This is a genomic window from Curtobacterium sp. PhB130 (genome assembly GCF_003755165.1).
GTDB lineage: Bacteria > Actinomycetota > Actinomycetes > Actinomycetales > Microbacteriaceae > Curtobacterium.
In genome coordinates, this window is sequence record NZ_RKII01000010.1 from 1 (window position 1) to 115,343 (window position 115,343).

Here is a 115,343-nt window from a genome sequence, read left to right on the forward strand (position 1 = left end):
ACCTCCGGTGACGACGTGGTGTGTGGTAACTCACATCGTCCCGGAGGTCTTCACTTACGTCACCCGTTCACAACGTCCCGGGGAACTACAGCTAGGGCTTCTCGTCGACTAGGGCTTCTCGTCGACCAGGGCGACGAACCTGCTGCCGATGCCCTCGACCTCACGCCGGACGTACCCGGCGGTGGGTTCGGGCGCCTGGTACGGCGCGTGGTAGTCGCAGACCAGGTGGTCCCAGTCCGGCCACCACTTCTTCGGCCGCGCCGTCTCGTCGTACCCGCAGACCGCGCACACGAGGTGCACCCAGACCTTCTTGGCGCCCGTGCGGTTGGCCCGGGACTGCACGAGCCAGGCCGGCGGGTCCTGCTCGATGGCGTCGAGTTCGGCTTCGCTGAGTCGTGAGGGGATCCCGTGGTGCGTCGCCATCTCGATGGGGATGTCGAGTCGTACGGCGGCGTCGCGTCGGGAGAGCATCCGTCAAGCGTAGGTCGTGCCGGAGTGTGGGGGAGGACCACCGCGACCGGCGGGGCGGGCCCGCACCGGGCCTCCAGGCCGTCGTCCGTGTCCTGCGCGCGCCGGTAGACTCGGTGACCATGGTCGAACTGGACTTCACCGAGCAGATCTCCGCCCTCCGAGAGACCTTCGGCAACATCCGCTCGGTGGTCGACGTCGACCGCCTGCAGCGCGAGATCGCCGACCTCAGCGAGCAGGCCGGGGCCCAGGACCTCTGGGACGACGTCGAGCACGCGCAGCAGGTGACGAGCGCGCTCTCGCACCGGCAGTCGGAGCTGAAGAAGATCACCGACACCGAGCAGCGCATCGACGACCTCGAAGTGCTGATCGAGATGGCGAACGAGGGCGACGACCAGGACTCCGCCGACGAAGCGGCCGCCGAGCTCAAGGCCATCACCAAGACCATGGGTGACCTCGAGGTGCAGACGCTCCTCGACGGCGAGTACGACGACCGCCCCGCCGTCATCACGATCCGCGCCGGTGCCGGTGGTGTCGATGCCGCGGACTTCGCCGAGATGCTGATGCGCATGTACCTGCGGTACGCGGAACAGCACGGCTACAAGACCACCGTGATGGACACCTCCTACGCGGAAGAAGCGGGCATCAAGTCCGCCACGTTCGAGGTCGACGCGCCGCACGCCTTCGGCACGCTCTCGGTGGAGGCCGGCACGCACCGCCTCGTCCGGATGTCGCCGTTCGGTGCCGCCGGCAAGCGCCAGACGTCCTTCGCCGCGGTCGAGGTCATCCCGCTCATGCCGGAGACCGCCGTCATCGACATCCCGGAGAACGACATCCGCGTCGACGTGTTCCGCTCGTCGGGCCCCGGCGGACAGTCCGTCAACACGACGGACTCCGCGGTCCGCCTGACCCACCTGCCGACGGGCACTGTCGTCTCGATGCAGAACGAGAAGTCGCAGATCCAGAACCGTGCGGCCGCCATGCGCGTGCTGCAGTCGCGCCTCCTGCTCCTGAAGAAGGAAGAGGAGAACGCGAAGAAGAAGGAGCTCGCCGGCAACATCACGGCGAGCTGGGGCGACCAGATCCGCTCGTACGTCCTCGCGCCGTACCAGATGGTGAAGGACCTCCGGAGCGAGCACGAGGTGAACAACCCCTCAGCGGTGTTCGACGGCGACCTCGACGGCTTCATCAACGCCGGCATCCGCTGGCGGAAGCAGTCGGTGGAGTCCTGAGCGCGGCCGCTGACGGACGTGAGCCGCGCGCCTCGCTTGCTTTCCAAGCGGGGCGACCTACCCTGATCCGGTCATGATCAAATTCGACCAGGTCACCAAGCTGTACTCGGGCAACCCGAGTCCCGCGCTCGACAACATCACCCTCGAGATCCTGAAGGGCGAGTTCGTCTTCCTCGTCGGCGCGTCCGGCTCCGGGAAGTCGAGCTTCCTGCGCCTCGTGCTCAAGGAGGAGAAGCCGACGCGCGGCCAGATCCACGTGCTCGGTCAGCGCCTCGGTGCCCTGTCCTCGCGGAAGGTGCCGTACTTCCGACGGAACCTCGGCGTGGTCTTCCAGGACTTCCGGCTGCTGCCGAACAAGAACGTCTTCGACAACGTCGCGTTCTCGCTGCAGGTGATCGGCAAGAGCAAGGGCTTCATCAGCGAAGCCGTCACCGACGTGCTGAAGCTCGTCGGCCTGAACGGCAAGGCCACCCGCATGCCGCACGAACTCTCCGGTGGTGAGCAGCAGCGCGTGGCGATCGCCCGCGCCGTCGTCAACAAGCCGTCGGTGCTCCTCGCCGACGAGCCCACCGGCAACCTCGACCCGACCACGTCGGCGGGCATCATGGCGCTCCTCGAACGCATCAACCAGGGAGGCACCACCGTGCTCATGGCGACGCACGACGCCAGCATCGTCAACCAGATGCAGCGCCGGGTGATCGAGCTCTCCGGGGGCGTCGTCCTCCGCGACGAGCAGTCCGGCGGGTACCAGACCCAGGCGCTGCCGACCATCCAGCAGGCCGGCGTCTCGAACACGACCGGCATCCAGACCATCCCGGGGCTCATCCGATGAGGCTCGGGCTCGTCATGTCCGAGGTCGGTTCCGGCCTCCGGCGGAACGCCTCGATGGTCGTCTCGGTCGTCCTGGTCACCTTCATCTCGCTCACCTTCGTGGGCACCGCGATCCTGCTCCAGATGCAGATCAACCAGATGAAGGGGTACTGGTACGACCGGGCGCAGGTCGCCGTGTACCTGTGCACCGACACCGACACCACCGGCAACTGCACGGGGGCGAAGGCCACCGACGACCAGCGCGAGCAGGTCGAGGAGCAGCTCAAGGGCTCCACGCTCGCGCCGTACATCGAGAAGACGTACTACGAGGACCAGCAGCAGGCGTACGCCCGCTTCAAGCAGCAGTTCAAGGACTCGCCGGCCACGGAGTTCGTCAAGCCCGAGTACCTCAACGAGACGTACTGGGTGAACCTGAAGAACCCGTCGCAGGCGGACGTGCTGCAGGAGAGCCTGTCGAAGGTCGCCGGCGTGCAGAGCGTCGTGGACCAACGCGGGTACCTGCAGCCGATCTTCAACCTGCTGAACGCGTCGTCCTACACGGCGATCGGCATCGCGGCGCTGATGCTCATCGCGGCCGTGCTGCTCATCGCCACGACGATCCGGTTGTCCGCGTTCAGTCGACGGCGCGAACTCGGGATCATGCGACTGGTGGGCGCGTCGAACCGGTTCATCCAGACACCCTTCGTGCTCGAGGGGGTGATCGCCGCGGCCATCGGAGCAGTCCTTGCCGGCGGGGCGATCACCGCGGTGGTCTGGTTCTTCGTCCGGAACTACCTGACGAAGCGGTTCACCGGCACGGCGTTCATCGGGATGAGTGACGCCGCGATCGTGGTGCCGGCCGTGATCGTCATCGGTGTGATCCTCGCTGCGGTGTCCGCGTCGATCGCGATCCGCCGGTACCTCAAGGTCTGACGCCGCGCCGCGCCGCGCCGTCCCGGGGCCGCGCCGCGCCGTCCCGGGGCGCGCCGCGCCGGGAAGGTGCGGCGGGCCGCGGTTGTTCAGTAGGCTGTAGGGCTGCACACCGGCAGCGGACCAGCGAGAGGAGACGCGCATGGCGAAGGAACGCGGCGAGAAGATCGTGGCGACGAACCGTCGTGCACGCCACGACTACCTCATCGAGGACACGTACGAGGCGGGAATGGTGCTCTCCGGCACCGAGGTGAAGTCCCTCCGCGAAGGCCGGGCATCGCTCGTCGACGGGTACGCCTTCGTCGACGCCGGGGAAGCCTGGCTCGACGCCGTGCACATCCCCGAGTACACCGAGGGCACGTGGAACAACCACGCACCTCGGCGCAAGCGGAAGCTGCTCCTCCACAAGCAGGAGATCGTGAAGATCTCGCACAAGACCCAGCAGGGCGGGTACACGCTCGTCCCGCTGCAGATCTACTTCCACGACGGCCGGGCCAAGGTGGAGATCGCGGTCGCGAAGGGCAAGCGCGAGTTCGACAAGCGCCAGGCCCTCCGTGAGAAGACCGACAAGCGCGAGGCCGAGCGGGCCATGCGCACCAAGAACCGCCTCGGCGACTAGCGGACGCCCAGTTCGTTCGGTAGACTGAACAGCTGCCTGCGGAAGCAGGCCTTGAAAACTCCACAGTGTGACAGCGGCTCGCTGCTCGGCCCGTACGGGGATGATCGGTTTCGACATCGCCTGTGTGCCGACGGGAAGCGGGCCGAGGACCCACGGTTATCTCGTGAACGATCCGTGGAAAACAACAAGTGCCAATTCCAAGCGCACTGACTTCGCTCTCGCTGCGTAAGCAGCCCAGCACATGAAGTCCGTCGGCCAGGTGATCGTCTCCTAACCTGAGTTCCGGCGTCATCCAGGGGGCTTGCTGCACGGTTGCGCCTCAGGGCCGTGCGGGACTTGCACTGAGACTGGGCCCGTCGTCCTAGAAGCCGGTAGCAAAGGACGGGGCCGAGCAGAACGAATCATCCGGATACGCCCGTAGAAGACGTCGAATTGCAGCGATGGACGGGGGTTCGATTCCCCCCATCTCCACCAACGCCGTAGCGACGCAGCCGCTGTCACACCGTGGTCACCCCTCCGGTTCACCCGGCAGGACTACGCTCCGCACCAGGCGCAGGAACACGCCGGCGCCCGTGAGTGGAAGGTCCCGTCGTGCAGGAGATCGCGATCCGTGTCCGGCTGCGAGAGCAGGAACGAGTCGGCCTGGCCGAGTACGAGCGCATCGTGGGGTCCGTCGCCACGGTCGCTGCGCTCACCGCCTGGCTGCCCACGCCCGATGCCCGCCTCGTGATCCGGGGGAGGGGCGCCGAACCGGTCCGGCTCGAGACCGTCTCGTACGGCTCGACCTTCGAGATGCTCGTCGTCCTCGACCAGCGGAGCGCCGCCGTCGAGCGCGCTGCCGCTGCCGTCGCCGCACTCATCGAGTCCGTCCGGCACGAGCACGTCGAGGACGACGTGTCCGGGGTCGCCGGCGAGCTCGACCGTCTCGACCGTTCCGCGCCCCGGGGCCGATCGGCCGTCGAGCGCTCGCTCCGCGCGTTCCTCGAAGGCGCTCGGGCCGATGTGCTGGCGCGGAAGAGCACGACCCGGCTCCGCGCCGCGTCCGCGCTCGTGCGCCTCGCCGAGGATGCCGCCGAGCTCACCGTCGAGCGGGTGGAGGACGCGCTGGCGTCGGAGCTCACCGAGCAGCCGGTCGACGTCCTCGCGGACACCGGTGCGGCGATCGTCGTCGAGCCGGTGGACGGCGTGGATGCACCGGACGAGCCAGGGGCCGAGCCGGTGCCAGAGCCAGAGCCCGCGCCCGCGCCCGCACCGAGCCCGAAGTCGAAGCAGCAGGACAGCGGCAAGAAGAAGGACGACGGCAAGAAGGCCGACAAGAAGAAGTCCGACAAGAAGAAGGCCGACAAGAAGAGCGACAAGAAGAAGTCCGACAAGAAGAAGGCCGACAAGAAGAGCGACAAGAAGTCCGACAAGAAGAAGGCCGACAAGAAGAGCGACAAGAAGAAGTCCAAGAAGTCCTAGCCTGAGTGCTTATACAGGGCATTTGTTTCCACCTCGTTAACAAATCGTCCGAGAACGCCGCACAGTGCCAGAGTCGATGACCACGACCCCTGCAAAGGGGCCGTGGTTCATCTCGACAGGAGCAACTGTGGCTACATCCACCTCGCAGGCGCTGCCCGATTCCGGGCTGAAGCGCAACGTCGGCTTCATCGGCCTCATCTGGGCCTCGACCGGATCCATCATCGGTTCCGGCTGGCTCTTCGGCTCGCAGGAAGCCCTCAAGACCGCCGGCCCCGCGGCGATCATCTCGTGGCTCATCGGCGGGGTCGCGATCCTCGTCCTCGCACTCGTGCACGCCGAACTCGGCGGCATGTTCCCGATCGCGGGTGGAACAGCGCGGTTCCCCCACATCGCCTTCGGCGGCGTCGCCGGAGCCTCGTTCGGCTGGTTCTCGTGGCTGCAGTCGGTCACGGTCGCCCCGATCGAGGTGGAGGCCATGATCAAGTACGCGCAGCACTGGCAGTTCGCGCACCCCTGGCTGCACACCACGACGGTGGACGGCGAGACGCAGCAGCTGCTGACGGGCGCGGGCATCGCGGTGGCGGTGTTGCTGATGGCGGTCGTCACCGTGATCAACCTGCTCAGCGTGAAGATCCTCGCGAACACGAACTCCGCTGCCACGTGGTGGAAGGTCGCGATCCCACTGCTCGTCATCATCGTCCTGGCGTTCAGCGGCTTCCACGGCTCGAACTTCACGGCGGCGGACGGCTTCATGCCCGAGGGCGCGAAGGGCATCCTCGCGGCGGTGTCGACGTCGGGCATCATCTTCGCGTTCCTCGGCTTCGAGCAGGCGGACCAGCTCGCCGGCGAGGCCAAGAACCCGAAGCGCGACATCCCGCGCGCGGTCATCGGGTCGGTGCTCATCGGCCTCGTGATCTACCTGCTGCTGCAGGTCGTGTTCCTCGGCGTGCTGCGTCCCGAGGTGATCCAGGGCTCGTGGGCGACCGCGGACTTCACGAAGTACACGGGTCCCTTCGCGGACATCGCGATGGCGGCGGGCATCACCTGGCTGGCCGTGATCATCTTCATCGACGCGATCATCTCGCCGGCCGGCACCGGCCTGATCTACGTCACGGCGACGTCGCGCATCTCCTACGGCCTCAGCCGCAACGGATACTTCCCGAAGGCGTTCGAGTGGACGACCAAGCAGGGTGTGCCGTGGGTCGGTCTCATCACGGCGTTCGTCGTCGGGTGCGCCTGTTTCGCGCCGTTCCCGTCGTGGCAGGGGCTCGTCAGCCTCATCACGAGCGCGTCGGTGCTCATGTACGCCGGGGCGCCGCTCGCACTCGGGGCGTTCCGGAAGCGGATCCCTGAGATCGAGCGTCCGTACCGGATGCCCGCGGCGACGGTGCTCTCACCGATCGCGTTCATCGTCGCGAACCTCATCATCCTCTGGACCGGGTGGGACACCGACTGGAAGCTCGGCGTCGCGATCCTGATCGGCGCCGCGGTGATCATCCTCAACAACGTGTTCCGCGGTACTTCGAGCGTCCGGCCGCGGTGGGACTGGAAGGCGGCCCAGTGGCTGTTGCCCTACCTGGTCGGCATGGGGCTGATCGTGTTCCTCAGTGACTTCGGTCCGCTGACGAACCCGGTGTTCCCGCTCTGGATCGACATCGTCGTGGTCGCCGTCTTCTCGCTGATCATCTACTACTGGGCGATCAACTCGGCGTCCCCGCGCGAGGAGATCCTCCGCACGGCCGAGGACGTCCGCGACACCGAGGAGTCCTCGGTGGTGGACCCGATCCGCCACTGACGCCGTCAGAAGTCGAACAGGTTCGCGCGGATCCCTCCGGCGCCGTACTCGCGCCGGAGGAGTCCGCGCTGCCGCAGCACCGGGACCAGGTCGCCGAACATCCGGTAGACCTGGGCCGGGTGCAGGTCGCCGGAGAAGATGATCCCGTCGTTCTCCGCGTCCGCGCCGAGCTCCTCGATGAAGTCCGCGAACTCCCCGGCGGTCCCGACGAAGCCCGAGCGGGAGGACACCCGCCCCTTGCGGGCCTTCCGCGTCAGGAGCTCGCGGAGCGGTGCGTCCGGTGTGTCACCGACGAGCCCCCGGATCGTCCCCGCTGAGACGTGGTCGCCGAAGGTCCCCGCGGGGATCGGGGCGTCGAGGTCGAGCGCCAGCAGGTCGGTCTCGGAGTCGCTCGACCACGCGATGGCGGCGGTGCGGAGGTCGTCGTCGGACGGGTGCAGGGAGGCTTCCACGATGCGATCGGCCTCCTCCGGGGACACCGCGATCTCCGGCTTCAGGACGAACAGGATGCGGAGCTCGTCCGGGGAGCGCCCGGCGTCCGCAGCGGCCGACAGCACGCGCGCCCGGTAGTCCGACACCGCGGACGCCGACAGCGGCGCCAGCGCGAGCTGGACGTCCGAATGGGTCCCGGCGAACCCGAGTCCGCGGCCGGAGCCGCCGGGGGAGACGACGATCGGATCGGAGTCGAGCGGCAGCGCGTTGAGCGGCCCGTCGGCGGTGAAGTACGCGCCCTCGTGGTGGAACGCGTCGAGCTCGTGCCCGTCTGCGAAGTGCCAGTCGGGACGCGATCCGACGTACCCGTCGGACCCCCAGGAGTGCCAGAACCGGCGGAGCAGGGTGATCCACTCCTCGGCGCGGTCGTACGCCTGGTCGTGGGGGAGCGGCGGCAGGCCGGCGTGGCGAGCGCTCCCGACGTCGGTGACGACGTTGATGCCGAGGCGCTCCGACGACAGGTGCGCGAGCGTGGCGAACTGCCGTGCGGCGAGGTACGGCGGGGTGATCCCCGCGTTCACGGTCGGCGCGATCCCGATGTGCGAGGTCGCGGCGAACAGGTACGGGGCGAGCAGCAGCGGGTCGTGCTTCGGGCCGCCGTACGCCTGCCGGATGCGCAGGTCGAGCGTCGACGGGTTCCCGAGCGAGATCGCGTCCTCCGCGATGACCAGGTCCATCCCGGCCTGCTCCAGCGCCCGCACGGACTGCTGGTACAGGTCCGGCTTCGTCCAGTCGTGGCCCCAGTCCCAGTCGGACCGCCCCCACGCCTGCGGGCCGAACCCGCGCGAGAAGAAGTACCCGAAGTGCTGCAGGTCCGCCATCGTCAGATCTCCTCCGCGATCACGTGACGCTCCGGGACCGTGTGTCCCAGGGACTCGAGCTCCGTCCCGGAGCCGAGCCGAGCCTCCGGACCGGTTTCCCCACGCACCGCGGCGAACCCGCGTTCCAGGTCGCGGAGCAGGTCCGCGACGTCCTCGATGCCGACCGACAGACGGATCAGGCCGTCGTCGATGCCCTGCGCGGCCCGTTCCTCCGGCGTGCGGCCGGCGTGCGTCGTCGTCGCCGGGTGCAGGATGAGCGACCGGACGTCACCCAGGTGCGTCATCCGGCTGAACAGCTGCACCGCGTTGATGAAGTCGCGTGCGGCCGGCTCACCGCCGGCGAGCGTGAACGCGAACACGGACCCGGCTCCCCGGGGCAGGTACCGCTCCGCCAGGTCGTGGTACGGACTGGAGGCCAGACCCGCGTGGTCGACGCTCGTCACCTCCGGCTGCTGGTCCAGCCACCCGGCGATGGCCAGCGCGTTCGCGCTGTGCCGCTCCACCCGCAGGCTCAGGGTCTCGATGCCCTGGCGGAGCAGGAACGCGTTGAACGGGGACGGCGTCGGGCCGATGCGGGAGCTGATGACGTCACGCGCGAAGACGATGTACGCGCGGTTGCCGTACTTCTCCACGTAGCTCTGTCCGCCGAGGGACCGCTCGGGGTTCGTCAGGTGCGTCCAGCGCTCCGGCGAGGCGGACCAGTCGAAGGTGCCGCCGTCGACGACCACGCCGCCGAGGCCGGAGCCGTGGCCGCTGAGGAACTTCGACGCGGAGTGCACGACGACGTCGGCGCCGTGCTCGATCGGGCGGACCAGGTACGGCGTCGCGAGGGTGTTGTCCACGATGAGCGGGACACCCGCCCGGTGCGCGGTGTCCGCGACGCCGGTGATGTCGAGCACGTCGTTCTTCGGGTTCGGGATCGTCTCCGCGAAGAAGGCCTTCGTGTTCGGACGGACCGCCGCCGCCCATGCGTCGAGGTCCCGCGCGTCGGCGACGAAGTCCACCTCGATGCCGAGCCGGCCGAGGTTCTGGAGGAGCAGCCCGCGGGTGCCCTCGTAGATGCTCTGGGCGCTGACGACGTGGTCGCCGGCCTGCAGCAGCCCGAGGAACGCCACCGTCGCCGCGGCCTGCCCGCTCGACACCAGGATCGACTCGGAGCCGCGTTCGAGCAGGGCGATGCGGCGTTCGACGTCGCCGTTCGTGGGGTTCCCGAGACGGGTGTACGTGTAGCCGTCGTCGGTGCCGGCGAAGCGGTCGCGCGCCTGGTCGAAGTCGTCGAAGAGGAAGCCGGACGACATGTGGATCGCGGGCACCCTCGCACCGTGACCGGCGTCGGGAACGAACCCGCCGTGCACCTGCTCGGTCGCGAAACCGTGGTCGTCGTTCGACATGGCATTCCTCCGATGATCTGTTGTCCGTACTCTCGCAGGCCTCGCTCTGCGGATACTCCATTGCGGCCCCCGGTTACGACGGGATGGGGGCGGCCGTGGCATCCCGGTGGGACGGTGTTCGACGGCGCCGACCTGGCACGGCACGGCACGGCACGGCGCGGCACGGCGCGGCACGGCGCGGCGCGGCGCGGCACCCCAGGTTCCTTCTGCGCGGTGACCGATCCGGTTCACGATCCCCGGGAATCGTGAACCGGATCGGTCACGGCCAGGAACCGGAACGTGGACCGGCGGGCGGCGATCGGCGGACGACCAGCGGCGGTCGGTGCCCGTTCGGGTCAGTGCACCCCGTCCCGGACCGCCGACAGGACGCCCTCGAGCCGCCGAGCGAAGCCGTCGGGCAGCGCGTCGGGGAGGGCGTCGACGGGGAACCACCGGACGTCGTCGCTCTCGTCGCTGACCGTGGTCACGGTGTCGCGTGGGACGACCGCGACGAAACCGACGTCCCAATGTGCAGCACAGGAGAACCCGCCGTGCAGGTCGTGGCGGTCGAGGTCGACGATGCGGGATGAGGAGAGTTCGAGGTCGGGGATGCCGGACTCCTCGCGTGCTTCGCGGCGGGCGCTGGCGGCGAGCGACGGGTCGTCCTGCTCGAGGTGTCCGCCGAACTGCACCCAGAACCCGCCCTTGCGGTGGTGGCAGAGCAGCACGTGCGCCAGGTCCGGCGAGAACACGAAGCACGACGCCGTGAGGTGCTCGGAGCCGCCAGCTCGCCACAGCGCGGCGTCCCCGTGCTCCCCGACGAACGCCAGGTACCGCTCTCGGAGCGTGCCGGCGGGTGCAGCCCGGAGCTCGGACGCGACGGAGTCGACGCGCATCAGACGAGCGCGCGGACGCCGGCGGCGATCGTGTCCCAGACCTCGAGCAGGGGATCCCGCGCGAGCCAGACCGCGACGCCGTTCACCAGGACGAACAGCACGAACCAGAGCCCGGCGGGCAGCCGCATCTCGGCGGCCGCGATGTGGAAGTCCGTCTGCACCCGAGCGCCGGTGAGGAGCCAGCGCGCGACCTGCACCACCGACCGCAGCCCGTCCACGACGAACAGCGCACCGACCGCGGCGACGACGAGCACCGTCGCCTCGGACGGCCGCAGCGCCACCCAGAGTGCCAGCGCGTCGAAGCCGACGACGACCAGCAGCCCGAACCAGTTCCGCACGAACACGAGCGCGACCAGCCCGATCACGCCGAGCACCACGACCGGGAGCCACCGCGACCCGTGCAGCACCCCGGTGAGCAGCAGCGCGCCGGCCCAGAGCGGCGCGCTGTACCCGGCGTAGAGGTTGAGCACCCGGACGAGCCACCGGATCGCGCCGGGGACACCGCCGAGCTGCACCCAGGCCTCACCGGAGCCGTCCGGGCGGAGGTCGATGCGGCGGATCCGCCCGCCGAAGGGCACGACGACGATGCAGTGCCCGACCTCGTGCGCGATCGTCGCGGCGATCCGGGCGACCCGTCCGACCACGGGGACGAACGGGAGCACGGCGCCGACCAGGATCGCGACGAACACCAGCGAAGCGGACGACACCAGTGGGACCGACGACACCAGTGGGACCGACGAGATCAGCGGGACGGAGGACATCGCCCGCAACTGTGGCAGATGCGGCTAGGAGAGCACCGAGGGGAGCACCAGGATGACCACCAGCGTCACCAGGACGGCCACCACGGTGAGGACGGTGAGGAACACCGTCAGACGGTTCATGCGCGGCTGCCTCGCTATTCGACCGTCACCGACTTCGCGAGGTTCCTCGGCTTGTCGACGTCGCAGCCGAGCTGCAGCGCGAGTTCGCGGGCGAGCATCTGGAGCGGCACGACGGCCTCGAGCGGACCCCACGGTCCGGTCTCCCCGAGCGCGGGGATGTCCGAGCCGGGCCCACCGATCGTGATGACGAATCCGCCGCGGGCACGGACCTCGGCGATCGCGGCCTGCAGCCGGTGCTCGCCGTGGTCGATGACGACGACGGGGGTGCCCTCGTCGACGAGCGCCAGCGGGCCGTGCTTGAGCTCGCCGGACGGGTAGGCCTCGGCCCACCGGTAGCTGAGCTCCTTGAGCTTGAGTGCCCCCTCGGCGGCGTACGGCAGCCCGACGCCCCGCCCGAGGAACAGGAACCCGGTCGCCTCGCGGACGCTCGACACCAGCAGCGGGATGCGGTCGGCGGCGACGCGTCCGGCGTGCTCGATGCGCGCGGGCAGTTCGCGGAGCGCGGTGACGTGGACGGCGGCCTCGGCGGGGGAGATCCGCCCGGAGGCGACGAGCGCCGCGATCATCGCCGCGACGCCGACGACGACCTGCGCGGTGAAGGTCTTCGTCGCGGCGACGCCGATCTCGGGGCCGGCCTGGCAGTCGAGCACCGCGTCGGCGCGGCGGGCGAGGGAGGAGTGCACGTTGTTCGTCAGCGCGAGGACGGGGTGCGCGTCCCCGAAGCGGTCGAGGGCGCGGAGCACGTCGGCGGTCTCGCCGGACTGGCTGATCGCGATGACCAGGGTGCCGGGGCCGAGGACCGCCTGGTCCGCCTCGCTGGCGACGACGATGTCGGTGGGGACGCCGCCGATGCCCCGGAGCGCGGTCGCGATGACCTGCCCGGCGTTCAGCGAGGTGCCGCACGCCACGATCGCGAGCCGGTGGAACCCGGGGGGCCCGAGGCCGACCCACATGCTGCCGTCGGCGGTGCGGGCGGCGATGCGCTCGACGATCTCGGCGACGACGGCGGGCTGCTCCTCGATCTCCTTCGCCATGTGGTCCGGGTGGTCGCCGAGCTCGAGCGCCGCGGCCGCGAACGGCGAGGGCGTCGGGAACGGCACCGGGACGGACACCCCGGCGGAGGACCAGTTCCAGGACTCGCCGAGCTCGACGACGTCACCGTCGCGGAGCGCCACGAACGTCTCGCACCACTCGGCGATCGCGCCGATGTCGCTCGCCACGAAGTCCCCGCGGGGAGCCCGGGCGACGACCAGCGGCGAACGCTCGGCAGCGACGACCATCCGGCCACTGCGGGAGTCGAGGACGACGATCGCCCACGACCCCTCGAGCTGTGCCGCCGCGATCTGCACCGCGAGCATCAGGTCCTGGTCCACGGCGAGGGCGCGCTCGACGAGGTGCGTGATGACCTCGGAGTCGACGTCGGAGCGGAACACGTGTCCCTGCGCCTCGAGCATCGTGCGCAGTCGCTCGGCGTTCTCGATGATCCCGTTGTGCACGACGCTGATCCGGCCGGTGCAGTCCAGGTGCGGGTGGGCGTTCCGCTCCGAGACGCCACCGTGCGTGGCCCAGCGGGTGTGGCCGATGCCGGTGCCGGTGAGGGCGTCACCGGAACGCGCTGCGACGAGCGTCCGGAGGTCACCCACCCGTGACACGGACCGGATGGTCTCGAAGGAGCCGGAGGCCGTCCGCACGGCGATGCCCGCGGAGTCGTAGCCGCGGTACTCGAGCCGTTCGAGGCCGTCGAGCAGGTACGGGGTCGCGTCGTCGGAGACGCGGGCCGCGATGATGCCGCACATCGGGAGTCCCTTCGGGTGGGGAAGCAGGCGGTGGGGGAGCGGGGTCGGCACCGACCGCCGCTCGGGTCTGCCACGCGATCGGGGCCGTGGCCCGTACCGGCGCCCGTCCTCGGATCAGGCGAGGACGGACGTCGGCGTACGTGGGCCGACGGTTCGGGTACCGATCGGGGTACCGTGGGCTGGCCTCCGGGGAGACGCGGCGGTCGGTGCAAGAACGAGCATCACCGGCCGGGCCGCCCTCCGACAACGCTCCGCGACGCTTGTTGCGGTTCTTCGCGCGCACCGTGCGAGACCGCGCGGTGGCGTGCGGAGTCGCGCAACGGCCCGCACCGTGGGCAGACGACGAACGGGAGGCACGGTGCCAGCTGGCACCGTGCCTCCCGTCCGGGGTGACGCGTGTTCTCGATCAGGTGAGCAGCGCGACCAGGTGGGAACGCGAGCGCGCCCCGACCTTCCGGTAGATCTGCGTGAGCCGCAGCTCCACCGTCCGCTGGGACATGTAGAGCGACGAGGCGATCTCGCGGTTGCGGTACCCCTCGGTCACCTTCTGCACCACCGCGCGCTCCTCCGCCGTCAGCGAGGTGAGCACCGCCGCTGCGTCCGGAGCGCTCCGCGGGGTCCCCGGCGTCATCGGGGTCGTCGCGGACAGCAGTGCGCCGGAGCGCACACCGCCCGTGAACGGACCGGAACCGATGCCGGTGCCACCGAACGACGGCATCGCGACGGTCGGGGCCGGCGTCGCGAGCGGACGTCGGAGACCGGCGGCCTCGTACGCCGCCGCGGCCGCGGCACCGAGCCGGGCACGGTCCGCCGGGACACCGATCGCGGCGAGTGCCGCGAAGGTGCGAGCACGCTCGAACTGCGAGTCCGCGGGCTGGAAGATCTCCAGTGCACGACGCCGCGAGGTGTCCCTCGTGGTGTCGTCCGCGATGAGCGCGAGGCTCCTCGCGAGGACCAGCGCACCCCAGCGGGACGGCCGGGCGTGGTGGTCGGCCGCGAGCCGCGCGGTGATGTTCCGCGCGTCGTCGGTCCGGCCGAGCCGGGAGTACGCCTCCACCAGGTCGCCGAGGTGCCGGAGCACCGCCGGGTTCCGGAGGCTGCGACCGATGGCGTCGGCGGCCTCGAGGGACGCAGCCGCCTCCTCGAGACGACCGTCGAGGAGCAGCACGCGACCACGGAGGGCGTACAGCTTCGCCGTCGCTCCCCACAGCCGGTTCGTGGAACGCTGCCGCAGGCAGTGGTCGACGACGTCGAGGGCGTCGGCGGACCGGCCCTCGGCGAAGTGCCGCCACGCGACGGCGATCGCCCGCGACGGTTCGCGGAGCCGTTCGACGACGGCTGAGCCGGCCTCCCACACGTCGATCGCGCGGAGCGCCTGCCGGAAGTTCCCGGAGCGCACCTCGTTCTCGGCGGACAGGTAGCGGGCGGCCTCGAGCCACACCGGCGCGGTGTCCGTGGCGCGGGCCAGGACGAGCGCGAAGACCCGGCGGGCGCTGCGGTAGCGCTCGGCGAGGCTCAGCGCGTGGGCGAGGAGCAGCAGTGCGGGGTCGGACATCGCGAGGAGCTTCTGCGCCGCGAGGCCGTCGTGCAGCTCCGCGTCCGGCGGCAGGGTGCCGTCGACCGCGGACACGAGGTCACGCGCCGTGCCGAGGATCTCCACGGTGTGTGCGGAGCCACGGGCTTCGAAGAGCTCGGCCCGGTGCAGCAGGTCGCGGGCCTGGTCGAGCTCCCACGCCTCCGCCCGGAAGGACGCCACCATGGCCAGGAGCCCGGCGAGCGAGTCCGCCTCGCTGTCGTCGTCGGTGTCGATCGGCACCATCAGCTCGTCCGCGTGGACAGCGTCGCCGCTGAGGTACTGGACGGAGTACTGCAGCCGGAGCCGCCGCACCTCGTCCGCGAGCTCCTTGAACGGCTTGATCGCCGCCAGGTAGCGCGCCGCGAAGCCGAGGAGCCGGTGTCCGAGGAGGACCTCGGCGACACCCAGCAGGGCGACGTGCTCCGCTTCCGATCCCGTCCCGATGTGCAGGGCACGTTCGGTCAGGGCGACGGCGGCGTGCGAGTCGCCGTCGACGGCGTAGGAACGAGCGGCGCGGAGCAGCGCGGCGGCGTCGGGGACGTCGTCGACGAAGCTCGCGTGCCACGCGGCCGAACGGTCGTCGTGGGCAGCGGCGCTCGCAGCCAGCTCGGTGTGCGCCTCGCGGCGGTCCCGTGCGGGCATGCTCCAGTACAGCGCGGAGCGGACGAGCGGGTCACGGACGGAGATCGACTGCCCGCGGACCGTGGCGAGGCCGGCGCCCACGAGGTCGTCGATCGCGTCACGGTCCCAGCCGGCGACGCGCGCCGTCGGGACGAGGGCCAGCCGGGCGAGGACGTCCAGATCGCGTCCCGCAGCGGCTTCGAGGACGAGCTCCGCGGCTGCGGAGGTCGTCGGGGTCGGTCGCAGGGGCACGACGATCGGCTCGGTGCCGACGAGCTGTTCACGGCGGAGTGCGCCGATCTGCTCGCGGAGGGCACCGGGGTTGCCGCCGGTCTCCTCGGCGAGGACGGCGAGGACGCCGTCGTTCGCCTCTTCGGGTGCCATGTCCCGGGCGAGCACGAGTGCTTCGTCCGGCTGCAGCGGTTCGAGCCGCAGGATGGGCAGCGACGCCAGCGGACCGCCGGCGGGGACACGGCGGACCGTGGCCACGAGGCGGAGTGCCGTGCCGGCGAGCCGTCCCGCGAGGAACGCGATGAGCTCTTGGCTCTCGGCGTCCATGCGGTCCAGGTCGTCGATGAGCACGAGCGTCGGCGGGAGCGTCAGCGCGTGCACGGCGTCGAGGAAGTCGTGCGCTGCGGCGAGGCCCTCGTCGACGTTCCGGACCAGGCGCGCGATGTGCGCCGAGGCCCGGGGGTCGTCGAGGGCGGTGAACAGGGAGGTCACTCCCGACATCGGCCAACGGGCTTCGGAGCCGTTGACGCCGAGCCGGACGACGGGGATGGAGACGCGGTGCGAGACCGCGTCGAGGACGCTGGAGCGTCCGGAGCCAGGGTCGCCGACGACGACCATCGCGGACTCCCGAGGGAGCACTGCGAGGGTCGCGATCCGGTCGACCTCAGAACGTCGACCGGTGAGTTCCATGCGGACTCACCGGCCTCCGGGTCCTGAGACGGACTGGACGGCGGGGCGCACGGAGGCGGATCGGACGAGGGTGCGGGGGTTGGCCGCACGACTGATCGATCGTGAAGCGCTCATCAGGGGAGCGCCGGAGGATTCGTGGTTGGAATGCGGTCGAGTGAGGGTGCACTCGATCTCGCTCGGGAACGATGATGTCATCGTCTGTATCACCCCTCGGGTTAGGGTTTCGACGAACACGACCGGCCGGATCTGCATCGGGACTAGGGATCCCGAGACGCCACCTGACCTGCCGTCTGACAGCGACGATAACCCAGGCGCGGGTCGGATGAGCCAGTCCGCGCAATCGGATGTGACGCTTCATCACCCCAGTACGGGGGGTGTGACCCCCCGCGCGGGGGGTCACGATTGGTGTTGGCGAGTACTTCGTGGTACGGAAACGGGGTACACCCGTGTCCCCTGCTGCTCGGCCGCGCCCGGCGTGGTCCGGGTAGAACCGGTGGGGTGACCGACGACCTCCCCGACGACCGGACGCGCTGGCGGGCCTTCGGGGTCTGCGTGGCGGTCGCCGCCCTGACGATCCTCGACCTCTCGAAGGTCAACGTCGGCCTGCCGTCGATCGAACGCTCCCTCGACGCGACGAGCTCGTCCCTGCAGCTCATCGTCGCGGGGTACGCCCTGGCGTTCGGGCTCGCACTCGTGCCCGCCGGGCGGCTGGGGGACCTGAAGAGCCGGCGTGCCCTGTTCATCACCGGGCTCGTCGCCTTCACCACCGCGAGCCTGCTCTGTGCGATCGCCCCGACCATCGAGGTGCTCATGGTCACGCGGATCCTGCAGGGGTTCGCCGCCGGCACCCAGATGCCGCAGGTGATCGGGCTCGTCCAGCAGCTGTTCCGCGGTGCCGAGCGCGGTCGTGCCTTCGGGCTGTTCGGCGCGATGATCGGCATCTCCACCGCGCTGGGTCCGACGATCGGCGGCGGGCTCATCGCGATCGGCGGCGAGCAGGACGGGTGGCGCCTGCTGTTCTGGATGAACGTGCCCCTCGGCATCGCGGCGCTGCTGTTCGCACTGAAGCTCCTGCCGAAGGGATCGCAGCGCCGCGCGGCCGACCGCGAGCTCGACATCGTCGGCATCCTGTTGCTCGGCGCCGCGATCGTCACCCTGATGCTGCCGTTCGTGCTCACCACCGGTGCGGGGGACTCCGGCGCCCGGTGGCTGTGGCTCGTCGCCTTCGCGGTGTTCCTGGTGCTCTTCGTGCTGTGGGAGATGCGGTACAAGCGGCACGGGAAGTCCCCGGTGGTGCACTTCGAGCTGTTCCGGCTGTCGTCCTACCGGAACGGGCTCGCGATCGTCGCGGTCTACTTCGCGGCGCTGCCGGCCTCGTTCCTCATGGTCACCCTGTACCTGCAGGAGGGCCTCGGGCTCGCGCCGCTCTTCGCCGGCATGGTGAGCATCCCGTTCGCGGCGACGAGTGCCGTCGGGGCCTACGTCGGCGGGCGGATCGTGAACCGCGTCGGGCGGGCCCTGGTCGTGTTCGGGCTGTTCATGGTCGTCGTCGGCTTCGTGCTGCTCATGCTCGCCGCGACCCTGACCACGCCGGACGTCACCCCGTGGGCGATGGCGGGAGCGTTCCTGGTCGGCGGGCTCGGCGGCGGGTTCGTGGTGTCGCCGAACCAGACGCTGACGCTCGCGGAGATCCCGGTGGAGCAGTCCGGCGTCGCCGGGTCGATGCAGCAGCTCGGGCAGCGGGTCGGCACCGCGATCGGGACGGCGGTGGCGACGAGCATCTTCTACGGGATCGTGCGCGGGTCGACGGCGGCGTCCGGGTCGGGGTCCGGGTCCGTCGGGTCTGCGGCGCGGTTGGACGCGTACCACGAGGCGTTCCGGAGCGGCACGACGTTCACGGTGTCGCTGATCGCGCTCGCGCTGGTGCTCGCGGTGGGGGACCTGGTGGTGCGGGTGCGCGCATCACGGCGCGAGGCCGTGGACGCGGGTTCCGCCGGAGGCGAGGCGCGCGCCTGACGCGGGCCGGGCCTCCCGGCGGGTCGTGGGCGGGGTGCTGCGGACGCGGCTCGGCGCTCCCGACGCGGCACGGTCGGGCGCTCCCGACGCGGCACGGTCGGGCGCTCCCGACGCAGAACGACGACGTTGCTGTCGTACGACAGCCGCCCTGTCGTCGCCACGCGCCTGCAACTGTTGCGAGCGCGCGGTTGCGACGACGTCGCTGTCGTACGACGACGACCGTGTCGCCCGCCGCGAGCGCGACGAGCGGGGTCAGCGGCGGATGACCTCGACGACGGCGTCGTGGACGAGGCCGTTCGTCGCCAGCGCGCTGCCGTGCCAGGGGCCCGGGTCGCCGTCGAGCGAGGTGAAGCGGCCGCCGGCCTCCTCCACGATGGGGACGAGCGCGGCCATGTCCCACGGCTTGAGGTCCGGTTCGCCGGCGATGTCGAGGATGCCCTCGGCCACCATCATGTACGACCACATGTCCCCGTACGCCCGGGTGCGCCAGACCTTGCGGGACAGGTCGATCAGCGGCTGCAGGCGGTCGTCCTCGTCCCACTGCTGGATGCTGTTGTAGCTGAGGCTCGCGCCCTGGAGCTCGGCGACCCCGGAGACGTGCAGCTCCCCGTCGAAGGAGTGCGCGCCGAGCCCCTCGGCCGCCCACCAGCGCTTGCCGAGGGCGGGGGCGCTCACGACGCCGAGCACCGGGCGGCCGTCGACCGCGAGGGAGATCAGCGTCGCCCAGACCGGCACACCGCGCAGGTAGTTCGCGGTGCCGTCGATCGGGTCCACGACCCACTGGCGGTGGCCTTCGCTGGTGGCCTCGGCGCCGGAGTCCGCGGTGGTCTCCTCGCCGAGGAACGCGTCGTCCGGGCGTTCGGCCGCGATGCGCTCCCGGAGGACCCGCTCGACGGCCTGGTCCGCGTCCGTGACGTGGGTGCTGTCGGCCTTCTTCGACACGTGCAGGTCAGCGGCGCGGAAGCGCTCCAGGCTGATCGCGTCGGCGGTGTCGGCGAGGGAGCGGGCGAAGTCCAGGTCGGCGCTGAGGTCCACGGGTCGAGCGTAGCGGCGCTACGCCGCGACGACCTCTTCCTCTTCGAGGCGGCTGACCTCGCGCTCCCGGGCGATGCGGGTGCGGCGGGCGACGAGGCCGTGCACGACGACGCAGAGCAGCACCGCGCCGACGAGCCACAGCGTGAGCACGAGGGAACTCCGGCCGAGCGACGCACCGGGGAAGTACTGCAGGTCCTGCGCGGCCTGCAGCCAGGCGGCTCCGCTCCAGAAGGTGTTGAGCGCCGCGAAGAACCCGGGCTGGAACGCCGGCTGGAAGATCCCGCCGGAGGACGTGAAGTTGAGCATCACGAACAGCATCGTGAGCACCGGCGTGGTCCACCGCCCGAGGATCGGGTGCAGACCGATCCCGAGACCGATGATGATCGCGTCGTACATCCACGCGAACAGGAAGATCTGCCACTGGTGCGTCGTGATGACGCCGTAGATCGGTCCGGCGATGACGATCCCCATGCCGGCGACGACACCGGCGGTCGCGAGGCCGATGACCGCAGTCCACACCGTCCGGAGCTTCGTGGCGAACGCGGCGACCGCGATGGCCGAGGCGTACCCGCCGACGCTCAGGGCGACGAGCAGGAAGAACAGTCCCTGGCCGGTGCTGTCCTGGTCACCCGAGGGCACGACGTCCACCACGTGGAAGGGCAGGTGCTGGTCGTAGGCGATCGGCATGAAGATCTTCTGCGCCGCGGTGGCGGTGGTCTCGCTGGCCGCCGAGGAGACGTAGAGCGTGGCACCGGACGCCGAGGTGGAGAACACGGCGGCGAGGTCGCGGTCCTTCACCTGCTGCTGTGCCTTGCTGTCGCTGGCGACGACGTGGGCGACGAGGGCGCCGTCGGACTGGTCCGTGACCGTCTGCGCGAAGACCTGCGTGGCGGCGCTCTGCCCGACGATGCCGACGGGGAGGTCCTTCGGCGCGGGGGCGTGGAACGCGCCGAGGTAGGCCAGGCCCATCCCAGCCGCGAGGAACAGCGGGACGAGGATGTGCGTCGCGAAGGTCAGGAGGGTGCGGCCGAGCCCGACGGGGCGGAGGACGTTCGGGGCGCGGTGCGGCGGTCGGGGAGCGGCGTGGCCCCGGTGCTGGTTCGCGGCGTCGTCGGCGCGGTCGATGGAGGCGGGAGCGTCGACGCGGGTCGGCGCAAAGTTGTACTTTGCAACTTCAGACACGAGGGGCAATAGTACGCCTCCGGTACGACTTTGTCGACGCCGGGGCCCGCCGGGGCCCGCCGGGCCCCGCCAGCGCCCGCCGGCGTCCTTCGAGGCGGGCGCTGAGATCGCACTTCGTGTCGGCTTCACGCTGCGGAGGCGACACGAAGTGCGATCTCACCGGCGGCCGCGCGCCGCGCGGCTACTCCGTACCGGGGTCGTGCGCGCCCATGCCCGTCAGGAGCGCACGGAAGGAGTCGAGCCGCTCGATGCCCGTCGGGCCGAGCTCCCCGGCCTGCACCCGGTCGACGATCTCCCAGTCGTGCGCCTGGTCCAGCGGGATCCCGTCGACGGGCGCGGCGACGGGGATCGCGTGCGATGCGAACGCCCGGAACACGTTCGCGGGGTCGACGTGCCCGAGGCCGAACGACCGGACGCCGGGCGTGTCGATGATCCAGCCGCCGTCCCGGACCTGCAGCGCGATGGAGGACGACGACGTGTGCCGCCCGCGCCCGGTCACGGAGTTCACGACACCAGTGGCCCGCGTGGACCCGGTGAGCGCGTTCACGAGCGTCGACTTGCCGACGCCGGAGTGCCCCACGGTCACGGTGACCTGGCCGTCGAGGACCTCGTGCATGGCCTCGAACGGGACGTCGTCCGCGCGGCTCGTCACGATCCGCAGGTCGAGGCACGCGAAGTGCGCCAGGAACGGTGCCGGGTCGGCGAGGTCGGTCTTGGTGATGCAGAGGATCGGGTCGAGGCCGGCGTCGAACGCGGCGACGAGGTACCGGTCGATGAGCCGGGTCCGCGGCTCCGGGTCGGCGGCCGCCACGACGACGAGCATCTGCGTCGCGTTCGCCACGATGACGCGCTCGACGTCGTCCGAGTCGTCGGCGCTCCGGCGGAGCAGGGTCGACCGTTCCGCGACGCGGACGATGCGGGCCAGGGACCCCTCGGAGCCGGAGACGTCCCCGGCCAGGAAGACGTTGTCCCCGGTGACGACGGACTTCTTGCCGAGCTCGCGGGCCTTCGTCGCGGTGATCAGCCGGTCCCCGTCGGGTGAGTCGACGAGCACGCCGAAGCGGCCGCGGTCGACGTTCGTCACCCAGCCGGTCGGGGCGTCGTCGTACGTCGGACGGACCTTGGTGCGCGGCCGGTTGCCCTTCGGGTTGGGCCGGACCCGGACGCTCGACTCGTCGTACTGGCCGTACGGCTCGTCCTCGTCCGCGTCGCCGTCGACGTCGTCCCACCAGCTCACGTCAGACCCCCGACCCGGGAGCAGGAGCAGGAGCAGCGCCGGAACCAGACCCGGCACCGGTCGCCACGAGCTCGGCCCACAGCTCCGGGAACTGCGGCAGCGTCTTCGCCGTCGACCCGATGTCGTCCACCGCGATGCCGTCCACGACGAGCCCGACGATCGCGCCCGCCGTCGCCATCCGGTGGTCCTCGTACGCGGCCCAGCCGCCGCCGTGGAGCCGCGCCGGCTGGACCAGGAGGCCGTCGGCGAGTTCCTGCACCGTGCCTCCCGTCCGGTTGACGTCCGCCGCCAGCGCTGCCAGGCGGTCCGTCTCGTGCCCACGCAGGTGCCCGATGCCGGTGACGGTGGTCGGTCCGTCGGCCAGCGCCGCGAGCGCGACGAGGGCGGGTGCGAGCTCGCCGCCGCGGGTCAGGTCGAGTTCGAGACCCGGGACGGAGGCGCCACCCCGGATCCCGACGCCGCCGTCGAACACCAGGTCGTCACCGTCGCGGGCCACGCTCGCCCCCCACAGGGGCAGGAGCGTCTCGAGGTCGGCGCCGACCTGCGTCGTCGCGGTGGGCCAGGTGCGGATGCGGACGGTGCCGCCGGCCACGAGGGCCGCGATCGCGAACGGGGCCGCGTTGGAGAGGTCCGGTTCGATGGTGACGTCGACGGCGGCGATCGGACCGGGGTGCACGACCCATTCGCCGACGGCGGGCTCGTCGACGCGGACGCCGCGGGCGCGGAGGGCGGCGACGGTCATCTCGATGTGGGGGAGGCTCGGCAGGCGCTCACCCGCGTGCGTCAGGTGCAGGCCCTCGTCGAAGCGGGGCGCGGAGAGGAGCAGGCCGGAGACGAACTGGGACGAGGCGGAGGCGTCGATCGTCAGCGCGCCGCCACGGACCGAGCCGGTGCCGGTGAACGCGAACGGCAGGGACCCGTCGCCGTCGTCGGTGACGTCGACGCCGAGGGCGACGAGGGCGTCGATGACGGGGCGCATCGGACGGCGGCGGGCAGCTTCGTCGCCGTCGAACACGACCGGGCCGGTAGCCAGGGCGGCGAGCGGCGGCAGGAAGCGCATCACCGTGCCGGCGAGGCCGCAGTCGACGCGCACGTCGCCGTGCATCGGGGCGGGGGTGATGCGGAGATCGGGGCCGTAGGGGTTCTCGCCGGGCAGTTCCTCGATGCCGACGCCCAGGGCGCGGAGTCCCTCGATCATCAGGGCGGAGTCGCGGGAGTGCAGGGGGAGCCGGATGGTCGAGGGGCCGTCGGCGAGGGCGGCGAGGACCAGCTCCCGGTTCGTCAGCGACTTCGAGCCGGGCAGCGAGACGTCGCCGCTGAGGGGGCCCGCGGCGACGGGGGCGATCCAGGGGGCGGGCTCGTGGTTCGCGCGCTGGGAATGCTGTGTCTCGGCCATCGGTTCACAAGACTACTGAAACGATCGGGAGGACCCTTGGCGACAGCACTCGCACCCACGCGGACAGACCTGCCCGCCGCGGTGACCACGCTCGCTGGACCGGGCGTCGGACACGCGGTCGCTCTCGGCGGCGTCCGCCTAGACTGGCCCGCGATGACCACCGACGAGCCGCAGGCCACACCGCACGACCTGGTCGAGGAGACCGAGGAGCAGCTCGACGCCGTCTCCGAGGAAGCGGCGGCGCTCGAAGCGTCGGACGCTGACGTGGTCGACGCGAAGACCGTGTCCGCGACGGAACTGCGGAGCCTGTTCGAAGACCAGGCGCTGCCCTTCATGGACCAGCTCTACGGCGCCGCGATGCGCATGACGCGGAACCCCGCAGACGCCTCGGACCTCGTGCAGGAGACCTTCGTCAAGGCCTTCGCCGCGTTCCGCCAGTTCCGCCAGGGCACGAACCTCAAGGCGTGGCTGTACCGGATCCTCACGAACACGTTCATCAACACGTACCGCAAGAACCAGCGGAACCCGTACCAGGGCACCATCGACGAGCTCGAGGACTGGCAGCTCGGCGGCGCGGAGAGCGTCACGCAGTCGATCTCCGCACGATCGGCCGAAGCGGACGCGATCGACCACCTGCCGTCCTCCGCCGTGAAGGACGCGCTGCAGGCCATCCCGGAGGACTTCCGGATGGCCGTCTACTTCGCCGATGTCGAGGGCTTCTCCTACCAGGAGATCGCCGACATCATGAAGACCCCCGTCGGGACGGTCATGAGCCGTCTCCACCGTGGTCGCCGGCTCCTCCGGGGGCTCCTGGCAGACCATGCCCGAGAGACCGGCATCGTCCCGGACGCAGCGTCGACGGCGACGATGCGCGGACGAGGCCGGAACACCGCGACCACTGGTCGCACCGCGAACCAGGGCCGCACCGCGGCTCAGGGCCGCACGGATCGAAAGGGTGAACGATGAGCGGCTGCGACTGCTCCAAGGCCAAGGCGGAGCTCGAGGAGTTCCTGCACGACGAACTCCGCCGCGAAGACGCGGCGGACATCCGCGAGCACATGGACGACTGCGAGGACTGCACCACCGAGCACCGCGTGAACGTCGTCCTCATGGAGACCGTGAAGCGCGCGTGCAAGGAGACCGCTCCGGACCAGCTCCGGACCGAGATCCTGGCGCGCATCCGCGTGGAGCAGGCGACGCACTGACACCCGTGCGACGCGTCGTGCGGTGTGCTCCCGGCGTCACACGGTGTGTGGCGTCGGTAGGGTCGCCAGCATGACCTTCTCCGTCGAGTCGATCACCAGCTGGTCCGACCCGGACGTCGCCGACGTCGCCGCCCTCGTCCGGACCCTCGGGCACACCGCGGACGAGTCCGCGATGCGCGCCCGGCTCGAACGCCTGACCGCCGAGGCGGGCCACCGCACGTGGTTGGTCCGCGACGACGACGGCCGCGCGGTGGCCGTCGCGGGAGCGCAGGTCACGTGGGCGTACGCGTCCGACGAGCCGACGGCGCAGCTGCTCCTGCTGGTGGTCGACCCCACGGCCAGGAGGCTCGGCACCGGTTCCGCGCTCATCAGCACGTTCGAGACGTGGGCCGTCTCGCAGGGCGCCCGGCAGCTGTCCGCCGTCAGTGCGGCCGCGACCGACAGCGCGCACCGCTTCTACCAGAAGCGCGGCTACCACGACGCGGGGGTGCGCTACACGCGCATCGTGTAGCGGCGCGCTGCGCGCGCTGCGCACCCGCGCGGGTCGTTCCGTGCGTGGTGAGTCGAATCGCGCGTAGGAGGTGAGAACTTCCGACCCGCTACGCGCGAATCGCCTTCCCAGTGCACCCGAGATGGGAAGGAACGCGCGAGGTGCGTGGCGGAGGCGTGACGAGCCTCCCGGCGGATCCGAGCGCACGACGCGCCCCCGGACGCACAACGCGCCCCGCTGAGACGGGGCGCGTTGTCTGCGCGAGGGCGCGAAGCCGATGTCCGGCGAGCCGAGGGGCTAGCCGAGGGCCTTCGTGATCACCTCGGTCGCCTCGTGGGCGCTGCGCTTCGAGGAACCCGTCGCGGGTGCGGCGCTGGCCGCGCGGGACGCGACCGAGAGCGGGCGTCCGTCGAGGTGCGGCGAGAGGTTCATGCACACGAACGGCCAGGCGCCCTGGTTCTCCGGCTCTTCCTGCGCCCACACGACGTCGGCGTTCGGGTAGCTGCCGAGGACCTCGAGGATGTGCTCGAGGGGGAGCGGGGCGAGCTGCTCGAGCCGCACGAGGGCGACGTCGGTCGTCCCGCGCTTGTCGAGCTCGGCGCGGAGGTCGTGGTGCACCTTGCCGGAGTGCAGGACCACGCGGCGCACGGCACCCTTGTCGGTGATGTGCGCGTCGTCGAGGACCTCTTCGAAGGTCCCGCTCGTGAAGTCCTCCACCGCGCTCGTCGCCTGGCGGAGTCGCAGCATCGCCTTCGGGCTGAACACGATGAGCGGCTTCTGCGGGCGCTCCCAGGCCTGGCGGCGGAGCAGGTGGAAGTACGACGCCGGCGTCGACGGGCGTGCCACGACCATGTTGTCCTCGGCACAGAGCTGCAGGTAGCGCTCGATGCGTGCGGACGAGTGGTCCGGCCCCTGGCCCTCGTAGCCGTGGGGCAGGAGCAGGACGAGGCCGGAGCGCTGTCCCCACTTCTGCTCTGCGGAGGAGATGAACTCGTCGATGACCGTCTGCGCGCCGTTGGCGAAGTCGCCGAACTGCGCTTCCCAGAGCACGAGCGCCTCGGGCCGTTCGACCGAGTAGCCGTACTCGAACGCCATCGCCGCGTACTCGCTGAGCAGCGTGTCGTAGATGTAGAAGCGGGCCTGGTCCTCGGTCAGGTTCGACAGCGGCAGCCACTCCTGGCCGTTCACGCGGTCGTGGAAGACCGCCTGGCGCTGGACGAACGTGCCGCGGCGGGCGTCCTGCCCGGCGAGCCGGACCGGCTTGCCCTCGGTGAGGATCGAGCCGATCGCCATGAGCTCGGCCATCGCCCAGTCGACACCGCCCTTGCGGGTCATGTCGGTGCGCTTGGTCAGCAGGGCCTGCAGCTTCGGGTGCACCTGGAACCCGGCGGGCGGGTTGCCGTGCGCGTCGCCGATGAGCTCGACGAGTTCCTGCGAGATCGCGGTCTCGTGGACGTCGTTCTCCGAGTCGTCGCGCTGCGAGGTCGGGCGTTCGAGCCCCTGCACGGCACCGTCGTCGTCGACCGTGATGACCGGGATGGTGCCCGTCTGCGCTTCGTGCGTCTCCGCGAACGCGCGCTCGAGGCGGTCCTGGAAGTCGCGGTGCGCTTCGTCGTACTCCTCTTGCGTGATGTCGCCGCGGCCGACGAGCGCCTCGGTGAACAGGGTGCGGACGGAACGCTTCGCCTCGATCAGGTTGTACATCAGCGGCTGCGTCATCGAGGGGTCGTCGCCCTCGTTGTGGCCGCGTCGGCGGTAGCAGACCAGGTCGATGACGACGTCGCGGTGGAACTCGTCGCGGTACGCGAACGCGAGGTCCGCGACACGTGCCACGGCTTCGGGGTCGTCGCCGTTCACGTGGAAGATCGGCGCCTGGATCGTCTTCGCCACGTCGGTCGAGTACACCGAGGTGCGCCCGGAGTCCGGCGGGGTGGTGAAGCCGACCTGGTTGTTGATGACGAGGTGCACGGTGCCGCCGGTGCGGTACCCGCGGAGCTGGGACATCTGCAGCGTCTCGACGACGACGCCCTGGCCGGCCATCGCCGCGTCGCCGTGCACGAGCACGGGGAGCACACCGAAGGTGCCGGCGGGCTTCCGGTCCTGCTTGGCGCGGACGATGCCCTCGAGCACGCCGTCCACCGCTTCGAGGTGGGACGGGTTCGCGGCGATCGTGATCGGGATCGAGGTGCCGTCGGAGGCACGGAACACGCCTTCGGTGCCGACGTGGTACTTGACGTCGCCGGAGCCCTGGCCCTGCACGGCGCCGGGGAGCGTCGTGCCCTCGAACTCGCGGAAGATCTGGCCGTAGGTCTTGCCGGCGATGTTCGTCAGCACGTTGAGACGACCGCGGTGCGCCATCCCGATCGCGACCTCTTCGAGCCCGGCGAGCGCTGCCTGCTGGATGAGGGTGTCGAGGAACGCGATCGTGGACTCGCCGCCCTCGAGTGAGAAGCGCTTCTGGCCGACGTACTTCGTCTGCAGGAAGGTCTCGAACGCTTCGGCCTCGTTGAGCTTGCCGAGGACGCGGAGCTGCTCTTCCTTCGACGGCTTCGAGTACGGGACCTCGATGCGGGACTGCACCCAGCGGCGCTGTTCCGGGTCCTGGATGTGCATGTACTCGATGCCGACGGTGCGGCAGTAGGCGTCCCGGAGGACCCCGAGGATATCGCGGAGCGGCGCGGTCGTGGTGCCGGCGAGGCCGCCGGTGACGAACTCGCGGTCGAGGTCCCAGAACGTCAGCCCGTGGCTCTCGATCTCGAGGTCGGGGTGGGTGCGCTGGCGGTACTCGAGCGGGTCGACGTCGGCCATCAGGTGTCCGCGGACCCGGAAGCTGTTGATGAGCTCCTGCACGCGGGCCGTCTTGCCGACGCGGTGCGCCAGGTCGACGTTGATGTCGTTCGCCCACTGGATCGGCTTGTACGGGATCCGGAGGGCGGAGAAGATGCCCTCGTAGAAGCCGTGTTCGCCGATGAGCCGCTCGTGCACCTTCTTCAGGTACTCGCCCGACCCGGCGCCCTGGATGACGCGGTGGTCGTAGGTGCTCGTCAGCGTGATGGTCTTGCCGACGCCGAGCTCGACGAGGGTCTTCGGCGCGGACCCCTGGAACTGCGCGGGGTACTCGAGCGCGCCGGCGCCGATGATCGCGCCCTGGCCCTTGGTGAGACGGGGGACCGAGTGCACGGTGCCGATGCCGCCCGGGTTCGTCAGGGAGATCGTGGTGCCCTGGAAGTCCGTCGGGGTGAGCTTGTTGTCGCGGGCTCGCTTGACGAGGTCTTCGTAGGCGGTGAGGAACTGGCCGAACGTCAGGGTCTCCGCGCGCTTGATGCTCGGGACGAGGAGCGAGCGGGTGCCGTCCTTCTTCGGGACGTCGATCGCGATGCCCAGGTTGACGTGCGCGGGCTGCACGACGAAGGGCTTGCCGTCGCGCTCCTCGTAGAAGACGTTCTGGCTCGGGAAGTCCTTGAGCGCCTGGACCATCGCCCAGCCGATGAGGTGCGTGAAGGAGATCTTGCCGCCGCGGGCACGGCGCAGGTGGTTGTTGACGACGATCCGGTTGTCGATCATCAGCTTCGCCGGGATCGTCCGGACGCTGGTCGCCGTCGGGACCGTGAGCGAGGCGTCCATGTTCGAGGCCAGCGTCTTCGCCATGCCGCGGAGCGGGGTCGCCACGTCTTCGTGGGTTTCCTCGTGGTCGTCGGCCTCGTCGTTGGCCTCGGCCGGGATCGGCTGCGGCGACGGCTGCTTCGACGTCGTCCGGGCCTGGATCTGGCCGCCCTTGCCCTCGGCGGGGGCGGCGTCCGACTGCGCGGGAGCCGAGGCGGCCTGTGCCGGGGCAGCCTGCGCGAGTGCCGGAGCGGCAGGCGCCGAGGCCGCGTCCGCGGGAGCGCTCTTGCCGGCGGCGCTCTGGTGGTAGCTCTCGAGGACCGGCCACCAGGACTTGTCGACCGAGTCCTTGTCGGCGATGAACTGCTCGTAGAGCTCGTCCACGAGCCACTCGTTCGCGCCGAATTCGCCCGCGGTCTCGTCAGTTCCGGTCAGATGGCTCGACACAGCCGATCGCCCACTCTCCGTCGATTGATGCTCGTGTGTGTCGTGCGGCGCAACCCTGCCCCGCACGACGTCAAGCGTAGCCGTTTCCACATGTCCGTTCGGTGTCAGCCCGAGGCATGTCGTCGAGCAGTACGGTGGGCCGCATGAGGTTCTACGAGACCCGGCCGACGCACGACCTGACGTACTCCGACGTGTTCCTCGTCCCGAGCCGATCCGCCGTGACGAGCCGCTTCGACGTGGACCTCGCCGCGAACGACGGCTCGGGCGCCACGATCCCGATCGTCAGCGCGAACATGAACTCGGTCACGGGCCCCCGGCTCGCGGCCACCCTCGCCCGACGGGGTGGGCTCGGGGTGCTCCCGCAGGACATGCACCTGCAGGACCTCGACGCCGCGATCCGCTGGGTCAAGGACCAGCCCGTCGACTTCGACACCGCCGTCGAGATGGGGCCGGACACCACCGTCGCGGAGACCCTCGAGCAGCTCCTGCCCGTCGCCGGCCGCGGGGTCGTGGTCCGGGGCGGCGACGGCGACTACCTCGGGTGCGTCCCCGCCACCCGGCTCGGCACCGCCGGCCCCGACGCCACGCTCCGCGACCTGCTGCACGGCGCCTCCACGGGCATCGACGCCGAGGACGCCGGCACCCCGCGGCACGTCTACGACGTCCTCACCGCGGCGGGCGCGGACTTCGCCCCGGTGACCCGGCACGGCCACGTCGTCGGCACCACCAGCCCGACCAGCGCGATCCGGTCGAGCATCTACCGTCCGGCGGTGGACGCCTCCGGTCGGCTCCGTGTCGGCGCCGCGATCGGCATCAACGGCGACGTCGCGGCCAAGGCGCAGGCCCTCGCCGCCGCCGGCGTCGACGTCCTCGTGCTCGACACGGCCCACGGCCACCAGGAAGGCATGCTCCGCGCGCTCCGCACCGTGGCCGCCCTCGACCTCGGGATCCCGCTGGTCGCCGGCAACGTCGTCACCGCGGACGCCGTCCACCACCTCGTCGAGGCGGGCGCGTCGATCATCAAGGTCGGTGTGGGCCCCGGTGCCATGTGCACGACCCGGATGATGACCGCGGTCGGGCGTCCGCAGTTCTCCGCCGTGCTCGAGACCGCCGCGGCGGCGAAGGCCCTCGGCGCGCACGTCTGGGCCGACGGTGGTGTGCGGTACCCTCGTGACGTCGCACTCGCCCTGGCCGCGGGCGCGAGCGCGGTGATGATCGGCTCGTGGTTCGCCGGCACGCTCGAAGCGCCCGGTGTCCTCCGGCGCGACGCGAAGGGCGCCGCCTACAAGGAGAGCTGGGGCATGGCGTCCGCCAAGGCCGTGCGCGAACGCTTCGAGCGCCTCGACCCGTACGAGCGGGCACGCAAGGCGCTCTTCGCCGAGGGCATCTCGTCCTCGACGATCTACCTCGACCCGGAGCGGCCGAGCGTGGAGGACCTCCTCGACATGATCACGACGGGCGTCCGCAGCTCCGCCACGTACGCGGGCGCGACGAGCCTCGCGGAGTTCCACGACCGTGCGCTCGTCGGCATCCAGTCCGCCGCCGGGTACGAAGAGGGCAAGCCGCTCCCCGTCAGCTGGTAGGGGCACCACACCCGACCCCGTGACGGACGGGAGGCCCGGTGCCAGCTGGCACCGAGCCTCCCGTCCGCTTGTCCGGAGCGTCTACCGGCGTCTGGTCGCGTCCTCGACGGTGCCGACGAGCTCCTCGAGGATGTCCTCGAGGAACAGGACGCCCGTCGTCCGGCCGTCCGCGTCGAACGCCCGCGCCACGTGGCGGCCTGCGGCGCGCATCGTGGCAAGCGCGTCCTCGAGGTCCATCTCGGTGTACAGCGAGATGAGCTGGCGGATGCGCTTCGGGGGCACCGGGTCGTCGAACTCGTCGGGGCGCAGGTCGATGACGTCCTTGACGTGCACGTAGCCGGTCGGCTCGCCGGTCTCGCCGGTCAGCACGTAGCGGGAGAACCCGCGCTGCGCGACCGCGCGCTCGACGTCAGCGGGGGTGGCGTCCTCGGGGAGCGTGACCAGCTCGGACATCGGCACCGCGATGTCCCGGACCTTCTTCTCGGTGAACTCGAACGCCATCCGGAGCGTGCCGCCGTCGTCGGACAGTGTGCCCTCGCGACGGGACTGCTCGACGATGGTCTGCACCTCCTCGACGGTGTAGGCGCTGACCGCCTCGTCCTTCGGCTCCACCTTGAACAGCCGGAGCACGGCGTTCGCGATCTCGTTGAGGCCGACGACGACCCAGTGCAGGCCGTGGCCGATGTACCAGAGCGTCGGCACGAGGAGCAGGGCCGCACGGTCGGGCATCGAGAACGAGATGTTCTTCGGCACCATCTCGCCGAAGACCACGTGCAGGAACGAGACGAGCAGCAGCGTGAAGACGAACGCCACGATGCCGATCACCTCGACGCTCCACCCGGTCAGGTGCAGCGGGACCTCGAGCAGGTGGTGGATCGCCGGCTCGGAGACGTTGAGGATGAGCAGCGAGCACACGGTGATGCCGAGCTGGGTGGTCGCGAGCATCCGGGTCGCGTGCTCCATCGCCCACAGGGTCATCTGCGCGGCGCGGGAGCCCTCTTCGGCACGGGGCTCGATCTGGGAGCGGCGAGCGGAGATCACGGCGAACTCGGCCGCGACGAAGTAGGCGTTGCCCGCGAGCAGGACGAACAGCCAGAAGATGCCCCACCAGTCGCTGCTCATCGCGTGTTCTCCCTCTGCTTGCTCTTCGCTGACGAGTTCGGGATCGTCACGCCGCCGGGCGGGGTGTCCGTGGGGGTCGGGGTCCAGCGGACCCGGTCCACCCGGCGTCCGTCGAGGCGCTCGACGCGGAACACGCCGTCCTCGAGCGGGACCTCGTCGCCGACGACCGGCAGCCGCCCGAGCGTCGACATGATGAAGCCGCCGACGGTCTCGTAGGGGCCGTCCTCGGGGACCTTGACCCCGGCACGGTCCTCGAGCTCGTCGGGACGGAGCAGCCCGGGGAAGGTCAGCCAGTTGCGGGAACGGACGACGTCGATGCGGGCGCGGTCGTGCTCGTCCGACACCTCGCCGACGATCTCCTCGATGAGGTCCTCGAGCGTGACGACCCCGGCGGTGCCGCCGTACTCGTCGACGACGATGACCATCTGGTAGCCGCGGCCGCGCACCTCGGTGAGGAGCGTGTCACCGGGCATCGTCTCGGGGACCCGTTCGGCGTCGGTCATCAGCGCGCCGACGGGGACCTCCGGACGCTTCTCACGCGGGACGGCGACGGCCTGCTTGACGTGCACGATCCCGACGACGTCGTCCGCGTCCTCCTCGATGACGGGGAAGCGGCTGAAGCCGGTCCGGCGGGCGAGGGTGATGACGTCCTCGGCGGACTCCGAGACCCGGATCGTGGACAACCGCGGGCGCGGGGTCATCACGTCGCTGGCGTCGAGCTCGGAGAAGGACAGCGTGCGCTGGAGGAGCGTCGCGGTGTCCTGTTCGAGCGAGCCCTCGGACGCCGAACGACGGAGCAGCGAGGTGAGCTCCTCGGCGCTGCGCGCACCGGAGAGCTCCTCCTGCGGCTCGATGCCGATCGCGCGGAGCACGGCGTTCGCGGTGCCGTTCAGCACGGCGACCGCTGGCTTGAAGACCGTCGTGAACGCGATCTGCAGCGGCACGACGAGCTTCGCGGTCTGCAGCGGCAGCGCGAGCGCGAAGTTCTTCGGCACGAGCTCGCCGAGGATCATCGAGAGCAACGTCGCGATGACGAGCGCCACGATCGAGCCGACCGTCTCGACGATCCCCTCGGGGAGCGCCAGCGCCAGGAACGGTGCCTCGAGCAGCTTCGCGATCGACGGCTCGAGCAGGTAGCCGGTCAGCAGCGTGGTCAGCGTGATGCCGAGCTGTGCGCTGGACAGGTGCGTCGAGGTGACCTTGAGCGCACCGATGACCGGCGCGAGGCCGGGCTCGCCGCGGTCACGGCGCGCCTCGACGTCGGCGCGGTCGAGGTTCACGAGTGCGAACTCCGACGCGACGAAGACGCCGGTGCCGAGCGTCAGCAGGATGCCACCGACGAGCATGACGATGTCGATGGGGCTCATCGGGTCCACCCCCGGGGGCTGGACGTGCTCCGCCAGCGGACAGCGCTGCGGGCACACGACGAGTCAGGGCAGCTCACTGAGTGAGCGCCGGATGAGTGGTGGGGCGAAGAAGGATTCGGAGGATCGTCCACAGTGGTCATCATCGTAATCACGAGGTCGGGCCGGAACCCGAGAATCCGCCCTACTTCGTGACGCTTGCTCGGTGGTACTGCTGGGGCTCGTAGTCGAGTTCGACCCCGAGCTCGACCGCCGCACGGAGCGGGAAGCCCGGGTCACGGAGGAACTCACGCCCGACCATCACCACGTCGGCCTGCCCGGTCGCCACGATCTGCTCGGCCTGGAACGCCTCGGAGATCATCCCGACGGCGATCGTGCCGATGCCGGCGTTCCGCTTGATCTCCGCGGCGAAGGGCACCTGGTAGCCCGGGCCGACGGGGATCGGCGCACTCGCGACGTTGCCGCCGGTCGAGACGTCGGCGAGGTCGGCACCGTGCTCGGCGGCCCAGCGGGCGACCTCGGTGACCTCGTCGAGCGTCAGACCGCCGTCGGTCCAGTCGGTCGCGGAGAAGCGGACGACGATCGGGAAGCCCTCGCCGACCTCGGCACGCACGGCGTCGACCACGTCGAGCAGCGCGCGGGCCCGGTTCTCGAGCGAGCCCCCGAACTCGTCGGTGCGGTGGTTGCTCAGCGGGGAGAGGAACTGGTGCAGGAGGTACCCGTGCGCGGCGTGCAGCTCGACGAGGTCGAAGCCCGCCTCCACGGCACGACGTGCGGCGACGGCGAAGCCGACCGCGACGAGGCGGATGTCCTCGGTGGAGAGCTCGCGCGGGACGTCGTAGCCCGGGAACGCCTCGGCGGACGGGCCGACGGCGGTCCAGCCGCCCTCGGACGCCGGGACCGTGCCATGGGACGACTCCCAGGGGCGGTAGGTCGAGGCCTTGCGGCCCGCGTGGGCGAGCTGCACGCCGGCCGTGGCGCCCTGCGAGTGGATGAAGTCGACGATCGGGCGGAACGCGTCGCGCTGCTCGTCGTTCCAGAGACCGAGGTCCTGGGGGCTGATCCGGCCCTCCGGCACGACCCCGGTGGCCTCGACGACGACCGCACCGGCGCCGCCCTTGGCGAACCCGCCGAGGTGCACGAGGTGCCACGGCGTCGGGACGCCGTCCTGCTGCTCGACCGAGTACTGGCACATCGGGGAGACCCAGATGCGGTTGCGGACCGTCAGGTCGCGGATGGTGATCGGCTCGAACAGGGCGTGCGTCACGCGGTGGCTCCTTCGTGCGGGGTGGCCGTCACCGACAGCTCCTCCAGGAACCCCCGGAGCAGCGCTGGTGACGTGTAGTGGTGGCCGACCGCCCCGATCGCTTCCGCGCCGGCGGCGTTCTCGGCCCTGTTGTCCACGAACACCATCTGCGACGGCTCGATTCCCAGACGCTCGCAGGTGTCGCGGTAGATGGACAGGTCGGGCTTCAGCACGTGTTCCTCGGCGCTCACCACGACGGTCTCGAACAGCGACCCCATCGGCGACCGCCGGTACGGGTCCCCGAAGTCGAACCCGGCGTTCGACAGGAGCGCCAGCCGGGTGCCGGCGTCGTGCAGCTCCTCGACGAGGTCGAGCACCGCGGGGTCGACCTCGAACCAGCCCGTGTAGTCGATCGCCCAGAGCCGGTGGATCTCGCTGACCGACCAGGAGCGGCCGGTGCGGGCAGCGATCGCGCGCCAGTACTCCAGCACGCTGAGGTCGCCGCGGTCCAGGTCGTGGCGGAGCTCCTGGTAGACGGGGAAGAGCTCGTCCTCCGGCAGCCCGGTGGCCTCGAGCAGGGCGTCCCGCGCGGCGGTGGGCGTGCGGCTGATCACCTCGCCGTAGTCGAACACGACGACACGACCGGGCAGGAACAGGCTCATGCGCTCCACCGTAACGTGGGGTCGATGAACGACTTCGTGCCCTTCTCCGTGTCCGACGCCGCCGCGTGGACGACCGCGCCGACCGGGGAGTCCACGAAGTACCGGCGAGGGGTGCTCGGCGTCGCGACCGGTTCGGCCGCCTACCCGGGTGCGGCGATCATGGGCGTCGACGCGGCCGTGCACACCGGGGTGGGGATGGTCCGGTACGTCGGACCCGACCGTGCGACGGACTTCGTGCTCGCCCGCCGTCCCGAGGTCGTGTCCGGCATCGGCCGCGTGCAGGCCTGGTTGGTCGGGTCCGGGATCTCGGCGTCCTCGCTCGGTTCGCTCGACCCGGCGACCGCTGCCGCCTTCGAGCACGCGTCCGAGGACGGCGTCCCGGTGGTCGTCGACGCCGGGGCGATCCCGCTGGTCGACCTCGGACCGCTCGCGGTGCTGACGCCGCACGCGGGGGAGCTCGCCGCGCTGCTGCACGTCTCCCGTGATGCAGTCGAGGAGGACCCGCGGGGCTCCGCGCTCCGCGCCGCCGAGCAGACCGGGAGCGTCGTGCTCCTCAAGGGCTCCGACACGCACGTCGTCACCCCGGACGGGTCCGTGCGGCTCGTCGCGTCCTCCGCCACGCCGTGGCTCGCCGCCGCCGGCGCGGGGGACGTCCTCGGTGGGGTGCTCGGGGCGCTCGTGGCCACCCGGGCGGGCTCCGGGGAGGTCGGTCCGGCGGACCTCGCGCACCTCGCGGCGGCCGCGGCGGTCGTGCACGGCACCGCGGCGCGGCGGGCGTCCGGCGGTGGGCCGTTCACGATGACGACGCTCATCGAGGCGCTGCCCGGTGTCGTCCGTGACCTCCTCGTGACCGGGGACGCGCCCGCCTGAGGCGCGCCGGGGTCGCCCGCTGCCGAGCCGGAGCGACAGGGTCGCTGTCGTACGACAGCACGGTTGTCGGTGTGCGGCGCGGCGCGCGGCGCGCGGCGGGAGCGCGGCGGGCGTGAGCGGCGCGCGGTGGCCGCCGCGTGCACTGGTCGCGACCACGGCCGGCCGGGAGGCTCGGTGGCGGACGGGTGCTGCGCCTCCAGGCCGGTGGGGTGTGCGTCCACGGCACGTGCGTGCGCATGTTCCGACACCGCGCCGGTCGATCGACTCCTGCGGTGTCGGAAGGCATCAGCGCACCCGCGGGGACGCGGCGCGTGCTCGCGGGAAGCCGCAACGACCGCGGGATCACGCATGCGGCGCGGGAGCCCGCACCGATCCCGCTGGCGGGGTGCGGGGTCCTCGTGGTGGACCCGGTGGACGCGTAGACAGACCTGTGAGGGACACCGCCGGATCGCAACCACGGGCCGGTCCGGTCCTCGGAACCGCTCGACCCAGAAAGCGATCCACGACCATGCAGGACGCACACCGCGCCGTGCGCCACGTCGATGACGACGACGGCAGCACCGCAGCTCCCACCCGACGCCGGGACGACCGATGAAGGTCTCCAGGTCACTGCTCGTGTTCGCCGCGGTCATCGCCGCCGGTGTCACCCTCGGCACCGTCTCCACGGCCGATGCCCGCGGGTGGGTGGGCGACCCCGCCTCGCCCTCCGCGACGTCGGTGTCCGCGCCGACCCCGACGCCCACCGTGCCGGCGAACGGCGCCGCCCCGACCTTCTCCGAGGACTTCGACACCCCGGCAGCTGCTGGTGGGCAGTTCGCCACCACCTACGCGGGGTCCTGGCAGCCGTACCCGGACGGCATGGCCAACCGGTACTGGTCGAACGAGATCATCAGCGCGCACGACGGCTACATGGACGTCGCGATGGACGGCAAGCGCGGGGCAGCCGGCACGTTCGGCACCCCGACGGGCGCGTGGGGACACGTCGGCGGGACGTTCAGCGTCCGGGCCCGGGCCACCGGTGGTGACGGCAACGGTGCCGCGTTCCTGCTGTGGCCGACCTCGAACGTCTGGTCCGAGGGGGAGGTCGACTTCCCCGAGGGCACCTTCCAGGGGACCGTCGGCGCGTTCAGCCACTCGATGGTGAAGGGCCAGGAACGGAGCGCGGTCGGGCTGCACACGGACGCGACGTGGCGGCAGTGGCACACCTACACGACCGAGTGGATCCCGGGGGAGGCGGTCCGCTACTACGTGGACGGGCAGATCGTCCTCACGGTGACACAGCACGTGCCGACCACGGCGCACCGGTTCATGTTCCAGATCGGCAACTGGGGGAAGCCAGGGCACCTCGAGATCGACTGGGTGAAGACCTGGGACCGTTCCTAGGCGGACGTCACCCCGCGGGCGTCGCGTGGACGAGGAACTCGACCGTGCCGTCGTCGTCGACCTTGACGAACCCGAGGCTCGGGGCCTGCACGCCGTAGTCGGCGAAGGTGATCGGGATCGAGCCGGAGATGTCCACGCCGTCGCCGTTCAGGCCGACCTCGAGCGTCGCGGTGACCGCCTTCGTGACGCCGTGGAGCGTCAGGTTCCCGCTCGCCTCGACCTGCTTCGTACCGGAACCGGTGGGGACCGCGTCGGCGATCGGACCCGTGAGCGTGAACGTCGCGGTGGGGAACGCCGAGGTGTCGAGCGCGGAGTCGCGGAAGTACGAGTCGCGCTGGGCGGAGTCGGTGGCGATGTCGGCGACCTGCACCGTGATCGCGGCCGCGGTGATCGAGGAGCCGTCCACCGTGGCGGTGCCGGTCACGCTGTCGGTGCGGCCGGTGACCGTGACGTCCGAGCCGTTCAGCACCTCGTGCAGACGGTAGCCGGCCTCCGAGTCCCCGCCGACGGTCCAGGTGCCCGCGAGGTCGCTCGCATCGAGCGTCGAGGGGGCGCGGCTGGCGGCGACGCTCGGTGCGGCCGAGGCCTTCGCGTTCTCGGTGTTCGAGTACACGTTCGTGCCGATCAGGACGCCGGCGACGCCGAGGACGACGACGGCTGCGGCGACGGAGATCCAGATGGTGGCGGTGCGGCGGCGGCGGGTGGGCTTCGGCTGGCGCCCGTTGCCGCTCCGCGGGTGCTCGGGGGTCCCGTTCGTGGTCACGGGGAGACGGTGACACGTCACTCTCGGGAAGTGCTGGGTGTCGCCGCTCCGCTCATCCGGTGCTCGCTACGCTCATCCGGTGCTGAAGTCGCGCTGGTTCGAGGTCGTCTGCTTCGCCGTGGCGTTCGTGATCGTGCACGCGGTGCTGTGGTGGCTGACGTCGGTGACGGCGAACCTCCCGCTGGGTGACGTGACGATCACCTACCGGCGCTGGATCGAGACCGGGCTGCACGCGCACTCCTGGGTCGGGATCGACTCGGACTGGGTCTACCCGATCGTCGCGATCGTGCCGATGGCCGCGGCGGCACTCGGCGGGGTCGCGGCCATCGGCACCGGCTGGCTCCTGCTCATGGTCCTGCTCGACGCCGTCGCCTGCTGGTTCCTCTGGCGGTTCCGCGCGCTCGGCGTCCGCGTCGTCTGGTGGTGGCTGGTGTTCCTGCTGGCGCTCGGCCCGATCGGCCTCGGGCGGATCGACACCGTCGCGACCGCGGTGGCGCTCGTCGGTGTGGCGTACGTCGCCTCCCGCCCCGCCGTCGCGTCGGCCGTGTTCACCGTCGCGGCGTGGATCAAGGTCTGGCCGGCCGCGCTCGTCGGGGTGCTCCTCGTCCTGCGGCGCGGACACCGGCGGGGTGTGCTCACGGGTGCGCTCACCGTCACCGCACTCGTCGTGCTCGTCGACGTGCTGTTCGGCGGCGCCGCGCACCTGCTCTCGTTCGTCGGGCAGCAGTCCGGCCGTGCGCTCCAGATCGAGGCGCCCCTCGCGACGCCGTTCATGTGGGTGGCCGCCGCGCACGTGCCCGGCGCCGCGGTGTTCTACGACACCGAGATCCTGACGTTCGAGGTGTCCGGCACGGGGACCCACCTCGCCGCGGCCGTGTCGACGCCGCTGATGGCGCTCGTCGTGCTGGCCGGGTTCGGGCTGGCGGTCTGGGCGGTCGCGCGCGGCGCCAAGCGCGCCGAGGTCGCCCCGGTGCTCGCGCTGCTGCTCGTCGCGGCGCTGGTCGCCACGAACAAGGTGGGGTCGCCGCAGTACATCGGGTGGTTCGCGGTGCCGATCGTGTGGGGGCTCGTCGCCGGGCGGGGGAGTGCGCGTCGCTTCCTGCCCGTGGCTGTGCTCGCGCTGCCGATGGCGTTCCTGACGCAGCTGATCTATCCCGCGTACTACGACCAGGTGCTCACCGTGCAGCCGTGGATCCTCGTGGTGCTCACCGTGCGGAACGTGCTCGAGGTCGTGATCCTGGTCTGGGCGGTGGTGCTCGTGGTGCGGCTGGGGCTCGGAGCGGAGCGATCCCGCGACACGGACGGGCGGCCGACGGTCGCCGAGGGCAGGATGGACGCATGATCGTCGCGTTCTCCATCGCTCCGTCCGGCGGCCCGTCCGCGTCCTCCGACGGCTCCGTCCACGATGCGGTCGCCGCCGCAGTGCGGGTCGTGCGGGAGTCCGGGCTGCCGAACCGCACCTCCTCGATGTTCACCGAGATCGAGGGCTCGTGGGACGAGTGCATGGCCGTGGTGAAGGCCGCGACCGACGCCGTCTTGCCCTTCGGGACCCGCGTCTCGCTCGTGCTCAAGGCCGACATCCGACCCGGACACACCGGTGAGCTGGACGGCAAGATCGAGCGGCTCGAAGCGGCGCTCGACGCCTGAGCCCCGAGGCGTGCACGCCCGGGACCCTGTGCCCCGATCTGGGGTCGACTGGGAGTTGGCTGCGTGAGAGATGCTCTCCTAGCGTGAGGACGTCCACATCCGTGGCGTCATCAGGGGGAGCACCACATGCCGTACGGCAACTACGAGTTCAGCAAGGACATGGGGGCCATCCGGGCCGACCAGGCAGCGTCCGCGAAGTCACTCAAGAGCATCGAGTTCGCCAGCGGGGCGAGCATGGTGTTCAACGGGCTCACCGCGCTCAACGCGGCGAAGGCCGCACGGAGCGCCCAGGAGCAGATCGCACTCCAGCAGGAGCAGAACGCGCTGCAGCAGGCCATGGCGGAGCAGACCGCCCGTCACGAGTTCTCGATGTGGCGGCAGACGCCCGAAGGTGCGGCCTTCGTGGACTGGCAGCAGCGCGCGGCCGCACTCATCCCGTTCCTCCGTGACCGGGACCGGTCGTGGCAGTCCGCCTGGGCCGGTGCCATCGGGCGCGCCCGTGCGGCGACCCCGGTCGACGAACAGCGTCGTGTCGCGGGGCAGCCCGCGAGGCTCCGCCAGACGCCGCTCAAGGTGCTGTCGATCGTCGCGTTCGTCCTGCTCGTGTTCCCGCTCGTCGGACTCGGGCTGGCGGCGCTGACGTCGGCGTTCTCGAACGGGCAGCAGGCGTACCAGGACTGCCTCGGCAACGTCAGCGAGATCCTCACGCGTGCCGAGTGCGAGGCGATCAGGCCCGGGAACCCGTTCGTCGGCCCGATCGTGTGGCTCGTCCTCCTCGCCGGCCTCGGCGTGCTCTTCACGGTGCTGCGTCGTGTCCGGATGCGCGCCGCGCGGAACGACCGTCGACTCGCGGACGAGTCGGCGGTGCGCACCGAGCGGTGGGGCTTCGACCCGCTGCTGACCACCGGCGCCTGGTACGGCTGGCACGAGTCCGAGTCCTTCCAGGGGTACGCCGACCGGCTCGAGCAGCTCGTCCGGAGCGGCGCCACGACCCGCCCGACCGCCGAGCAGCTCATCCGCCTCCAGGTCCCGACACCGTGGCAGTCGGCCGACCACCTGCCCGCCGAGGTGAACGCCTTCCTGGCGACCGTCCAGCAGGAGAACGCGTCGCTCGCGGTGTGAATCGGGGTGTCCTCCGGCGGGTCGCCGACACGCCGGAGGCCTCCCGCGGATGTCGGTGGTCGGGTGTCTCATGGGGTTCATCGAGCCGCACCCGGTGGTCCGATGACGACGAGGAGATCGCGATCATGGCGGACCTGACGATGCACGACGGTTGGTGCGAGGACTGCGATGCGCGGACGGTCGTCATCGACACCGACGCGCACGGCGAGCACGCCTGGGCGACCTGCGTCGAGTGCGGAGCGGGCTGGGTGCACCGTGACGACGCAACGGCCCCGACCGTCGTCGAGCGCGAACTTGAGCGCCGCGCGGCCTGACCTGCAGGACGCCCGCCCGCTCGAATCGTTTCGTGTCGGTGTCTTCCGTGGGTGTTTGGAGCGGTCTACACTGATCCGACCGGACCGTTGCCGCGGTCTGGCCCCGACCGGCTCCGGCTGGTCACCGACCGGCTCCGGCTGGTCCCCGACCGGCTCCGGCCGGTTGCTTCCGTTCACCGTCGAGCGGACCGGCTGCACGCCGGTCGCGATGACGCGGTCCCCAGCCTGGAGGCCCGGCGCGGCCCCGCAGCACGCCGCACCTCCAGCCACGGCTGGGTCCAGACCCGCCCTCCCGTTCGAAGACCAGGCACCATGTCACAGCTCACGCCCGCGCGCCGCGCACTCGCGCTCATCGCGCTCGCCCTCGGTGGCTTCGCCATCGGTTCCACGGAGTTCGTGGCGATGGGGCTGTTGCCGAACATCGCCGCAGCACTCCTGCCGACGCAGTACGCCGCCGACCCGGACGCCGGGGTCGCGCACGCCGGCTGGCTGGTGAGCGCCTACGCCCTCGGGGTCGTCGTCGGCGCGCCAACCATCGCCGCGATGTCGGCGAAGTTCCCGCGCAAGGGCCTCCTGCTCGTGCTGCTCATCGGCTTCGTGGTCGCAACGATCGCCAGCGCGATCCTGCCGTCGTTCGGGCTCGTCCTGGTCGCGCGCTTCGTCGCCGGGCTGCCCCACGGTGCGTACTTCGGGATCGCGTCGATCGTGGCCGGCGACATCATGGGTCCTGGCAAGCGCGGCAAGGGCATCGCGATGGTGCTGCTCGGCCTGTCGATCGCGAACGTCGTGGGTGTTCCCGCGATCACCTGGATCGGGCAGAACGCCGGCTGGCGTGTGGCGTACGGCGTCGTCTCGGTGCTGTTCGCGGCCACCTTCCTCGCCGTCGCGGCGTTCGTGCCGCGGAGCGCCCGTGACGAGTCGGCGTCCATCGGCCGCGAGCTCCGGGCCTTCCGCGTCCCGCAGGTGTGGCTCGTGATGGGCCTCGGCGCCGTCGGGTTCGGCGGGTTCTTCGCCGTCTACTCGTACATCTCGCCGCTCGTGCAGAACGTCACCGGGTTGTCGGAGGGCGCGGTGCCGCTCGTCCTCGTCGTCGTCGGGCTCGGCATGGTCGTCGGCGGTGTCCTCGGCGGGCACCTGGCGGACCACAGCGTCAAGCGCACCATCTACTTCGGGATGTTCGCGCTCATCGGGGCGTTGCTCGTGACCGTGCTGACCGCGCAGTTCACGGTCGGCATCTTCGTCGGGGCGTTCCTGCTCGGTGCGACCTCGTCCGCGATCCCGCCCGCGGTGCAGTCCCGGCTGATGGACGTCGCCGGCGACGCACGGACCATCGCGGCAGCGCTCAACCACTCGGCGTTCAACATCGGGAACTCGCTCGGCGCAGCGCTCGGTGGCGCGGTCATCGCCGCCGGGTTCGGCTTCGTCGCACCGGGTTGGCTCGGCATCGTGCTGGCGCTGCTCGGCGTCGGCATGACCGCGATCAGCTACGGCGTCGAGCGCCGTTCGACCCGCCGTGCGCGCGTGTCGTCCCCGCACCCCACGACCGGCCCGATCACGTCCCCGATCCCGATCGTCTGACCCCGCTTCGCGCCGCCCGATGCGCTGTCCCGCTCCGTGAGCGTGCTCGATCTCGGTCGGCGCAGCTCGCTCGACGGGCGGTCACGACGCACCGTGCTCGGCAGACGTGAGCGGTGTGTCGTGACCGGTGGGGTCACGCCGCAGTGCCAGGCACGCACCAGCGTCGCACCGCGCGGCACCGCACCGGGAAACGGACACAGCACCACGGGATCCCGTGGTGCTGTGTCCGTTCCGTGGTGCGAAGCCCGGAGCGCGGGCATCCCGGCGCCCGGGCCCCGCGCCGAACCGAGCGCGCGACTACAGCCCGTGCGGGCTGCCGTCCTGCACGATGATGCCGTCGGTGATCGCCCGCTTCCGGAGCGCCACCTTCGTGCCGACGTCGAAGCCGGCCACGCGGTACTTCTCGCGGATGCGCTTGAGGTAGCTCTTCGCGGTCTCCTCCGAGATGCCGAGCTGGTACGCCACGCTCTTCACCGGCTCGCCACCGCCGTAGAGCGCCATCACCCGGCGCTCCTGCGCGCTGAGCTTCGGCACGCCGCCGACGTCGCCGCTGTTGATCGCCAGGTCGAGTTCTGCGGAGACGTACTGCTCGCCGCGCTGTGCGGAGCGGATCGCCTCGACGATCATCTCGGCGTCCTCGCTCTTCACGAGGTAGCCGAGCGCGCCGGAGCCGAGGGCTTCACGCACGACGTTCGGCTCCGAGTAGGTGCTCATCACGACGGTCTTCACGCCGGCCGTCTTCAGCGTCGAGATCTTCAACGAGACCGGGATCGAGTCCTTGAGGTCGAGGTCGAGGAGCACCACGTCGACCGGGAACGCGGGGCTCGTGAGGAGCTCCGGCCAGGTCGTCACGGCGGCGACGAGCGTGATGTCGTCGGCGGCGCCGCGGATCCACTCGGTGAGCGCGCCGAGGAGCATCTTGTGGTCGTCGACGAGGGCGAGTCGGATCGGTTCCTCTGGAGTCGCCATGCTGGCGTCCTTTCTCGTGGTCTGCGTGGCCGAGCCTAGGTGGTGGGCCCACTCGGCGAGGACAGGCTGGTCAGGGTGTCCGGCAACCCGTCACATCGTGGGGTGCCGGTTGACGACGCAGTGCGCGACGATGTGCAGCGCGCCGTCCCGCATCGTGTCGGTGTACGGGCCGATGCGCGCCAGGCCGCTCCACGCCGTCGGACCGAGCCGGCGCCGGGTGACCCCGCGCGACTCGATGACGATCGGGACGTCCATCGTGTCGTCGGAGACCGGGTGTCCGGCGGTGCCGACGGGGCCGAGCGTCACGGAGACCATCGGGACGCCGGGCTGCAGGCCGCGTCCGTCGCCGACCATCTGCCAGAGCGCCTGCAGCAGACCGTCGCGCTGCGCGGGCGTGAGGTGCCCGGCGAGGGAGCTCGGATCGGCGACGCTGACCGCACGGCCGAGGTGGTCGGACTCCGTGATCGCGTGGTAGAGCCAGGTCTCGCGGCGGCCCTCGATGAGGTGCAGGCGGAGCTCCGTGGCGAGCGACGCGGCGACCGAGGACGACGCGTCGGACAGGGGGAGCGGGTCCGTGCCGTTGGCGACCGCGTCGAGGAGCTTCTCCGCGGCGAGGTCGAGTCGGGCGAGCTCGTCCGAGGCGAGCATCCCGACCGCGAACTGCGGCGCGGTGACGTTCGACTGCACGAGCACCCGGTCGAGCTCCCGCTGGACGAGCTGCCGGAAGCGGTGGGTGACGAAGATCGCCACAGAGGGCGGGACGATCACGAGCGCGAGCATCGACAGCAGCCCGGGGATCGTCTCCGAGGTGATCGGGGTCGACGCGATCGACATCCCGACGAACGCGAGGCCGAGGACGGTGATGGCTGCAGCGACCTCCCGCGCGGGGCGGAGCGTCGCCACGGGCAGGAGCGCGAAGCCGGCGGCCACCGAGGCGCTCGCGGTGTGGGCGAGGTCGTGCTCCGGCCAGACGCCGATGAAGTCGAGGGTGACGACGCAGCCGAGCACCACGCAGATCAGCGCGAAGGCCAGCCCGGTCAGGCGTTCGCCGTAGGTCATGACGCTGAGGCCGACCCCGACGGCGGCCACGATGAACAGCATCCACGCGGCGGCCGGCAGCCACGGATCGGTGTAGCCGTTCCAGTGGGCGAGGAAGACCGCGATGCCGGCGACGGCCTCGACCGCGGTGAGCACCGCGGCGCCGAGACCGAGGTGTCCCGCACCGAGCGAGGCTCCTGGCTTCGCCGCCTGCCGCAGCGATCGTGCCCCGGTGGAGGTCGAGGGGAGGCCGCGCGCCTGCCGACGTTCGGTGCCCCGATAGCGCTCACGGGCCTCCCGTCGGGTCCGCGGAGCGGGCTGCGCGCTCTCACCGGGGAGACCGCGACCGATGGTGTCCTCGGGGATGCGGCTCATCGGGGCGCCTCCAGGACGACGGTCGTGCCGGAGCCCGGCGCGGAGAAGAGGCGGGCGTCGCCGCCGACTTCGCGGAGGCGGTTCACGACGCTCTCCTTGAACCCGAGCCGTTCTTCGTCGATCGCGCCGATCTCGAAGCCGACGCCGGAGTCGGTGACCATCGCGCGGACCATGTCGTTGTCGTGCACGATCGTGACGTGCGCCTCGGCGACGCCGGCGTGCCGGCGGACGTTCTCCAGGCACTCCGCGAGGGCGAGCAGGAACGCGTCGAGGACGTTCGTGGGGAGGAGCACCTGACCGGTGCCGTGCCAGCTGACCTCGAGCCCCATCCGGCCGAAGCGCTGCTTGACCGACTCGAGGGTCTGCCCGAGCGGGGACTCCTCGGTGCGGGTGAGGGAGTAGTCGCCGGACTGCTGGGGCTGCGGCGTCGCGCCGAGCCGGAGGTGCCGGAGGAGTCTGGCGTCCTCGGCTGCCTGCTCGCGCATGGCCTGCTCGGAGACGCCGACGCCGGAGTGTGCGAGGAGCGTGAGCGTGGCGAGGACCGTGTCGTGCAGGAGGCGCGCGCCCTGGCGGCGCTGCGCCTCGGTCTCGCTGGCCTGCCGCTCCGCGCGGTGGGCCGTGCCGATGCTGTAGATGCGGCGGGCGACCCGGGGGATGCTCCGGGAGATCCAGAACGCGACGACCGCGGTGAGCACCCAGCCGAGGGCAGCGCCGCCGACCGGGGAGGTGAGGACACCGCCGGTGGCGTTGACCATGATCGCGAGCGACGCGACACCGCCGAGGACCGTCAGACCGAGGCCGACCAGGTGTCCGCGCTGCGCCATCAGCAGCGAGGAGAGGCCGCCGGCGGCGAGGGGGACGAGTGCGCTGGCCACGACCGGGCGGGCGTCGGCGTCGGCACCGGTGGTCAGGAGGAAGAGCGCTCCGAGGCCGGAGACGAGCGTCAGCGCGGTCCACCACACGGCGCCGTTCCATCCGAAGACGACGAGGGCGGCGACCATCACGACGATGCAGGCGACGCCGGCGGCGAGCGGTCCGGCGGGGACGGCGAGGGAGCACAGGATGCTGACCAGGCTGACGAGCGTGCAGATGATCCCGACCACACGGGTCGTCGACCGGAGGAGTCGGTCACGTTCCTGTGCGAGGGGTTCCATCGGGGTCCTGATCGGTTCTGTTCTCGTCGGTGGTGCGATCGGCCGGGCGGCGGTGCGTTGCGGTGCGGTGCGGCGGCGGTGCGCTGCGGTGCTGTGCGGCGGCGGTGCGGTGCGCGTCGGCGCGGCTGGTCCGGCCATCATTCCACGGGCGACACCCATTGGGGGGTGTTCGGCACGCCCGCCAGTTGGGTTTGGCAACGAAGTTGTTATTGCAGTTGCGATCAGAACCGGGGGACCGGCGTCAGCTGGACGGAACACGTCCAGCAGGTGCGCACATCGTCCAGGCGGCCGGCCGGCCGCCGCGCGGGGCGGCCAGCAGCCGCGCGGGCCTCGCGCCCGACGCCGCGCGGCTCAGCCCAGCAGCCGCCGCAGGTGCGCCCCGACCGCCTCGTGCTCGATGAGGAACCCGTCGTGCCCGAACTCGCTCTCGATCACCGCGGCCCGGTCCCCGTCGAGCGTGTCCGGGATCCCCGCGGCGATGCGGTGCTGGTCCTCCACCGGGAACAGGCGGTCGCTCGAGATCCCGACGACCAGGGTCCGCGCCGTGATCCGCCCGAGCGCCGCAGCGACACCGCCCCGCCCGGCCCCGAGGTCGTGCGAGTCCATCGCGTGCGTCAGTGTCACGTAGGTGGACGCGTCGAAGCGCCGGGTGAACTTGTTCCCGTGGAAGTCGAGGTAGCTCTCCACCGAGAACCGTCCGTCGTCGCCGAGCGGGGACACGTCGGACTGCCAGGAGCGGTCGAAGCGCCCGTTCAGCTCGTCGGACGCGCGGTACGTCATCATCGCCATCCGCCGGGCGAGGGACAGCCCACGGGAGGGGCCGTCGCCGGGGTCGGCCTCGAAGTAGTCGCCGCCGGCGAACCCGGGGTCCATCTGGATCGCGGCGCGCTGCAGCGAGTTCGCGGCGATCTGGTCTGCGGTGGTCTGCGCCGTGCTGGCCAGGACGGCCAGCCGCGCCACGCGCGACGGGTACGAGGCGGCGAACTCCAGCGCGTGCATCCCGCCCATGGAGCCGCCGACGACCGCGGCGAACGTGTCGATGCCGAGCGCGTCGGCGAGCTGGGCCTGCGCGGCGATCTGGTCCCGCACGGTGACGAACGGGAACCGGGAGCCCCACTCGACGCCGTCCGGGGACACCGACGACGGCCCCGTCGAGCCCTGGCACCCGCCGAGCATGTTCGGTGCGACGACGAACCACCGGTCCGTGTCGATCGCGCGGCCCGGGCCGACGACGTCGCCCCACCACCCGGCGGTGCGGTGCCCGGGGCCGGCTGCGCCCGCCACGTGGGAGTCGCCGGTGAGCGCGTGGAACACCACGATCGCGTTGTCCCGAGCCGCGTTCAGTTCGCCCCAGGTCTCGTAGGCGATCCGGACGCTCGGCAGGCGGCCGCCGCGGACCCACTGCTCGCCGAGTGCGGTGAAGTGCCGGGATCCGGGGTGGTCACCAGGGCGCCAGGCACCCGTGACCGGGGGTTTCCCCAGTGTGCCGAGTGCGGTGCCGGGCACCAGGGTGGACGGCACGGAGTCCTCGGGAGTCGTCTGCCAGTCCATGGTGCGTCCATTCTCCCGGACGGGGGCGTGCCCGGTCGCCGTGTTACGTCGTCCCGGTCGCGTCCGGCGGTGGTGTGGTCGGACCGGACGGGAGGCTCGGCTCGGCTCCGCCGCGGTCGTCGCGTCCGCGGGGGGCGACACCGTCGCTGTCGTACGACGACGGGGACGTCGCTGTCCGGCGGGTGCAACAGTTGCACACGCGAGGGAACGACGAGGTCGCTGTCGTACGACAGCGACCTCGTCGTTCTGGGTCGGGAGCGCGCGTCGGGAGCGCGCGTCGGGAGTCCGCGTCGGGAGTGCGCGTCGGGAGCGCGGGTCGGGAGCGCGGGCGGCGCTACGCGCGGAGGCCCTCCTGCGCGACGGCACGGGCTGCGGCGAGCCCGGCCTCGAGGTCCGCCTTGAGGTCCTCGACGTTCTCGATGCCGACCGACAGGCGGACGAGCCCCGGCGTGACACCGGTCGTCAGCTGCTGCTCGGGCGTGAGCTGCGAGTGCGTCGTGGACGCCGGGTGGATGACGAGCGAGCGCACGTCGCCGATGTTCGCGAGGTGCGAGAACAGCGACAGGTTGTCCACGAGCGCCCGGCCCGCGTCGACACCGCCCTTGAGCTCGAACGACAGCACCGCGCCGACGCCCTTCGGCGCGTACCGCGTGGCGGCGCCGTACCAGGGCGAGGTCGGCAGCCCGGCGTACGCGACCGTGGCGACGTCGGGGTGGCGGTCGAGCCACTCCGCGATCTCCTGCGCGTTCGCGACGTGGCGTTCGATGCGGAGCGAGAGCGTCTCGATGCCCTGCAGCAGCGCGAACGCCGTGTCGGGGGAGCTCGAGGCACCGAGGTCGCGGAGCAGCTGCACGCGCGCCTTGATGATGTAGGCCAGCGAGTTGCCGACCGCCTCGGCGAAGACGGCCCCGTGGTAGGAGGGGTCCGGCGTGTTGAACTCGGGGAACTTCTCCGGGTGCTGCGACCACGGGAAGGTGCCGCCGTCGACGATGACGCCGCCGATGACGGTGCCGTGTCCACCGAGGAACTTCGTCGCGGAGTGCACCACGATGTCGGCCCCGTGCTCGAACGGACGGATCAGGTACGGCGTCGCGATCGTGTTGTCGACGATGAGCGGCACGCCGGACTCGTGCGCGATGTTCGCGACGGTGGTGATGTCGAGGACGTTGATCTTCGGGTTGCCGATGGTCTCCGCGAAGAACAGCTTCGTGTTCGGGCGGACCGCACGGCGCCACTCCTCGGGGTCGTCCTGGTCCTCGACGAAGGTGGTCTCGATGCCGAGGCGCGCCAGCGTGTACTTGAACAGGTTGTAGGTGCCGCCGTAGATCGACGACGACGACACGATGTGGTCGCCGGCCTGCGCGATGTTCAGCACGGCGTACGTCTCGGCGGCCTGGCCGGAGGCGACGAGGAGCGCACCGGAACCACCCTCGAGCGCCGCGATGCGCTGTTCGAGGACGTCGTTCGTCGGGTTCATGATGCGCGAGTAGATGTTGCCCGGCTTGGCGAGGGCGAAGAGGTCACGCGCCTCGTCCGAGTTCGCGAAGACGTACGAGGTCGTCTTGTAGATCGGCGTGGCCCGGGCACCCGTGGTCGGGTCCGGCTGTGCGCCGGCGTGGACCTGCGTGGTCTCGAACCGCCACTGCGCGGCGTCGTTCTCGGTCATCTCGTGCTCCTGTCCGTGCAGCTGGTCGTCGGGTCGCCGTGGGCGCCGGTCGGGAGGAACGGCGCGCCTTCACGTCGTCGCACACGCTACGGACGTGGCCGGTCCGGCACCACCGCCCCCGTCTCGTGACGTAACGCATGTCGACGCCTGCGCGGAGATGTCACTGCCGGAACAACCAGCGCACGTTCGGCTCGAGGAGCCAGTGCATGCCGCGGCGGACGAACGGCTGCGCCAGGAACAGGCTCACTGCGCAGGCGATGACGACCATGAGGAGCACGAACGGCCACGCGGAGTGCGGTCCGGCCAGGACGCCGGACTCACGGATCGGGTAGAGCACGAACGTGTGCAGCAGGTAGACGTACATGGTCGCTGCGCCGAACTGCGTGATCCAGACGTTCCGCCGGGGGACCAGCACCAGGAAGGACGCCGTCAGCAGCGTCGCGAGGAGCATCAGCCCGAAGCGCACCGCACCGGCCCACCACGCGTCCTCGCCGAGCCCCGAGTAGGAGTCGTCGTAGAAGAACCAGTGGTGCAGGTCGAACTCCTTGAACTGCGGGATCCACAGCGCGCAGGACACCGCCCACGCCAGGAACACGATCCCGGCGGCGACCCGGACCCGGACGACGGTGCGCCGGGACGCCTCGTACCAGCGGTCGAACACGCCCCACTGCTTCACCTGCCACCCGAGCAGGAAGAACGGCAGCAGGCTGATCGCCCGCGACAGCGAGAGCGTCGAGTCGACGTTGTCGAAGTACCCGACGCCGATGCTGAACACGACGGCCCAGAACAGCGGCCACCGCAGCTGCGCGAGGTACGGCAGGATCAGCTTGAAGATCCCGAGGGCGAGCAGGAACCAGAGCGTCCACGTCGGCTGGGTCGGGTTGAACTTCTTCCCGCCCTCGACCAGCGCCTGCACCACGGTCCAGATCGTCTGCATGATGATGTACGGCACGACGATGTCGGTGATCGTCCGGCGCATCCGCTTCGCCGTCGGGGTGTCCGCGGACGAGAAGTACCCGCTGATCACACCGAACGCCGGCATGTGGAACGCGTAGATGAACGTGTACAGCGCGAGGGCGTGCTCGCTCGCCGTCGTCTGTCGCTGGATCGCGTGGCCGATCACCACGAGCGTCACCGCGATGAACCGCGCGGTGTCCCACATCGGGATCCGGCGAGGGGTCTTCCCGGGTTCGAGCCTCGTGTCCGGGGTCGAGGGTGCCGGGGGCGCAGCGTCCGTCGTCATCGGCGGTCACGTTACCGGATCGTGATGTGCGCGGTTCGGTACGGTTGTCCGGACATCGCATCGGTGTCGGATCTGACCTGCGCTGGAGGAAGCACATGGCACGTCGCGTCGTCGTCACGGGAGCGAGCTCGGGGATCGGGGCGGCCACCGTCCGTCTGTTCACCGCGCACGGATGGGACGTGCTGGCCGTCGCCCGACGCGCCGAACGGCTCGCGGCGCTCGCCGAGGAGACCGGCGCCGACACCCTCGTGGCCGACATCACGGTGGCCGAGGACGTGGCGGCGCTCGCTGCGCGCGTCGCAGAGCTCGGGGGAGCCGACGTGCTCGTCAACAACGCCGGCGGCGCCTTCGGGTCCGCGAGCGTCGAGGACTCCGACGTCGACGACTGGCGCGCGATGTTCGAGGTCAACGTGATCGGCACGAAGCGCGTCATCGCGGCACTGCTCCCGCAGCTGCGCCGTCGCGCTGCCGATGCCGGGAGCGCCGACATCGTCACCGTGACGAGCACCGCGGGCTTCACCGCCTACGAGAACGGCGGCGGGTACAACGCGGCGAAGTTCGCCGAGCACGCGCTCGTCGGCGCGCTGCGGCTCGAGCTGAACGGCGAACCGATCCGCGTCGTCGAGATCGCCCCGGGCCTGGTGAAGACCGACGAGTTCGCGCTCGTCCGGTTCGGCGGCGACGAGGCCAAGGCCGCCGCGGTGTACGACGGCGTCGAGGACCCGCTGACGGCTGACGACGTCGCGGCGGCGATCGTGCACTCGGTCGAGCTGCCCGCCCACGTGAACCTCGACCTCATCACGATCCGTCCGGTCGCGCAGTCGGCGCAGCACAAGCTCGCGCGCGGACACCTGTCGCCCAAGTCCTGAGCGGCACCGGACCGCCCGGGCTCGCGTCCGCACGCGCCCGGGCGGCGACTGCGGGTCGCGGCAGTGGCATCCCTGCCGGTACCGTGGTCGGATGCCGATCAGCAGCGAACCCGCCGAGTCCCCGTCGCCCGCTGTCGTGACCGTGACGAGCGGGCCAGAGGTCCTGGGCTGGCTCGAGTTCGGCGACGCGGCACGACTCCTCGCGAAGGACGTCCTCTCCGCCGGGTTCGAACCCGAGGTCGTGGTGGCCGTCGCCCGCGGCGGACTCATCATCGCCGGGGCCGTCGCCTACGCGCTCGGCACCAAGGAGTGCGGCTCGATCAACGTCGAGTTCTACACCGACGTCGAGCAGCGCCTCGAAGAGCCCGTCGTGCTCGCACCGGCGCTCGACGCCCCGAGCCTGGCGGGCAAGCGCGTCCTCGTCGTGGACGACGTCTCCGACTCCGGGCGCACCCTCGCCCTCGTCGTGGACATCATCGCGAAGGCCGGCGCCGACGTCCGCAGCGCGTGCCTCTACTCCAAGCCGGGCACCGTCCTCGAGCCCGACCACGTCTGGCGTCGCGTCGACGGCTGGATCACGTTCCCCTGGAGCGCCCTCGCGCCCGTGACGGCCGAGTCGTGAGCATCCACCTCGTCGGCGGCGGACTCCTCGCCGCGTCCGACGCCGCTGCTCCCTTCCTCGCCGAGGCGACCGCCAGGTCCGCCGCGGTCGGCCGCACCGTCCCGCGCATCGGGCTCCTCTCGGTCGCCGGCCCGGACGGCTCGAGCCCCTCGTCCACCGCGGACATCGCGGAGACCCTCGGCGGCGCCCGTGCCGCGGAGGTCCTCGTGACCGAGGTCGCGCCCGGCCAGCCGTTCAGCACCGCCGTCCTCAGCGACATCGACGCGCTCGTCATCGGCGGCGGCCGCACCCCGGACTACCTCGACGCCATCGCGCCGCTCGTGGACCAGATCCGGCTGCTCGTCTCGGACGGGCTGCCCTACCTCGGCTACTCGGCCGGCGCGATGATCGCCTCCGACCGCGCGCTCCTCGGCGGCTGGCGCGTCGGCGGCGTCGAGGTCTGCCCGGAGGGCGCGTCCGAAGGTCTCGACGAGGTGGAGCTCCGCGAGGGCCTCGGCCTGGTCGACCTCACCATCGACGTGCACGCGGTGCAGGCCGGCACCCTCGCGCGGCTCATCGCCAGCGCGGAAGCCGAGTTCGTCACGGCGGGTCTCGCCATCGACGAGGACACCGCACTCGTCGTCGGCGAGGGCGCGCTCGAGGTCCGCGGCTCCGGCAGCGTGTGGCGGGTGGTGGCCGGCGACGAGTCGGTCTCCGTCGGGACCATGGGCGCGTAGCAGCGCACCGACACCCCGATGCAGCCCGTCCCGCTCGCCGACCTGGTCGATCCCGGCTGGGCGACCGCGCTCGCCCCGGTGGAGGACGACGTGCACCGCATCGGTGCCTGGCTCCGCGAGGAGACCGCCGCCGGTCGTCCGTACCTGCCGGCGGGCGCGTCGGTGCTCCGCGCCTTCGAGTACCCGTTCGACGACGTGAAGGTCCTCGTCATCGGGCAGGACCCGTACCCGACGCCCGGGCACCCGATCGGGCTGTCCTTCGCGGTCGACCCCGGCGTCCGCCCGGTCCCGCGCAGCCTGGCGAACATCTACCGTGAGCTGCACGACGACCTCGGGGTGACCCCGCCCGAGCACGGCGACCTCCGCCCGTGGTCCTCGCGCGGCGTGATGCTGCTCAACCGGGTGCTCACCGTCGGAGCGGGGGACGCCGGCAGCCACCGGAACAAGGGCTGGGAGCGGGTCACCGAGCAGGCCGTCCGGGCCCTGGTCGCCCGCGGGAAGCCGCTCGTCGCGGTGCTCTGGGGCGCCCAGGCCGGGTCCGTCCGGCCGTTCCTCGGGGACACCCCGGTCGTCGCATCGGCGCACCCGAGCCCGCTGAGTGCCTCCCGCGGGTTCTTCGGCAGCCGTCCCTTCTCGCAGGTGAACGAGCTGCTCGTCGCCCAGGGTGCCGACCCCGTCGACTGGACGCTGCCCGCGCGGGTGTGACGAGCCTCCAGGCCGGATCCGTGACCAGGCGTCGGACGCGACCCTGCCCCGCGCGTCGGGCGGGACCCGTAGGCTCGGAGCGTGCTCGAGGAGGAATACCGCCAGCGGCGGGTGCTGCCGCGTCATCTGCGTGCGCCGGCCCCGTCGGAGACCGCGTTCGTCTGGTCGATCCGCGCTGCGGAGCCGTCGGACCTGCCGGACATCCGTGACATCCATTCGCACTACGTGCGGAACTCGTCGGTGACGTTCGACGGGTCGGTGCTGTCCTTCGCGGCGTGGAAGCAGCGCTACGACGAGATCCGGAGGCGGAAGCTGCCCTTCCTCGTCGCGGTGAACCCGTCCGGGCAGATCCTCGGGTACGCCCTCGTCGACCCGTGGAACCCGCGCGACCGGTCGAACCACGTCGTGGAGAACTCGATCTACCTGGGGCCGGCGTCCGGCGGCAAGGGGCTCGGACGCGCGCTGATGGAGGCGCTGCTCGACGAGTGCCGGGCCGCCGGCGTGCGCGAGGTCGTCGCGGTCATCGCCGACCGGTCCGCCGACGCCTCGATCCGGTTGCACCAGCGGCTCGGCTTCGAGGAGATCGGGCGGATGGGCAAGGTCGGCTACAAGTACGACCGGTGGCTCGGCACGGTGACGATGCGACTGCGGCTCCGCGGGCCGCGGACGCGGCGCGGCGCCCGCCGGTAGCGGGCGCCGAGCCGGGTCAGCCCACGGCGTCAGCGCGCGGGGGTCAGCGCGCGGGAGCCAGCGCCAGGCGGGCGATGACCTCAGTGGCCTCCTCGGACGGGGTGCGGTCGGCGGCGATCGTGATGTGCGCCTCGTCGGACCCCGGGAGCTCGAGGATCGCGAGCTGGGACGCGAGCAACGACGTCGGCATGTAGTGCCCTGTGCGTGCGGACATCCGCTCCTCGATGAGCGCCCCGTCCCCGGCGACGTGCACGAACACCACCCCCGGTGCCCGGAGGACGTCGCGGTACGAGCGCTTCAGCGCCGAGCAGGTCACGACCCCGTGTGAGCCGTCTGCCAGGTGGTCGTCGATCCAGCCGGAGACCACGTCGAGCCAGGGCCACCGGTCCTCGTCGTCGAGGGGGATGCCGGCGTGCATCTTGTCGACGTTCGCCGGCGGGTGCATCGAGTCGCCCTCGGCGAAGTCCCACCCGAGTCGTTCGGCGACCATCGCGGCGACGGTGGACTTGCCGGAGCCGGAGACCCCCATCACCACGAGGACGCGGGCATCGAGCGCAGCGGAATCGGTCGAGTCGCTCACGAGATGAACACCCCGGCCAGCAGGACCCCGAGCAACCCGAACACGGAGATCAGGCACTCCAGGACCGTCCACGTCTTGAACGTCTGCCCGACGGTCATGTTGAAGTAGCTCTTCACCAGCCAGAACCCGGCGTCGTTGACGTGCGAGAGGAACACCGAGCCGGCGCCGATCGCCAGGACGAGCAACGAGGTCTCGGGCGTGGACAGCCCCTGCGCGATCGGGGCCATGATGCCCGCGGCGGTGACGGTCGCGACGGTGGCGGAGCCGGTCGCGACACGGACGAGCGCGGACACGACCCACGCGACGAGGAGCACCGAGACGCCGGAGTCCTTCACCGCGTCGGCGATCACCCCGCCGATCCCGGTGTCGATGAGCACCTGCTTGAACCCACCACCGGCACCGACGATGAGGAGCACCCCGGCGACGGGCGGCAGCGCGCTCTCGAGGGACTTCGACACCGCGGACCGGTCCATGCCGCCGCCGATCGCGAAGAAGACGATCGCGTAGAGCGCGGCGAGGCCGATGGCGATCATCGGCGTGCCGAGGAAGTCGAGCAGACCCACCCAGGTGCCGGAGGCGTCGGGGACCGTTGCTTCACGGATGGCCGCGGCGAGCATGAGCACGACGGGCAGCAGGATGCCGATGAGCGCGACCGTGAAGGACGGGCTGCGCGGTTCGGTGATGGTCCGCGTGAAGTCGCTCTTGCCGTTCGGGAGCGACGCGGTGTCCTGCGAGGGCCGTCCGCGTCGGGCCTGACGGCCTTCGTGCGCGGGATCCGAGCCGGCGCCGGCGCCGGAGCCGCCGCCGGAGCCCGAACCGGACTCGGAGCCGCCGCGCGACCCGAACAGGTCCGGCGCGGGGATCGGGACCCAGCGGGCCGCGAAGGTGGCGAAGAGCGGCCCGGAGAGGATGATCACCGGGATCGCCAGCACGATGCCGAACGCCAGCGTGGTGCCGAGGTTCGCCCCGACGGTGGAGATCGCGACGAGCGGGCCGGGGTGCGGCGGCACGAACGCGTGCATCGTGGAGAGGCCGACGAGCGCCGGGACCGCGATCTTCATGACCGGGACCTCGCTGCGCTTGGCGACGAGGACGATGATCGGGATGAGGAGCACGAGGCCGACCTCGAAGAACATCGGCAGGCCGATCAGTGCCCCGATGAGCGCCATCGTCCAGGGCAGCAGCGCCTTCGACGACTTCCGGACGAGCGTGTCCACGACCCGGTCGGCAGCGCCCGAGTCGACGAGCATCTTGCCGAACATCGACCCGAGGCCGACCAGGATGCCGACGCTCGTCATCGTGTCGCCGAATCCGGTGCCGAAGCTCTCGACCGCCTTCGCCGGGGCGAGGCCGGCACCGATGCCGACGCCGATCGCGCCGATCGTCAGGGCGATGAACGGGTGGATCTTGAGCCAGGTGATCAGGACGATGATCACGACGACGCCGGCCAGCGCTGCGATCACGAGCTGCGGCACGGTGCCGGCGGCCTTGACCGTCTCGGTCCCGGCGGCGAGCACGGTGCTGGTGACCGGGCCGCTCGCGGTGAGGGGGTGAGGCATCGGTGCCCCTTCCTGGAGCCGCTGATGCGTGGCTCCGTCGCCTTGGTTCTCGGTGGTGCTGGCGCGTCACGCCGTCACTCAATAATCTGATTAATCAGACTACATGGCGATCTGCCGCGCGGCGCACTCCCGTCCGCGCAGTCTGCCGGTCTGATGGAGATCGCGTCACACCGACGCGCACGACGTACTGCACGGAGGAACGATGACGACCCCACGCGGCCTGCACGCGCAGGTGCTCGAGACGCTGGGCCAGCGGATCGTCGCCGGAGCGGTCGTCGCCGGCACGGTGCTCCGACCCGAGGACGTCACCGCGGAGTTCGGCGTCTCGCGCTCGGTGGTGCGCGAGGCGCTCCGCGTCCTCCAGTCCCTCGGCCTGGTCGAGCCCCGGCAGCGCGTCGGCACCCAGGTGCTCCCGCCGACGTCGTGGGAGCTGCTCGCGCCCGAGGTGATCCGGTGGCGCGGTGCCTCGAGCGGGTACTTCGTGCAGCAGCGGGAGCTCCTCGAGCTCCGCCTCGGGATCGAACCCGTCGCCGCCTCCCTCGCGGCGACCCGCGGCACCGGTGCCACAGCCCCGGTGCTCGCCGCCGCGCTCGACATGGTGGACGCCGCACGGTCCGGGGACGGGACCGCCTACCTCGAGGCCGACGTCCGCTTCCACCGCGCGCTCCTCACCGGCTCCGGGAACACCGTCTTCGCGCACTTCGCGACCACCCTCGAGGCACTGCTCCGCACCCGCACCTCCGAGTCCCGCGACACCATCACCCGGTGGACGGGCGCCGCCGCAGCCCGGCACGAGGCCGTCGGACGGGCGCTGGCCGCGGGCGACGCGGCTGCGGCCGCGACGGCGACGACCGCCCTGGTGGGCGTCACCCGCGACGAGTTCATCGCCGAGGCGCCCGGCCACTGACGCCGACGTGCGGTGGCCGGTTCGGGCGGTGAGCGCGCGTCACCACCGGACGGGAGGCTCGGTGCGGGCCGGCACCGGGCCTCCCGTCCGGCGGTCTCAGCGTTCCGTCACGTGACCCGCCTCGACACGCCACTGGCGGTCCAGACGGACCGTCTCGAGCATCCGGCGGTCGTGCGTGACGAGCAGGAGGGTGCCGTCGTAGGAGTCGAGCGCCTGCTCGAGCTGCTCGATCGCGGCGAGGTCGAGGTGGTTCGTCGGCTCGTCGAGCACGAGGACGTTCACCCCGCGGGCCTGCAGCAGGGCCAGCCCGGCACGGGTGCGTTCGCCGGGGGAGAGCTCGCCGGCGGCGCGGCCGACGTGGTCTGCCTTGAGGCCGAACTTCGCCAGGAGCGTGCGGACCTCGGCTGTGGCCATCTCCGGGACGAGGTCCTCGAAGAGCACGGCGAGCGGCTCGGTGCCGGTGAAGAGCCCGCGCGCCTGGTCGATCTCGCCGATCGCGACGTTCGCCCCGGTGCTCGCCGTGCCCGTCGCCGGTGCCTGCTTGCCGAGGAGTGCGCGGAGGAGCGTCGACTTGCCGGCGCCGTTCGGGCCGGTGATGCCGATGCGGTCGCCGCCGTCGACCTGCAGCGTCACCGGGCCGAGCGTGAAGTCGCCCTGCGTGAACGTGGCGTCGGACAGGGTCGCGACGACGGCGGAGCTGCGCGGGGCCTGGCCGATCGTGAACTCGAGCTGCCACTCCTTGCGGGGCTCCTCGACCTCGTCGAGGCGGGCGATGCGCGATTCCATCTGCCGGACCTTCTGCGCCTGCTTCTCGCTCGACTCGGACGCGGCCTTGCGGCGGATCTTGTCGTTGTCCGGTGCCTTCTTCATCGCGTTCCGGACGCCCTGGCTCGACCACTCCCGCTGCGTGCGGGCACGGGACACCAGGTCGGCCTTCGTCGCGGCGAACTCGTCGTACGCGTCGCGCTTGTGCTGCCGGGCGATCTCGCGCTCTTCGAGGTACGCGTCGTAGCCACCCCCGAAGAGCCGGTTCGAGGACTGTGCCAGGTCCAGCTCGAGGACCGCGGTGACCGAGCGGGCGAGGAACTCCCGGTCGTGGCTGACCAGGACGGCACCGCCGCGGAGGCCGTGCACGAAGTCCTCGAGGCGGCGGAGCCCGTCGAGGTCGAGGTCGAGGTCGTTCGTCGGCTCGTCGAGGAGCACGATGTCGAACCGGGAGAGCAGGAGCGCCGCGAGGCCCACCCGTGCCGCCTGCCCGCCGGAGAGCGCGGTCATCGGCGCCGTCGTGTCGACGGTGAGCCCGAGGTCCGCGAGGACGACCGGGACGCGTTCGTCGAGGTCCGCGGCTCCCGAGGCGAGCCATCGGTCGAGCGCGGTGGAGTAGCGGTCGGCGGCGTCGGCCCCGGCGTCCGGGTCCCCGAGCGCCGCAGCAGCGGTGTCCATCTCGGCGGTGGCCGCGGCGCAGCCCGTTCGCCGGGCCAGGTACGCCGCGACCGTCTCGCCGGCGACGCGCTCGTGCTCCTGGGGGAGCCAGCCGACGAAGGCGTCGGTCGGGGCGAGCGACACCGTGCCGGCGAGGGGTTCGTCGACGCCCGCCAGCAGCCGGAGCAGCGTCGACTTGCCGGCGCCGTTCACGCCGACGACCCCGATCACGTCACCGGGTGCGACCGTCAGGTCGAGGGAGTCGAACAGCGTGCGTGCGGCGTAGCCGCCGGCGAGGCCCTTGGCGACGAGCGTGGCGGTCATGGTGCCATCGTCCCATGGCGCGCGGGCCCGTTTTACGGTAGCCATGGGGTGTGAACCGTTCCGTCGCCGTCGTGGGTCCCGGCGCGATCGGGACGACCGTCGCGGCGGCGCTCCACGAGGTCGGCAGGACGCCGGCGCTGTACGGGCGACGAGCGCGTGCCGACGTCACGCTCCTCGTCGACGACCGCCGGATCGTGGTGCCGGGGCCGGTCGTCGGCGTTGGTCCTGCTCCGGCCGTGTCGGTTCCTGCTCCGGCCGTGTCGGTTCCCGCTCCGGCCGTGTCGGTTGCTGCTCCGGCCGTGTCGGTTCCTGCTCGGCCGGTCGACGTGGTGTTCCTCGCGGTGAAGGCGACCCAGGTGGCGGCGGCCGCCGGGTGGCTCGACGCGCTGTGCGGGCCGGACACCGTCGTGTGCGTGCTGCAGAACGGCGTCGAACAGGTCGCGGCCGTCACGCCGTACGCCGGGAGCGCGCAGGTCGTCCCCGCCGTGGTCTGGTTCCCCGCCGTCGGCGAGCCGGACGGCGCCGTGCGGTTGCTCGCGCCGGCTCGGCTGACGCTGCCGGACACGCCGGCCGCAGCAGTCGTTCGCGACGTCCTGGACGGGTCGCGCTGCTCGGTCGAGCTCGCGGCCGACTTCACGTCCGTCGCCTGGCGGAAGCTCGTGCAGAACGCCGTGGCGGGACTCATGGCGCTGACGGGCCGCCGTGCCGGGGTGTTCGGCCGGCCGGACGTCGCCGAGCTCGCCCTCGCCTACGCGCGGGAGTGCGTCGTGGTCGGCCGTGCCGTCGGGGCGGACCTCGGGGACGACGTGGCGCCCGCCGTCGTCGCGGGCTTCGTCGACGCACCCGCCGACTCCGGCACCTCGATCCTCGCCGACCGCGACGCCGGCCACCCGCTCGAGTGGGACGTCCGCAACGGCGTCGTCCGTCGGCTCGGACGCGCCCACGGCATCCCCACCCCGATCAGCGACGTCGTGGTGCCCCTCCTCGCCGCCGTGAGCGACGGACCAGGGTGACGACCGCGCTGTTCCTGCTCGCCGCCGGGGTCGTCGCCGGGGTCATCGGCACGGCCGGTGGGATCACGTCGCTCGTGGCGTACCCGGCGCTCCTCGCCGTCGGGGTGCCGGCACTCGCCGCGAACGTGACGAACTCCGTCGCGTTGCTCGGCAGTGGTGCGAGTTCAGCGCTCCGGGCCCGCGGCGACCTCGACGGGCACGGCGCGACGCTGCGGCGGTGGCTCCCGGTGACGGTCGTCGTGTCCGCCGTCGGCGCGGTGCTCCTCCTCGTGACGCCGGCGCACGTGTTCGACCGGATCGTGCCGTTCCTCGTCGCCGCAGGGTCCGTGCTGCTCCTTGCGCAGCCCTGGATCGACCGCCGCCGGGGAGCCGCGCGGATGCGCCGTGGCTCCGCCGCCGCGAGCGTCTCAGCCGTGTCGCTCTACAACGGCTACTTCGGGGCGGGGTCCGGCGTGCTGATGATCGCGGTGATGCTGCTCGACGGCGAGCCCGTGCTGCACCGGGCGAACGCGCTCAAGAACGTGCTGCTGCTCGCGGCCGACATCGTGCCCGCGGTGCTGTTCGCGGTGTCCGGGACCGTGGTGTGGGCGATGGTGTGGCCGCTCGGGGCGGGGGCCGTGATCGGTGGTCTGATCGGGCCGTCCGTCGCCCGCCGGGTGCCGCAGACGCCGCTGCGGATCGCGATCGCGGTGTGCGGGTTCGTCCTGGCGGGGTACCTGCTCGTCGCGGGGTGACGGGTGCCGGGTGGCGGGTGGCGCGTGCCGGGCGTGTGCGGGTGTGTGGTGGGGCACTTCGCGCGTGGTGAGTTGAATCGCGCGTAGGGGGTCGGTTCTTTCGACTGCCCGAGCCCGATTCGACCTTCCAGCGCGGATGCCATGGGAAGGAACGCGCACCGGGCACTGTGGCGGGTCGGCCTCTCGCGCCGCGCTCGGCTCGGGAGTGAGTCGCTCGATCGTCTCCGCGCGCTCGGTGAGTGCCCGCATCTGCGAGCCTCGATCCCGAGGGGTCGGTCCGACCGTCGCCCGACGGGTGCCGGGTGCTCGATCTGGTCGGCCTCGATGCGGGGTCTTGCACATGCATACCGGGTATGGGCATACTCGGTATGTCCGGAGCCGTCGTCCACGAGGACGACGTCACGACGGACACGACCGCGAGGGGGATCGCATGAGCGTCAGGATGGGTGTACTCGCGCTGCTGGTGGGAGGACCCGGGTACGGGTACCAACTCCGGGGGGAGTTCGAGCACAGGACCGGCGGGACCTGGCCGCTGAACATCGGCCAGGTCTACACGACGCTCGACCGCCTCGAGCGGGACGGCCTCGTGGCCCGCGGCGACGCCGACGACGACGGACACGTCGTCTACACGGCGACGGACGCGGGCCACGAGGAGGTCGCCCGCTGGTTCAGCGAGCCGGTGCCGGCCAAGCGCGGCCGGGACGAGCTCGCGATCAAGTTCGCGCTCGCGGTGACCGTGCCCGGCGTCGACGTCGCTCGACTCGTGCAGGTGCAGCGTGCCGCGGCACTGCGGAACCTGCAGGACCTGACCCGGCTGAAGCGCTCGGCGGACCCGGCGGCGGACCTCGCATGGTCACTGGTCCTGGAGTCGATGGTGTTCCAGGCGGAGTCCGAGGTGCGGTGGCTCGACCACGTCGAGTCCTCCGTCGCGCGGTACCGTCCGTCGGCCGCGCCCACGACTTCGTCGTCTGCTGCGTCTGCTGCGTCTGCTGCGGCTGCGGGCTCCGCGGGAGGTGCCCGGTGACCGCGACGGGGTCGACGGTCGTGCCGCTCCTCGAGCTCGACGCCGTCAGCGTGCAGTACGGCTCCGGTGCCAAGGCCGTCACGGCGCTCGCCGGCATCGACCTGCGGGTGGCCCGGGGCGAGATGGTCGCCGTGATGGGCACGTCCGGCTCCGGGAAGTCCACGCTGCTGGCGTGCGCCGGAACCCTGCTCCCGCCGACGAGCGGCGAGGTCGTCATCGACGGCGACTGGCTGTCCGACCGTCCGGCACGGGACCTCGCGGCACTGCGCCGACGGCTCGTCGGGTTCGTCTTCCAGGACTTCAACCTCATCCCGTCGCTCACGGCTGCCGAGAACGTCGCGCTCCCGCTGGAGCTCGACGGGTGGAAGCCGAGCCGCGCCCGGCGCGCCGCCGAACTCGCGCTCGACAACGTGGAACTCGCGCACCGCATGGACGCCTACCCGGACGACCTCTCCGGCGGGCAGCAGCAGCGCGTGGCGATCGCCCGCGGCGTCGTCGGCGACCGTCGGCTCGTGCTCGCCGACGAACCGACCGGCGCGCTCGACTCCCAGACCGGGGAGGTGGTGCTGCGGATGCTCCGCCGGCACGTCGACGCCGGTGCCGGAGCACTCCTCGTCACGCACGACGCGCGGCACGCGGCGTGGGCGGACCGGATCGTCTTCCTCCGCGACGGACGGATCGTGGACGAGACGGCGTACTCCGGCGTCGAGCTGACCCTCGCGCACGGACGGTCCGGCTCGTGAGCGGCCGACGGGACTCCGCCCGGGGCCTCCGTCGATCGGCAGCAGCGCGACCGGACCTCGTGGTCCGGACGCCGCTCGCGCTCCGGTCGGCGGTCCGACTCGGGCGACGGCTCGCCTTCGCCAGGCTCGGACGCGCGGCGCTGATCGTCGCGCTCATCGGCGTCCCGACCGCGGGCTTCGCGGCGGCGGCGGTCGTGGTGCAGTCGACCCAGGCGACGACGACCGAGAGGCTGGACTACTCCCTCGGGCACGCGGCCGCCCAGATGCGGGTCGTCGGGCCGGACCTGTCGGGCATGCGGCAGGACCCGGTCGACTGGCAGGTCACCGACACGCGCCGGAACTCCCCGGCGTTCCGCTCCTCCGATGCCGACCAGCCGTGGGCGTCGGTACTCGACCACGTCCCGGCCGGCGCGGTCTCGATCCCGGTGGGCTCGACGAACGTCGTCGTGGACGGGCCGAAGGGGCCCGTCGCGCTGCCGGGGACCGAGGGCAGCACGTGGGACGACGCCCTCGACGGGCACTGGCGCGTCCTGAGCGGCCGGGCGCCGACGACGCCCGCCGAGCTCATGGTCACGCCGGCGACGCTCCAGCGGCTCGACGCCCGCGTCGGCGACACCGTCGACGTCACCGACCCGATGACGAAGCGGTTCACCATCACCGGGACCATGCGCGACCTCGGGTCCGTCCCGGACGTCCAGGGCGTGTTCCTGCCATGGGGGACGACGCTCGGCAACGCGGCGGACGCCACCGCTGTGGAACCGTACGACCTCACCGTGTACCTCGCGACCGACGCCCCGACGTGGTCGGAGATCCACGCGCTCAACGCGCACGGCATCGTCGTCGAGTCCCGCCCGGTGGTCCTCGACCCGCCGGACGACCGCGTCGGTGGGCAGGGCAGCGGGATGAACTGGTACCTCGCCGGCCTCACGCTGATCGGCGTGTTCGCACTCTTCGAGGTCGCGCTCCTCGCCGGTGCCGCCTTCCTCGTCGGGACCCGCGCGGACTCCCGCTCCTACGCGATCCTCGCGAGCGTCGGCGGCGACCGGCGGTTCGTCCGGACCGTCGTCGCCGGCTCCGGCCTGGTGCTCGGGGTCACGGCGGCCGTCCTCGGCGTCGCGGCCGGCGTCGGCATCGGACGGGTCGCGTTCGGCGTGCTCGACAACGGCGACGTGACGTCCTACCCGGGCTTCCACGTCCCCGCGCTCCTGCTGCTCGCGATCGCCGGTGCCGGGGTGCTCGCCGGACTCGTCTCGTCGCTCGTCGCCGCGCGCGCTGCGACCCGCATCGACGTCCTCAGCGCCCTGCGCGGTTCCCGACGGCCGGTCACCCCCAGCCGGAAGACCCGCGTCCGGCGACGGATCTGGGGTCCCGTGCTCGTCGTGGTCGGGGGCGTGATGACCCTCGCCTGCGGTGTCGGCGTGCTGATGCTCAACGACCGCCCGGTGCAGCACGACGACCTCGCCTGGATCGTCGGCGCCGGGGTCGCGCTCGGTCCGTGCCTCGTCCAGCTCGGCGTGGTCCTGTGCGCGCCCGAGGTGCTCGGAGCCGTCTCCCGCGCCACGGAGCGACTCGGTTTGGCGTCGCGACTCGCGGCTCGGGACGCCCGACGCAACCCGATCCGCACCGTCCCCGTGCTCGCCAGCGTCATGAGCGTGGTGTTCGTCGCGTCCGTCGTGATGACCTGGACCGCGTCGTCGCACGCCGCGTTCGTCCGCGACTACGAGTACCGCACGGCCGTCGGCGTCGCCACCGCCGACGTCTCCGTGACCAACGGCGGCTACGACGCGGCGGTGACCCGGCACGCGGCCGAGGTCCTCGGCCACGTGCTCGACCACGACCGCATCCGGGTGCTCGGCGTCGCGCAGGAGCAGACGACCGAGCAGCCCGGCACACAGACGCTCCCGCACGTCTGGGAGCAGCGCGACTGCCCGACGAACGACACGACAGGGTGCTCCCGGTTCCTGCAGTCCACGGACAGCACCGCCCCGCACATCTGGGCGGGCACCGCGGACGACCTCGCGGTGCTCACCGGGCACCGCACCTCGGCTGCCGTCTCGGAAGCGCTCGCCTCCGGCAAGGCGGTCTCGCTCTGGCCGGAGTACTTCCGCGACGGTATGGTCCGCATCGACAGCTTCGAGGACCGGAAGTGGGACGACCCACTCCCGACCGGTGACACCCGACCGGATGCGAGCGTCAGCATCCCAGCGGTGCTCGACGTGCAGAGCCCACGGATCATGGTCGGGGTATTCATGACCCCCGAGACCGCTCGGCAGCACGGCGTGCCGACGGTTGACGGCATGCTCGTCACCCGCCTGCCCGGGCAGCTCACGACGGCGCAGTGGGACGACCTGAACTCGGCGTGGCAGGGCCGCGGGGGAGCGGACCGCGACCTGTGGGGCGGTCCGGCCTTCGGCTACGAGGCCGGACCGGTCGACGGTTCGGCCCCGGTGATGGCCGTCGCCCTGGCGCTCGCTGCCGCCGTGACGATCGGCGCGACCGGTGTCGCGGTCGGCCTGGCGCGGGCAGACGGCCGGCGCGACGACGAGGTGCTCGACGCCGTGGGGGCGGCACCGCGCCTGCGCCGGCGGATCTCCACCTGGCAGGCGGCGATCCTCTCGGCGGTCGGCGCGGTGATCGGCACGGCTCTCGGGTTGCTCCCGATCCGCGCGCTCACGCTCCGGTTCGCGGACTCGGCCGTCGGTGTGACGCACACCCCCTTCGCGCCCGACTGGACGATGCTCGTGCTCCTCGCGCTCGGCCTGCCGGTCGTCGTCACGCTGGGCACCTGGCTCACGTCCGGCCGCCGCAGCCGCCCCACGGTGCGTCGCGCGCCCTGAACCCGCTCGCTCCGCCGGCCGCCGCCGCGCACCACTTCGCGGCGGGTAGCGTCGCGGACGTGGCGAACGTGCGGGTGGTGGCGTACCGGGAGGCGTGGGCCGGGCGGTTCGGCGAGCTGCGGGATGCGTACGCGGCCGCGCTCGGCGCGTCTGGACTGACGCCGATCGCGATCGAACACGTCGGGAGCACGGCCGTGCCGGGGCTCGCGGCGAAACCGGTGATCGACGTCGACGTCGTGGTGGACGCCCCGGACATCGATCTCGCAGTGCGAGCGCTCGGACGGATCGGGTTCGAGCCGTCCGGCGCCGTCGGCGTGCCCGGCCGGGTCGCCTTCGTCACGCCGGAGCGCTTCCGGCCCAGCAACACGTACGTCGTGACGGCGGGGTCGCTGGCGCTCCGGAACCACCTCGCGGTGCGCGACGTCCTGCGGTCCGATCGCGCGCTCCGCGACGAGTACGGCATGGTCAAGCTCCGCGCGGCCGAGACCGGGGCGGACATCGACGCGTACATGGCGGCGAAGAGCGAGGTCCTCGAGCGGATCCTGCGCCGGGCCGGGCTCAGCGACGAGGACCGGGCAGCGATCGCGGCAGCGAACCGGGCGATCGCGGAGCGGGGCGCGCTCGGCTAGGGAGTGAGTCGCTGGATCGTCTCCGCGCGCTCGGTGAGTGCCCGGATCTGGGAGACTCGATCCCGAGGGGTCGGTCCGAGACGCTCGCCCGTGAACCGCACGAGGTCGAGGAGGACGACCGCGACACAGGCGCGGAGCACGACGGGTTCGGCGGCTCTCGCACCCGCGGTGACGATGCGTTCGACTGCAGCCGGGGTGATCCGCGCGTGGCTGAGCAGCGTCGCGAAGTCGAAGACGCGGGTTCCGCTGCCGATCGCCTCGATGTCGACGACGCCACGGACGACGTCGTCCTGGAACAAGAGGTTCGCCGGACGGAGGTCACCGTGCACCATGTCGGTCCGCGGCCACGCGACACTGCCGGCACCGTCGGCCAGCCGGTCGCACACCTCGAGCAGGCGACGGTCGGCGCCCTGCTCCCGGGCGCTGGAACGGAGGCGCTCCCAGCCGTCGCCGAGTTGCTCGAGCGCGAAGTCGGTCCAGGAACGGCCCGGGTCCGGGTCGAGGCCGGCCTGCGACTCGACGACGTCGACGATCGCCGCGGCGGTGCGTTCGTCGACGAGCTCGATGGTCCGTCCGGGGCAGAACTCCTGCAGGACGTACGCGGTGCCCGTCGTGGTCGTACCGACCTCCGACCACGCCGGGGTCGGGTACCCCGCTCGCCGGACCGCGGCGACGGGACCCGCGGCGGCCGTCACCCGACGCGCCCACCCGGCGTCGGCCGTCAGCTTGAGCACCGCCGTCCGTCCGTCGTCGTGCCGGACCGACCACGCGCCGGACTGCAGCCCGCCCCGGAACGGTGAGCCGAGCCTCCATCCCGGTGCCCTGCCGTGGACCTCGTGCAGCACCTGCTCGGCGAGGGAGCGGTCGGTGGTCACGGGCACGACGCTAGCGGGTGGGCGCGGGCAGGATGAGCGCATGACACGCATCCTCGTGACGGGCAGCACCGACGGCCTCGGACGCGCGACCGCGCAGTCCCTCCTCGACGACGGGCACGACGTCGTCGTGCACGCCCGGAACGACGAGCGCGCCGCCGCGCTGGCGTCGCTGACCGACCGCGGGGCCGAGCTGCTCGTCGTCGACCTGGCGGACCGTGCGGCGGTCGTCGCGGCGGCGACCCGGCTCGACGCGGATGGGCCGGTAGACGCCGTCGTGCACAACGCCGGCGTCATCTCCGGCCGGTCGCTCGTCCCCGTGAACGTGGTGGCGCCCTACCTGTTCACCGCACTGCTCACGACACCGACCCGGCACGTGTACCTCAGCAGCGGCATGCACCGCGGTGGCCGCGCGGAACTCGACCGGATCAACTGGAGCGGGTCGACCGACTCGGCGAGCTACTCGGACACCAAGCTCCTCGTGACGGCGCTCGCCGCAGGCATCGCTGAGCGCTGGGCTCCCGACGTGCTGGCGAACGCCGTCGACCCCGGGTGGGTGCCGACGAAGATGGGCGGCGCGGGCGCACCCGACGACTTCGAGCTGGGGCACCGGACGCAGGAACGCCTCGTGACGGACCCAGACCTGCGGGTCAGCGGCGGGTACTGGTTCCACGGCGAGCAGCAGGAGCCGCACCCCGCCGTCCACGATCGTGCCTTCCGGGAGCGCCTGTTGGACGTGCTGGCCGCGGAGACCGGGGTGTCGTTGCCGTCACGGTGACGGCGCGTCCGGCCCGTGCGTGGCGAGCCATTCGGACGCGAGGTCGATCGCGTGTGTGGAGTCCGGCGTGCCGGGGCGGTTCAGGAACGCGTGCCTGCTGCCCGCCAGCACGTGCCGCTCGACCTGGACACCCGCGGCGGTGAGCTCAGCCGCGAACCGTTCCCCGGACGCACGCATCGTGTCGTGCTCCGCGTCGACCAGGAGCGTCCGCGGGAAGGCGTCGAGCGGATGGCCGCCCGGGAACGCGCGGGGATCCGCTCGGGCGTCGCCGGTGCGGGCATGGGCACGGTTCGCGGTATCGAGGGCCCACGGGGCGTGCGTCAGACGACGGTGCCCGCGGACGGTCCGGGTGATCGCCGGGACACGGGGCGTGCGGGAGTGGAAGAACCCGTACGCGAGGAACGCGCCGACCGGCGCGGGCAGGTCGTCGGACGCTGGCGTCCCGGACGCGGCGAGCGCCGCCGCTGCGGCCAAGCACGCCCCCGCGCTCGCACCACCGAGCACCACCCCGTCGGAGGCGGCCTCGCTGACCGCGCGGTACGCGGCGAGGACCTCCCGGTGCGCCAGCGGGAACGGCGTCCGCGCACGGGGCCCACGCCGCGCCGCCCACGGCATCCCGGGGAGGGGTGAGAGCCGGTAGTCGACAGTCACGACGGGGACACCGCGCGCCGCGAGTGCCCGGGCGACGGCGTCCGACTCCGGCAGGTCCAGGTCACCTCGGAAGAAGCCCCCACCGTGCAGCCAGAGCAGGGTCGGTGATCCGGGGCGGACGGCGGCGGGCTCGTACCGGCGGAGCGGCACCGGACCGGACGGCCCCGCGATCAGGTCGTCCGCGAGTGAGACGGTCATGGGAGGACGTCCACCACGCGGGCGTCGCCGACGACTGGGTCGAGTGCCCCTGCCGAGGCCGCGGCGAGGTCCGCGCGCAGCACGTCGAGTTCCTGCGCGGGCACCCACAGCTCGAACGTGGCCGCTGCGCCGTACGTGGTGTCCCCGAGGGTGGCGTCGTGGTGGTCGACCCAGGAGCGCAGCACGTTGTCGAGCCGCCCCGCGTCGGCGTGCTCGACGTCCACGCTGACCCGGGTGAGCGCGACGCGGCGGACGACCGTCGCCCGGTCGAGCGCCTCGGACACCGAGGTGGAGTACGCCCGGACGAGCCCGCCGGCGCCGAGCTTCACGCCGCCGAAGTACCGGGTGACGATCGCCACGACGTCCGTGAGGTCCCGACGGCGCAGCACCTCGAGCATCGGGACGCCCGCGGTGCCCGACGGCTCGCCGTCGTCGGAGGACCGCGCCTGGTCGCCGAGCACCCCGGTGACCATCGCGGTGCAGTGGTGACGGGCGTCCCAGGCCGCGCGGCGGACCTCGGCGATCGCCCGGTCCGCGTCCGCGACGTCCGCCACGGGGACCACGTGCGTGATGAACCGCGACTTCGTGATCACGATCTCGTGCTCGAGGGGCGCAGCGACGGTGGACGGGTAGCTGCGGCTCACCCGACGAGCGTACCGACGGACGACGACCGGGCGCCGACGACCTGGCATGCGACGGGCCTACAGTGCACCATGACCGAAACCGAACCGACACCGGGGCTCATGCGCCTCGGCGTCGTCGCGACCTCCCGGAAGGCCGACGAACACCGGCTGCCCATCCACCCCGCGCACTTCGGCCGCATCGACGCGGACCTCCGTGCGGCCATGGTCGTCGAACGCGGCTACGGGCTGCGTTTCGGCGTCCCGGACGAACAGATCGCACCCCTCGTCGGCGCCGTCGCCGACCGCGCCGAGGTGCTCGCAGCAGCCGACGTCGTCCTGCTCCCGAAGCCCCAGGCGTCCGACCTCGCCGACCTCCGGGACGGGCAGGTCCTCTGGGGGTGGCCGCACTGCGTCCAGGACCAGGAGATCACCCAGCTCGCGATCGACAAGCAGCTGACCCTCATCGCGTGGGAGGCCATGAACCACTGGCAGCCGGACGGCGGCTTCGGGCTGCACGTCTTCCACAAGAACAACGAGCTCGCCGGGTACTGCTCGGTGCTGCACGGCATGCAGCTCTGCGGCTCCACCGGGGACTACGGCCGCCGCCTGACTGCCGTCGTGATCGGCTTCGGCGCCACCGCCCGCGGCGCCGTCACCGCGCTCAACGCGCACGGGGTCCACGACGTCCGGGTGCTCACGAACCGCCGCCCGGCCGCGGTCGGGTCACCGATCCCGTCCGTCGACGTCGTGCACTTCGAACACGACGCAGCGGCCCCGCACGCCAGCACCGTCAACACGGACCAGGGGCCGGTGCGCCTCGCCCCGTACCTGGCCGAGAACGACATCGTCGTGAACTGCACCCTGCAGGACCCGAACGCGCCGCTGACGTACCTCCGCACCGAGGACCTCGACGCGTTCCGTCCGGGGAGCCTCATCGTCGACGTGTCCGTGGACGAGGGCATGGGGTTCGAGTGGGCACGAGCCACCACGTTCGCCGAGCCGATGGTCACCGTGGGTGACTCGACGAACTACTACGCCGTGGACCACAGCCCGTCGCTGCTCTGGAACTCGTCGACGTGGGAGATCAGCGAGGCGCTGATGCCGTTCCTCCGGACGGTGATGACCGGGCCGTCGGCGTGGACCGGGTCCGAGACGATCCGCCGGGCGATCGAGATCGAGAACGGTCACGTCCGCAACGAGGCGATCCTCACCTTCCAGGGACGGTCGCGGGCGTACCCCTACCCGATCCGCTGAGCGGGACGGACGCCCCAGCATGACCGGACGCGCCAGCGCAGGCGGTCACGCCAGCGCGGCCGCTCACGCCAGCCGCGACACCTCACGCCAGCGCGGGCGCTCACGCCAGCCGCGGCACCACCGTCGCGAAGCTGCCGTCCAACGCCGCCATGAAGGACGCGTGCACCAGGTTCCCCGGGACGGTGGTGTCCCCGAGCGTCAGGTCCGGCGCCGCGCAGGCGTCGGACACGACGGTCACCGTGAACCCGAGCTCCGACGCCGCCCGCACCGTGGAGTCGACGCACATGCTGCTCATCATCCCGACGACCACGAGCTCGGTGACCCCGGCATCGGCGAGGAGCGACTGCAGCCCCGTCCCGACGAAGCTGTTCGGCTCGTGCTTCTCCAGCACCGGCTCACCGTCCGCCGGCGCCACGAGCGGGTGGAACCCGACACCCGGCGTCCCCGGCACGAAGAAGCCGGCATCCGCCTCGGTCGCGGTGTGGAACACGTGCACGACCAGCTCACCCGAGGCACGGAACGCATCGAGCACCTCCCGCGCCGCGGCGGCCGCCGCCTCCGGCTCGACGAGGGGGAACGCGCCCCCGGGGAAGTAGTCGAGCTGGATGTCGACGAGGACGAGCGCACGGGTCATGGATGCAGCGTAACTAGGCTCGGGAACCGTGTTCGAACTCCACCACCTCTCCGCGCAGGAACTCTGGGACTGGATCCGCCGCGGCGACACCACGGCCCGCGAAGCGACCGAGCACTTCCTCGCCCGCATCGAACGGCTCGACCCGGAACTCGGTGCCTTCGTGACGGTCACAGCCGACGACGCACGCGAACGAGCCGACCGTCTCGGCCACCTGGTGCCGACGTCCAGACCGCTGTGGGGCCTCCCGTCCGGTGACAAGGACCTGTACGACCGGGCCGGCGTGCCCACCGGATCCGGGACCGTCTCGCTGCCGGAGCGGCCCGCGACCGCCGACCACCCGCTGGTGGCGGCGCTCGCCGCGGCTGGCGCGGTGAGCCTCGGGAAGACCGCGAGCCCCGAGTTCGGGCTGTCGTCCTCGTCGGAGACCCGCCGCGGTGTCACGCGGAACCCGTACGACACCACCCGTGCGCCGGGCGGCTCTTCGAGCGGTGCGGCCGTCGCGGTGGCCGCCGGACTGCTGCCGGCAGCGGTCGGGTCCGACGGCGGGGGATCGGTGCGGATCCCGGCGGCAGCGACCGGCCTGGTCGGGCTGAAGCCGAGCCGCGGGCGGGTGCCGTCCATGCCCGGGCGGTCGGGGGTCGGCGGGCTGTCGGTCGCCGGGCCGCTGACGCGGACCGTGGCGGATGCCGGGATGTACCTCGACGCGCTGGTCGCGCCGACCGGTCTCGACGAACCCGTGCCGTACGCGCTCGTGACCCCCGACGTCGGCGACGGGCCGTTCACCGCTGCGGCCGTCCGTGGCGAGGGGCGCTTCGTCCTCGGGGTGCTCGACGGGTCCCCGTGGGACGACACCGTCGACGTCGTCGTCGACCCGGCAGCCCGTGACGCGGTCGACACCGCGGTGCGGGTGCTCTCCGAGCTCGGGCACGGGATCGAGGACGTCGCGATGCCCCGCACGCCCTACGCCTCGGCGTTCCGGGTCGCGTGGGAGAGCTCCGCGGCGCAGCTGCCGTCCGTGCCGGGGATCGACCTCACCGCCCTCACGCCGCTCGTGTCCTGGCTCGTCGCCCGCGGGCAGGCGCTCACCGGGACCCAGGTGCTCGCCGCGATGACGGCGCTCGACACGTTCTCGACAACGCTGATCAGCGCGTTCGGCCGGTTCGATGCGGTCATCACGCCGACGCTGGCGCTCACCCCGCGGCCGCTCGGCTGGTACGGGGACGACCCGTCGGAGGACTTCCGCCGCCAGTGCGCGTACTCGCCATGGACCTCGATGGCGAACGTCGCGGGGCTCCCCGCGATCACGCTGCCCGTCGGGGTCACTGCGGCGGACCACCCGGACGGCGGCGGGCTGCCGATGGGCGTGCAGCTGATCGGGCGGCCGGGCGGGGAGCGGACGCTGCTGGCGCTCGGAGCGCAGCTCGAGCGGCGGCTGCGCTGGCAGCGGAGGCACCCGCCGGGGTGGTGAGCGCGGCCGCGCGGCGGGGCGGCGGCGCCCGGCGGGGCGGCGGCGCGGGTGGGGCGGGCGGGCGGCGCGGCGGGGCGGACTCGCAACGACGACGTCGCTGTCGTACGACAGCGACCTCGTCGTTCCCCCGCGTCGACAACCATTGCAAGCGCCCGCCGACGACAGCCTCGCTGTCGTACGACAACGCAGTTGTCGTCGGTTGCGGACGCAACGAACGTGCCCTGCGGCCCACCACCCACCGGCCTGGAGGCTCGTGGCGGCCTGGCACCGAGCCTCCAGGCCGGCACGTGGTCGCGACCTCCGACACGGCGGCAGACGATCGACGCCCGCGATGTCGGAACATGCACACGCGCCGGATTCGTCCGCATGATTCGATACGGCGGCGGTCGATCGACGCCCGTGGTGTCGGACCATGCACACGCACCGGATCCGTCCGCATGATTCGACACGGCGGCAGTCGATCGACGCCCGCGGTGTCGGAACGCTTCTGTCGCCGCCCGCGCCCGCGCCCCGCGCGCCCGCGCCCCCCCCGCGCGCCTACGGCAGCGTCGGCGCCGCCGCCACCAGCGCCCGCGTCACCGGGTGCGCCGGCGCGTCGAGCAGGGACACCGGCCCGTGCTCCACGATGCGACCGGCGGACATCACCGCGACGGTGTCGCACAGCCGCTGCACCACGCCGATGTCGTGCGACACGAGCACCATCGTCAACCCGAGCGACTCCGCGAGGGACTCCAGCAGCGCGATCACCCGCGCCCGCACCACCACGTCGAGGGCGCTCATCGGCTCGTCCCCGAACAGGATCCGCGGCCCGTGCACGACGGCCCGCGCGATCGCGATGCGCTGCCGCTGCCCGCCGGAGAACTCGTGCGGGTACCGGTCCACGGCGTCGGCGGGCAGGTCCACGCGCGCCAACGCCGACGCGACCAGCGACCGGTGCGACCCCGGGATCCGCAGGGCTCGGAGCGGCTCGGCGACGATCGACCCGACGCGCATCCGTGGGTCGAGCGAGGCGTACGGGTCCTGGAACACCACCCCGGTCTCGCGCCGGAACCAGCGCATCGCGGCCGCGGACCCGGACGCGACCACCGGTCGACCGTCGGCGGACACGCTGCCGGCGGAAGGAGCCTCCAGACCGGCGAGGAGCCGCACCAGCGTCGACTTGCCGGATCCGGACTCCCCGACGATCCCGAGTCGCTGCCCGGTGGCGACCGTGAGGTCGACGCCGTCGACGGCGGTGCGGATCGGCCCGGGTTCGAACGGTCCACGGCGGGGGAGCCGGTAGGTGCGGTGCAGGCCGGTGCCGACGAGGGCGTTCACGGGAGCCTCCTGGCGGTGGCGCGCGCCGCGTCGACGAGCGCGCGTGTCGCGGCGTGTTGCGGCGCGGCGAGCAGGTCGGCGACGCTGCCGCTCTCGACGACGCGCCCGGCGTCGAGCACGACGACGGTGTCGGCGATCCGCGCGAGGACCGCGAGGTCGTGCGTCACGAACAGGATGGAGACGTCGAGGCCGGCGAGCAGGTCGAGGATCCGCGCCTCGGTGGTGACGTCGAGCGCCGTGGTGGGCTCGTCCGCGATGATCAGCCCCGGCTGCCCGGCCATCGCCATCGCGATGCAGATCCGCTGCCGCTGCCCGCCGGAGAGCTGGTGCGGGTACTGCCGGAGCAGCGACGTCGGGTCGGGCAGACCGACCGCGCGGGCGAGGTCGAGGGCGGCCGCATCGGCACCCCGGCGGTCGAGTCCGCGGTGCAACCGGAGCGGTTCGGCGATCTGCTTCCCGACGCGGCGCAGCGGGTCGAGTGCGGTGCCGGGCTCCTGGAAGACCATGCCCATCCGGGCGCCACGGAACGCGGCGCGCGACCGGTCGGGCATCCCGACGAGCTCCGTCCCGTCCAGGCGGATGCTGCCCGTCACGTCCGCGCCGGTCGGCTCCAACCCCATCAGGGCCAGTGCGGTCATCGACTTCCCGGATCCGGACGCGCCGATCACGCCGACACGACGGCCTGGAGGCACGGTGAAGCTCACGTCGTCGAGCACCGTCCGCCCCGTGATGCGGACCGACAGGCCACGCACCTCGAGTCCGCCGGCTGCGGTCGTGCTGCCGGCCGCGTCGTTGCTCGTCGCGTCGCTGCTCGTCATGCGGTCACCCCGGTCTCGGCGGAGCTCGCGTCGGTGCGGGTGGCGGTGTCGGCGCGGGCGGTGCCGCTCGCGCGGTCGCCGGACGTCAGCCGCGGGTCGGACGCGTCGCGGACGGCGTCCCCCAGGAGCGAGAGCGCCGCGACGACGAGGGCGATCGCCGCTCCCGGCCAGGTCGCGCTCCACGGGTGCACGCCGATGTACGTCTGCAGGTCGGCGAGCAGGCTGCCCCAGGACGCGGTGCCCGACCCGGCGCCGTAGCCGAGGTAGGACAGCCCGGCCTCCGCGAGGACCGCGGTCGCCATCGCGAGGGAGAGCTGCACGGTGAAGATCGGGGCCGCGTTCGGGATGAGGTGCCGGAACAGCACCCCGCCCGGTCCGACGCCGGAGGCCCGCGCCGCCGTGACGTAGTCGCTCCGCGCGATGCGGCGGATCTCGCCGCGGGCGACCCGGGCGATCGTCACGCCGAAGCTCAGCCCGACCGCCACGATCACGACCCCGAGCGAGCCGCCGAAGACCGCGGTGAGGAGCATCGCCGTCAGGAGCGTGGGGAACGCCACCAGGATGTCGAGGAGGACAGCCGTGCCCTCGCGGACCCAGCGGGCGGTGAGCGACCCGATCGCGGTGAGCACGATCCCCACGACGCTCGCGATCAGCCCGGCGCCGATCGCCACGACGAGCGTGGTCCGCGTGCCGGCGAGCAGGTAGCTGGCGATGTCCCGGCCGATGCCGTCCGTGCCGAACCAGTGCGCGGCGCTCGGCGGGTCCCACTGGTGGAACGGGTCGGTGCGGAACGGGTCCTGGGGCGTCCAGAACAGCGACACCACGGCCAGGACCACGAGCAGGCCGAGGACGACCACGGCGAAGGCCCCGGTCGGGCGGGCGACGAGTCGGCGGATGCTGGCTCCGGTCATCACGCTGCCTCCCGCTGCCGGGGGTCGAGCGTTCGGTGCACCACGTCGACCGCGAAGCCGACGAGCAGCACGAGCCCGGTGAGCACGAGGAGCTCCGACTGCACCTTCGTGATGTCGCGGCGTCCGACGTCGGTGACGAGCATCCGGCCGACGCCGGGCAGCGAGAACAGCTGCTCGACGACGACGGCCCCGACGAGGAGCCCGGCGATCTGCACGCCGAGGACCGCGAGGACCGTCAGCGCGACCGAGCCGAGTCCGTGCCGGAGGAGCGCCTGCGTGCGGGTGAGCCCGATCGCCGCCGCGGTCCGGAGGTGGTCCGCGTCGAGCACCGACAGCGTCGCCGATCGGGTGAAGCGGAGGATCACCGCGCCCTCCACCGCACCGATCGTCAGCGCGGGGAGGACGAGCGAGGAGAACGCCCGACCGGGTTCGGACCAGCCGTCGAGCGGGAAGCCCTGCGTCGGCAGCCAGTGCAGCGTGACGGCGAACAGCGCGACCATGAGCATGCCGGCCCACACGATCGGCACGGACGCGACGGCCTGCGCGACGAACGCGATGACCGCCCCGCCGGCACGACGTCGGAGCACCGCGGCGAGGACGCCGAGCGGCACGCCGAGGACGAGCGCCGCCGCCAGGGACATCCCGGCGAGGGGCAGCGTGACGCCGAGCTTCTGCGTGATCTCCGGGGCGACCGCGCCGTTCGTGACGAGGGAGCGACCGAGGTCACCGCGGAACACGCCGCCGATCCAGTCGAGGTACTGCACGATCGCGGGTCGGTCGAGGCCCAGCTGCTGCCGGAGCTGCTCGACCTGCGCCGGCGTCGCCTGGGTGCCCGCGACGATCTGCGCGACGTCGCCGGGCAGCACACGGAGCGTGGCGAAGATGATGATGCTCGCCACGAGCAGGCCGACGACGAGCAGCAGCAGTCGCCCGATGAGGAACCGGGTCACAGGACGATCGTAGTTGGGTGCCGGACCCGGGCTACTTGATCGCCAGCTTCGACAGGTCCAGACGCGAGTTGCCGCCGTCGTACGGGAAGCCCGTCACGCCCTTGCGGACCGCCGTGATCGACGTCGCCGTGTACAGCCACTCGCCGGCCGCGTCCTCGCTGACGATCTTCGCCGCCTTCCGCAGGTCCTCGGTCTTCGTCTCGGTCGACGTCGTCGCGACGGAGTCCGCGTACAGGGCCTGCACCTCGGCGTTGTCGTACCCGAAGTAGTAGTCCGGGTTCGCCCAGTTGCCGAAGTCACGTGCCTCGACGTGGTTCACCATCGACAGGTCGAAGTCCTTCTTCTCGAACACCTGCGACAGCCACGTGGCGAAGTCGACGCGCTTGACGGTGAGCGTGATGCCGACGTCGGCGAGCTGGGACTTCAGGACGTCCCCGATGGTGGTCGGGTAGACGTTCGCGTACGTGAGCGTCAGGTTCAGCTTCGGCGAGCCCGCTGCGGCGAGGAGCTTCTTCGCGTTCGCGGGGTCGTACGCGTCGATGTCGGTCAGGTCCTGGTACCCGGGGTCGAGCGCCGGGATCGGGCCGCCCTGCTCGACGCCGGTACCGCCGATGGCCTTGATGAGCGCCTTCGCGTCGATCGCCTGGCGGATGGCCTGCCGGACGCGCTTGTCGGTGAACGGCGCCTTCGCGTCGTTGAACGCGAGCGTGTACTTGTCCGTCGTCTTGCCGGAGTGCAGCGAGATGTCCGGGTTGCCCTGCAGCTGGCTCTTCAGGGTACCGTCGACGGCGGTCTGCACGTCGAGGTCCCCGTTCGCCATCGCGTTCACGGCCGTCGAGGGCTGGGTGATGTACCGGAAGACGATCTTCGCGACCTTCGCCTTCGTGCCCCAGTAGTCGGCGTTCCGCTTGAACGTCAGGGAGTCGCCCTGCTTCCACGAGGCGACCTCGTACGGGCCGGTGCCGTTCGCGGTGTCGGAGAGGTCGTTCTTCGCAGCCTTCTCGAGCACCAGGCCGGAGCGCCCGGTGAGGTTCCAGAGCAGGTCGGAGTCCGGCTTCGCGAGCTCGAGGACGACGGTGTCGCTCGACGGCGACGTGATCGAGGACACCCCGGCCAGGCGGGCGGAGTCGACGTAGGACGCGTTCGACTTGACCTGCTCGAGCGACCACACGACGTCGGCGGCGGTGACCGGCTTGCCGTCCTGGAAGGTGGTGTCCTTCCGGAGCGTGAACGTGTACGTCAGGCCGTCGCTCGACACGTCGTGCGACGAGGCGAGGACGTTCCGGATGTCGCCGGTCGAGGTCCGGCCGACGAGGCCCTGGTAGACGTTGTCGATGAGGACCTGGTCGAGCGCCGCGCCCGACTGCGTGCGGATGTCGAGGCTCGTCGGCTCGAGGACCAGGCCGACCCGCGCGGTGGCGTCGTCGCCACCGGTCGTGGTGTCCGAGGACCCCGAGCACCCGGCGAGCGTGACGCCGGCGACGAGTGCCATCGCGGCCGCGACCATCGCGGTACGACGGCGGCGGGAGAGGGAGAAGCTCATGGGTCGTGGGTTCCTTCCGGCGCACGTGGAGCGACGGTCGTCGCGCGCGCTCGGAAGAATCTACCGGCGCGCGGGGGTTTGTTCGATCCCGTGCAACAAACCGTTACGAGCGGCCCATTCCCGGATCGCGGTGGCCAGCGCGAGGGGCGCCTGGGTCTGCACCGCGTGGCGCGCCTCGACCGTGACGATCTCGGCGTGCGGCAGCCGCTCGGCGAAGGTCGTGACGAGCTTGGGGGAGACGTACCCGCGGTCGCCCCGGACGAGCAGGATCGGGACGTCGAGCGCCTCCAGGTCCGGCCAGGCGTCCGCGAACCGCCCCACCGAGGACGTCCGGCCGGCGGGCAGGTGCGGGAAGTGGTGGCGACGGACGAGCTTCCCGTCCTCGCCGAGGCGCGTGGTGTGCCGGGCCTCCCGCAGCAGCACGGCGCGGTCGTCACCGACACGGGCCTCGATCGCGCGGTCGACGACCTCGTCGAGGGACGCGAACGGCTCCTCGGTCTCCAGCGCCCGCGCGATCCGGTCCACGGCACGCTGGGCGAAGTCGGGCGACATGTCGACGAGCACCAGGCCGGTCACGCGCTCGGGTGCCGTCGCGGCGATGCGGGCAGCCAGGATCGCGCCGAGGGAGTGCCCGACCAGGACACCCGGCGGGACCTCGAGCGCGTCGAGTGCGGCGAGGACGGCCGGCGCGGTCGCTGCGGCCGCGTAGTCGGCGTCGTCCCGCCACGCCGACCGGCCGTGGCCGGGCAGGTCGAGGGCGACCGCCGGCTGACCGACGGCCAGGGCCGTCGCGTCGAAACTGTGGGCGTCGATGCCGAGCCCGTGCAGGTAGGTGACCCGAGCCTCCAGACCGGGTTCCGCCGGGTCCTGCCAACGGATCGCGGAGATGTCGCCACCCTGCTGGGTCCGGATCTCCTGCCGGGAGGCTCGGAGCGGCGCCGTCACGCCGCTCGCGCGGGCGAGGTCGGCCAGGTCGCGGAATTCGTCGTCGGCATCGAGCACGGTGCCCAGTCTCGCACCCGGCGCAGTCCTTCCGCCGTCAGGGCTGTCCTTCCACCCTTAGGTTAGGCATGCCATACTTGGTCCTCGTGGCAGCCCGGTTCCGTGTCTTCTCCGTCCGTGTGGCAGCCGTCACGTCCCTCACCCCGAACTTCGTCCGGGTGACGCTGACCGGCGACGAGCTCGGCTCCTTCTCCGCGGTCGGACTCGACCAGAGGATCAAGGTCGTGCTGCCGATCCCCGGCCACGGCTTCACCGACCTGCCGGACGGCGCCGACTGGTACACGGCGTGGCGCGAGCTGCCCGATGCCACGCGCAACCCGCTCCGCACGTACACGGTGCGCTCGTTCCGCCCGGACGCCCGCGAGCTCGACATCGACTTCGTCGCCCACGGCGACACCGGCCCCGCGTCGCGCTGGGTCTCCTCCTGCATCGTGGGGGACGAGCTCCGGATCGTCGGACCCGCCGTGCCGTCCTCGCCCGCCGAGCTGCCCGCCGGCGGTGCCGAGTTCGCCCCGGGCGCCGCGAACCGGATCCTCCTCGCCGGTGACGAGACCGCCGCGCCCGCCATCTGCGCGATCCTCGAGTCGCTCGACGTCACGACCGTCGGACACGTCTTCATCGAGGTCCCGACCGACGCCGACCGGCTGCCGATCACCGCGCCCGCCGGGGTGGAGGTGCGGTGGATCGCCCGGAACGGCGCGTCGCACGGGGTCCGGATGACCGACCAGGTGCACGCGTGGGCATCGACCGCCGTGGCGGGCGCCGCGCCGTGTTCGTCGGCGGACGAGCTGGCCGACGTCGACGTCGACGAGCAGGTCCTCTGGGAGATCCCGCCCGTCACCGACTCGCAGCTCTACGCCTGGATCGCGGGAGAGGCCGGGTGCATCAAGGAGCTCCGCCGCCACCTCGTGCGCGGCGTCGGGCTCGACCGCAAGCAGGTCGCGTTCATGGGCTACTGGCGGCACGGCAAGGCCGAGAATTGACCGTGGGCCTCGCTGGTGTCGCAGTGCCGACCACGGCGCTCGGTGCCCGGGGACTGACCCTCGCCTACGACGACCGCGTGGTCGTCGAGGGGCTCGACGTGGACATCCCGGACGGTGAGCTGACCGTCATCGTCGGACCGAACGCGTGCGGCAAGTCGACGCTCCTGAAGTCCCTCGCGCGGACGCTCAAGCCGAACGCGGGGACCGTGTACCTCGACGGTGCGCCGATGTCCTCCTTCCGCCCCAAGGCCGTCGCACGCCGGGTGGCGATGCTGCCGCAGACGCCGATCGCGCCGGACGGGATCACCGTGCGGGACCTCGTGTCGCGCGGACGGTTCCCGCACCAGGACCTGCTGCACCCGACCTCCGGATCCGACCGGGCCGCCGTGCAGCTCGCGTTGACGCAGACGGACACGCTCTCCCTCGCCGACCGCGGGGTCGACGAGCTCTCCGGCGGGCAGCGGCAGCGCGTCTGGATCGCGATGGTCCTCGCGCAGGAGACCGACATCGTGCTGCTCGACGAGCCCACGACGTTCCTCGACATCGCGCACCAGTACGACGTGCTCGAGCTCGCCGCGTCGCTGCACGCGGCCGGGCGCACCGTCGTCGCGGTGCTGCACGACCTGAACCAGGCGGCGCGGTACGCGACCCACGTCATCGCGATGCGCTCGGGGTCGATCGTGGCGTCCGGCCCGCCGGCGTCGGTGGTGACGGCCGACCTCGTCGAGGACGTCTTCGGCCTGCCGTGCGTGGTCGTCCCCGACCCCGAGACGGGCACGCCCCTCGTGGTCCCGCGCCGCGCGCGCTGAGATCGCACTTCGTGTCGGGTCCCGCACCGGACCCGGCCCGCTGAGATCGCACTTCGTGTCGGGTCCTCGTGCGGAGCCGGCCCGCTGAGATCGCACTTCGTGTCGGGTCCTGGTGCGGGCGTCAGACACGAAGTGCGATCTCACCGCTCAGGGCGAGGCGAGGCGGGCACCGAGGCCGAGCGGGCACCGAGACGAGCGGGCACCGGTCAGCGGTAGTTGCCGTCCTCCAGGCCCGCCTCGATCTCGAAGTGGTTGCGCAGGGGATCACGCCCGGCGAGCGCGTACAGCAGCGGCATCAGCATGCCGTAGCGCCGCCACTGGGCGACGTGCACGCGCTCGTGCCGGAGCACCCGTTCGCCGTCGTTGTCCCGCGTCAGGTACACCGACCCGACGCAGGTCCCGCCGCGCCGGAACACCCAGCGCGGCAGGCCCGAGCAGACGATCAGCCCGTCGACGACCCGCACCGGCCCTGTCGACAACGGCAACCCGACCGCGAGCCCGACGAGGGTCGCGAACCCCCAGCCGGCCCGGGAGACGGGGGAGTCGAGCAGCGGGTTCCGCACCCGTTACTCCGGGCGGCCGTAGGTCTCGAGGAGGCGGAGCCAGATCTCGTTCATGGTGGGGTAGGCGGGGACGGCGTGCCAGAGGCGGTCGATGGGGACCTCGCCGACGACGGCGATGGTGGCCGCGTGGAGCATCTCCGCGACGTACTGTCCGACGAAGGTCATCCCGACGACGACCTTGCGGTCCTCGTCGACGACCATGTTCGCCCGGCCGGTGTACCCGTCGGCTTGCAGTGACGCGCCGGCGACGTTGCCGAGTTCGTACTCGACGACGCGGATGTTCAGGCCCTGCTGGCGTGCCTTGGCTTCGGTGAGGCCGATGCTGGCGACCTCGGGGTCGGTGAAGGTGACCTGTGGTGCGGCTGCGTGGTCGGCGGTCGCGACGTGCGCACCCCACGGCTCGGTGTGCAGCGGCATGCCCTGGTGACGGGCAGCGATCGCTTCACCGGCGGCGCGCGCCTGGTACTTGCCCTGGTGCGTCAGGAGCACACGGTGGTTGACGTCGCCGACGGCGTAGAGCCAGTCGGTGCCGGTGACGAGCATCGTGTCGTCGACGTCGAGCCAGTCCCCGGCGGTCAGGCCGACGGACTCGAGGCCGAGGTCGCGGGTGTGCGCGGAGCGGCCGGTCGCGGCGAGGACCTCGCTGGTGATCACCGTGGTGCCGTCGTCGAGGGTCGTGGTGACGAGTCCGTGCTCGTCCCGGTCCACGCGGGTCGGGTTCACGCCGGTGCGGACGTCGATGCCGGATTCGCGCATCGCGTCGGCGACGAGTTCCCCGGCGAAGGGTTCCATCCCGCCGAGGAGTCCGTGTCGTGCGACGAGGGTGACCTTCGACCCGAGCGAGGCCCACGCGGTCGCGAGCTCGGAGCCGGACACGCCGCCGCCGATGACGAGGAGGCTCTCCGGGACGTGCTGCGCACTGGTGGCCTCACGCGTGCCCCAGGGCTTCGCGTCGGCGAGGCCCGGCACGTCGGGGAGGATGTGGAGGGAGCCGGTGACCAGGGCGATCGCGGCGGCGGCGGTGTAGGTGGTGCCGTCGACCTCGATGGTCTTCTCGCCGGTGATGCGGGCGTGTCCACGGATCAGGTCGATGTTCGCGGAGTCGAGCCAGGACACCTGGCCGTCGTCCTTCCAGTCCGAGGTGAAGGAGTTGCGGCGGGCGAGGACGCGTGCGGCGTCGAGGTCGCCGGTGACGGCCTGCTTCGCGCCGTCGAGCCGCTTCGCCGCGGCGAGGGCGTGTCCGCTGCGGAGCAACGCCTTGGAGGGCATGCACGCCCAGTAGGAGCACTCGCCGCCGACGAGCTCGGCCTCCACGATCGCGACGCTGAGGCCGCGCTTCTTGGCGTAGTCCGCCACGTTCTCGCCGACAGCGCCGGCACCGATCACGATGAGGTCGTAGTCCGTCATGGAGCCGAGCGTACGCGGAAGGGCATGGACGGCGTCAGCCGACGCGTGCGGCCGCCGTGAGTGCGCCCACCGCGCGGAGGATCACGCCCATGTCGTCGACCGCGCGGTCCGGGTCGACGGGGGCGAAGCCGGTCAGCGCCGCCCCGACCAGGCGGCGACCACGGGTGGCTGCCTGGATGCGTTCGACGAGTGCGGCGCCGTCGAGTCCGAACGGGACGGGTTCGAGGAGCCCGTCCACCTCGGACGGGTCGAGGACGTCGAGGTCGACGTGGACGTAGACGGAGTCGGCTCCGGTGGCGTCGACCGCTGCGGCGATCGCGTCGGGGGTGGCGGCATCGACGTCGAGGTGCCGGATGCCGGCGCGCTCCACGGCGTTGGTCTCGGAGTCCTCGACGCCACGGGTGCCGGCGAGCACCACCGAGGGGGAGGCCAGGGTCGGCAGCCCGGGGAACAGCTCGGACGGCCGGTCCACCAGGATCCGCAGCGCTGCGGTCTCGGCGGCGATCGGCTGCGCGCGGTTCAGCGGGCGGTACCCACTGGAACCGGAGATGCGGACGAAGGCGGTCCCGGGTTCGAGGGCGACGCTCCCGCCGAGGGCACTCGCGCCGTCGCCTCCGATGACGAGCACGGGCTCGGAGGCGATCGAGACCTCTTCTGCGACGCGCTCGGCGACCTGGAGCACCGAGGTGTACCGGGCGACGGCCGTCTCGAGGCGGTCGCCCGCACCGGTCGGGACGTCGATGACGGTGGTGGCGGTGCGGGGGAGGTCGGCTGCTATCGCGGCGGCGCCGTCGCCGAGGCGCATCGCGCGCGACGACGCCGAACCCTGCCACTGACCGACGACGAGGAACTGCATGTCATCATCCTGTCAGGCCGGGCCCGGCGTCGTCCGTGCGCGACGGGTCAGGACGTCAGAGCGACGAGGATCCGCCGGACTTCAGTGCCGCGAGCCGTGCTTCGACCTCGGCGTCACGGCCGACGTCCTCGAGCGACTCGAACTGCGCGTCGAGGCTCGACGACTGCAGTTCCTGCTGGCCGATGACCTTCGCTTCTTCGCGACGGACCTTCTCCTCGAAGCGCGCGAGGTCGCTCGTCGGGTCGGTGATGTCGATGTTGCCGATCGCGTCGTTGACCTTCGACTGCGCTTCGGCGGTCTTGGCACGCGCGACGAGGGTGTTGCGCTTGGACTTCAGCTCTTCGAGCTTCTGCTCCATGCCCGCCAGGCCCTGCTTGAGCTTCTCGACCTGCTCGTTCTGGGTGGCGAGCGGGGTCGCGTTGTCCTTGACTTCCTGCTCGGCGGCGATCTGCTTGCCGATCGCGATCTTGGCGAGGTTGTCGAACTTGTCGGCGTCGGCGGGCTTGCCCTCGGCGCGGTACTTGTCGGCGGCGGTCGAGGCGTTCGCGGCCTTCTGCCCCCACTCCTGCGCGGCGCGGACGTCTTCCTCGTTGTCCTGCTCGAGGAGGCGGAGGTTGCCGATGGTCTGCGCGATGGCGCTCTTCGCGTCGGCGATGTTGTTCGTGTAGTCACGCACGAGCTGGTCCAGCATCTTCTGCGGGTCCTCGGCGTCGTCGATGATCTGGTTGATGTTCGCCCGGACGAGCGAGGAGATGCGACCGAAGATCGTCTGCTTTGCCATTGCTGTTCCCTTTCTGGGGTGGTTGTCCATCGGGTTGGTTCGTCAGCGGTGCACGGTCAGAAGCGACCACCGCCCGAGAAGCCGCCGCCGCCCCCACCGCCACCGCCGAAGCCGCCGCCTCCACCGCCGAAGCCACCGCCGCCGAACGAGCCGCCGCCGAAGCTGCCGCCGCGTCCACCGAGGAGCCCGCCGAGGACGATGCCGGTCACGAGGCCACCGAGCTGCGCACCGTTCCCGCCGCCACCGGCACCGGGCCAGCCGCCCATGTCGTTGCCCGCTTCGTCCATCGCGGCCGCGGCGTACTGCTCCGCGGCACGCGCTGCCTGCAGGGCACGGAGCGGATCGGTCGTGGCGAGCTGGACGGCGTCGTCGAGGGCGCGTTCGGCTTCGGAGAGGCGTGTCCGGGCGGTCGGCCCGACTGCGCCGCGGCGCATCGAGATGAACTCCCGCGCCTGGCTGATGCGGGTCCGGGCGTCGCGGAGGGCGGCGTCGAGGGCCTGCAGCGCACGCTGGTTCTGCTCGTCGGCGGTGCGGGCCGTTGCGAGTGCGGCGTCGATCGCGGTGTTCGCCTTCGTGAGGGCGTCGACCGCGGCGATCGGGTCCTTCGGGTCGAGCCGTTCCCGGAGCACCGTCTCCGCGGTGGTGACCGCAGCGGCGAGGTCCGGGCCACCGGTGCGCAGGGTCCGGGCTGCGGCGACGTCACCTTCGATGTCGAGGCGCATCGCGTCCACGCGTGCCGAGGCTTCCTGGAAGGTCCCCGCGGCGCCGACGGCGGACCCGGTCAGGTGCTGCACCTGGGCGAGGGCGTGCTGGCCGTCGCGAACGGCGACGACCGCTTCGCCCTTGTCGCCGTTGGCGATCGCGGCATCGGCCGCTGCGGAGCGTTCGGTGGCGTAGGCGAGGACTTCACGCGCCTGGTCGACGCTGTCCGACACGGTCGCGAGGGTCCGCCCGGTGTACGAGCCGCGGATGCGTTCGAGCGCGGCGGCCGCCTGGTCGAGCGTCGGCGGTGCGGCCCTGACGGCTTCGGCGAGGGCGACCGCGGCCTCGTCGACGCCGTCTTCGAGTGCGCGGAGCTGGTCGAAGGACTCCGTCTGCTCGGCGATCGCCGCGTGCGCCTGCTCGCAGATGGCGATGATCTGGTTGGACCAGTCGGCGCGCTGCTGCGGGGAGTCCGGGATCTCGTCGTCGAGCTGCTGCTGGAAGGTGAAGGCCTTCCGCACGTTCTGCTTGGCCGTGGCGACGGCGTCGGCGAAGGGCTTCGCAGCGTCGGCGCCGAACTGGGCCGTGGCGAACCCGACTTCCTGTTCGGCGGTGCGGAGTTCGTCGTCGATGGTGACGAGGGCGGCGCCGGCCGTGCGTTCGAGGTCGGCGAGGGAGGCTTCCTGCGCCTTCGTCGCCGCGGCGGTCCTGCGCTTGTTCCGGGTGCGGATGACGAGGACGATCACGACGACCGCGATGACGACGACGAGCAGCAGGATCCACAGCCACGTCAGGTTCGGCGGGTCCTGCGAGGCGGAGAGCCCGTCGGCGAAGGCGGTGGCGGCACCGGCCCAGTCGCTGTCGCGCAGCTTCGGCACGAGGTCGTCGTTGACCGCGTTCTGCACGTCCGAGGACGTGATCGCGGTCTCGTTGGTCTGCTGGATGTCGTAGGTGCGGGCGTCCGTCGCGATCGAGAGCAGGATGCCGTTCGAGTCGATCTGGTTGAGCGACATCGTCTCGTCGCCCCACGCGGCGTGGTCGCTCGGGTCGGTGAACTCCGGCACGTAGACGACGTAGAGCTGCGTGTCCGTCTTGTCCGCGAGGTCGCGGACGGCCTTCTCCACCGCGGTCTGCTGCGAGGCGCTCAGCGCGTCGGCGTCGTCGAGGACGTACGCACCGTCGAGCTGCACGGGCGCGGTGGCCCGGGCAGCCGTGGCCGGAGCGAGCACCAGGAGCGCCGCGATCACCGCTGCTGCGAGCCGTGCGCCCCAGCGTCCGGACGTCCCCCTGCCAGCGTCGGGCCGCCTGGTGTGCGATCCACTCTGGACCGTTCGCATCCGTTCTCCGTCCGTTCGGCAACGCCGCCCCCGAGGGCCGCGAAGCCCGGACTGCTGCGGGAGCGCGCCGTCGCCCGGAGTCTATCCAGGGACCGCATCGCTTGGCCCGGGACGCCCAGCACCTGTGGAGAGAGTTCCCCGGAGCCGGATCCTGTCCCCCGATCGGGGTAGTATCCGCAGCAGACCGTTTCGACGACGAAAGGGGTCGGCAATGGAACGAACGATGAACACGGAGGTCGTCCCGCTCGAGGACGGCTTCCACCGGGTGTCAACACCCGCCAGCGGAGTGATCGGTTTCGTGCGCGAGCACAACGGCCGCTACGAGGTCCTGCGCGGCCGCGTGCGCCAGGCGACCCGGTCCGAGGGTCTCTACTCGACGATGAACGTGGCACTGATCGCGCTGACGCACGCCTGAGCACGACGCACGCCTGAGCACGACGCACGCCTGAGCACGACACACGCGTGAGCACGACGCACGCTCGAGCAAGCGCTCACCACACGAGACACCGCCGGCCCCGGCGGTGTCTCGTTGCGTCCGGGGCGAGCGGCGGCAGTCCGGGCGTGCCGGCGACAGTCCGAGGCGTCCCGGCGACAGTAGGGTGCCTGCGTGGGTGAGTCGAGCCTCCAGTCCGTGTCGGTGCGCGTGTGCACGCCGGGCGCGACCCGACAGGCCGACCGGGAGGCCCTGCTCGCCTTCGTCGCGGAGGTCACCGGAGCCGATCCCGCGTCCACGGCACTCGGCCGCCGGTGCCCGCACTGCCGCGGCACCGATCACGGGCGCCCCTGGGCGATCGCGGACGGCCGCCCGGTGGGCGTGAGCCTGTCCCGCACCGACGGCGCACTCGCCCTCGCGGTGGGACCGGCCACGCTCGGCGTCGACGTCGAGCGCGTCACCCGGGTCGCCGCGGCACCCCTCGACGCGTCCACGCCCGGTGAGCGCATGCGGTACGGGGACGACCAGCGCGCCCGCACCGCCTGCTGGTCCGCCAAGGAAGCGGTGCTGAAGCGGGACGGCCGCGGACTCCGCGTCGACCCGGCGACCGTCGACGTGGACCTCGACGCGGACCGCGACGCGGGCACGGCCGCGCTCGACGGTGTGCGACACCCCGTGCAGGTGCGCTGGCTCGACGACGACCTGGTCCTCGCGGTGGCCGCTGGTGGCGTCCCGATCGACGTCGAGGACGGGCGCCGGGGGGACCGGCGCTAGGGGAGTTCCGGGACCCCGGACTCGTCGATCCAGGGGCCGATGACCGTCTGGACGGCGGTCGTGCTCCGGCCCGAGGTGGTGGCGAAGGCGTCGACGACGTCGGACGGGGTGACGGTGCCGTGCCGGTGCCGTTCGGTGATCGTCCGGAGCCCGGCGGAGAACGCCGGGTCGCCGACCGTCCGGCGGAGTGCGTGCAGCGCGAGGGCACCGCGCTTGTACACGCGGTCGTCGAACATGTCCTTCGCGCCGGGGTCAGCGACCACCAGGTCCGACGGGTGGTCGAGCAGCGCCTGACGGTGCTCGGCCGCGAGCACGTCCGCGGTGTCGCCGCCGCGGTGCTCGGACCAGAGCCACTCGGCGTAGCAGGCGAACCCCTCGTGCAGCCAGATGTCCCGCCAGCGGCCGAGGGTGACCGAGTTGCCGAACCACTGGTGCGCGAGCTCGTGGGCGATGAGCCGGTCGGTGCCGTGCTCGCCGTCGACGTGGTTCCGGCCGAAGACCGCGAGGCCGTGCGCCTCGAGCGGGATCTCGAGTTCGTCGTCGGTCACCACGACGCCGTAGGCGGGGAACGGGTACGGGCCGAACCGGTCGGCGTACAGCGCGAGCATCTCCGGCACCTGCCCGAAGTCCGTCTTCACGGCGGCGGTCAGGTCGGCGGGGTGGTGGATCGTCACCGGGACCGGCGCGCCACGGAGCGTGTGGGTGCGGTAGCGGCCGATCTGCACCGTCGCGAGGTACGTCGCCATCGGGTCGGTCGTGGCGTAGGTCCACCGGGTGCCGCGGCCGGCGCGCTCCTGACCGAGGAGCGCTCCGTTCGCCAGCACGTCGTACCCGGACTCGCACGTGACCTCGATGCGGTACGTGGCCTTGTCGTCCGGACGGTCGTTGCACGGGAACCACGACGGCGCTCCCGTGGGCTGCGCGGCGACGATGACGCCGTCGGTGAGTTCCTCCCAGCCGATCTGCCCCCACGGGCTACGGAGCGGGTGCGGGGTCCCGCGGTACCGGACGTGCAGCGTGAACTCGGCACCGGCGGCGATCGGTTCCACCGGGGTCACCGTCAGCTTGTGCACCGCTGTCGACGTCTTCTTCGCCCGCTGCCCGTCGACGTCGGCTCGGTCGACCGTCAGCCCGTGCAGGTCGAGGACCACACGGTCGAGCGGTTCGAGCGCGGTCGCGGTGATCGTCGCGGTGCCGTCGAGGCGGTTCGTGGCGACGCGGTAGTCGAGCCGGAGGTCGTAGTGCGTGGCGCTCCAGCGTCGGTCGCCGCTGTGCGGGGTGTACGGGTCGGCGGCTGTGTTCGTCGGCTTCACGGTGCCGGTCAGTCTGCCACGACGCCGGCGGTCGGGTCCGTGGACGCGGCCCGGGCTGTCCAGGGTGCGCTCTCCCACGGTGCGATCGGGTTGCCCGCCCAGGACGTGCCGCCCGGGACCTGCTCGCCGCGCATCACGAGCGACGCGGGTGCGATCGTCGCCCCCGGGCCGATCCCGGCGGCCGGCAGGATCACGCTGTGCGGTCCGAGGGTGCCGCCGGCGTCCAGCCGGACCTCGTCGAGCTGCATCACCCGGTCGTGGAACAGGTGCGTCTGCACGACCGTGCCGCGTGCGATGGTGGCGCCGTCGCCGATCGTGACCAGGTCGGCCTCTGGCAGCCAGTACGTCTCGCACCAGACCCCGCGGCCGATCGTCGCGCCGAGGCTCCGCAACCAGGCGGCGAGCGCCGGCGTGCCGATGGCCTGCTCCGCGAACCACGGCCGCGCGACGGTCTCCACGAACGTGTCCTGCACCTCGTTGCGCCAGACGAACGAGGACCACAGCGGGTGTTCCCGTGCGCGGATCCGACCGACGAACACCCACTTCGCGATCGTCGACACGGCGGCGGCCACGGCGCCTGCCACGACGAGGACCACCGCGGCGAGGAGCACCGTCCACCCGATGCCGACCGCCGACCAGAGCGCCAGGAGCGTGCCGCCGACCCCGAGCGCGATCGCCCCGGACACCATCGGCGCGACCACGCGGAGGACCTCCCAGCAGCCGCGGGCCACCCGGAGCCGCCGCGGCGGACGGAACGTGCGCTCCTCGTCGAAGGACGTCGCCGCGCGTCGGAGCCGTACCGGGGGAGACCCGAGCCACGACGAGCCGCGCTTGGCCTTCTTCGGGACGGCGGAGAGCACCGCGACGAGCGCCTCACGGGGAACGCTCCGCCCGGCGCCGGTCATCCCGCTGTTCCCGAGGAACGCACGGCGACCCACCTTGGACCGGCCGATCGTGATGCGGCCGCCGCCGAGTTCGTACGTGGCGACCATCGTGTCGTCGGCGAGGAACGCACCGGACGCGATCTGCGTCAGGGACGGCAGCAGCAGCACCGTCGAGATCTCGGTGTTCCGCCCGACCCGTGCCCCGAGGAGCCGCAGCCACACCGGGGTGACGAGGCTCGCGTAGAGCGGGAACAGCAGTGTGCGCGCGGCGTCGAGCACCCGTTCGGTGCACCACGCCTGCCAGCCGATCCGGGAACGCACCGGGTGCCGTCCCTCGTGCAGCCCGATCCCGAGCAGCCGGACCGCGGCGACGACGAGCCCCGCGTAGACGACCCCGGCGACGACGGTCGCGAGCGGGACGAGTGCCAGCGCGTGCAGCACCGCGGCGCCGAGCGTCGGCGCCCGCCCGACCAGCGCAGCGGTCACGAGCAGTCCGACCGCGACACCGGTCACGGGCAACCCGGCCACGGCGACGGACCCGGCCCCGTACGCGACGAGCCAGCGTCGACGTGACGCGGGGCGAGCCTCCCGGCCGTGCCTGGCCGACCCGACGCGTTCCGCCGGCGGTCCCGCCCAGCGCTCGCCAACCGGGACCCGGCCCTGGACGGCGGAGCCCGCCTCGACCTCGGCACCCGCGCCGACGACCGCCCCGGGCATGAGCGTCGTGCGGCTGTGCACCACCGCGTCCGACCCGACGACGACGCGCCCGAGCCGGAACACGTCACCGTCCACCCAGTGCCCGGCGAGGTCCACCTCGGGCTCGATCGACGCGCGCCGGCCGATCGTCAGCATCCCGGTGACCGGCGGCAGCGTGTGCAGGTCGACGTCCCGGCCGATCCGCGCCCCGAGCGCCCTGGCGTAGTAGCTGATCCACGGGGCACCCGCGGTGGAGGGTCCGTCGACCGCCTCGGCGATCCGCTCGGCGAGCCACACCCGCACGTGCACCGAACCGCCCCGCGGGTGGTCGCCCGGCCGGACGCCGATGAGCACCAGGCGGGCGAGCGCCACCGTGACGGCCATCTTGCCCACGGGCGTCACGAACACCAGCACCGCGGCGACCAGGACCGGCCACGGCAGCACCGGCAGGAACGGCAGGGTGGTCGCGTGCAGGACCGCTGCGACGAGGGCCGTCCACGTCAGGACCCGGAGGCCGCGGAGCACCTGGACCGGCAGCCCGAGGAGCGTCAGCGCGATCCCCGTCGCCGGCGGGGTCGGCCGGACGTCACGGTGCGCGGCGGCGACCGGGCCCGACGCGTCCAGCGCGTCCGCGAGCGCGCCGATGCGCGGGTGGTCGTAGACGTCCGCCACCGTCGTGGTGGGGTAGCGCTCGCGGATCGCCGAGACGAGCTGCGCCGCCGTCAGGGAGCCGCCGCCGTGTGCGAAGAAGTCGTCGTCGACGCTCGTCGGGGGGATGCCGAGGATCGCGGCCCACCGTTCGGCGATCCACGCGACGGTGGGAGGGAGCGCAGCGCCCGCACCACCCGCTGCACCCAGCGGCCACGGGAGCGCCGCGCGGTCCACCTTGCCCGACGTCCGCGTCGGCAGGGTGTCCACCACCACGAGGAGCGGCACCAGCGCCGCCGGCAGCTCCTCCCGCAGCCGGGCGTTGGCCGCCGCCGTGTCCACGACCGCACCCGCGACGGGAGCGACGTACCCGACGAGGACCTGGTTCCCCGCCGGCGTCTGCTGTACCACGGCAGCCCCACCGGCGACATCGTCGAGCGCCTGGAGCGCCGCATCGATCTCCCCCAGCTCGATCCGCCGCCCACCGAGCTTCACCTGGTCGTCCGCCCGACCCTGGAACACCAGCCCCTCCGGGTCGTACCGCACCAGGTCACCACTCCGGTACGCCCGCTCCCACCCGAGCTCCGGGAAGGGGGCGTACTTCTCCGCGTCCTTCGCCGGATCGAGGTACCGCCCGAGCCCCACCCCGCCGATGACGAGCTCCCCGACCGCACCCGGCGCCACCCGCGCACCCGCGGCGTCGACCACCGCGAGGTCCCAGCCGTCCAGGGGCAGCCCGATCCGGATCGGCACGCTGCCGTCCAGCAGCGAACCGCACGCCACGACCGTCGCCTCCGTCGGCCCGTACGTGTTCCAGACCTCCCGGTCCCGACTCGCGATCCGGGCCGCGAGCTCGGGCGGACACGCCTCACCGCCGAAGACCACCAGCCGGACCTGCTCCAGCGCGTCGTCCGGCCACAGCGCCGCGAGCGTCGGGACCGTCGACACCACCGTGATGCCGTGCACGATCAGCCACGGCCCGAGGTCCACGCCCGTCCGCACCAGGGAGCGCGGAGCCGGCACCAGACACGCGCCGTGCCCCCACGCGAGCCACATCTCCTCGCAGGACGCGTCGAACGCGACGCTCAGCCCGGCGAGCACCCGGTCACCCGGGCCGATCGGGGCCCGCTGCAGGAACATCCGCGCCTCGGCGTCGACGAACGCCGCAGCGGAACGGTGCGTCACCGCGACGCCCTTGGGCACGCCCGTCGAGCCGGAGGTGAAGATCACCCATGCGTCGTCGGCCACGTCCGGTCCGTCGGCGCTCGCCGCGGGGTCGACGACCGGAGCGGGCACGCCGGGCACCCCGTCGGCGGCGTCCCCGTGCAGCACGCCGCCGGCGCCGATCACGCCGACGACCCCGGCCTCCCCGAAGACGAGCGTCGCGCGCTCCTCCGGGTCGTCCGCGTCGACGGGCACGTACGCCGCGCCGGCCGCCAGGACCGCGAGGACGGACAGGTACAGGTCGCGCCCGCCGGACGGGATCCGGATCCCCACGCGGTCGCCGCGCCGCACACCCCGCCGGGCGAGGTCGTCGGCGCGCTCCTGCACGAGCCGCAGCAGCGTCCGGTAGTCGATCGCGCCGTCGGGGTCCTCGAGCGCGAGCGCGGTCGGGTGCGCATCCGCGGTCGCCCGGAGGACGTCGAGCAGCGTGCGCGCCGGCGGTGCGAGCGTGCCGCGTGCCAGCTCGGTCTGCGGGTTCCCGGTGGCGAGCGTCATCGAGTCCTCTTCCCGGTCGTGTGCAGGTCGACCGGCCCGTGATCCTAGGGGGCCGAGGTGTCCTGTTCGGAAACAGCAGCCCGCGCCGCGTCCAGCGACGCCGCGAGGCCGATCGATTCGTCCAGTCCGTGCAGCGGCGACTCCGTCCGCCCCTCGGCGACGTAGTCCGCGAGCGCGACCGCCTGCCACACCAGTCCCTGCCGTCCACGCAGCCCGCTCGGCTCCGACCAGCGGTCCGCGTCCGCCCCGTGGTGCAGCGCGAACGAGGCCGGGAACACGAAGTGGTCCGTGTACCGCACCGTCGCCCGGCTGCCGGCGATCGTCGCCAGGCCCGGCGTCCACGCGGTCATCGACGTGGTCGCCACGGACTGCGCGCCGCCGGTGGCCGTCGACACGGTGACGGACTGGAGGTCCACCCCACCGTCCGAGACCACTCCCGTCGTGCTGCTGGTCACCGGGGCGCCGGTGGCGAACCGTGCGAACCAGTGCGCGTAGACACCCGCATCGAGCAGGGCGCCGCCGCCCTGCGCCCGGTCGAACATGCGGTCGTTCGGGTCCGGCTCGTGCGGCCAGCCGACGTCGACCATCGCCAGACGCACGTCGCCGAGCTCCCCGTCGGCGAGGAGCTGCGCGATCACGGTGGTCCCCGGGAGGTACCGGGTCCACATCGCCTCCATCGCGAACACGCCGGCGTCGCGGGCGGCGCTCGCGAGGCGTCGCGTGTCGGCCTCGGAGGTGGTCATCGGCTTCTCGACGAGCACGTGCTTGCCGGCGGCGATCGCGAGGAGCGCGTGCTCGAGGTGCTGCGGGTGCGGCGAGGCGACGTAGACCACGTCGACGGTGGGGTCCGCGACGAGGGCCTCGTACGAGCCGTGTGCGGTGGGGACGCCGTGGCGTGCGGCGAAGGCGGCGGCGCGCTCGGGGGAGCGGGAGCCGACGGCGACGACGCGCTGGTCGGAGTTGGCGTGCAGCGTGGCGGTGAAGTCGTTCGCGATCTCGCCGGGGCCGATCACGCCCCACCCGAGCGTGGTGCCCCCGCGGAGCGGAACGGTGGTCGGCAGCGGAAACGTCATCGTCATCCCCCGAACCTACCGACGGCTCAGAGAGGCGGCGTCGATCCGCCCGCATACCTGTCGGACCCGACCACAGGCCGCCGCGCGCCTGTCGGAACGAACCACGGGGGATCAGTCGCGGCCTGCCGCGACATCGATCGTCGCCGACTGAGCGAAGCGAAGACGTCGACTTGATCGGAAATGTCTCTGTGCCCCCAGGAGGATTCGAACCTCCGCCCCTGCCTCCGGAGGGCAGTGCTCTATCCCCTGAGCTATGGGGGCCCGGGGTGGGAACAACCGTAGCAGGTCCCAGCCGCCCCCCAGGACCACCGGTTCCCTCGTGGGGCCGTGGTCCGGTCACGGGCGGACGGGAGGCGCGGTCCGGGCCCGCACCGCGCCTCCCGTCGGGTGGGCGGTGACGCTGCACGGCGTCGCTCGCGTCAGCCGGCCGGGGTCGCGGTGGGGGTCGGCGTGGCCGTCGCGGACGGCGAGACGGACGCTCCCGGTGTCGCGGACGCGTTCGGCGCGAGCACCTGCCGCACCGCGTCGACGACCGGCTGTGCCGAGCCGGGTTCGGTGAACAGGGTGGAGGAGGTCGTGATCCAGTAGGGGTCCGCGAAGGCATCGGCGCGGCCGACGTCGTCGGTGAGGGAGAAGTAGCCCTCCACCGTGTAGGTCGGCACCGAACCGCCCCGCTCGTACAGGGCGTCCTTGAGGTTCGTGAGTGACTTCTCAGGCAGGTCGGCGACCGCGACGGTGATCGTGACGGAGTTGTCGGCGACCTCGTCGAAGACGCAGACCCGGCCGCGCTGCTGGGCGATCCGGGCGGCGGCGGAGCCCTTCGCGGGCTCGGCCGAGCCGTCGAGTTCGAACTGCTGGCCGTAGACGGCGAACGCGGTGTCGGGGAGGAGCTCTGCGCACGTCTGGGTGACGCGCTTGCCGATCGGCGCCGCGGTGGCGGAGGCGCTCGGCGTCGGGCCGGCGGACCGCGTGGCGGTGCCGTCGGCGTCGCCACCGGAGCAGGCGGCGAGCACGAGGGCGGCGGGGACGGCGAGCGCGGCGACGCTGATCGCCCGGACCGATCGTCGGGAGGTCATGCGGCCATGATGCTGCATGCGTCCGTGTGAGCGAAGGGTGCCGTCGCGTGTGCAACGGGTGCCGTCGCGTGTGCAACGGGTGCCGTCGCGTGTGCAACGGGTGCCGTCGCGTGTGCAACGGGTGTCGGCGCCACGCCCGGTAGACTCGTCCGCCGTGACTCCTGCCGAACTCTCCGCCGCGTACCTGTCGATCCTGACCGGGATCGTCGAGCGCCGAGGCGCGTCCGACACCGTGACCGTCGAGGAGTCGCACGTCGCCCTCGAACGCCCGAAGAACCGGGCGCACGGGGACTGGGCCTCGAACGCCGCCATGCAGCTCGCGAAGCGCCTCGGGACGAACCCGCGCGAACTCGCGACGGAGATCGCTGGCGAGCTGACCGAGCTCGACGGCGTGGACACCGTCGACGTCGCCGGCCCCGGCTTCATCAACATCACGCTCGAGGCGGCTGCTGCCGGCGAGATCGCCCGCACCATCGTGGAGAACGGCGAGTCCTTCGGACACGGCGACCTCTACGACGGCGTGCGCATCGACCTCGAGTTCGTGTCCGCGAACCCGACCGGCCCGATCCACATGGGCGGCGTCCGCTGGGCCGCGGTGGGCGACAGCCTCGCCCGCGTGTTCCAGGCGCAGGGTGGCCTCGTCACGCGGGAGTACTACTTCAACGACCACGGCAGCCAGATCGACCGGTTCGCCCGGTCGCTCGTCGCCTCCGCACTGGGGGAGCCCACGCCGGAGGACGGTTACGGCGGCGCGTACATCGCCGAGATCGCGGCCCGGGTGCTGTCGACCTTCGACGGGGACGTGCGCAACTTGCCCCGCGACGAGGCGCAGGAGCTGTTCCGGCGCGAGGGCGTCGACTTCATGTTCGCCGACATCAAGCAGTCGCTGCACGAGTTCGGCGTCGACTTCGACGTCTACTTCCACGAGAACGCGCTGCACGAGTCGAAGGCCGTCGAGCGCGCCATCGAGCGGCTCCGCGCCAACGGTCACATGTACGAGGCCGAGGGCGCGCAGTGGCTCCGCACGACCGAGTTCGGCGACGACCGGGACCGCGTCGTCATCAAGTCCGACGGGGAGCCCGCGTACATCGCCGGCGACCTGGCGTACTACCTCGACAAGCGCGAGCGCGGGTTCGAGCGGAACCTGATCATGCTCGGCGCCGACCACCACGGCTACGTCGGCCGGATGATGGCGATGTGCGCCGCGTTCGGGGACGAGCCGGGCAAGAACCTCGAGATCCTGATCGGCCAGATGGTCAACCTGCTCAAGGACGGCGAGCCGATGCGCATGTCGAAGCGTGCGGGCACGATCGTCACGATGGAGGACCTCGTCGACGCCGTGGGTGTCGACGCGGGCCGCTACTCGCTCGTCCGGTTCGCCAGCGACACCGCGATCGACATCGACCTCGACCTGCTGACCAAGCGCACCAACGACAACCCGGTGTTCTACGTCCAGTACGCCCACGCCCGCACGCAGTCGGTCGCGCGGAACGCCGCGGCCTCGGGTGTGGACCGCTCGGCGTTCGACGCGTCGCTCCTCACCCACGACACCGAGGGCGCGCTGCTCGGGGCCCTGGCGGAGTACCCGCGCGTGGTCCGGCAGGCCGCCGAACTCCGCGAGCCGCACCGCATCGCGCGCTACATCGAGCAGCTCGCGGGGCTGTACCACCGCTGGTACGACGCCTGCCGGGTGACCCCGCTCGGCGACGAGACCGTGACCGACCTGCACCGCACGCGCCTGTGGCTGAACGACGCCACCGGCCAGGTCGTGCGGAACGGCCTCGGGTTGCTCGGGGTGAGCGCGCCCGAGCGCATGTAGCGCCGCGCGCGCCCGCGCGTGCCGCGCCGGCCGCGCACCGCGGCCGCGCCGCCGGCCGAGCTTCGCGTAACCAAAACCACTCCGCACCACGGATGTCCGTGGTGCGGAGTGGTTTTGGTTGTGCAGCGCCGGCCCGCACCGCGGCGGGCGCACCGCACCGCGGCGGGCGCACCGCACCGCGGCGGGCGCACCGCACCGCGGCACCCGCCGCGCCCGCCGCGCCGGGCCCGCACCGCGCCTCCAGGCCGCATCCCGGGGGACGCTGGCAGGGTGGGACGCATGTCCACCGCACCCGCCGCCCCACGCAAGCGCCGCCGCGGCCGCACCGCAGCGATCGTCGTCATCGGCATCGTGGTGCTGCTCGCCGTGCTCGTCGTCATCGCCGAGTTCGTGCTCCGCGGCGTCGTCGACCGGATGATCGCGCAGCAGGTCGAGCAGTCGCTGCCCGACGGCACGACCGGCACCGTGGACGCCCACGCCGAGGGCGTGATCATTCCGCAGCTCATCAGCGGCACCCTCGACGACGTGGCGATCTCGTCGACGAAGCTGACGGTGGACGGCATCCCGCTCGCCGCCGACGTCACCGCACACGACGTCCCGATCGACGGCAAGGGGAACGTGCACGACGTGGACGGCACGGTGACCCTGGCTGCGTCGAGCGTGAAGGACCTCGCGAAGTACAGCCCGCTGTTCGACCGCCTGTCGCTCGTGGACGGTGGCGTGCAGCTCTCCGGGACGACGGCCGTGCTCGGCTACGACATCTCGTACCAGGCCCGTGGCACCGTCGCCGCGCAGTCCGCCGGCAAGGGCATCACGATCACCCCGAAGACCGTGCGCATCACGAATTCGGCGCTCGACCTCAAGGTCGACGACATCCCCGGCGTCACGAACACCCCGGTGCAGGTGTGCACCGCGCAGTTCCTGCCCGAGGCGCTCCGCGTGCGATCGCTCGACGTCACCGCCGCGAAGGCGACGGTGCGGATCACCGCCGACGAGCTGCCCCTCAGCGAGGACGGTCTGCAGACCGTCGGCACGTGCTGACTTCTCCACAGCGTGCGTAACACCGGACGGGAGGCCGGGCCCGGCTCGGTAGGATCGGGTCCCGTGAGCGAGAACCCACTTGCCCCGCCGCGGCTGCGGTTCCCGACGGATGCCTCCGCGCTGACCGCGCGGATCTGGCCCGCCTCCGCGACGCGCACCGACGACGGTTCGCTCGCGATCGGCGGCGTCGCCGCGTCCGACCTCGTCGCGCAGTTCGGTACGCCGCTGTACGTGGTCGACGAGCGGGACGTGCAGTCCCGGGCCGTCCGCGTGCGCAACGCCTTCAGCGAAGCGTTCGGCCGCATCGGCGCGCACGCCCACGTCTACTACGCCGGCAAGGCGTTCCTCACCACCCAGGTCGCGGCGTGGATGGCCGAAGCGGACCTCCGCGTCGACGTCTGCACCGGCGGTGAACTCGCGGTCGCCCTGGCCGGCGGCGTCGACCCCGGCCGGCTCGGGTTCCACGGCAACGACAAGTCCGACGCCGAGATCGCCCGCGCGGTGCAGGTCGGGGTCGGCACGATCGTCCTCGACTCCCACGAAGAGATCGACCGCGTCGCCGACGCTGCAGCGGCGGCCGGTGTCGTGCAGCGCGTCCGCATCCGGATCAACAGCGGGGTGCACGCCTCGACGCACGAGTACCTGGCGACCGCGCGCGAAGACCAGAAGTTCGGCATCCCGCTGACGGAAGCGGTGGACGCTGCGGAGACCATCCGGTCCCGGCCGTCGCTCGCCTTCGTCGGGCTGCACTCGCACATCGGTTCGCAGATCTTCGACGAGTCCGGGTTCCGTGAAGCCGCGCGTCGCCTGATGGACGTGCACGCCACGCTCGTGCAGTCCGGGCCGGTGCCGGAACTCAACCTCGGCGGTGGCTGGGGCATCGACTACACCGAAGCCGACTCCGCGTTCGAACCCGAAGACGTCGCCGACGCCCTCGCGACCATCGTCGCCGACGCCTGCGCCGAGCGCGGCATCCCGGTGCCGGACGTCGCGGTGGAGCCCGGGCGGTACATCGTCGGGCCGGCCGGCATCACGCTCTACCGGGTCGGCACGATCAAGCCCGTCACGCTCGAGACGACGGACACCGACGGCGCGGCCGACGGTGGCAGCGCCACCCGCACGTACGTCTCGGTCGACGGCGGGATGAGCGACAACGCCCGCCCGGCGCTGTACGGCGCCGAGTACACGGCACGGCTCGCCCGGACCTCGGACGCACCGGCGGTCCTGAGCCGGGTCGTCGGGAAGCACTGCGAGAGCGGCGACATCGTCGTCCACGACGAGTACCTGCCCGGGGACGTGCACCGCGGGGACCTCCTGGCCGTCGCGGCGACCGGTGCCTACTGCTGGAGCCTCGCGAGCAACTACAACCACGTCGGTCGTCCGCCGGTCGTCGCGGTCGCCGACGGCCGAGCACGTATCCTCGTCCGTGGTGAGACGGTCGACGACCTCCTCGCCCGCGACACCGGGGTGTCGCCCGTGGCCGCTGCCGGTGCCGCGCGGTGAGCCCCCGAGATCCCGGAGACACGCACCACATGATCGAATACCGCAACGTCCGCGTCGCGCTGCTCGGAGCCGGCTCGGTCGGCTCGCAGGTCGCGCGACTCCTGCTCGAACACGGCGACGAGCTGGCCTCGCGTGCCGGCGCCGGCCTCGAACTCGTGGGGATCGCCGTCCGTGACGTCGACGCCGAGCGGGACGTCGACCTGCCGCGCGAGCTGTTCACGACGGACGCTGCGTCGCTGATCCTCGGCGCGGACATCGTCGTCGAGCTCATCGGCGGCATCGAGCCGGCGCGCACCCTCGTGCTCCAGGCCCTGCAGTCCGGCGCCGACGTCGTCACCGGCAACAAGGCACTCCTCGCCACGCACGGCCCCGAGCTCTTCGCCGCGGCGGAGCAGGTCGGCGCGCAGCTCTACTACGAGGCAGCCGTCGCCGGGGCGATCCCGATCATCCGGCCGCTGCACGACTCCCTCGCCGGTGACCGCATCGTGCGGATCATGGGCATCGTCAACGGCACCACGAACTTCATCCTCGACCTGATGGACCGCGAAGGCGCCACGTTCGACGACGCCCTCGCCACCGCGACGGAGCTCGGGTACGCCGAGGCCGACCCGACCGCCGACATCGAGGGCTACGACGCCGCGCAGAAGGCGGCGATCCTGGCCTCGATCGCGTTCCACACCTCGGTGCCGCTCGCCGCCGTGCACCGAGAGGGCATCACCTCGGTCACCATCGAGCAGGTCCGCGCGGCGCGGAAGGCCGGCTACGTCGTGAAGATCCTCGCGACGTGCGAGCGCCTCACCGACGAGAACGGGCGCGAAGGCGTGAGCGCCCGCGTCTACCCGGCCCTCGTCCCGGAGTCGCACCCGCTCGCCAGCGTCCACGGCGCCAAGAACGCCGTCTTCGTCGAAGCCGAAGCGGCCGGCGACCTGATGTTCTACGGCGCCGGAGCCGGCGGGGTCGAGACGGCCTCCGCGGTCCTCGGCGACCTGGTCTCGGCCGCCCGCCGGCACGTGATCGGCGGCCCCGGCATCGCCGAGTCGACCCGGTCCGACCTGCCCGTCTTCCCGATCGGCACCGTCCGGACGAGCTACCAGATCACCCTGCACGTGACGGACGCCCCCGGCGTGCTGTCCACCGTCGCGGGCGTCCTGGCGAAGCACGGCGTCAGCGTCGAGACCGTCGAGCAGTCGAGCGCACACGGGGTCGGCGGCACCGCGACCCTGGTGATCGGCACGCACGAAGCCCGCGAATCGGACCTCGCCGACACCGTGGTGTCCCTCCGCGGAGAGGACGTCGTCACCGACGTCGCCAGCGTGCTCCGCGTCGTCGGCGCCTGAGCCGCTCCCGATCCACCAGTCCCCACCAGCACTGCAGCACCGACAGAGAGAGAACCCCGATGGCCCACCAGTGGCAGGGCGTCCTGCGCGAGTACGCCGACCGACTCGACGTGACCGAGGCGACACCCGTCATCACGCTGGGGGAGGGCGGCACGCCGCTCATCCCGGCGCGGCGTCTCTCCGAGCGCACCGGCGCCGAGGTCTGGGTGAAGTTCGAGGGCATGAACCCGACGGGCTCCTTCAAGGACCGCGGCATGACGATGGCGATCTCGAAGGCGGTCGAGCACGGCGCGAAGGCCGTGATCTGCGCCTCGACCGGCAACACGAGCGCCTCGGCGGCCGCGTACGCCACGCACGCCGGCATCACCGCCGCCGTCCTGGTGCCGGAGGGCAAGATCGCGATGGGCAAGCTCAGCCAGGCCGTCGCCCACGACGCCCAGCTGCTGCAGGTCCAGGGCAACTTCGACGACTGCCTGGACATCGCGCGCGACCTCGCCGCGAACTACCCGGTGCACCTGGTCAACTCGGTCAACAACGACCGCATCGAGGGCCAGAAGACCGCCGCGTTCGAGGTCGTCGACGTCCTCGGTGACGCCCCGGACTTCCACTTCCTGCCCGTCGGCAACGCCGGCAACTACACGGCGTACTCCCGCGGCTACCGCGAGGACGTCGCCGCCGGTCGCTCGTCGAAGCTGCCGCGCATGTTCGGCTTCCAGGCCGCCGGCTCCGCCCCGATCGTGAACGGCGCCGTGGTCCAGCACCCGGAGACCGTCGCCTCGGCGATCCGCATCGGCAACCCGGCCTCGTGGAAGTTCGCCCTCGAAGCGCGTGAGGAGACGGACGGCTACTTCGGTGCGATCACCGACGCCGGCATCCTCGCCGCGCACCGCATCCTCTCGGCCGAGGTCGGCGTGTTCGTCGAACCGGCTTCCGCGATCGGTGTCGCCGGGCTCCTCGAGCGTGCCGACGCCGGCGAGATCCCGAAGGGCGCGAAGGTCGTCATCACGGTGACCGGCCACGGCCTCAAGGACCCGCAGTGGGCGCTCCGCACCGAGGACGGCTCCGACGTCACGCCGACCAGCGTGCCGGTGGACACCGCCGCGGTCGCCGACGTGCTCGGACTGGCCGGCGCGCGGTGAGCCCCGACCGCTCGTCCGGACCGGAAGCGGGCACGACCGCCCGCATCGCTGTACCGGCCGGACGGGCGGTCCGTGTGCGGGTCCCGGCGACCTCCGCGAACCTCGGCCCGGGGTTCGACTCGCTGGGACTCGCGCTCTCCCTCTACGACGAGGTCGACGTCCGCGTGCGCCCCGAGCCGGGCGCGACCGTCACGGTGCAGGGCGTCGGCGCCGGTGAGGTCGCGACGGACGACACGAACCTCGTCGTCCGTGCCGTCCGCCGTGGGCTGGAGCACGCCGGAGTCGAGCAGCCCGGCCTCGAGCTGACGGCGGTGAACGCCATCCCGCACGGTCGCGGGATGGGCTCGTCCGCCGCGGCGATCGTCGCCGGGCTGATGGCAGCGCGTGGACTGCTCGAGGGGATCGTCGACCTCGACGCCTCGACGCTCCTCACCCTGGCCACCGAGATGGAGGGGCATCCGGACAACGTCGCACCGGCGCTCTTCGGCGGGCTCACCATCGCCTGGATGACGGCGGAGGGGCCCGCGTACAAGCGGCTCCTGGTGCACCGCGGTGTCGCGCCGGTGGTCTTCGTGCCGACCTCGACCCTGTCCACGAAGCTCGCGCGCTCCCTGCAGCCCGAGAGCGTCCCGCACGCCGACGCCGCGTTCAACGTGTCCCGGTCGGCGCTCCTCGTCGCCGCGCTCATCCAGAGCCCGGAACTCCTGCTCGCCGCGACCGAGGACCGGCTGCACCAGACCTACCGGGCGAGCGCGATGCCGGAGACGGACGCGTTGATCCGCCTGCTCCGGCAGCACGGGCTCGCTGCGGTCGTGTCCGGCGCCGGACCGAGCCTGCTCGTGCTCGGGTCCGACCCGGCGCAGCGCCTGACGGCAGCCGATCTCGTCGAACGACACGCCGAATCCACCTGGCGGCCGCTCATGCTGGCCGTCGATCTCGGTGGTGCTACAGTGAACCCGCACCCGGTGAACCACGGAGGAAACCCGTAGCGCGGCTTCGTGCCCAGCACGAACGACAGCCAGCACGTGTTCCACGGTTCGCAGGTGTGATCTCCCTCAGATCACCGCTTCCCGGTCCGTCGTCTGAACGGCGGCCGTCGCAACAGTGTCGGCACATCCCGAGTGCCACGCACCGCGCCGGAAGTCGGTGGAAACTCTCCGCGCTCTGCGGTTCGGAAGGAACACAGCAACTTGACCAACGTGAACAACTCTGCTGCCACGGCAGAGATCCCCAGCGACCTGCGCGCGCTCCGTCTGCCCGAACTGCAGCGGATCGCCTCCTCCCTCGGCATCACGGGGCTCTCGAAGCTCCGCAAGGGCGACCTCATCGCCGCGATCGAGGACAAGCGCCCCGAGACGACCGAAACCACGGCCCCGGCCGTGACGCCGGAGCCCGAGTCCGCGACCGGCGCCGAAGCCGCCGCCGTCTCCGAGGAGCTCGCCCCGGCCGCCCTGACCCACCACGAAGCCGGCGCCGAGGCGACCGACGTCGTGGACGCCCCGACGACCGAGGCCGCGCCGTCGCGTGCCCGTCGTTCGCGCCGCGCCAGCTCCGGCGGCACCGTGACCACGGCGCCGACCACGGCCGCTGAGCACACCAACCACGGCCAGACCGGCACCGAGGACCTCCTCGCCGGCCTCGACCAGGTCCGCGCCGAGAAGGACGCCCAGGAAGCCCAGTCGGGCAGCCAGCGTCGCCGTCGCGGCCAGCAGCCGAAGGCCGACCAGGCCGCCGCCGTCGTCGCCGAGGAGGCCCCGGCAACCGAGCAGGACGCCGACGCGACGAGCGTGCAGGACGACCAGCAGGACACGGACCAGAACGACCAGGGCCAGGGTCAGAACGACCAGGACCAGAACGGTGAGAACGAGGGCGGCTCGCGCCGTGGTCGTCGCAGCCGTGGACGCGGTCGTGGCCGCGGCCAGAACGCCGAGTCCGGCGACCAGCAGCAGGGGCAGCAGTCCCAGGACGCCGAGCCGGCCGCGCAGCAGAACGGCCGCCAGCAGAACAACCGCCAGGCCGACAAGCAGGACCAGGGCGACCAGGCCGAGCAGGGCGAGCAGAAGCAGGGCCGGCAGAAGCAGGGCCAGCAGAAGCAGAACCAGAACCAGAACCAGGGCCAGCAGAACCAGGCCCAGCAGAACCAGCACCAGAACCAGGCGCAGAACCAGCAGAACCACGCCCAGCAGCAGCGCGACGACCAGCAGCGTCGCGACCAGGAAGAGGCCGAGAGCGGCCGCAGCCGTCGCCAGCGCGACCGCAAGCGCGGCCGTGGCGGGCAGAACGACGACTTCGAGCCGGAGATCACCGAGGACGACGTCCTGATCCCGGTCGCGGGCATCCTCGACGTGCTCGACAACTACGCCTTCGTGCGGACCACCGGGTACCTCCCGGGCCCGAGCGACGTCTACGTCTCCCTCGGCCAGGTGAAGAAGTACCACCTGCGCAAGGGCGACGCCGTCGTCGGTGCGATCAAGCAGCCGCGCGACAACGAGCAGCAGAGCCGCCAGAAGTACAACGCGCTGGTCAAGATCGACACGATCAACGGCCAGTCCGCGGACGAGGCGGCGAGCCGCGTCGACTTCCAGGACCTCACCCCGCTGTACCCGAACGAGCGCCTCCGCCTCGAGACCGAGCCGGCGAAGCTGTCGACCCGGATCATCGACCTGGTGTCCCCGATCGGCAAGGGCCAGCGCGGCCTGATCGTCTCGCCGCCCAAGGCCGGCAAGACCGTCGTGCTGCAGGCCATCGCGAACGCGATCTCGAAGAACAACCCCGAGGCGCACCTCATGGTCGTCCTCGTGGACGAGCGGCCCGAAGAGGTCACCGACATGCAGCGCACGGTGAAGGGCGAGGTCATCGCCTCGACCTTCGACCGTCCCGCCGAGGACCACACCACGGTCGCCGAGCTCGCCATCGAGCGTGCGAAGCGCCTGGTGGAGCTCGGCCACGACGTCGTCGTGCTGCTCGACTCGATCACCCGCCTGGGTCGCGCCTACAACCTGGCGACCCCGCCGTCGGGCCGCGTGCTCTCCGGTGGCGTCGACTCCGCCGCGCTGTACCCGGCGAAGCGCTTCTTCGGCGCCGCCCGGAACATCGAGAACGGTGGCTCGCTTACCATCCTCGCCACGGCGCTCGTCGAGACCGGGTCGAAGATGGACGAGGTGATCTTCGAGGAGTTCAAGGGCACCGGCAACATGGAGCTCCGCCTGAACCGCCACCTGGCGGACAAGCGGATCTTCCCGGCCGTCGACGTCAACGCCTCCGGCACCCGTCGCGAGGAGCAGCTGCTCTCCGCTGACGAGGTCAAGATCACGTGGCGTCTGCGCCGGGCCCTCGCCGGGCTCGACCCGCAGCAGGCCCTCGAGATCGTGCTGCGGAACCTCAAGGAGACGCAGTCGAACGTCGAGTTCCTGGTGCAGGTGCAGAAGTCGGTCCCCGCGACCGGTCACCACAACGGCCACCAGGAGTAACCGGTGTTCGAGTCGGTGGCAGGGCTGCTGGCGGAACACGAGGACCTGACGCAGCAGCTGTCGGACCCCGCGCTCCACGCCGATGCGGCCCGGGCGAAGAAGGTCAACCGGCGGTTCGCCGAACTGAACCAGATCAAGTCCGCGTACGAGGCCTGGACGGCGGCGGGGGAGGACCTCGCCGCCGCCCGGGAACTCGCGCGTGAGGACTCGGCGTTCGCGGACGAGGTCCCCGAGCTCGAGGAGCAGCTCGCCGAGCGCCAGGAGCGGCTCCGCCGTCTGCTGATCCCTCGGGACCCGGACGACGGCCGTGACGTCATCATGGAGATCAAGGGCGGCGAGGGCGGCGAGGAATCGGCGCTCTTCGCGGCCGACCTGCTGCGCATGTACTCGCACTACGCCGAGTCCAAGGGCTGGAAGGTCGAGCTCCTCGAGCGCACCGAGAGCGACCTCGGCGGCTACAAGGACGTCCAGGTCGCGATCAAGTCGAACTCCTCCGACCCCGCGCAGGGCGTCTGGGCGCACCTGAAGTACGAGGGTGGCGTGCACCGCGTGCAGCGGGTCCCGCAGACCGAGTCGCAGGGGCGCATCCACACCTCGACGACCGGCGTGCTGGTCTTCCCCGAGGTGGACGAGCCCGAAGAGGTCGAGATCAACCAGAACGACCTCAAGATCGACGTGTACCGGTCCTCCGGTCCCGGCGGTCAGTCGGTGAACACGACGGACTCCGCGGTCCGCATCACGCACCTGCCCACGGGCATCACGGTCGCGATGCAGAACGAGAAGTCCCAGCTGCAGAACCGTGAGGCCGGCATGCGTGTTCTGCGTGCCCGCATCCTGGCCAAGCAGCAGGAGGAACTGGACGCCCTGGCGTCGGACGCCCGTCGTTCGCAGATCCGCGGGATGGACCGTTCGGAGCGCATCCGCACGTACAACTTCCCGGAGAACCGGATCGCGGACCACCGCACCGGGTACAAGGCGTACGACCTCGACCGCGTCATGAACGGTGCGCTCGAGCCCGTCATCGAGTCCGCCATCCGTGCGGACGAAGAGGCACGTCTGGCCGCCGTCGGCGACCAGAACGCCTAGGAACACCGCCCTGGAGGCCCGGATCACCCCCGACACGCCCCCCACGTTCGCAGCGGATCGCCTCCTCGACGAGGCGACCGCTGCGCTCGTCGCGCACGGGGTCCCGACCCCGCGCGTGGACGCGGAGCTCCTGCTCGCCTGGGCGACCGACACCTCGCGCGGCGCCGTGCAGGCCCGCGCGATGACCGGCGGCGCGATCGCGGGGGAGCACGTCGAGCGCTTCCGCCAGGCGGTCGCGCGGCGCGCCACACGCCTGCCGCTGCAGCACATCACGGGCGAGGCGCACTTCCGGGCGCTGACCCTGGCGGTCGGCCCCGGGGTGTTCGTGCCCCGGCCGGAGACCGAGTCCGTCGTGCAGTTCGGCATCGACGCGCTCCGGGCGACCGCGGTGCCCGAGCCGATCGCCGTCGACCTCGGGTCGGGCAGCGGCGCCATCGCGATCGCCATGGACACCGAGGTGCCGAACGCCCTGGTGTACGCCGTCGAGCGATCGGCCGACGCGCTGCCCTGGACCCGGCGGAACGTCGAGACGTACGGCGGCACGGTCCGACTCGTCGAGGGCGACCTGGCCGACGCGTTCCCGGAGCTCGACGGCTCGGTCTCGGTCGTCGTGTCGAACCCGCCGTACGTGCCGGACGACGCGATCCCGATCGACCCCGAGGTCCGCGACCACGACCCGGCGCTCGCGCTCTACGGCGGCGCCGACGGGCTCGACGCGGTCCGTGCCCTCACCGAGACCGCGTGGCGGCTCCTGGTGCCGGGCGGGCTGCTCGTCATCGAGCACGCGGAGCCGCAGGGCGCAGCCGTGCGCGATGTGCTGGCGCGCCGGGGGTTCCGTTCCCCGGAGACGCACGTGGACCTGACGGGACGCGACCGCACGACCACCGCCACGCGCTGACCGGGGCCGAGCCGGGCCTCCCGTCCGGGCCGAGCCGCGCGTCTACGCAGCGCGCGTTCCGCGTGTGGGAGGTCGTTTCGCGCGTAGGGGGTCGTTTCGCGCGTGGGGAGTTGTTTCGCGCTTGGGGAGTTGTTTCGCGCGTAGGGGGTCGTTCCTTCCGACTCCCTACGCGCGTTCTCACTTCCCAGCGCACGCGCGATGGGAAGGAACGCGCGCAGTGTGTCTACGCGACGGTGGCGTCCGAGCGGGTCGCGACGAATGCGCGGACCGCGTCGCGGAGGTCCGTGTCGTGCTCGACGAGCACGGCGGTGATGCCGACGGACCGGGCGCCCTCGACGTTCTCCGGCATGTCGTCCGCGAAGAACGTGTCCTCGGGGCGGGCGCCGTGGTGCTCGAGGGCCCGGAGGAACACCTCGGGCTCGGGCTTGCGCGCACCGAAGTTGCTCGACGTGTCCAGGTGCTCGCCGAACAGCGGCGGCAGGGACGGTGCCCAGCGGTGGATCCAGCGCCCCGCGAGCGGCCCGTTGTTCGTGAGCAGCGCGACACGGCCGTGCTCACTGGCGATGCGGACGGCCTCGATGCGTTCGGGCAGCTCGGTCATCGCAGCACCGCGGATGCGCGCCCACTCGGCCTCGGGCACCTCGCACTCCATCGCGGCCTCGAACGCGGCGAGGTAGGCGTCGCCGTCGGGGAAGTGGCCGGCCTCGGCCCGCATCTCACCGCCGGTGCGCCACCAGCGGCGTCGGAGCTCGTCGAGCTCGTGCCCGGTGAGCTCGGTGAGACCCGCCATCCGGGTCTTCCAGTCGTACCGGACGAGCACGTCGTCCATGTCGAAGAGGAACAGGAGTCGGGGCGCAGGCGTCTCGTTCACGATGTCCACCATTGTGTCGCACTATCATCGTCGAGTCATGGCATCCCGATACGACTGCAACGACCCCGACGGGCTCCTGACCGGGATGCGGCTCGCGCGAGCAGCACTCGGCCGGGGCGAACTCGTCGTGGTCCCCACCGACACCGTGTACGGCCTCGCTGCCGACGCCTTCAACCAGGCCGCCGTCCAGCGCCTCCTCGACGCGAAGGGACGCACCCGGCAGTCACCGCCGCCGGTGCTCATCCCCGGGCCGCCGACGCTCGACGCGCTCGCGAGCGAGGTCCCGCAGCAGGTCCGCGACCTCGTCGCCGAGTTCTGGCCCGGTGGACTCACCGTCATCCTGCGGTCGCAGCCGTCCCTCGACTGGGACCTCGGCGAGACGCGGGGGACCGTGGCGCTCCGGATGCCGGACTCGCGGATCGCCCTCGAGCTCCTGCAAGAGGTGGGGCCGCTCGCGGTGTCCTCCGCGAACTCCACGGGCGACCCCGCTGCCATGGACATCGACGCTGCCGAAGCGATGCTCGGCGACAGCGTCGCGGTCTACCTCGACGGTGGATCGCTCGCCCCCCACGACGGGTTCGAGGCCTCGACCGGCTCGACCATCGTCGACGCCACGGGCCTGTCGACGGGGGACGGTCTGCGGATCGTGCGCCACGGCGTCATCCCGGACTCCGAGATCGAACGGGTCGTGGGGGCCGACCTCGTCACATGAAGTACTACCTGCTCGCGGGGCTGATCTCGGCGGTCGTGAGCTTCCTCGTGAGCTGGCTCGTCTGGAAGCTCGGGATCCGCTACAAGTGGTACCCGAAGGTCCGCGAGCGAGACGTGCACCGGACGCCGACCCCGCGGCTCGGCGGGATCGCGATGTTCATCGGGATCATCGTCTCGCTGCTCTGCGCGTGGTTCGTCTTCCCGGAGATCGCGGGTGTGGACTACTTCCGGCTCGTCTTCGCGGAACCGCAGCGCGTGCTCGCGGTGCTGGCGGGGGCGACGATCATCGTGGTGCTCGGTGTCGCCGACGACATCTGGGACCTCGACTGGATGACGAAGCTCGCGGGGCAGATCATCGCCGCCGGCATCCTCGCCTGGCAGGGCGTCGCGATCGTGTCGCTGCCGATCGGCAACTCCCTCGGCGTCGGCTCGTCCTACATGAGCCTGATCTTCACCGTGCTGGCGGTCGTCCTGGTGATGAACGCCGTGAACTTCATCGACGGGCTCGACGGCCTCGTCGCCGGGGTCGCGATCATCGCCGGTGGGGTGTTCTTCCTCTACACGTTCTTCATCAACCGCGTGGTCGTGCAGACGGAGTTCTTCTTCAACCTGCCGTCACTGTTGACCGCGGTCCTCGTGGGGGCGTGCTTCGGCTTCCTGATCCTGAACTGGCACCCGGCGAAGCTCTTCATGGGCGACGCCGGCGCGCTGCTCGTCGGCTTCCTGATGGCCACGAGCGCCGTCTCGATCACGGGCAACATCGACCCGGCCGCGGTGCGCACCCGGACGGACCTGCTGCCGGCCTTCATCCCGATCCTGCTGCCGTTCGCGATCCTCATCGTGCCGATCCTCGACTTCGGCCTCGCGGTGTTCCGTCGCCTGAGCGCCGGGAAGTCGCCGTTCTCCGCAGACCGCAAGCACCTGCACCACCGGCTGCTCGACATGGGGCACTCGCACTTCCACGCGGTGCTGATCTTCTACGCGTGGACGGCGACCGTCGCGATCGGCTGTCTGCTCTTCCTGTTCGTCGAGTGGTGGTGGGTGGTCGCGTTCGTCGCGGTCGGCTTCACCATCTGCGCGATCGCCACGTTCGCGCCGCTCGGGCGGAAGCGCACCGAGATCCGCGTGCAGACCGCCGGTGCTGCCGCCGGGGTCGTCGACGCCAGCCTCGACCCGCTGGACCGTGCGGCGGCCGCCCGTGACGGGCGTCCCGTGACGGGGCCGTCGCGGACCGCTCGTGCAGGGCGGTCCGCGCCGTCCGGCCGTGCGGCGTCGACCGGACCGTCCGCCCCTGCCGCACCGTCCGCACAGTCGGCCCCTTCCGCCCCTTCGGCCTCGTCCGACAGCTCGACCTCTGGAGACCACTCGTGACCGCACCGAACGGACTCGACCACGTCCGTCCCGTCTTCCGCCGGATCCTCGTGCAGGGAGCCGTCCTGGCGGCCGCACTCGCGGTCGTGGGCGGTCTCGTCGGGTTCCTCGTCGCCGGGGGACCGGGACTCGCCGGCGGACTGATCGGCGCGGTGATGAGCGTGGTGTTCTGCGGGCTGACCGCGGTGAGCGTGCTGCTGGCGATCCGGTTCTCCGGCGGGCAGATGATCTCCGGCGCGTTCTTCGGCACGATCATGGGGATGTTCCTCGTGAAGTTCGTGCTCTTCATCGTGGTGCTCGTTCTGCTGAAGGACCGCGACTGGGTGAGCACGCCCGTCCTGGCGATCGCGATCATCGTCGGGGTCATCGGCTCGCTCGTCATCGACGTGACGGTGATCAGCAAGGCGCGCGTGCCGATCGACGTCCGGCTCCCCGGCGCAGCGTCCACTCCGGAAGGCTCCGCGGAGCCTGAGAAGGACGACCCGCGCGTCTGAGAGCCCGGGAAGGCTCTCACACCTGGTAGTGTTTCTTGCGTCCGCGTCCGGAGCCTCGCTCGGAGCGGACAGCCTCCACACAGTCCACCATCGCGTGCCATGATGTGCGCGCGCCGACACAGGAGACAGCGCTGCTATCCCACGCTCTTCCCCTGTCCCTCACCGCTGCGGCCAACACCGTTGCGGCGGGGAGCAGTAAGGCCGCCGAGTTCCATGGTCCGTCGATCAACGAGTTCTTCCCGGACGCGATCTTCTTCGCCGGGACGCCGTTCGAGATCGATCGCGTCGTCATCATCCGCTTCATCGCGGTCGCAGTGCTCCTCGTCTTCGCGTTCGCGGGCACCCGCGCACTGAAGCTCGTCCCGAACCGCGGACAGGCGTTCATCGAGTACGGCTTCGACGTCGTGCGACGGAACACCTTCGACAACCTGGGCGAGAAGGACGGCAAGCGCTTCCTGCCGCTCCTCGCGTCGATCTTCTTCGGCGTGCTGTTCATGAACCTGACGGGTCTGATCCCGGGGCTGAACCTCGCCGGCACCAGCCGCATCGCGATGCCGATGATCCTCGCGCTCATCGCGTACGTCGCCTTCATCTACGCCGGTCTCCGCAAGCACCCGGGCACGTTCCTCCGGAACTCGCTCTTCCCGCCAGGGGTGCCGTGGTACCTGTACATCATCGTGACGCCGATCGAGCTCGTCTCGACCTTCGTCCTCCGCCCGGTCACGCTGACCCTGCGACTCCTGATGAACATGGTCGTCGGGCACCTGCTGCTCGTCCTGTTCTTCTCGGCAACGCAGTTCTTCTTCTTCGACGCCTCGCTCGGCTTCAAGGCCTTCGGCATCGGGACCATCGCCTTCGGCATCGCGTTCAGCTTCTTCGAGATCCTCGTCGCGCTGCTCCAGGCCTACGTCTTCATGCTCCTCACCGCCGTCTACATCCAGCTGGCGCTGGCCGACGAGCACTGATTCCTCACTGACCCCCTACGGGACCGGCATCCGTCGGACCCGCACCTCGAAAGGAAAACACGTGGACGCAACGACCGTTCTCGCGGAGATCAACGGCAACATCGCGACGGTTGGCTACGGCCTCGCAGCGATCGGCCCGGCCATCGGCGTCGGCATCGTCGTCGGCAAGACGATCGAGTCCGTCGCTCGCCAGCCCGAGCTCCAGGGCCGCCTGACGACCCTCATGTACATCGGTATCGCCTTCACCGAGGCCCTCGCCTTCATCGGCATCGCCACGTACTTCATCTTCACCTCGTAAGGCTTCTCGATGAACACTGCACTCATCATCGCGGCGGAGGAAACGCACAACCCGTTGATCCCGCCGGTGTACGACATCGTGTGGTCGCTGGTGGCCTTCGTCATCATCTTCCTGGTGTTCTGGCGTGTCGTCACGCCGCGCATCACGAAGATGCTCGATGAGCGCACCGAGGCCATCGAGGGTGGCATCAAGAAGGCGGAAGCCGCGCAGGAGCAGGCCGCAGCGGCGCTCGACGAGTACAACAAGCAGCTCGCCGACGCCCGTGCCGAAGCCTCCCGCATCCGCGAGCAGGCCCGTGCCGACGCCACGGCGATCGGCAACGAGGTCCGCGAGCAGGCATCCGCCGACGCAGCGCGCATCACGTCGAACGCCCAGGCGCAGATCGAGGCGGAGCGCCAGAGCGCGCTCCAGTCGCTCCGCTCCGAGGTCGGCTCGCTCGCACTCGACCTCGCGTCGGGTGTCATCGGCGAGTCCCTCAAGGACGACGCCAAGGCCACGGCGGTCGTCGACCGCTTCCTCGCCGACCTCGAGTCGACGAACAGCGCCGACGCGTCGCAGGCCGAGACGGAGCGCTGAGCATGCGGAGCGCCACCAGAGCAGCACTCTCGTCCACGCAGGCGGTGCTCGCCGACCTCGGCGGCAACGCCGACCTGGCGAGCGGTGCTGAGATCCTCGCCGCAGGGCGAGTGGTCGCCGGTGCGTCCCAGCTCCTCACGCTGCTGGCCGACCCGACCGCCGACATCGTCGGCAAGAAGGCCGTCGTCGACCGGGTCTTCGCCGGACAGTCCGACGCCACGCGCGCCGTGCTGACCGCCGTCGCCGGTTCCCGCTGGTCCTCCCAGCAGGACCTGCTCGCCGGCATCGAGGACGCGGGCATCCGTGCCGTCGCGGCCACGGCCGAGGCGGGCACCCCGATCGAAGCGGAGCTGTTCGCCTTCGAGACCGCTGTTCGTTCGGACGCCGGCCTCGAGCTGGCGCTCGGCACGAAGCTCGGCAGCCCGGAGCAGAAGAGCGCGCTCGTCGAGCGTCTCATCGGCAGCAAGTCGTCGCCGCAGACCGTGACGATCCTGTCGGCACTGGTCCAGCAGCCGCGCGGCCGCCGGATCGGTGAACTGGTCCGGGATGCCTCGCGCATCGTCGCCGACCAGGCCGAGAAGGTCGTGGCGACGGTCATCACCGCCACTGCGCTGTCGGAAGCACAGGCGGCTCGCGTCGCCCGCGGGCTGTCGGCGCGCTACGGCAAGGACATCATCGTCAACCACGTCGTCGACCCCAAGGTCGTCGGCGGGGTCCGGGTGCAGGTCGGTGGCGACGTCATCGACGGCACCGTGTCCACGCGCCTCGCCGACCTCCGGCTCCAGCTCGCCGGCTGAGCGTACGGTCGAACCGACACCCCAAGTCCACAACGGGAACTGTCCCCACCGGGCAGCATCACCCTCTCGGAGCCGAAGGGCCCCGGAAACCAACAAGGAAAATCCCATGGCAGACATCACCATCAGCCCCGATGAGATCCGTGATGCCCTGAAGGACTTCGTCTCGAACTACGAGCCGACGAAGGCCTCCACGGCCGAGGTCGGGCACGTCACCGACGCCGGTGACGGCATCGCCCACGTCGAAGGCCTCCCCGGCGTCATGGCCAACGAGCTCATCCGCTTCGAGGACGGCACACTCGGCCTCGCGCAGAACCTCGACGAGGACTCCATCGGCGCCATCGTGCTCGGCGAGTTCGCGGGTGTAGAAGAGGGCCAGGAAGTCACCCGCACCGGCGAGGTCCTCTCGGCCCCGGTCGGCGACGGCTTCCTCGGTCGCGTCGTCGACCCGCTCGGCGCCCCGATCGACGGTCTCGGCGAGATCGCGGCCGAGGGTCGTCGTGCCCTCGAGCTCCAGGCCCCCGGCGTCATGTCCCGCAAGTCGGTGCACGAGCCGCTCCAGACCGGCATCAAGGCGATCGACGCCATGATCCCCGTCGGCCGTGGCCAGCGTCAGCTGATCATCGGCGACCGCCAGACCGGCAAGACGGCGATCGCGATCGACACGATCATCAACCAGAAGGCCAACTGGGAGTCGGGCGACGAGGACAAGCAGGTCCGCTGCATCTACGTCGCCATCGGCCAGAAGGGCTCCACGATCGCCTCCGTCAAGGGTGCGCTCGAGGACGCCGGTGCGATGGAGTACACCACCATCGTCGCCGCCCCGGCCTCCGACCCGGCCGGCTTCAAGTACCTCGCCCCGTACACCGGTTCGGCCATCGGCCAGCACTGGATGTACCAGGGCAAGCACGTCCTCATCATCTTCGATGACCTGTCGAAGCAGGCCGAGGCCTACCGTGCGGTGTCGCTCCTCCTGCGTCGTCCGCCGGGACGCGAGGCCTACCCGGGCGACGTCTTCTACCTGCACTCCCGTCTGCTGGAGCGTTGCGCGAAGCTGTCCGACGAGCTCGGCGCCGGTTCGATGACGGGTCTCCCGATCATCGAGACCAAGGCGAACGACGTCTCGGCGTACATCCCGACCAACGTCATCTCCATCACCGACGGCCAGATCTTCCTGCAGTCGGACCTCTTCAACGCGAACCAGCGTCCGGCCGTCGACGTGGGCATCTCGGTGTCCCGCGTCGGTGGTGACGCCCAGGTGAAGTCGATCAAGAAGGTCTCCGGCACGCTGAAGCTCGAGCTGGCGCAGTACCGCTCGCTCGAGGCCTTCGCGATGTTCGCGTCCGACCTCGACCAGGCGTCGCGTCGTCAGCTGGACCGTGGTGCTCGCCTCACCGAGCTCCTCAAGCAGCCGCAGTACTCGCCGTACCCGGTGGAGGAGCAGGTCGTCTCGATCTGGGCCGGCACCAACGGCAAGCTCGACACGGTCCCCGTCGCCGACGTGCTCCGCTTCGAGTCCGAGCTGCTCGACCACCTGCGTCGCAACTCCGACGTGCTCACGACCCTGCGCGAG

At 71.8% G+C, this 115,343-nt stretch carries 100 protein-coding genes, 1 tRNA gene and 1 other RNA gene (1 of these 102 running past the window's edge); 55 read left to right on the forward strand and 47 right to left on the reverse strand.

Annotated elements, in window-relative coordinates; translation table 11 throughout:
• Window positions 1–108: 108 nt before the first annotated feature.
• Window positions 109–471, reverse strand: a complete 363-nt coding sequence (locus tag EDF24_RS15775; RefSeq protein ID WP_123653688.1) for a hypothetical protein — start codon at window positions 469–471, stop codon at window positions 109–111.
• Between the two features lie 119 nt (window positions 472–590).
• Here EDF24_RS15775 and prfB point away from each other — a divergent pair, with 119 nt between their 5' ends.
• From prfB to EDF24_RS15810, 7 genes are all read left to right on the forward strand, one after another.
• On the forward strand, window positions 591–1,700 hold the full coding sequence (prfB, locus tag EDF24_RS15780; protein ID WP_123653687.1) for a peptide chain release factor 2: 1,110 nt from the start codon (window positions 591–593) through the stop codon (window positions 1,698–1,700).
• Between the two features lie 73 nt (window positions 1,701–1,773).
• Window positions 1,774–2,532 (forward strand): cell division ATP-binding protein FtsE, encoded by a 759-nt coding sequence (gene ftsE, locus EDF24_RS15785; RefSeq protein WP_123653686.1) that lies wholly within the window; start codon window positions 1,774–1,776, stop codon window positions 2,530–2,532.
• Entirely contained in the window at window positions 2,529–3,443 is a 915-nt protein-coding gene (gene ftsX, locus EDF24_RS15790) for a permease-like cell division protein FtsX (RefSeq protein ID WP_123704143.1), read from the forward strand. Before ftsE ends, ftsX begins: the two co-directional genes overlap by 4 nt.
• A 139-nt stretch (window positions 3,444–3,582) precedes the next feature.
• Window positions 3,583–4,059, forward strand: a complete 477-nt coding sequence (gene smpB / locus EDF24_RS15795) for an SsrA-binding protein SmpB (protein ID WP_123653684.1) — start codon at window positions 3,583–3,585, stop codon at window positions 4,057–4,059.
• 96 nt (window positions 4,060–4,155) lie between these two features.
• Window positions 4,156–4,533: a transfer-messenger RNA gene (gene ssrA, locus EDF24_RS15800) on the forward strand.
• A 117-nt stretch (window positions 4,534–4,650) separates the two neighbouring features.
• Window positions 4,651–5,520 carry a hypothetical protein gene (locus tag EDF24_RS15805; RefSeq protein WP_148070913.1) on the forward strand — a complete coding sequence of 290 codons (870 nt, stop codon included), beginning with the start codon at window positions 4,651–4,653 and terminating at the stop codon, window positions 5,518–5,520.
• A gap of 127 nt (window positions 5,521–5,647) precedes the next feature.
• Entirely contained in the window at window positions 5,648–7,315 is a 1,668-nt protein-coding gene (locus tag EDF24_RS15810) for an APC family permease (RefSeq protein WP_221181389.1), read from the forward strand.
• 5 nt (window positions 7,316–7,320) lie between these two features.
• Here EDF24_RS15810 and EDF24_RS15815 read toward each other — a convergent pair whose 3' ends face one another.
• From EDF24_RS15815 to EDF24_RS15840, 6 genes are all read right to left on the reverse strand, one after another.
• On the reverse strand, window positions 7,321–8,628 hold the full coding sequence (locus EDF24_RS15815; RefSeq protein WP_123704149.1) for an LLM class flavin-dependent oxidoreductase: 1,308 nt from the start codon (window positions 8,626–8,628) through the stop codon (window positions 7,321–7,323).
• Between the two features lie 2 nt (window positions 8,629–8,630).
• Window positions 8,631–10,019, reverse strand: a complete 1,389-nt coding sequence (locus tag EDF24_RS15820; RefSeq protein WP_260233470.1) for an O-acetylhomoserine aminocarboxypropyltransferase/cysteine synthase family protein — start codon at window positions 10,017–10,019, stop codon at window positions 8,631–8,633.
• A 335-nt stretch (window positions 10,020–10,354) separates the two neighbouring features.
• Window positions 10,355–10,894, reverse strand: coding sequence for an NUDIX hydrolase (locus tag EDF24_RS15825; protein WP_123704151.1), 540 nt, complete (start codon window positions 10,892–10,894; stop codon window positions 10,355–10,357).
• Window positions 10,894–11,655 carry a M50 family metallopeptidase gene (locus EDF24_RS15830; RefSeq protein ID WP_123704153.1) on the reverse strand — a complete coding sequence of 254 codons (762 nt, stop codon included), beginning with the start codon at window positions 11,653–11,655 and terminating at the stop codon, window positions 10,894–10,896. The genes EDF24_RS15825 and EDF24_RS15830 overlap by 1 nt, the downstream gene beginning before the upstream one ends.
• A gap of 134 nt (window positions 11,656–11,789) precedes the next feature.
• A complete protein-coding gene (gene glmS / locus EDF24_RS15835; protein WP_123704155.1) occupies window positions 11,790–13,571 on the reverse strand; it encodes a glutamine--fructose-6-phosphate transaminase (isomerizing) in 1,782 nt (593 codons plus the stop codon).
• 406 nt (window positions 13,572–13,977) lie between these two features.
• The gene (locus EDF24_RS15840) at window positions 13,978–16,689 is read right to left on the reverse strand and encodes a LuxR family transcriptional regulator (protein WP_123653677.1); all 2,712 of its coding nucleotides are present in this window, start codon (window positions 16,687–16,689) and stop codon (window positions 13,978–13,980) included.
• A gap of 498 nt (window positions 16,690–17,187) precedes the next feature.
• On the opposite strand from EDF24_RS15840, the gene EDF24_RS15845 reads away from it, so the two are divergent.
• Window positions 17,188–18,705, forward strand: coding sequence for an MFS transporter (locus EDF24_RS15845; RefSeq protein ID WP_185021695.1), 1,518 nt, complete (start codon window positions 17,188–17,190; stop codon window positions 18,703–18,705).
• Window positions 18,706–18,957: 252 nt separating this feature from the next.
• Here the strand turns inward: EDF24_RS15845 and EDF24_RS15850 are convergent, their stop codons facing one another.
• The 4 genes from EDF24_RS15850 to aroA form a co-directional block, all read right to left on the reverse strand.
• On the reverse strand, window positions 18,958–19,740 hold the full coding sequence (locus EDF24_RS15850) for an inositol monophosphatase family protein (RefSeq protein ID WP_123704157.1): 783 nt from the start codon (window positions 19,738–19,740) through the stop codon (window positions 18,958–18,960).
• A gap of 18 nt (window positions 19,741–19,758) precedes the next feature.
• Window positions 19,759–20,922, reverse strand: coding sequence for a hypothetical protein (locus EDF24_RS19555; protein WP_260233471.1), 1,164 nt, complete (start codon window positions 20,920–20,922; stop codon window positions 19,759–19,761).
• Window positions 20,923–21,103: 181 nt separating this feature from the next.
• Entirely contained in the window at window positions 21,104–22,159 is a 1,056-nt protein-coding gene (gene rsgA, locus EDF24_RS15860) for a ribosome small subunit-dependent GTPase A (protein WP_123704369.1), read from the reverse strand.
• Window position 22,160: 1 nt separating this feature from the next.
• A complete protein-coding gene (aroA, locus tag EDF24_RS15865; protein WP_123704159.1) occupies window positions 22,161–23,555 on the reverse strand; it encodes a 3-phosphoshikimate 1-carboxyvinyltransferase in 1,395 nt (464 codons plus the stop codon).
• Window positions 23,556–23,708: 153 nt separating this feature from the next.
• Here aroA and EDF24_RS15870 point away from each other — a divergent pair, with 153 nt between their 5' ends.
• The 3 genes from EDF24_RS15870 to EDF24_RS15880 all read left to right on the forward strand — a co-directional run bounded on the left by EDF24_RS15870 (window position 23,709) and on the right by EDF24_RS15880 (window position 25,271).
• Entirely contained in the window at window positions 23,709–24,521 is an 813-nt protein-coding gene (locus tag EDF24_RS15870; protein ID WP_123704371.1) for a sigma-70 family RNA polymerase sigma factor, read from the forward strand.
• Entirely contained in the window at window positions 24,518–24,760 is a 243-nt protein-coding gene (locus EDF24_RS15875; protein ID WP_123653672.1) for a zf-HC2 domain-containing protein, read from the forward strand. Before EDF24_RS15870 ends, EDF24_RS15875 begins: the two co-directional genes overlap by 4 nt.
• 70 nt (window positions 24,761–24,830) lie before the next feature.
• Window positions 24,831–25,271 (forward strand): GNAT family N-acetyltransferase, encoded by a 441-nt coding sequence (locus tag EDF24_RS15880; protein ID WP_123653671.1) that lies wholly within the window; start codon window positions 24,831–24,833, stop codon window positions 25,269–25,271.
• A 276-nt stretch (window positions 25,272–25,547) separates the two neighbouring features.
• Here EDF24_RS15880 and EDF24_RS15885 read toward each other — a convergent pair whose 3' ends face one another.
• Complete coding sequence (locus EDF24_RS15885; RefSeq protein WP_185021696.1) at window positions 25,548–29,300, reverse strand: multifunctional oxoglutarate decarboxylase/oxoglutarate dehydrogenase thiamine pyrophosphate-binding subunit/dihydrolipoyllysine-residue succinyltransferase subunit; 3,753 nt, start codon at window positions 29,298–29,300, stop codon at window positions 25,548–25,550.
• Between the two features lie 143 nt (window positions 29,301–29,443).
• Here EDF24_RS15885 and EDF24_RS15890 point away from each other — a divergent pair, with 143 nt between their 5' ends.
• Window positions 29,444–30,883, forward strand: a complete 1,440-nt coding sequence (locus EDF24_RS15890) for a GuaB1 family IMP dehydrogenase-related protein (protein WP_123653670.1) — start codon at window positions 29,444–29,446, stop codon at window positions 30,881–30,883.
• Window positions 30,884–30,964: 81 nt separating this feature from the next.
• Here EDF24_RS15890 and EDF24_RS15895 read toward each other — a convergent pair whose 3' ends face one another.
• The 4 genes from EDF24_RS15895 to EDF24_RS15910 form a co-directional block, all read right to left on the reverse strand.
• Window positions 30,965–32,005, reverse strand: coding sequence for a hemolysin family protein (locus tag EDF24_RS15895; protein ID WP_123653669.1), 1,041 nt, complete (start codon window positions 32,003–32,005; stop codon window positions 30,965–30,967).
• Window positions 32,002–33,372, reverse strand: coding sequence for a hemolysin family protein (locus tag EDF24_RS15900; protein ID WP_260233472.1), 1,371 nt, complete (start codon window positions 33,370–33,372; stop codon window positions 32,002–32,004). Before EDF24_RS15900 ends, EDF24_RS15895 begins: the two co-directional genes overlap by 4 nt.
• 181 nt (window positions 33,373–33,553) lie before the next feature.
• Window positions 33,554–34,636 (reverse strand): NADH:flavin oxidoreductase/NADH oxidase, encoded by a 1,083-nt coding sequence (locus EDF24_RS15905; protein ID WP_123704161.1) that lies wholly within the window; start codon window positions 34,634–34,636, stop codon window positions 33,554–33,556.
• The gene (locus EDF24_RS15910; protein WP_123653667.1) at window positions 34,633–35,277 is read right to left on the reverse strand and encodes an HAD family phosphatase; all 645 of its coding nucleotides are present in this window, start codon (window positions 35,275–35,277) and stop codon (window positions 34,633–34,635) included. Before EDF24_RS15910 ends, EDF24_RS15905 begins: the two co-directional genes overlap by 4 nt.
• Window positions 35,278–35,301: 24 nt before the next feature.
• On the opposite strand from EDF24_RS15910, the gene EDF24_RS15915 reads away from it, so the two are divergent.
• Both EDF24_RS15915 and EDF24_RS15920 read left to right on the forward strand, forming a co-directional pair.
• A complete protein-coding gene (locus EDF24_RS15915) occupies window positions 35,302–36,147 on the forward strand; it encodes an ADP/ATP-dependent (S)-NAD(P)H-hydrate dehydratase (protein WP_123653666.1) in 846 nt (281 codons plus the stop codon).
• Window positions 36,148–36,738: 591 nt separating this feature from the next.
• Complete coding sequence (locus EDF24_RS15920) at window positions 36,739–37,530, forward strand: glycoside hydrolase family 16 protein (RefSeq protein ID WP_123653665.1); 792 nt, start codon at window positions 36,739–36,741, stop codon at window positions 37,528–37,530.
• A 7-nt stretch (window positions 37,531–37,537) separates the two neighbouring features.
• On the opposite strand, the gene EDF24_RS15925 is transcribed toward EDF24_RS15920, so the two are convergent.
• The gene (locus EDF24_RS15925) at window positions 37,538–38,293 is read right to left on the reverse strand and encodes a YceI family protein (RefSeq protein ID WP_123704165.1); all 756 of its coding nucleotides are present in this window, start codon (window positions 38,291–38,293) and stop codon (window positions 37,538–37,540) included.
• Window positions 38,294–38,372: 79 nt separating this feature from the next.
• Here EDF24_RS15925 and EDF24_RS15930 point away from each other — a divergent pair, with 79 nt between their 5' ends.
• The 5 genes from EDF24_RS15930 to EDF24_RS15950 all read left to right on the forward strand — a co-directional run bounded on the left by EDF24_RS15930 (window position 38,373) and on the right by EDF24_RS15950 (window position 42,954).
• Window positions 38,373–39,635, forward strand: a complete 1,263-nt coding sequence (locus EDF24_RS15930; RefSeq protein WP_123704167.1) for a glycosyltransferase 87 family protein — start codon at window positions 38,373–38,375, stop codon at window positions 39,633–39,635.
• A complete protein-coding gene (locus tag EDF24_RS15935) occupies window positions 39,632–39,940 on the forward strand; it encodes a thiamine-binding protein (RefSeq protein WP_123653662.1) in 309 nt (102 codons plus the stop codon). Before EDF24_RS15930 ends, EDF24_RS15935 begins: the two co-directional genes overlap by 4 nt.
• 126 nt (window positions 39,941–40,066) lie before the next feature.
• Window positions 40,067–41,062: a hypothetical protein gene (locus EDF24_RS15940; RefSeq protein WP_123704169.1), complete on the forward strand. Its 996-nt coding sequence runs from the start codon at window positions 40,067–40,069 to the stop codon at window positions 41,060–41,062.
• Window positions 41,063–41,187: 125 nt separating this feature from the next.
• Window positions 41,188–41,376: a hypothetical protein gene (locus EDF24_RS18940; protein WP_132049650.1), complete on the forward strand. Its 189-nt coding sequence runs from the start codon at window positions 41,188–41,190 to the stop codon at window positions 41,374–41,376.
• A 312-nt stretch (window positions 41,377–41,688) separates the two neighbouring features.
• Complete coding sequence (locus tag EDF24_RS15950) at window positions 41,689–42,954, forward strand: MFS transporter (protein WP_123653659.1); 1,266 nt, start codon at window positions 41,689–41,691, stop codon at window positions 42,952–42,954.
• Window positions 42,955–43,251: 297 nt separating this feature from the next.
• Here EDF24_RS15950 and EDF24_RS15955 read toward each other — a convergent pair whose 3' ends face one another.
• The 6 genes from EDF24_RS15955 to EDF24_RS15980 form a co-directional block, all read right to left on the reverse strand.
• Complete coding sequence (locus EDF24_RS15955) at window positions 43,252–43,923, reverse strand: response regulator transcription factor (RefSeq protein ID WP_123653658.1); 672 nt, start codon at window positions 43,921–43,923, stop codon at window positions 43,252–43,254.
• A 90-nt stretch (window positions 43,924–44,013) separates the two neighbouring features.
• On the reverse strand, window positions 44,014–45,336 hold the full coding sequence (locus EDF24_RS15960; protein ID WP_123704173.1) for a hypothetical protein: 1,323 nt from the start codon (window positions 45,334–45,336) through the stop codon (window positions 44,014–44,016).
• Entirely contained in the window at window positions 45,333–46,490 is a 1,158-nt protein-coding gene (locus tag EDF24_RS15965) for a sensor histidine kinase (protein WP_123653656.1), read from the reverse strand. The genes EDF24_RS15960 and EDF24_RS15965 overlap by 4 nt, the downstream gene beginning before the upstream one ends.
• A gap of 351 nt (window positions 46,491–46,841) precedes the next feature.
• A complete protein-coding gene (locus EDF24_RS15970) occupies window positions 46,842–48,041 on the reverse strand; it encodes a homoserine O-acetyltransferase (protein ID WP_123653655.1) in 1,200 nt (399 codons plus the stop codon).
• A gap of 334 nt (window positions 48,042–48,375) precedes the next feature.
• Window positions 48,376–49,707 (reverse strand): bifunctional o-acetylhomoserine/o-acetylserine sulfhydrylase, encoded by a 1,332-nt coding sequence (locus EDF24_RS15975; protein WP_123653654.1) that lies wholly within the window; start codon window positions 49,705–49,707, stop codon window positions 48,376–48,378.
• Between the two features lie 160 nt (window positions 49,708–49,867).
• Entirely contained in the window at window positions 49,868–50,950 is a 1,083-nt protein-coding gene (locus EDF24_RS15980; RefSeq protein WP_123704175.1) for an acyltransferase family protein, read from the reverse strand.
• A 95-nt stretch (window positions 50,951–51,045) separates the two neighbouring features.
• Between EDF24_RS15980 and EDF24_RS15985 the strand changes: the two genes are divergently transcribed.
• The 5 genes from EDF24_RS15985 to EDF24_RS16005 all read left to right on the forward strand — a co-directional run bounded on the left by EDF24_RS15985 (window position 51,046) and on the right by EDF24_RS16005 (window position 54,552).
• The gene (locus tag EDF24_RS15985) at window positions 51,046–51,819 is read left to right on the forward strand and encodes an SDR family oxidoreductase (protein WP_123653652.1); all 774 of its coding nucleotides are present in this window, start codon (window positions 51,046–51,048) and stop codon (window positions 51,817–51,819) included.
• Between the two features lie 91 nt (window positions 51,820–51,910).
• Window positions 51,911–52,441: a phosphoribosyltransferase gene (locus tag EDF24_RS15990; protein ID WP_185017108.1), complete on the forward strand. Its 531-nt coding sequence runs from the start codon at window positions 51,911–51,913 to the stop codon at window positions 52,439–52,441.
• The gene (locus EDF24_RS15995) at window positions 52,438–53,157 is read left to right on the forward strand and encodes a Type 1 glutamine amidotransferase-like domain-containing protein (protein ID WP_185021697.1); all 720 of its coding nucleotides are present in this window, start codon (window positions 52,438–52,440) and stop codon (window positions 53,155–53,157) included. The genes EDF24_RS15990 and EDF24_RS15995 overlap by 4 nt, the downstream gene beginning before the upstream one ends.
• An 18-nt stretch (window positions 53,158–53,175) precedes the next feature.
• A complete protein-coding gene (locus tag EDF24_RS16000; RefSeq protein ID WP_123704179.1) occupies window positions 53,176–53,862 on the forward strand; it encodes a uracil-DNA glycosylase in 687 nt (228 codons plus the stop codon).
• A gap of 81 nt (window positions 53,863–53,943) precedes the next feature.
• Complete coding sequence (locus EDF24_RS16005; RefSeq protein ID WP_123653649.1) at window positions 53,944–54,552, forward strand: GNAT family N-acetyltransferase; 609 nt, start codon at window positions 53,944–53,946, stop codon at window positions 54,550–54,552.
• A 43-nt stretch (window positions 54,553–54,595) separates the two neighbouring features.
• On the opposite strand, the gene EDF24_RS16010 is transcribed toward EDF24_RS16005, so the two are convergent.
• Together EDF24_RS16010 and EDF24_RS16015 are read right to left on the reverse strand one after the other, a co-directional pair.
• Window positions 54,596–55,132, reverse strand: coding sequence for a gluconokinase (locus tag EDF24_RS16010; RefSeq protein WP_311316812.1), 537 nt, complete (start codon window positions 55,130–55,132; stop codon window positions 54,596–54,598).
• A complete protein-coding gene (locus tag EDF24_RS16015; RefSeq protein ID WP_123704181.1) occupies window positions 55,129–56,691 on the reverse strand; it encodes a GntP family permease in 1,563 nt (520 codons plus the stop codon). The genes EDF24_RS16010 and EDF24_RS16015 overlap by 4 nt, the downstream gene beginning before the upstream one ends.
• Window positions 56,692–56,893: 202 nt before the next feature.
• On the opposite strand from EDF24_RS16015, the gene EDF24_RS16020 reads away from it, so the two are divergent.
• On the forward strand, window positions 56,894–57,598 hold the full coding sequence (locus EDF24_RS16020) for a FadR/GntR family transcriptional regulator (RefSeq protein ID WP_123704183.1): 705 nt from the start codon (window positions 56,894–56,896) through the stop codon (window positions 57,596–57,598).
• A gap of 96 nt (window positions 57,599–57,694) precedes the next feature.
• Here EDF24_RS16020 and EDF24_RS16025 read toward each other — a convergent pair whose 3' ends face one another.
• Window positions 57,695–59,344 (reverse strand): ABC-F family ATP-binding cassette domain-containing protein, encoded by a 1,650-nt coding sequence (locus tag EDF24_RS16025; protein WP_123704185.1) that lies wholly within the window; start codon window positions 59,342–59,344, stop codon window positions 57,695–57,697.
• 50 nt (window positions 59,345–59,394) lie between these two features.
• Here EDF24_RS16025 and EDF24_RS16030 point away from each other — a divergent pair, with 50 nt between their 5' ends.
• The 6 genes from EDF24_RS16030 to EDF24_RS16055 all read left to right on the forward strand — a co-directional run bounded on the left by EDF24_RS16030 (window position 59,395) and on the right by EDF24_RS16055 (window position 66,324).
• Window positions 59,395–60,357 carry an oxidoreductase gene (locus EDF24_RS16030; protein WP_123704186.1) on the forward strand — a complete coding sequence of 321 codons (963 nt, stop codon included), beginning with the start codon at window positions 59,395–59,397 and terminating at the stop codon, window positions 60,355–60,357.
• A complete protein-coding gene (locus tag EDF24_RS16035; protein ID WP_123653644.1) occupies window positions 60,354–61,091 on the forward strand; it encodes a sulfite exporter TauE/SafE family protein in 738 nt (245 codons plus the stop codon). The genes EDF24_RS16030 and EDF24_RS16035 overlap by 4 nt, the downstream gene beginning before the upstream one ends.
• Before the next feature lie 430 nt (window positions 61,092–61,521).
• Window positions 61,522–62,115: a PadR family transcriptional regulator gene (locus EDF24_RS16040; protein WP_165931514.1), complete on the forward strand. Its 594-nt coding sequence runs from the start codon at window positions 61,522–61,524 to the stop codon at window positions 62,113–62,115.
• Entirely contained in the window at window positions 62,112–62,858 is a 747-nt protein-coding gene (locus EDF24_RS16045; RefSeq protein ID WP_123653643.1) for an ABC transporter ATP-binding protein, read from the forward strand. The genes EDF24_RS16040 and EDF24_RS16045 overlap by 4 nt, the downstream gene beginning before the upstream one ends.
• Window positions 62,855–65,695, forward strand: coding sequence for an ABC transporter permease (locus tag EDF24_RS16050; protein WP_123704190.1), 2,841 nt, complete (start codon window positions 62,855–62,857; stop codon window positions 65,693–65,695). Before EDF24_RS16045 ends, EDF24_RS16050 begins: the two co-directional genes overlap by 4 nt.
• A 59-nt stretch (window positions 65,696–65,754) precedes the next feature.
• Window positions 65,755–66,324 (forward strand): GrpB family protein, encoded by a 570-nt coding sequence (locus tag EDF24_RS16055; RefSeq protein WP_260233473.1) that lies wholly within the window; start codon window positions 65,755–65,757, stop codon window positions 66,322–66,324.
• Here the strand turns inward: EDF24_RS16055 and EDF24_RS16060 are convergent.
• Window positions 66,321–67,199 (reverse strand): aminoglycoside phosphotransferase family protein, encoded by an 879-nt coding sequence (locus tag EDF24_RS16060; RefSeq protein ID WP_185021698.1) that lies wholly within the window; start codon window positions 67,197–67,199, stop codon window positions 66,321–66,323. The two genes, EDF24_RS16055 and EDF24_RS16060, sit on opposite strands and share 4 nt — an antisense overlap.
• A 40-nt stretch (window positions 67,200–67,239) precedes the next feature.
• On the opposite strand from EDF24_RS16060, the gene EDF24_RS16065 reads away from it, so the two are divergent.
• Window positions 67,240–67,974 (forward strand): SDR family NAD(P)-dependent oxidoreductase, encoded by a 735-nt coding sequence (locus EDF24_RS16065; RefSeq protein WP_123704194.1) that lies wholly within the window; start codon window positions 67,240–67,242, stop codon window positions 67,972–67,974.
• On the opposite strand, the gene EDF24_RS16070 is transcribed toward EDF24_RS16065, so the two are convergent.
• Together EDF24_RS16070 and EDF24_RS16075 are read right to left on the reverse strand one after the other, a co-directional pair.
• Window positions 67,966–68,823: an alpha/beta hydrolase gene (locus EDF24_RS16070; RefSeq protein WP_123704196.1), complete on the reverse strand. Its 858-nt coding sequence runs from the start codon at window positions 68,821–68,823 to the stop codon at window positions 67,966–67,968. The two genes, EDF24_RS16065 and EDF24_RS16070, sit on opposite strands and share 9 nt — an antisense overlap.
• Window positions 68,820–69,467, reverse strand: coding sequence for a YigZ family protein (locus EDF24_RS16075; RefSeq protein ID WP_260233474.1), 648 nt, complete (start codon window positions 69,465–69,467; stop codon window positions 68,820–68,822). Before EDF24_RS16075 ends, EDF24_RS16070 begins: the two co-directional genes overlap by 4 nt.
• Before the next feature lie 69 nt (window positions 69,468–69,536).
• Between EDF24_RS16075 and EDF24_RS16080 the strand changes: the two genes are divergently transcribed.
• Window positions 69,537–70,700: a N(5)-(carboxyethyl)ornithine synthase gene (locus EDF24_RS16080; RefSeq protein WP_123704200.1), complete on the forward strand. Its 1,164-nt coding sequence runs from the start codon at window positions 69,537–69,539 to the stop codon at window positions 70,698–70,700.
• Between the two features lie 100 nt (window positions 70,701–70,800).
• On the opposite strand, the gene EDF24_RS16085 is transcribed toward EDF24_RS16080, so the two are convergent.
• Entirely contained in the window at window positions 70,801–71,334 is a 534-nt protein-coding gene (locus EDF24_RS16085; protein ID WP_123704202.1) for a cysteine hydrolase family protein, read from the reverse strand.
• Between the two features lie 28 nt (window positions 71,335–71,362).
• Here EDF24_RS16085 and EDF24_RS16090 point away from each other — a divergent pair, with 28 nt between their 5' ends.
• Entirely contained in the window at window positions 71,363–72,802 is a 1,440-nt protein-coding gene (locus EDF24_RS16090) for an amidase (RefSeq protein ID WP_123704204.1), read from the forward strand.
• 537 nt (window positions 72,803–73,339) lie between these two features.
• On the opposite strand, the gene EDF24_RS16095 is transcribed toward EDF24_RS16090, so the two are convergent.
• Genes EDF24_RS16095 through EDF24_RS16120 form a run of 6 tightly spaced genes read right to left on the reverse strand, consistent with a single transcriptional unit; the run spans window position 73,340 to window position 79,343 of the window.
• Window positions 73,340–74,119 carry an ABC transporter ATP-binding protein gene (locus tag EDF24_RS16095; RefSeq protein ID WP_123704206.1) on the reverse strand — a complete coding sequence of 260 codons (780 nt, stop codon included), beginning with the start codon at window positions 74,117–74,119 and terminating at the stop codon, window positions 73,340–73,342.
• Window positions 74,116–74,937: an ABC transporter ATP-binding protein gene (locus tag EDF24_RS16100; protein WP_123704208.1), complete on the reverse strand. Its 822-nt coding sequence runs from the start codon at window positions 74,935–74,937 to the stop codon at window positions 74,116–74,118. Before EDF24_RS16100 ends, EDF24_RS16095 begins: the two co-directional genes overlap by 4 nt.
• Window positions 74,934–75,848 (reverse strand): ABC transporter permease, encoded by a 915-nt coding sequence (locus EDF24_RS16105; protein WP_260233475.1) that lies wholly within the window; start codon window positions 75,846–75,848, stop codon window positions 74,934–74,936. The genes EDF24_RS16100 and EDF24_RS16105 overlap by 4 nt, the downstream gene beginning before the upstream one ends.
• A complete protein-coding gene (locus tag EDF24_RS16110; RefSeq protein ID WP_123704210.1) occupies window positions 75,848–76,798 on the reverse strand; it encodes an ABC transporter permease in 951 nt (316 codons plus the stop codon). Before EDF24_RS16110 ends, EDF24_RS16105 begins: the two co-directional genes overlap by 1 nt.
• A gap of 31 nt (window positions 76,799–76,829) precedes the next feature.
• Window positions 76,830–78,341, reverse strand: coding sequence for an ABC transporter substrate-binding protein (locus EDF24_RS16115; protein WP_123704212.1), 1,512 nt, complete (start codon window positions 78,339–78,341; stop codon window positions 76,830–76,832).
• Window positions 78,342–78,401: 60 nt separating this feature from the next.
• The gene (locus tag EDF24_RS16120; RefSeq protein ID WP_185017099.1) at window positions 78,402–79,343 is read right to left on the reverse strand and encodes an alpha/beta fold hydrolase; all 942 of its coding nucleotides are present in this window, start codon (window positions 79,341–79,343) and stop codon (window positions 78,402–78,404) included.
• 68 nt (window positions 79,344–79,411) lie between these two features.
• Here EDF24_RS16120 and EDF24_RS16125 point away from each other — a divergent pair, with 68 nt between their 5' ends.
• Both EDF24_RS16125 and EDF24_RS16130 read left to right on the forward strand, forming a co-directional pair.
• Entirely contained in the window at window positions 79,412–80,326 is a 915-nt protein-coding gene (locus tag EDF24_RS16125) for a siderophore-interacting protein (protein WP_123653629.1), read from the forward strand.
• 2 nt (window positions 80,327–80,328) lie between these two features.
• Window positions 80,329–81,135 carry an ABC transporter ATP-binding protein gene (locus tag EDF24_RS16130; RefSeq protein ID WP_221181390.1) on the forward strand — a complete coding sequence of 269 codons (807 nt, stop codon included), beginning with the start codon at window positions 80,329–80,331 and terminating at the stop codon, window positions 81,133–81,135.
• A 206-nt stretch (window positions 81,136–81,341) separates the two neighbouring features.
• On the opposite strand, the gene EDF24_RS16135 is transcribed toward EDF24_RS16130, so the two are convergent.
• Genes EDF24_RS16135 through EDF24_RS19560 form a run of 5 tightly spaced genes read right to left on the reverse strand, consistent with a single transcriptional unit; the run spans window position 81,342 to window position 86,781 of the window.
• Window positions 81,342–81,698 (reverse strand): Fe-S oxidoreductase, encoded by a 357-nt coding sequence (locus EDF24_RS16135; RefSeq protein ID WP_123704216.1) that lies wholly within the window; start codon window positions 81,696–81,698, stop codon window positions 81,342–81,344.
• 3 nt (window positions 81,699–81,701) lie between these two features.
• Window positions 81,702–83,105 carry an NAD(P)/FAD-dependent oxidoreductase gene (locus EDF24_RS16140; protein ID WP_123704218.1) on the reverse strand — a complete coding sequence of 468 codons (1,404 nt, stop codon included), beginning with the start codon at window positions 83,103–83,105 and terminating at the stop codon, window positions 81,702–81,704.
• A gap of 34 nt (window positions 83,106–83,139) precedes the next feature.
• Window positions 83,140–83,961 (reverse strand): arginase family protein, encoded by an 822-nt coding sequence (locus EDF24_RS16145; protein WP_123704220.1) that lies wholly within the window; start codon window positions 83,959–83,961, stop codon window positions 83,140–83,142.
• A gap of 55 nt (window positions 83,962–84,016) precedes the next feature.
• Window positions 84,017–84,742 carry a PspA/IM30 family protein gene (locus tag EDF24_RS16150; protein WP_123653624.1) on the reverse strand — a complete coding sequence of 242 codons (726 nt, stop codon included), beginning with the start codon at window positions 84,740–84,742 and terminating at the stop codon, window positions 84,017–84,019.
• Window positions 84,743–84,798: 56 nt separating this feature from the next.
• Window positions 84,799–86,781 carry a TPM domain-containing protein gene (locus tag EDF24_RS19560; RefSeq protein WP_123704222.1) on the reverse strand — a complete coding sequence of 661 codons (1,983 nt, stop codon included), beginning with the start codon at window positions 86,779–86,781 and terminating at the stop codon, window positions 84,799–84,801.
• 223 nt (window positions 86,782–87,004) lie between these two features.
• Between EDF24_RS19560 and EDF24_RS16160 the strand changes: the two genes are divergently transcribed.
• Together EDF24_RS16160 and EDF24_RS16165 are read left to right on the forward strand one after the other, a co-directional pair.
• A complete protein-coding gene (locus tag EDF24_RS16160; protein WP_123653622.1) occupies window positions 87,005–87,196 on the forward strand; it encodes a hypothetical protein in 192 nt (63 codons plus the stop codon).
• A gap of 192 nt (window positions 87,197–87,388) precedes the next feature.
• Entirely contained in the window at window positions 87,389–87,988 is a 600-nt protein-coding gene (locus EDF24_RS16165; RefSeq protein WP_123704226.1) for a 4'-phosphopantetheinyl transferase superfamily protein, read from the forward strand.
• On the opposite strand, the gene EDF24_RS16170 is transcribed toward EDF24_RS16165, so the two are convergent.
• From EDF24_RS16170 to EDF24_RS16190, 5 genes are all read right to left on the reverse strand, one after another.
• On the reverse strand, window positions 87,985–89,301 hold the full coding sequence (locus EDF24_RS16170) for a M1 family metallopeptidase (protein ID WP_260233476.1): 1,317 nt from the start codon (window positions 89,299–89,301) through the stop codon (window positions 87,985–87,987). The two genes, EDF24_RS16165 and EDF24_RS16170, sit on opposite strands and share 4 nt — an antisense overlap.
• 8 nt (window positions 89,302–89,309) lie before the next feature.
• Window positions 89,310–93,248, reverse strand: a complete 3,939-nt coding sequence (locus EDF24_RS16175) for a Pls/PosA family non-ribosomal peptide synthetase (RefSeq protein ID WP_123704228.1) — start codon at window positions 93,246–93,248, stop codon at window positions 89,310–89,312.
• A gap of 44 nt (window positions 93,249–93,292) precedes the next feature.
• Window positions 93,293–94,327: a Gfo/Idh/MocA family protein gene (locus EDF24_RS16180; protein WP_260233477.1), complete on the reverse strand. Its 1,035-nt coding sequence runs from the start codon at window positions 94,325–94,327 to the stop codon at window positions 93,293–93,295.
• 183 nt (window positions 94,328–94,510) lie between these two features.
• Window positions 94,511–94,582 (reverse strand) — tRNA-Arg (locus EDF24_RS16185).
• Window positions 94,583–94,740: 158 nt separating this feature from the next.
• Window positions 94,741–95,397, reverse strand: a complete 657-nt coding sequence (locus EDF24_RS16190) for a hypothetical protein (protein ID WP_123704230.1) — start codon at window positions 95,395–95,397, stop codon at window positions 94,741–94,743.
• Between the two features lie 154 nt (window positions 95,398–95,551).
• Here EDF24_RS16190 and argS point away from each other — a divergent pair, with 154 nt between their 5' ends.
• The 9 genes from argS to prmC all read left to right on the forward strand — a co-directional run bounded on the left by argS (window position 95,552) and on the right by prmC (window position 107,690).
• A complete protein-coding gene (gene argS / locus EDF24_RS16195) occupies window positions 95,552–97,216 on the forward strand; it encodes an arginine--tRNA ligase (protein ID WP_123704232.1) in 1,665 nt (554 codons plus the stop codon).
• 279 nt (window positions 97,217–97,495) lie between these two features.
• Entirely contained in the window at window positions 97,496–98,257 is a 762-nt protein-coding gene (locus EDF24_RS16200) for an LmeA family phospholipid-binding protein (protein ID WP_123653617.1), read from the forward strand.
• A 63-nt stretch (window positions 98,258–98,320) separates the two neighbouring features.
• Complete coding sequence (gene lysA / locus EDF24_RS16205; RefSeq protein ID WP_123653616.1) at window positions 98,321–99,760, forward strand: diaminopimelate decarboxylase; 1,440 nt, start codon at window positions 98,321–98,323, stop codon at window positions 99,758–99,760.
• A 29-nt stretch (window positions 99,761–99,789) separates the two neighbouring features.
• Window positions 99,790–101,097, forward strand: coding sequence for a homoserine dehydrogenase (locus EDF24_RS16210; protein ID WP_123704234.1), 1,308 nt, complete (start codon window positions 99,790–99,792; stop codon window positions 101,095–101,097).
• 59 nt (window positions 101,098–101,156) lie between these two features.
• The gene (gene thrC / locus EDF24_RS16215) at window positions 101,157–102,236 is read left to right on the forward strand and encodes a threonine synthase (RefSeq protein ID WP_123653614.1); all 1,080 of its coding nucleotides are present in this window, start codon (window positions 101,157–101,159) and stop codon (window positions 102,234–102,236) included.
• Window positions 102,237–102,280: 44 nt separating this feature from the next.
• The gene (thrB, locus tag EDF24_RS16220; RefSeq protein ID WP_123704383.1) at window positions 102,281–103,225 is read left to right on the forward strand and encodes a homoserine kinase; all 945 of its coding nucleotides are present in this window, start codon (window positions 102,281–102,283) and stop codon (window positions 103,223–103,225) included.
• A 210-nt stretch (window positions 103,226–103,435) separates the two neighbouring features.
• A complete protein-coding gene (gene rho / locus EDF24_RS16225; protein WP_395868367.1) occupies window positions 103,436–105,706 on the forward strand; it encodes a transcription termination factor Rho in 2,271 nt (756 codons plus the stop codon).
• Between the two features lie 3 nt (window positions 105,707–105,709).
• A complete protein-coding gene (gene prfA / locus EDF24_RS16230; protein WP_123653612.1) occupies window positions 105,710–106,792 on the forward strand; it encodes a peptide chain release factor 1 in 1,083 nt (360 codons plus the stop codon).
• 22 nt (window positions 106,793–106,814) lie between these two features.
• Window positions 106,815–107,690 (forward strand): peptide chain release factor N(5)-glutamine methyltransferase, encoded by an 876-nt coding sequence (prmC, locus tag EDF24_RS16235; RefSeq protein ID WP_260233484.1) that lies wholly within the window; start codon window positions 106,815–106,817, stop codon window positions 107,688–107,690.
• Window positions 107,691–107,913: 223 nt separating this feature from the next.
• Here prmC and EDF24_RS16240 read toward each other — a convergent pair whose 3' ends face one another.
• Window positions 107,914–108,561: an HAD family phosphatase gene (locus tag EDF24_RS16240; protein ID WP_260233478.1), complete on the reverse strand. Its 648-nt coding sequence runs from the start codon at window positions 108,559–108,561 to the stop codon at window positions 107,914–107,916.
• 37 nt (window positions 108,562–108,598) lie between these two features.
• Between EDF24_RS16240 and EDF24_RS16245 the strand changes: the two genes are divergently transcribed.
• The 8 genes from EDF24_RS16245 to atpA form a co-directional block, all read left to right on the forward strand.
• Window positions 108,599–109,273, forward strand: coding sequence for an L-threonylcarbamoyladenylate synthase (locus EDF24_RS16245; RefSeq protein WP_123704243.1), 675 nt, complete (start codon window positions 108,599–108,601; stop codon window positions 109,271–109,273).
• The gene (locus EDF24_RS16250; RefSeq protein ID WP_260233479.1) at window positions 109,270–110,643 is read left to right on the forward strand and encodes an MraY family glycosyltransferase; all 1,374 of its coding nucleotides are present in this window, start codon (window positions 109,270–109,272) and stop codon (window positions 110,641–110,643) included. The genes EDF24_RS16245 and EDF24_RS16250 overlap by 4 nt, the downstream gene beginning before the upstream one ends.
• Complete coding sequence (locus tag EDF24_RS16255) at window positions 110,640–111,137, forward strand: hypothetical protein (RefSeq protein WP_123653607.1); 498 nt, start codon at window positions 110,640–110,642, stop codon at window positions 111,135–111,137. Before EDF24_RS16250 ends, EDF24_RS16255 begins: the two co-directional genes overlap by 4 nt.
• 104 nt (window positions 111,138–111,241) lie before the next feature.
• Window positions 111,242–112,102: a F0F1 ATP synthase subunit A gene (atpB, locus tag EDF24_RS16260; RefSeq protein ID WP_243698369.1), complete on the forward strand. Its 861-nt coding sequence runs from the start codon at window positions 111,242–111,244 to the stop codon at window positions 112,100–112,102.
• Window positions 112,103–112,163: 61 nt separating this feature from the next.
• On the forward strand, window positions 112,164–112,400 hold the full coding sequence (atpE, locus tag EDF24_RS16265) for an ATP synthase F0 subunit C (protein WP_123704245.1): 237 nt from the start codon (window positions 112,164–112,166) through the stop codon (window positions 112,398–112,400).
• Window positions 112,401–112,409: 9 nt separating this feature from the next.
• Entirely contained in the window at window positions 112,410–112,976 is a 567-nt protein-coding gene (locus EDF24_RS16270; protein WP_123704247.1) for a F0F1 ATP synthase subunit B, read from the forward strand.
• A 2-nt stretch (window positions 112,977–112,978) separates the two neighbouring features.
• Complete coding sequence (locus EDF24_RS16275) at window positions 112,979–113,773, forward strand: F0F1 ATP synthase subunit delta (RefSeq protein ID WP_123704249.1); 795 nt, start codon at window positions 112,979–112,981, stop codon at window positions 113,771–113,773.
• A 106-nt stretch (window positions 113,774–113,879) separates the two neighbouring features.
• Window positions 113,880–115,343 carry the 5' portion of a F0F1 ATP synthase subunit alpha gene (gene atpA / locus EDF24_RS16280; protein WP_123653604.1) on the forward strand. Its footprint extends 165 nt past the window's final position, so 1,464 of the gene's 1,629 nt are visible here — the first part of the coding sequence; its start codon is at window positions 113,880–113,882; the stop codon falls past the right edge of the window.

Bases quoted from the DNA above. Each gene is read 5' to 3' on its own strand.
- EDF24_RS16000 (WP_123704179.1), top strand. From the start codon at position 53,176: ATGCAGCCCGTCCCGCTCGCCGACCTGGTCGATCCCGGCTGGGCGACC.
- EDF24_RS15815 (WP_123704149.1), bottom strand. From the start codon at position 8,628: ATGGCGGACCTGCAGCACTTCGGGTACTTCTTCTCGCGCGGGTTCGGC.
- aroA (WP_123704159.1), bottom strand. From the start codon at position 23,555: ATGGCCGAGACACAGCATTCCCAGCGCGCGAACCACGAGCCCGCCCCC.
- EDF24_RS15910 (WP_123653667.1), bottom strand. From the start codon at position 35,277: ATGAGCCTGTTCCTGCCCGGTCGTGTCGTCGTGTTCGACTACGGCGAG.
- EDF24_RS15830 (WP_123704153.1), bottom strand. From the start codon at position 11,655: ATGTCCTCCGTCCCGCTGATCTCGTCGGTCCCACTGGTGTCGTCGGTC.
- EDF24_RS16175 (WP_123704228.1), bottom strand. From the start codon at position 93,248: ATGACGCTCGCCACCGGGAACCCGCAGACCGAGCTGGCACGCGGCACG.
- EDF24_RS15965 (WP_123653656.1), bottom strand. From the start codon at position 46,490: ATGGAACCCCTCGCACAGGAACGTGACCGACTCCTCCGGTCGACGACC.
- EDF24_RS16025 (WP_123704185.1), bottom strand. From the start codon at position 59,344: ATGACCGCCACGCTCGTCGCCAAGGGCCTCGCCGGCGGCTACGCCGCA.
- EDF24_RS15890 (WP_123653670.1), top strand. From the start codon at position 29,444: ATGAGGTTCTACGAGACCCGGCCGACGCACGACCTGACGTACTCCGAC.
- EDF24_RS16105 (WP_260233475.1), bottom strand. From the start codon at position 75,848: ATGACCGGAGCCAGCATCCGCCGACTCGTCGCCCGCCCGACCGGGGCC.
- EDF24_RS15970 (WP_123653655.1), bottom strand. From the start codon at position 48,041: ATGGACTGGCAGACGACTCCCGAGGACTCCGTGCCGTCCACCCTGGTG.
- EDF24_RS15975 (WP_123653654.1), bottom strand. From the start codon at position 49,707: ATGACCGAGAACGACGCCGCGCAGTGGCGGTTCGAGACCACGCAGGTC.
- EDF24_RS15895 (WP_123653669.1), bottom strand. From the start codon at position 32,005: ATGAGCAGCGACTGGTGGGGCATCTTCTGGCTGTTCGTCCTGCTCGCG.
- EDF24_RS15880 (WP_123653671.1), top strand. From the start codon at position 24,831: ATGACCTTCTCCGTCGAGTCGATCACCAGCTGGTCCGACCCGGACGTC.
- EDF24_RS16200 (WP_123653617.1), top strand. From the start codon at position 97,496: ATGTCCACCGCACCCGCCGCCCCACGCAAGCGCCGCCGCGGCCGCACC.
- EDF24_RS15940 (WP_123704169.1), top strand. From the start codon at position 40,067: ATGCCGTACGGCAACTACGAGTTCAGCAAGGACATGGGGGCCATCCGG.
- EDF24_RS16180 (WP_260233477.1), bottom strand. From the start codon at position 94,327: ATGACGATGACGTTTCCGCTGCCGACCACCGTTCCGCTCCGCGGGGGC.
- EDF24_RS16145 (WP_123704220.1), bottom strand. From the start codon at position 83,961: ATGCAGTTCCTCGTCGTCGGTCAGTGGCAGGGTTCGGCGTCGTCGCGC.
- EDF24_RS15950 (WP_123653659.1), top strand. From the start codon at position 41,689: ATGTCACAGCTCACGCCCGCGCGCCGCGCACTCGCGCTCATCGCGCTC.
- EDF24_RS15990 (WP_185017108.1), top strand. From the start codon at position 51,911: ATGCCGATCAGCAGCGAACCCGCCGAGTCCCCGTCGCCCGCTGTCGTG.
- EDF24_RS16070 (WP_123704196.1), bottom strand. From the start codon at position 68,823: ATGACCGTCTCACTCGCGGACGACCTGATCGCGGGGCCGTCCGGTCCG.
- EDF24_RS15840 (WP_123653677.1), bottom strand. From the start codon at position 16,689: ATGGAACTCACCGGTCGACGTTCTGAGGTCGACCGGATCGCGACCCTC.
- EDF24_RS16250 (WP_260233479.1), top strand. From the start codon at position 109,270: ATGAAGTACTACCTGCTCGCGGGGCTGATCTCGGCGGTCGTGAGCTTC.
- EDF24_RS16270 (WP_123704247.1), top strand. From the start codon at position 112,410: ATGAACACTGCACTCATCATCGCGGCGGAGGAAACGCACAACCCGTTG.
- EDF24_RS15985 (WP_123653652.1), top strand. From the start codon at position 51,046: ATGGCACGTCGCGTCGTCGTCACGGGAGCGAGCTCGGGGATCGGGGCG.
- EDF24_RS16065 (WP_123704194.1), top strand. From the start codon at position 67,240: ATGACACGCATCCTCGTGACGGGCAGCACCGACGGCCTCGGACGCGCG.
- smpB (WP_123653684.1), top strand. From the start codon at position 3,583: ATGGCGAAGGAACGCGGCGAGAAGATCGTGGCGACGAACCGTCGTGCA.
- EDF24_RS16275 (WP_123704249.1), top strand. From the start codon at position 112,979: ATGCGGAGCGCCACCAGAGCAGCACTCTCGTCCACGCAGGCGGTGCTC.
- prfB (WP_123653687.1), top strand. From the start codon at position 591: ATGGTCGAACTGGACTTCACCGAGCAGATCTCCGCCCTCCGAGAGACC.
- EDF24_RS15870 (WP_123704371.1), top strand. From the start codon at position 23,709: ATGACCACCGACGAGCCGCAGGCCACACCGCACGACCTGGTCGAGGAG.
- EDF24_RS15980 (WP_123704175.1), bottom strand. From the start codon at position 50,950: ATGACGACGGACGCTGCGCCCCCGGCACCCTCGACCCCGGACACGAGG.
- ftsX (WP_123704143.1), top strand. From the start codon at position 2,529: ATGAGGCTCGGGCTCGTCATGTCCGAGGTCGGTTCCGGCCTCCGGCGG.
- EDF24_RS16245 (WP_123704243.1), top strand. From the start codon at position 108,599: ATGGCATCCCGATACGACTGCAACGACCCCGACGGGCTCCTGACCGGG.
- EDF24_RS16125 (WP_123653629.1), top strand. From the start codon at position 79,412: ATGCCATACTTGGTCCTCGTGGCAGCCCGGTTCCGTGTCTTCTCCGTC.
- EDF24_RS16085 (WP_123704202.1), bottom strand. From the start codon at position 71,334: ATGACCCGTGCGCTCGTCCTCGTCGACATCCAGCTCGACTACTTCCCC.
- EDF24_RS16040 (WP_165931514.1), top strand. From the start codon at position 61,522: ATGAGCGTCAGGATGGGTGTACTCGCGCTGCTGGTGGGAGGACCCGGG.
- EDF24_RS19560 (WP_123704222.1), bottom strand. From the start codon at position 86,781: ATGCGAACGGTCCAGAGTGGATCGCACACCAGGCGGCCCGACGCTGGC.
- EDF24_RS15960 (WP_123704173.1), bottom strand. From the start codon at position 45,336: ATGAGCCGCATCCCCGAGGACACCATCGGTCGCGGTCTCCCCGGTGAG.
- EDF24_RS15920 (WP_123653665.1), top strand. From the start codon at position 36,739: ATGAAGGTCTCCAGGTCACTGCTCGTGTTCGCCGCGGTCATCGCCGCC.
- EDF24_RS15915 (WP_123653666.1), top strand. From the start codon at position 35,302: ATGAACGACTTCGTGCCCTTCTCCGTGTCCGACGCCGCCGCGTGGACG.
- EDF24_RS16140 (WP_123704218.1), bottom strand. From the start codon at position 83,105: ATGACGGACTACGACCTCATCGTGATCGGTGCCGGCGCTGTCGGCGAG.
- EDF24_RS16160 (WP_123653622.1), top strand. From the start codon at position 87,005: ATGAACACGGAGGTCGTCCCGCTCGAGGACGGCTTCCACCGGGTGTCA.
- ftsE (WP_123653686.1), top strand. From the start codon at position 1,774: ATGATCAAATTCGACCAGGTCACCAAGCTGTACTCGGGCAACCCGAGT.
- EDF24_RS15875 (WP_123653672.1), top strand. From the start codon at position 24,518: ATGAGCGGCTGCGACTGCTCCAAGGCCAAGGCGGAGCTCGAGGAGTTC.
- EDF24_RS15775 (WP_123653688.1), bottom strand. From the start codon at position 471: ATGCTCTCCCGACGCGACGCCGCCGTACGACTCGACATCCCCATCGAG.
- EDF24_RS15935 (WP_123653662.1), top strand. From the start codon at position 39,632: ATGATCGTCGCGTTCTCCATCGCTCCGTCCGGCGGCCCGTCCGCGTCC.
- EDF24_RS15825 (WP_123704151.1), bottom strand. From the start codon at position 10,894: ATGCGCGTCGACTCCGTCGCGTCCGAGCTCCGGGCTGCACCCGCCGGC.
- glmS (WP_123704155.1), bottom strand. From the start codon at position 13,571: ATGTGCGGCATCATCGCGGCCCGCGTCTCCGACGACGCGACCCCGTAC.
- EDF24_RS16100 (WP_123704208.1), bottom strand. From the start codon at position 74,937: ATGACGAGCAGCGACGCGACGAGCAACGACGCGGCCGGCAGCACGACC.
- EDF24_RS18940 (WP_132049650.1), top strand. From the start codon at position 41,188: ATGGCGGACCTGACGATGCACGACGGTTGGTGCGAGGACTGCGATGCG.
- EDF24_RS15820 (WP_260233470.1), bottom strand. From the start codon at position 10,019: ATGTCGAACGACGACCACGGTTTCGCGACCGAGCAGGTGCACGGCGGG.
- thrC (WP_123653614.1), top strand. From the start codon at position 101,157: ATGGCCCACCAGTGGCAGGGCGTCCTGCGCGAGTACGCCGACCGACTC.
- EDF24_RS16190 (WP_123704230.1), bottom strand. From the start codon at position 95,397: ATGACCTCCCGACGATCGGTCCGGGCGATCAGCGTCGCCGCGCTCGCC.
- EDF24_RS15900 (WP_260233472.1), bottom strand. From the start codon at position 33,372: ATGAGCCCCATCGACATCGTCATGCTCGTCGGTGGCATCCTGCTGACG.
- EDF24_RS16115 (WP_123704212.1), bottom strand. From the start codon at position 78,341: ATGAGCTTCTCCCTCTCCCGCCGCCGTCGTACCGCGATGGTCGCGGCC.
- EDF24_RS16150 (WP_123653624.1), bottom strand. From the start codon at position 84,742: ATGGCAAAGCAGACGATCTTCGGTCGCATCTCCTCGCTCGTCCGGGCG.
- EDF24_RS16015 (WP_123704181.1), bottom strand. From the start codon at position 56,691: ATGCCTCACCCCCTCACCGCGAGCGGCCCGGTCACCAGCACCGTGCTC.
- EDF24_RS16080 (WP_123704200.1), top strand. From the start codon at position 69,537: ATGACCGAAACCGAACCGACACCGGGGCTCATGCGCCTCGGCGTCGTC.
- EDF24_RS16020 (WP_123704183.1), top strand. From the start codon at position 56,894: ATGACGACCCCACGCGGCCTGCACGCGCAGGTGCTCGAGACGCTGGGC.
- EDF24_RS16210 (WP_123704234.1), top strand. From the start codon at position 99,790: ATGATCGAATACCGCAACGTCCGCGTCGCGCTGCTCGGAGCCGGCTCG.
- EDF24_RS15955 (WP_123653658.1), bottom strand. From the start codon at position 43,923: ATGGCGACTCCAGAGGAACCGATCCGACTCGCCCTCGTCGACGACCAC.